General features: G+C 52.4%; 94 protein-coding genes, 1 riboswitch and 1 other annotated feature (1 of these 96 running past the window's edge). Of the genes, 28 read left to right on the plus strand and 66 right to left on the minus strand.

Going from position 1 to position 115,343, the window contains the following annotated elements:
• Positions 1-262 precede the first annotated feature (262 nt).
• The 3 genes from addA to ACI1P2_RS17465 all read right to left on the minus strand — a co-directional run bounded on the left by addA (position 263) and on the right by ACI1P2_RS17465 (position 9,378).
• On the minus strand, positions 263-4,267 hold the full coding sequence (gene addA / locus ACI1P2_RS17455) for a helicase-exonuclease AddAB subunit AddA (protein WP_355321246.1): 4,005 nt from the start codon (positions 4,265-4,267) through the stop codon (positions 263-265).
• Positions 4,267-7,773 (minus strand): helicase-exonuclease AddAB subunit AddB, encoded by a 3,507-nt coding sequence (gene addB, locus ACI1P2_RS17460; RefSeq protein ID WP_355321130.1) that lies wholly within the window; start codon positions 7,771-7,773, stop codon positions 4,267-4,269. Before addB ends, addA begins: the two co-directional genes overlap by 1 nt.
• Positions 7,774-8,001: 228 nt before the next feature.
• Positions 8,002-9,378, minus strand: coding sequence for a class I SAM-dependent rRNA methyltransferase (locus tag ACI1P2_RS17465; protein ID WP_355321131.1), 1,377 nt, complete (start codon positions 9,376-9,378; stop codon positions 8,002-8,004).
• A 157-nt stretch (positions 9,379-9,535) separates the two neighbouring features.
• On the opposite strand from ACI1P2_RS17465, the gene ACI1P2_RS17470 reads away from it, so the two are divergent.
• Positions 9,536-10,531: a Na/Pi cotransporter family protein gene (locus tag ACI1P2_RS17470; protein ID WP_355321132.1), complete on the plus strand. Its 996-nt coding sequence runs from the start codon at positions 9,536-9,538 to the stop codon at positions 10,529-10,531.
• Here the strand turns inward: ACI1P2_RS17470 and ACI1P2_RS17475 are convergent.
• The 8 genes from ACI1P2_RS17475 to ACI1P2_RS17510 form a co-directional block, all read right to left on the minus strand.
• Positions 10,518-10,958, minus strand: a complete 441-nt coding sequence (locus tag ACI1P2_RS17475; RefSeq protein ID WP_355321133.1) for an NUDIX hydrolase — start codon at positions 10,956-10,958, stop codon at positions 10,518-10,520. The two genes, ACI1P2_RS17470 and ACI1P2_RS17475, sit on opposite strands and share 14 nt — an antisense overlap.
• A gap of 107 nt (positions 10,959-11,065) precedes the next feature.
• Entirely contained in the window at positions 11,066-12,409 is a 1,344-nt protein-coding gene (mtaB, locus tag ACI1P2_RS17480) for a tRNA (N(6)-L-threonylcarbamoyladenosine(37)-C(2))-methylthiotransferase MtaB (protein WP_355321247.1), read from the minus strand.
• Between the two features lies 1 nt (position 12,410).
• Entirely contained in the window at positions 12,411-13,178 is a 768-nt protein-coding gene (locus ACI1P2_RS17485) for a 16S rRNA (uracil(1498)-N(3))-methyltransferase (protein WP_355321134.1), read from the minus strand.
• Between the two features lie 271 nt (positions 13,179-13,449).
• Complete coding sequence (locus ACI1P2_RS17490) at positions 13,450-14,127, minus strand: site-2 protease family protein (RefSeq protein ID WP_355321135.1); 678 nt, start codon at positions 14,125-14,127, stop codon at positions 13,450-13,452.
• A gap of 2 nt (positions 14,128-14,129) precedes the next feature.
• Positions 14,130-15,095, minus strand: a complete 966-nt coding sequence (gene prmA, locus ACI1P2_RS17495) for a 50S ribosomal protein L11 methyltransferase (protein ID WP_355321136.1) — start codon at positions 15,093-15,095, stop codon at positions 14,130-14,132.
• Positions 15,096-15,490: 395 nt separating this feature from the next.
• Positions 15,491-15,697: a YfhD family protein gene (locus tag ACI1P2_RS17500; RefSeq protein WP_355321137.1), complete on the minus strand. Its 207-nt coding sequence runs from the start codon at positions 15,695-15,697 to the stop codon at positions 15,491-15,493.
• Positions 15,698-15,739: 42 nt separating this feature from the next.
• Positions 15,740-16,111, minus strand: coding sequence for a hypothetical protein (locus ACI1P2_RS17505; RefSeq protein WP_355321138.1), 372 nt, complete (start codon positions 16,109-16,111; stop codon positions 15,740-15,742).
• Between the two features lie 79 nt (positions 16,112-16,190).
• Positions 16,191-16,526, minus strand: a complete 336-nt coding sequence (locus tag ACI1P2_RS17510) for a winged helix-turn-helix transcriptional regulator (RefSeq protein ID WP_355321139.1) — start codon at positions 16,524-16,526, stop codon at positions 16,191-16,193.
• A gap of 156 nt (positions 16,527-16,682) precedes the next feature.
• Between ACI1P2_RS17510 and ACI1P2_RS17515 the strand changes: the two genes are divergently transcribed.
• The gene (locus ACI1P2_RS17515; RefSeq protein WP_355321140.1) at positions 16,683-17,354 is read left to right on the plus strand and encodes an NAD(P)H-dependent oxidoreductase; all 672 of its coding nucleotides are present in this window, start codon (positions 16,683-16,685) and stop codon (positions 17,352-17,354) included.
• Positions 17,355-17,454: 100 nt separating this feature from the next.
• On the opposite strand, the gene ACI1P2_RS17520 is transcribed toward ACI1P2_RS17515, so the two are convergent.
• From ACI1P2_RS17520 to gpr, 13 genes are all read right to left on the minus strand, one after another.
• On the minus strand, positions 17,455-22,839 hold the full coding sequence (locus ACI1P2_RS17520; protein ID WP_408976261.1) for a GH92 family glycosyl hydrolase: 5,385 nt from the start codon (positions 22,837-22,839) through the stop codon (positions 17,455-17,457).
• A gap of 29 nt (positions 22,840-22,868) precedes the next feature.
• Positions 22,869-24,659, minus strand: a complete 1,791-nt coding sequence (locus tag ACI1P2_RS17525) for an S-layer homology domain-containing protein (RefSeq protein ID WP_355321142.1) — start codon at positions 24,657-24,659, stop codon at positions 22,869-22,871.
• The gene (locus ACI1P2_RS17530; protein ID WP_355321143.1) at positions 24,659-28,921 is read right to left on the minus strand and encodes a PA14 domain-containing protein; all 4,263 of its coding nucleotides are present in this window, start codon (positions 28,919-28,921) and stop codon (positions 24,659-24,661) included. The genes ACI1P2_RS17525 and ACI1P2_RS17530 overlap by 1 nt, the downstream gene beginning before the upstream one ends.
• 316 nt (positions 28,922-29,237) lie before the next feature.
• Positions 29,238-30,359 (minus strand): molecular chaperone DnaJ, encoded by a 1,122-nt coding sequence (dnaJ, locus tag ACI1P2_RS17535; protein WP_355321144.1) that lies wholly within the window; start codon positions 30,357-30,359, stop codon positions 29,238-29,240.
• 203 nt (positions 30,360-30,562) lie between these two features.
• Positions 30,563-32,398 (minus strand): molecular chaperone DnaK, encoded by a 1,836-nt coding sequence (gene dnaK / locus ACI1P2_RS17540; RefSeq protein ID WP_355321145.1) that lies wholly within the window; start codon positions 32,396-32,398, stop codon positions 30,563-30,565.
• A gap of 103 nt (positions 32,399-32,501) precedes the next feature.
• Positions 32,502-33,086: a nucleotide exchange factor GrpE gene (gene grpE / locus ACI1P2_RS17545; protein ID WP_355321146.1), complete on the minus strand. Its 585-nt coding sequence runs from the start codon at positions 33,084-33,086 to the stop codon at positions 32,502-32,504.
• Between the two features lie 67 nt (positions 33,087-33,153).
• Entirely contained in the window at positions 33,154-34,185 is a 1,032-nt protein-coding gene (hrcA, locus tag ACI1P2_RS17550; protein WP_355321147.1) for a heat-inducible transcriptional repressor HrcA, read from the minus strand.
• Between the two features lie 256 nt (positions 34,186-34,441).
• Positions 34,442-34,918: an N-acetyltransferase gene (locus tag ACI1P2_RS17555; protein WP_355321148.1), complete on the minus strand. Its 477-nt coding sequence runs from the start codon at positions 34,916-34,918 to the stop codon at positions 34,442-34,444.
• 71 nt (positions 34,919-34,989) lie between these two features.
• Positions 34,990-36,177: a radical SAM family heme chaperone HemW gene (gene hemW, locus ACI1P2_RS17560; protein ID WP_355321149.1), complete on the minus strand. Its 1,188-nt coding sequence runs from the start codon at positions 36,175-36,177 to the stop codon at positions 34,990-34,992.
• A 142-nt stretch (positions 36,178-36,319) separates the two neighbouring features.
• Positions 36,320-38,134: a translation elongation factor 4 gene (gene lepA, locus ACI1P2_RS17565; protein WP_355321150.1), complete on the minus strand. Its 1,815-nt coding sequence runs from the start codon at positions 38,132-38,134 to the stop codon at positions 36,320-36,322.
• 137 nt (positions 38,135-38,271) lie between these two features.
• Positions 38,272-38,703, minus strand: a complete 432-nt coding sequence (locus tag ACI1P2_RS17570) for a hypothetical protein (RefSeq protein WP_355321151.1) — start codon at positions 38,701-38,703, stop codon at positions 38,272-38,274.
• A gap of 44 nt (positions 38,704-38,747) precedes the next feature.
• Positions 38,748-40,076, minus strand: a complete 1,329-nt coding sequence (locus tag ACI1P2_RS17575) for a stage II sporulation protein P (protein WP_355321152.1) — start codon at positions 40,074-40,076, stop codon at positions 38,748-38,750.
• A 173-nt stretch (positions 40,077-40,249) separates the two neighbouring features.
• Positions 40,250-41,251, minus strand: a complete 1,002-nt coding sequence (gene gpr / locus ACI1P2_RS17580; RefSeq protein WP_355321153.1) for a GPR endopeptidase — start codon at positions 41,249-41,251, stop codon at positions 40,250-40,252.
• 200 nt (positions 41,252-41,451) lie between these two features.
• Between gpr and rpsT the strand changes: the two genes are divergently transcribed.
• The gene (gene rpsT, locus ACI1P2_RS17585; RefSeq protein WP_305754621.1) at positions 41,452-41,724 is read left to right on the plus strand and encodes a 30S ribosomal protein S20; all 273 of its coding nucleotides are present in this window, start codon (positions 41,452-41,454) and stop codon (positions 41,722-41,724) included.
• A gap of 86 nt (positions 41,725-41,810) precedes the next feature.
• On the opposite strand, the gene holA is transcribed toward rpsT, so the two are convergent.
• The 6 genes from holA to ACI1P2_RS17615 all read right to left on the minus strand — a co-directional run bounded on the left by holA (position 41,811) and on the right by ACI1P2_RS17615 (position 49,277).
• Entirely contained in the window at positions 41,811-42,839 is a 1,029-nt protein-coding gene (gene holA, locus ACI1P2_RS17590) for a DNA polymerase III subunit delta (protein WP_355321154.1), read from the minus strand.
• Positions 42,840-43,146: 307 nt separating this feature from the next.
• Positions 43,147-44,532: a zf-HC2 domain-containing protein gene (locus ACI1P2_RS17595; RefSeq protein WP_355321155.1), complete on the minus strand. Its 1,386-nt coding sequence runs from the start codon at positions 44,530-44,532 to the stop codon at positions 43,147-43,149.
• Positions 44,529-45,077, minus strand: coding sequence for an RNA polymerase sigma factor (locus ACI1P2_RS17600; RefSeq protein ID WP_355321156.1), 549 nt, complete (start codon positions 45,075-45,077; stop codon positions 44,529-44,531). Before ACI1P2_RS17600 ends, ACI1P2_RS17595 begins: the two co-directional genes overlap by 4 nt.
• Positions 45,078-45,315: 238 nt before the next feature.
• Positions 45,316-48,006, minus strand: a complete 2,691-nt coding sequence (locus tag ACI1P2_RS17605) for a ComEC/Rec2 family competence protein (protein WP_355321157.1) — start codon at positions 48,004-48,006, stop codon at positions 45,316-45,318.
• 80 nt (positions 48,007-48,086) lie between these two features.
• Complete coding sequence (locus ACI1P2_RS17610) at positions 48,087-48,605, minus strand: deoxycytidylate deaminase (RefSeq protein ID WP_355321158.1); 519 nt, start codon at positions 48,603-48,605, stop codon at positions 48,087-48,089.
• 72 nt (positions 48,606-48,677) lie between these two features.
• A complete protein-coding gene (locus tag ACI1P2_RS17615) occupies positions 48,678-49,277 on the minus strand; it encodes a ComEA family DNA-binding protein (protein WP_408976265.1) in 600 nt (199 codons plus the stop codon).
• 177 nt (positions 49,278-49,454) lie between these two features.
• On the opposite strand from ACI1P2_RS17615, the gene comER reads away from it, so the two are divergent.
• On the plus strand, positions 49,455-50,300 hold the full coding sequence (gene comER / locus ACI1P2_RS17620) for a late competence protein ComER (RefSeq protein WP_355321160.1): 846 nt from the start codon (positions 49,455-49,457) through the stop codon (positions 50,298-50,300).
• Here the strand turns inward: comER and leuS are convergent.
• Positions 50,281-52,722 carry a leucine--tRNA ligase gene (gene leuS, locus ACI1P2_RS17625; RefSeq protein WP_355321161.1) on the minus strand — a complete coding sequence of 814 codons (2,442 nt, stop codon included), beginning with the start codon at positions 52,720-52,722 and terminating at the stop codon, positions 50,281-50,283. The two genes, comER and leuS, sit on opposite strands and share 20 nt — an antisense overlap.
• A gap of 62 nt (positions 52,723-52,784) precedes the next feature.
• Positions 52,785-53,044, minus strand: a binding site (T-box leader).
• A 289-nt stretch (positions 53,045-53,333) separates the two neighbouring features.
• Here leuS and ACI1P2_RS17630 point away from each other — a divergent pair.
• Positions 53,334-54,710, plus strand: coding sequence for a glycoside hydrolase family 64 protein (locus ACI1P2_RS17630; RefSeq protein WP_355321162.1), 1,377 nt, complete (start codon positions 53,334-53,336; stop codon positions 54,708-54,710).
• A 347-nt stretch (positions 54,711-55,057) separates the two neighbouring features.
• Here ACI1P2_RS17630 and ACI1P2_RS17635 read toward each other — a convergent pair whose 3' ends face one another.
• The 15 genes from ACI1P2_RS17635 to spoVAC form a co-directional block, all read right to left on the minus strand.
• A complete protein-coding gene (locus ACI1P2_RS17635) occupies positions 55,058-55,831 on the minus strand; it encodes a class I SAM-dependent DNA methyltransferase (protein WP_355321163.1) in 774 nt (257 codons plus the stop codon).
• A 33-nt stretch (positions 55,832-55,864) separates the two neighbouring features.
• Positions 55,865-56,779 carry a CvfB family protein gene (locus tag ACI1P2_RS17640; RefSeq protein ID WP_355321164.1) on the minus strand — a complete coding sequence of 305 codons (915 nt, stop codon included), beginning with the start codon at positions 56,777-56,779 and terminating at the stop codon, positions 55,865-55,867.
• Positions 56,776-57,123, minus strand: coding sequence for a ribosome silencing factor (rsfS, locus tag ACI1P2_RS17645; RefSeq protein WP_355321165.1), 348 nt, complete (start codon positions 57,121-57,123; stop codon positions 56,776-56,778). The genes ACI1P2_RS17640 and rsfS overlap by 4 nt, the downstream gene beginning before the upstream one ends.
• Complete coding sequence (yqeK, locus tag ACI1P2_RS17650) at positions 57,124-57,717, minus strand: bis(5'-nucleosyl)-tetraphosphatase (symmetrical) YqeK (RefSeq protein WP_355321166.1); 594 nt, start codon at positions 57,715-57,717, stop codon at positions 57,124-57,126.
• Positions 57,707-58,291 (minus strand): nicotinate-nucleotide adenylyltransferase, encoded by a 585-nt coding sequence (gene nadD / locus ACI1P2_RS17655; RefSeq protein ID WP_355321167.1) that lies wholly within the window; start codon positions 58,289-58,291, stop codon positions 57,707-57,709. The genes yqeK and nadD overlap by 11 nt, the downstream gene beginning before the upstream one ends.
• Before the next feature lie 27 nt (positions 58,292-58,318).
• Complete coding sequence (gene yhbY / locus ACI1P2_RS17660) at positions 58,319-58,609, minus strand: ribosome assembly RNA-binding protein YhbY (protein WP_355321168.1); 291 nt, start codon at positions 58,607-58,609, stop codon at positions 58,319-58,321.
• A 112-nt stretch (positions 58,610-58,721) separates the two neighbouring features.
• Positions 58,722-59,588: a shikimate dehydrogenase gene (aroE, locus tag ACI1P2_RS17665; protein ID WP_408976266.1), complete on the minus strand. Its 867-nt coding sequence runs from the start codon at positions 59,586-59,588 to the stop codon at positions 58,722-58,724.
• Positions 59,589-59,672: 84 nt separating this feature from the next.
• Entirely contained in the window at positions 59,673-60,800 is a 1,128-nt protein-coding gene (yqeH, locus tag ACI1P2_RS17670) for a ribosome biogenesis GTPase YqeH (protein WP_355321170.1), read from the minus strand.
• On the minus strand, positions 60,797-61,324 hold the full coding sequence (locus ACI1P2_RS17675) for a YqeG family HAD IIIA-type phosphatase (protein WP_355321171.1): 528 nt from the start codon (positions 61,322-61,324) through the stop codon (positions 60,797-60,799). Before ACI1P2_RS17675 ends, yqeH begins: the two co-directional genes overlap by 4 nt.
• A 92-nt stretch (positions 61,325-61,416) precedes the next feature.
• Complete coding sequence (locus tag ACI1P2_RS17680) at positions 61,417-63,651, minus strand: DUF4129 domain-containing transglutaminase family protein (protein WP_355321172.1); 2,235 nt, start codon at positions 63,649-63,651, stop codon at positions 61,417-61,419.
• Positions 63,652-64,896 carry a DUF58 domain-containing protein gene (locus ACI1P2_RS17685; RefSeq protein WP_408976262.1) on the minus strand — a complete coding sequence of 415 codons (1,245 nt, stop codon included), beginning with the start codon at positions 64,894-64,896 and terminating at the stop codon, positions 63,652-63,654.
• Between the two features lie 3 nt (positions 64,897-64,899).
• Entirely contained in the window at positions 64,900-65,859 is a 960-nt protein-coding gene (locus tag ACI1P2_RS17690) for an AAA family ATPase (RefSeq protein WP_355321174.1), read from the minus strand.
• A 177-nt stretch (positions 65,860-66,036) separates the two neighbouring features.
• Positions 66,037-66,387 (minus strand): stage V sporulation protein AE, encoded by a 351-nt coding sequence (spoVAE, locus tag ACI1P2_RS17695; protein ID WP_355321175.1) that lies wholly within the window; start codon positions 66,385-66,387, stop codon positions 66,037-66,039.
• Between the two features lie 5 nt (positions 66,388-66,392).
• Positions 66,393-67,409 carry a stage V sporulation protein AD gene (spoVAD, locus tag ACI1P2_RS17700; RefSeq protein WP_355321176.1) on the minus strand — a complete coding sequence of 339 codons (1,017 nt, stop codon included), beginning with the start codon at positions 67,407-67,409 and terminating at the stop codon, positions 66,393-66,395.
• Positions 67,406-67,936: a stage V sporulation protein AC gene (gene spoVAC, locus ACI1P2_RS17705; protein WP_355321177.1), complete on the minus strand. Its 531-nt coding sequence runs from the start codon at positions 67,934-67,936 to the stop codon at positions 67,406-67,408. The genes spoVAD and spoVAC overlap by 4 nt, the downstream gene beginning before the upstream one ends.
• A gap of 217 nt (positions 67,937-68,153) precedes the next feature.
• Here spoVAC and ACI1P2_RS17710 point away from each other — a divergent pair, with 217 nt between their 5' ends.
• Complete coding sequence (locus tag ACI1P2_RS17710) at positions 68,154-69,227, plus strand: M42 family metallopeptidase (protein WP_355321178.1); 1,074 nt, start codon at positions 68,154-68,156, stop codon at positions 69,225-69,227.
• 103 nt (positions 69,228-69,330) lie between these two features.
• On the opposite strand, the gene ACI1P2_RS17715 is transcribed toward ACI1P2_RS17710, so the two are convergent.
• Positions 69,331-70,041, minus strand: a complete 711-nt coding sequence (locus tag ACI1P2_RS17715) for a metal-dependent hydrolase (protein WP_355321179.1) — start codon at positions 70,039-70,041, stop codon at positions 69,331-69,333.
• Positions 70,042-70,254: 213 nt separating this feature from the next.
• Between ACI1P2_RS17715 and ACI1P2_RS17720 the strand changes: the two genes are divergently transcribed.
• From ACI1P2_RS17720 to ACI1P2_RS17745, 6 genes are all read left to right on the plus strand, one after another.
• Positions 70,255-71,268: a methionine ABC transporter ATP-binding protein gene (locus tag ACI1P2_RS17720; protein WP_355321180.1), complete on the plus strand. Its 1,014-nt coding sequence runs from the start codon at positions 70,255-70,257 to the stop codon at positions 71,266-71,268.
• The gene (locus ACI1P2_RS17725; protein ID WP_355321181.1) at positions 71,258-71,923 is read left to right on the plus strand and encodes a methionine ABC transporter permease; all 666 of its coding nucleotides are present in this window, start codon (positions 71,258-71,260) and stop codon (positions 71,921-71,923) included. The genes ACI1P2_RS17720 and ACI1P2_RS17725 overlap by 11 nt, the downstream gene beginning before the upstream one ends.
• Positions 71,924-71,970: 47 nt before the next feature.
• Complete coding sequence (locus tag ACI1P2_RS17730) at positions 71,971-72,813, plus strand: MetQ/NlpA family ABC transporter substrate-binding protein (RefSeq protein WP_355321182.1); 843 nt, start codon at positions 71,971-71,973, stop codon at positions 72,811-72,813.
• A gap of 203 nt (positions 72,814-73,016) precedes the next feature.
• A complete protein-coding gene (locus ACI1P2_RS17735; RefSeq protein ID WP_355321248.1) occupies positions 73,017-74,072 on the plus strand; it encodes a glycosyl hydrolase in 1,056 nt (351 codons plus the stop codon).
• A 252-nt stretch (positions 74,073-74,324) separates the two neighbouring features.
• The gene (locus ACI1P2_RS17740) at positions 74,325-75,221 is read left to right on the plus strand and encodes a copper amine oxidase N-terminal domain-containing protein (protein WP_355321183.1); all 897 of its coding nucleotides are present in this window, start codon (positions 74,325-74,327) and stop codon (positions 75,219-75,221) included.
• 93 nt (positions 75,222-75,314) lie between these two features.
• Positions 75,315-77,219, plus strand: a complete 1,905-nt coding sequence (locus ACI1P2_RS17745; RefSeq protein WP_355321184.1) for a PAS domain S-box protein — start codon at positions 75,315-75,317, stop codon at positions 77,217-77,219.
• 74 nt (positions 77,220-77,293) lie between these two features.
• Here ACI1P2_RS17745 and ACI1P2_RS17750 read toward each other — a convergent pair whose 3' ends face one another.
• The gene (locus ACI1P2_RS17750; protein WP_355321185.1) at positions 77,294-78,511 is read right to left on the minus strand and encodes an aminotransferase class I/II-fold pyridoxal phosphate-dependent enzyme; all 1,218 of its coding nucleotides are present in this window, start codon (positions 78,509-78,511) and stop codon (positions 77,294-77,296) included.
• Between the two features lie 154 nt (positions 78,512-78,665).
• The gene (locus ACI1P2_RS17755) at positions 78,666-79,688 is read right to left on the minus strand and encodes an aldo/keto reductase (RefSeq protein WP_355321186.1); all 1,023 of its coding nucleotides are present in this window, start codon (positions 79,686-79,688) and stop codon (positions 78,666-78,668) included.
• A 111-nt stretch (positions 79,689-79,799) separates the two neighbouring features.
• Between ACI1P2_RS17755 and pdxR the strand changes: the two genes are divergently transcribed.
• The 6 genes from pdxR (at position 79,800) to ACI1P2_RS17785 (ending at position 87,023) form a co-directional block, all read left to right on the plus strand.
• Positions 79,800-81,212 carry a MocR-like pyridoxine biosynthesis transcription factor PdxR gene (gene pdxR / locus ACI1P2_RS17760; RefSeq protein ID WP_355321187.1) on the plus strand — a complete coding sequence of 471 codons (1,413 nt, stop codon included), beginning with the start codon at positions 79,800-79,802 and terminating at the stop codon, positions 81,210-81,212.
• A 361-nt stretch (positions 81,213-81,573) separates the two neighbouring features.
• A riboswitch (cobalamin riboswitch) is annotated at positions 81,574-81,744 on the plus strand.
• A 175-nt stretch (positions 81,745-81,919) separates the two neighbouring features.
• On the plus strand, positions 81,920-82,858 hold the full coding sequence (gene nikB, locus ACI1P2_RS17765; protein ID WP_355321188.1) for a nickel ABC transporter permease: 939 nt from the start codon (positions 81,920-81,922) through the stop codon (positions 82,856-82,858).
• Positions 82,859-83,701, plus strand: coding sequence for a nickel transporter permease (gene nikC, locus ACI1P2_RS17770; protein WP_355321189.1), 843 nt, complete (start codon positions 82,859-82,861; stop codon positions 83,699-83,701).
• 16 nt (positions 83,702-83,717) lie between these two features.
• Positions 83,718-85,340, plus strand: a complete 1,623-nt coding sequence (locus ACI1P2_RS17775) for an ABC transporter substrate-binding protein (protein WP_355321190.1) — start codon at positions 83,718-83,720, stop codon at positions 85,338-85,340.
• Entirely contained in the window at positions 85,340-86,248 is a 909-nt protein-coding gene (locus ACI1P2_RS17780; RefSeq protein ID WP_355321191.1) for an ABC transporter ATP-binding protein, read from the plus strand. The genes ACI1P2_RS17775 and ACI1P2_RS17780 overlap by 1 nt, the downstream gene beginning before the upstream one ends.
• Positions 86,241-87,023 (plus strand): ABC transporter ATP-binding protein, encoded by a 783-nt coding sequence (locus tag ACI1P2_RS17785; protein WP_355321192.1) that lies wholly within the window; start codon positions 86,241-86,243, stop codon positions 87,021-87,023. Before ACI1P2_RS17780 ends, ACI1P2_RS17785 begins: the two co-directional genes overlap by 8 nt.
• A 157-nt stretch (positions 87,024-87,180) precedes the next feature.
• On the opposite strand, the gene ACI1P2_RS17790 is transcribed toward ACI1P2_RS17785, so the two are convergent.
• The 4 genes from ACI1P2_RS17790 to ACI1P2_RS17805 all read right to left on the minus strand — a co-directional run bounded on the left by ACI1P2_RS17790 (position 87,181) and on the right by ACI1P2_RS17805 (position 92,132).
• Positions 87,181-88,446, minus strand: a complete 1,266-nt coding sequence (locus ACI1P2_RS17790) for an amidohydrolase (RefSeq protein WP_355321193.1) — start codon at positions 88,444-88,446, stop codon at positions 87,181-87,183.
• 68 nt (positions 88,447-88,514) lie between these two features.
• Entirely contained in the window at positions 88,515-90,032 is a 1,518-nt protein-coding gene (locus ACI1P2_RS17795; RefSeq protein ID WP_355321194.1) for an AbgT family transporter, read from the minus strand.
• A gap of 255 nt (positions 90,033-90,287) precedes the next feature.
• Positions 90,288-90,713, minus strand: coding sequence for an exosporium protein C (locus tag ACI1P2_RS17800; RefSeq protein ID WP_355321195.1), 426 nt, complete (start codon positions 90,711-90,713; stop codon positions 90,288-90,290).
• 117 nt (positions 90,714-90,830) lie between these two features.
• Complete coding sequence (locus ACI1P2_RS17805) at positions 90,831-92,132, minus strand: hypothetical protein (RefSeq protein ID WP_355321196.1); 1,302 nt, start codon at positions 92,130-92,132, stop codon at positions 90,831-90,833.
• Between the two features lie 208 nt (positions 92,133-92,340).
• Between ACI1P2_RS17805 and ACI1P2_RS17810 the strand changes: the two genes are divergently transcribed.
• The 5 genes from ACI1P2_RS17810 to ACI1P2_RS17830 all read left to right on the plus strand — a co-directional run bounded on the left by ACI1P2_RS17810 (position 92,341) and on the right by ACI1P2_RS17830 (position 97,108).
• Positions 92,341-92,712, plus strand: coding sequence for an AbrB/MazE/SpoVT family DNA-binding domain-containing protein (locus ACI1P2_RS17810; protein WP_408976263.1), 372 nt, complete (start codon positions 92,341-92,343; stop codon positions 92,710-92,712).
• Positions 92,712-93,107: a type II toxin-antitoxin system PemK/MazF family toxin gene (locus ACI1P2_RS17815; RefSeq protein WP_355321198.1), complete on the plus strand. Its 396-nt coding sequence runs from the start codon at positions 92,712-92,714 to the stop codon at positions 93,105-93,107. The genes ACI1P2_RS17810 and ACI1P2_RS17815 overlap by 1 nt, the downstream gene beginning before the upstream one ends.
• Before the next feature lie 242 nt (positions 93,108-93,349).
• The gene (locus ACI1P2_RS17820) at positions 93,350-94,759 is read left to right on the plus strand and encodes a helix-turn-helix domain-containing protein (RefSeq protein ID WP_408976264.1); all 1,410 of its coding nucleotides are present in this window, start codon (positions 93,350-93,352) and stop codon (positions 94,757-94,759) included.
• A gap of 297 nt (positions 94,760-95,056) precedes the next feature.
• A complete protein-coding gene (locus tag ACI1P2_RS17825; protein ID WP_355321200.1) occupies positions 95,057-96,364 on the plus strand; it encodes a transcriptional regulator in 1,308 nt (435 codons plus the stop codon).
• 222 nt (positions 96,365-96,586) lie between these two features.
• A complete protein-coding gene (locus ACI1P2_RS17830; RefSeq protein ID WP_355321201.1) occupies positions 96,587-97,108 on the plus strand; it encodes a TetR/AcrR family transcriptional regulator in 522 nt (173 codons plus the stop codon).
• A gap of 62 nt (positions 97,109-97,170) precedes the next feature.
• Here ACI1P2_RS17830 and ACI1P2_RS17835 read toward each other — a convergent pair whose 3' ends face one another.
• The 10 genes from ACI1P2_RS17835 to ACI1P2_RS17880 all read right to left on the minus strand — a co-directional run bounded on the left by ACI1P2_RS17835 (position 97,171) and on the right by ACI1P2_RS17880 (position 107,114).
• Complete coding sequence (locus tag ACI1P2_RS17835; RefSeq protein WP_355321202.1) at positions 97,171-98,184, minus strand: SDR family NAD(P)-dependent oxidoreductase; 1,014 nt, start codon at positions 98,182-98,184, stop codon at positions 97,171-97,173.
• 252 nt (positions 98,185-98,436) lie between these two features.
• Entirely contained in the window at positions 98,437-99,153 is a 717-nt protein-coding gene (locus tag ACI1P2_RS17840) for a GntR family transcriptional regulator (RefSeq protein ID WP_355321203.1), read from the minus strand.
• A 21-nt stretch (positions 99,154-99,174) separates the two neighbouring features.
• Positions 99,175-100,236, minus strand: a complete 1,062-nt coding sequence (locus ACI1P2_RS17845) for a CehA/McbA family metallohydrolase (protein WP_355321204.1) — start codon at positions 100,234-100,236, stop codon at positions 99,175-99,177.
• On the minus strand, positions 100,190-100,708 hold the full coding sequence (locus ACI1P2_RS17850) for a hypothetical protein (protein WP_355321205.1): 519 nt from the start codon (positions 100,706-100,708) through the stop codon (positions 100,190-100,192). The genes ACI1P2_RS17845 and ACI1P2_RS17850 overlap by 47 nt, the downstream gene beginning before the upstream one ends.
• Positions 100,705-102,147: a hypothetical protein gene (locus ACI1P2_RS17855; RefSeq protein WP_355321206.1), complete on the minus strand. Its 1,443-nt coding sequence runs from the start codon at positions 102,145-102,147 to the stop codon at positions 100,705-100,707. Before ACI1P2_RS17855 ends, ACI1P2_RS17850 begins: the two co-directional genes overlap by 4 nt.
• A 38-nt stretch (positions 102,148-102,185) precedes the next feature.
• The gene (locus tag ACI1P2_RS17860) at positions 102,186-103,028 is read right to left on the minus strand and encodes an ABC transporter permease (RefSeq protein WP_355321207.1); all 843 of its coding nucleotides are present in this window, start codon (positions 103,026-103,028) and stop codon (positions 102,186-102,188) included.
• Between the two features lie 2 nt (positions 103,029-103,030).
• A complete protein-coding gene (locus ACI1P2_RS17865) occupies positions 103,031-104,203 on the minus strand; it encodes an extracellular solute-binding protein (RefSeq protein WP_355321208.1) in 1,173 nt (390 codons plus the stop codon).
• A gap of 69 nt (positions 104,204-104,272) precedes the next feature.
• Positions 104,273-105,310: an ABC transporter ATP-binding protein gene (locus ACI1P2_RS17870; RefSeq protein WP_355321209.1), complete on the minus strand. Its 1,038-nt coding sequence runs from the start codon at positions 105,308-105,310 to the stop codon at positions 104,273-104,275.
• A gap of 27 nt (positions 105,311-105,337) precedes the next feature.
• Positions 105,338-106,162 (minus strand): ABC transporter permease, encoded by an 825-nt coding sequence (locus tag ACI1P2_RS17875; protein ID WP_355321210.1) that lies wholly within the window; start codon positions 106,160-106,162, stop codon positions 105,338-105,340.
• A gap of 205 nt (positions 106,163-106,367) precedes the next feature.
• Positions 106,368-107,114, minus strand: a complete 747-nt coding sequence (locus ACI1P2_RS17880) for an alpha/beta fold hydrolase (RefSeq protein ID WP_355321211.1) — start codon at positions 107,112-107,114, stop codon at positions 106,368-106,370.
• Between the two features lie 108 nt (positions 107,115-107,222).
• On the opposite strand from ACI1P2_RS17880, the gene ACI1P2_RS17885 reads away from it, so the two are divergent.
• Positions 107,223-108,164 (plus strand): helix-turn-helix transcriptional regulator, encoded by a 942-nt coding sequence (locus tag ACI1P2_RS17885; protein WP_355321212.1) that lies wholly within the window; start codon positions 107,223-107,225, stop codon positions 108,162-108,164.
• A gap of 143 nt (positions 108,165-108,307) precedes the next feature.
• A complete protein-coding gene (locus tag ACI1P2_RS17890; RefSeq protein WP_355321213.1) occupies positions 108,308-108,772 on the plus strand; it encodes a hypothetical protein in 465 nt (154 codons plus the stop codon).
• A gap of 98 nt (positions 108,773-108,870) precedes the next feature.
• Here ACI1P2_RS17890 and ACI1P2_RS17895 read toward each other — a convergent pair whose 3' ends face one another.
• The gene (locus tag ACI1P2_RS17895) at positions 108,871-109,464 is read right to left on the minus strand and encodes a TetR/AcrR family transcriptional regulator (RefSeq protein ID WP_355321214.1); all 594 of its coding nucleotides are present in this window, start codon (positions 109,462-109,464) and stop codon (positions 108,871-108,873) included.
• Between the two features lie 201 nt (positions 109,465-109,665).
• On the opposite strand from ACI1P2_RS17895, the gene ACI1P2_RS17900 reads away from it, so the two are divergent.
• Positions 109,666-110,529 (plus strand): SDR family oxidoreductase, encoded by an 864-nt coding sequence (locus ACI1P2_RS17900; RefSeq protein ID WP_355321215.1) that lies wholly within the window; start codon positions 109,666-109,668, stop codon positions 110,527-110,529.
• A gap of 173 nt (positions 110,530-110,702) precedes the next feature.
• On the opposite strand, the gene ACI1P2_RS17905 is transcribed toward ACI1P2_RS17900, so the two are convergent.
• Complete coding sequence (locus tag ACI1P2_RS17905; RefSeq protein WP_355321216.1) at positions 110,703-111,257, minus strand: dihydrofolate reductase family protein; 555 nt, start codon at positions 111,255-111,257, stop codon at positions 110,703-110,705.
• A gap of 215 nt (positions 111,258-111,472) precedes the next feature.
• Here ACI1P2_RS17905 and ACI1P2_RS17910 point away from each other — a divergent pair, with 215 nt between their 5' ends.
• Positions 111,473-113,755: an excinuclease ABC subunit UvrA gene (locus ACI1P2_RS17910; protein WP_355321249.1), complete on the plus strand. Its 2,283-nt coding sequence runs from the start codon at positions 111,473-111,475 to the stop codon at positions 113,753-113,755.
• A 202-nt stretch (positions 113,756-113,957) separates the two neighbouring features.
• On the opposite strand, the gene ACI1P2_RS17915 is transcribed toward ACI1P2_RS17910, so the two are convergent.
• Positions 113,958-114,959 (minus strand): oxidoreductase, encoded by a 1,002-nt coding sequence (locus tag ACI1P2_RS17915; RefSeq protein ID WP_355321217.1) that lies wholly within the window; start codon positions 114,957-114,959, stop codon positions 113,958-113,960.
• 148 nt (positions 114,960-115,107) lie between these two features.
• On the opposite strand from ACI1P2_RS17915, the gene ACI1P2_RS17920 reads away from it, so the two are divergent.
• Positions 115,108-115,343 carry the 5' portion of an Lrp/AsnC family transcriptional regulator gene (locus tag ACI1P2_RS17920; RefSeq protein WP_355321218.1) on the plus strand. It continues 208 nt past the right edge of the window, so 236 of the gene's 444 nt are visible here — the first part of the coding sequence; its start codon is at positions 115,108-115,110; its stop codon lies beyond the right edge, outside the window.

The following is a 115,343-nucleotide window of genomic DNA, read 5'->3' on the forward strand; positions in this document are numbered from 1 at the left end:
TTCGGTCCACCCCCTGAAAAAGTGACAGCACGCGAAAATCCCTTTCATTCAGGGTCTTGACATCGTACCGCTGCTCTAAAAGTTTTGTGAGCGTTACTGCCTTGGTATCTCTTCGTACAAAACTACTTCGGAAGCATAAGCTTTAAGTTTTGTGAGCGTTACTGCCTTGATATCCCTTCGTACAAAACTACTTCGGAAGCATAAGCTTTGCGTCCCATTAAGAGCGAACGAAGCCCTATAGTCTGGTTCAGGAAATCTCCGTTTACACCTGGACGCATTCTCCCGAATCAAAGAAATAAAGCCATCTTTCCACGATCTTCCGTCCAAAAATATCCTCCATCACCCGCGAATACAGCTCAAGCTGAAAACGATACATTTCGGCAAGGGCCGCCGTATTCCGGTACTCCGAAATCCGATCTGTTTTATAATCCAGCAGCACGAGACCCTGCTCATCCTCAAAGAGACAATCGACAATCCCCTTGACCAGCACCGTATCTCCCTCCAGTCCTGCCGGATTCGTGTCATTGTCCACGAAGATCCCCGGCCGGTGGATGTCCAACGCCTTTCGGCTTGCCAGCTGTGAAGCCGGCAGACCATAGCTAAACGGCAGCTCCCGCTGTACGGAGGCGGAACGGAGCAGCCGCTGGCCAAGCACGGTGGCAAAGAAGCGCTCAATCTCGTCTATATCAATCATGTCAGCATGCTGCTGAGGGATAATTTCGGTCAAAACAAGGCGTTCCTTCGTTTGCTCAATGATGGCGGCATCGACGCTGCCCTGGAGGGGGATATGAAGCATCAGCGTATGATACACCGTCCCCCGCTCAGTGGGACTAAGCCCTTTGTTCTCCATAAATTTCGGGCGGCGCAGCCGCAATCTTTCGAATGCAGGCTGCGGTACGGACGGTTCTCCGCTTACAGCGCTTAGAACATTCGTCCACTCCGCCGCAGGATGCTCCTCACCAGCTGCAGCCCGCTTCAGCTCCGTTGCCGACGTATTGGCGGCCGTCCTGCCCGCAAGCGCATGCGGATACGTCCAGGCCAGCGCCTGTGCCAACTCCTCGGCCTGATTCGCCGCCCCAGTCTGTACAGGCTCCGCCTGTCTAAGCGCTTCAACGCGCCGGCTTCTGTCCGGCATAAGCTCTGCCTCCTGACCGGGGCCCGCCAACGCTCCCGCAGCCGCCGCATCCTTGGAGTGCAAGGATATGATCCATCCTCCCTCGCTCGCCTTCAGAGGCTCATATTCCCCCTCCGGCAGACCCGCCGCCTCGCGCAGAACGGCGGCCGACGGATGGCGCAGCAGCGCCGGGCCGATCCAGTCGAGATAGTTCCTGCCCCCAGCAAGCAGATAATCAGGCAGCACCTCCTCCGGACGTTCCTTGATACCGGCCCAGGAAGCCGCCTGTGCGGCGGCATCCCGCACGGTGGCCGTGATGATCATCTTCTCGCGCGGACGGGTGAGGGCAACGTACAGCACTCGCATTTCCTCCGCGAGCAATTCAAGCTGCGAGCGTCTGCGGATGGCCAGATTCGGCAGGGTCGGATAGCTGACCCTGTTGCCACTGTCGACGAATCTGGGACCAAAACCAAGCTCTTTATGCATAAGGAACGGCATGTTCAGGTCCTGCCTGTTGAACATTTTGGCCGCTCCGGCGATAAAGACGACCGGAAACTCCAGCCCCTTGCTTTTGTGAATGGTCATGATGCGCACGGCTTGTTCTGGCTCCGTGGAGACACTCGACGGCCCCAAATCCCTGCCGTTTTCGCGCAGCCTGGAGATGAATGTCAGGAAACGGAACAACCCCCGGTTTGCTGTCGTCTGCTCGTATTGAAGGGCACGTTCATATAATGCCTTCAGATTGTTCTGGCGCTGCACTCCTCCGGGCAATCCCCCGTTCCAGTCCAGATAGCCTGTGTCTTCATACACCCGCCAGATCAGGCCGCTGAGGCTGCCCTGAACCGCCTCCTGTCTCCAAGCCTCAAGCTGGTCCAGAAAACGCTGCAAAAGCACGATCATTCTCGTTTCGGCAGGGTCGATTCCCTGCTCCTGCGCCGCCTTCTGCACGGATTCAGCCGCCCCATGGCTCTCCGCTGCGCCATGCCTGCCTTCTGCGGCGGCCGCCGCTTCCGCCGTGGCCGCCACAATCGCTTTGGCATTCCGTCCTGCAGCCGCCATAACTGCGTCATAAAAAGAGCCGTTAGGGCGCTTCACCCTGATCCGCGCCAGCTCATCCTCTGTCAAGCCGACAATGGGCGAACGAAGCACGGACGCAAGCGGGATGTCCTGGCGCGGGTTATCTATCAAGTGCAGCAGGGACAGTGTTACCTCGACCTCGGTCGCCTTGAAGAAACCTTTCGTTTGCTCCCCGGCTGCCGGAATGCCGGCCAGACGCAGTTCCTCCACCAGCAGCGGAGCCCATACCGCCGCCGATCGCAGCAGAATGACGATATCGCCGTAGCCGGCAGACCGCATCGTTTTGAGTCCCTTATCATACACCTGCAGCGCCGGTCCGGTATCCCCGACAATTTCCCGGATGCGGCCCGCAATCAGCCGCGCCTCCAGCTGCGCCGTTTCCAGCTCCGCTAGCTCTTCTTCCGGGGTGGCAGTCCCCTCCTCGACTTCATCCGTCTGAACAGAGGGACCCGCTGCTCCTTTATCAATTAGAATCAGCTCCGGCTGATAAGGGCTCGGGCTATCTGCGGAAGTCTCCGGAAAATCCGCTCCGTGCACCAGCTCTGCCCGCTCATCGTAATCAATCTCGGCCACATCGGCGCTCATAATCTGGCGGAACAGCAGATTGACCGCATCCACCACCTCACGGCGGCTGCGGAAATTGCGCGCCAGATCAATCAGCAATCCAGGCTCGCCCTGTTCGCCAAAACGGCGGTACTTGTCCAGGAACAAGCCGGGCTCGGCCAGTCTGAAACGGTAAATGCTCTGTTTGACGTCGCCAACCATAAAACGGTTCCCTGGCTGCGAGCGTGACAGCAGGCGCACGATGTCCTCCTGCACCGTGTTCGTATCCTGATATTCATCCAACAGCACCTCGTCGAACCGTGCCTGATACTCCAGCGCAGCATCCGAAGGAAGCAGCTGCTCCGGCGTTGAATCCGGATGGCGCAAGATATGCAGACAATAATGCTCCAGATCCCCGAAATCGACGAGACCCCTTCCCTGCTTTTCTCTGCGAAATCTCTCCCCGAACGCAATAACAGTTTCCGCAAGCTCCTCCATCAGCGGAGCAGCCTCGTTCAGCTCGGCAAGAAACTGCTCCGGCGGCCGTCCAAAAAGGGATGATTTCAAATCAGTCAGAGCTTTCTTGGCCCGCTCTCGCAGCGATTTGACTCGTTCCTGCAGCTCCGGAACGGTCTGATCCTTTTTGACAGGCTTCAGCTTGCCGAAGGCTGCCGTTTGAAACGTGTCATACAGCCGTTCCCAGGGCTCATGCTCAAGCGTATGCTGAAGCCCCTCTACCATTTGCATTTCCTCCGCAAGTGTCTGCGCATAAGGTGCGGGTCCTCCCGGCAGCATAGCTAGGGCGTGCGCCTGCTCCAGCAGACTGCGTACGCCGCGCAGCTCAAGCCGTGCATCAGCGATGATGCTGTAAGCCCAGGAAGTCTCCCCCAATTCGGCAACACTGTCTATGCGGAAAGTGGCAGCCGTCTTCCGCAGCCAATGCTCCGGCCAGGGATGGCTCTGTGCGAAGTCATACAGCCGCTGTACCAGCCCGTATACCGCGTCATCGGTCCGCTCTCCGCTGAACCAGTCCACCATCAAGCGGAATACGCTGCCGTCAGGGTGTTCGCCATAATTCTCCTCGAATAGCTCCTCCAGCAGCTCCTGCCGCATCAGCTCTGTTTCATGCTCATTCATGATCCGGAAGCCGGGATCGAGCGGAATCGCCTGGTAGTGGCGCCGGATCACCTCCATGCAGAACGAGTGAAGCGTCGTAATAGACGCCCTGCCGAGCAGCGAGAGCTGACGCCGCAAATGGTCGCTCCCTGGATTGTCCTCCAGCGCGCGTTCCAGCGCCTCGCGGATTCTGTGACGCATTTCGGAGGCGGCAGCCTTCGTAAAGGTCGCCACCAGCAGCCGGTCTACACTGAAGCCCAGCTCCGGATCGGCGATTTTGCGGATAATCCGTTCGACCAGCACCGCTGTTTTGCCTGAGCCTGCCGCCGCTGCCACCAGCATGTCGTCTCCGGACTGCACGATGGCCTGCCACTGCTCGTCGCTCCAGAAGCTGCCTTCCGGCTTGGGTATGTGCATCACTCCGTTCTCCCTCCTTCATTTTTGTCCAGCATGTCCCACAGCTGTTCTTTCCCCGGCTTCGCCAAATGTTTGAACCTGCTCCCTTCCAGGCTGTCGTCAAATTGGCATACCGGTCTGTAGGAACAAAAATCGCAGGCGGTCTCCTGCAGGATGCGGTAAGGAACGATATCAACCTCACCTTCCGTCATCCTTGTCCCGATATTCCGAATATTGCTGCGCACGGTGGAGAGCAGCGATTTCCACTGCTCCGGACTCGCCACCGCCGCACTGCTGTAAAAACCGCCATCCGCCTTGACCGCCACGGGCAAAATGGCCGAATGGCCTTTGTCCAGCTCCGCATCCATTTTGGCGATGACGTCACGGTCGGCCAGCAGCAGGCCCTTCATCTTAAACCGTTTCAGCAGCTCCTGCTCCGCCTGCCCGGCGCTCATGCCGTTGGCGGATTGCAGCAGCGGATTATGCACATGGAAATACAGGGTACCGGCCGGATAAGCAGGCTCTCCCAGCCATTGCTCCGCGCCTTCCAGCAGCACGTCCAGATAGGTCAGCATCTGCAGGGCAAGACCGTAGTAGACCTCGTGCAGCTTCAGATCCTTATGGCTTGATTTATAGTCAATGACCCGCAGCAGCAGGCCCTCTTCTCCTTCCGCCACATCGACCCGGTCAATTCGCCCGATCACTTCCATCACCACGCCGTTCTCCAGCTCAAACGTCAGCGGGGGCAGCTCCTTGCCCGGACCGAAGTCCAGCTCAAGACCGAGTGGTTCAAAGCTTCCCCTGCGGGCATGTTCGCCCAGAATGAGGGAGGCCCGGCCGACGATATCTTTCAGCTTGCGGAAAATATAACCGTAACGCTTCGAGCTCAGCAAAATTTGGCCCTGCAGGCGCGGCGCCAGCCGGTCCACGGTCGTCTCCGCTTCCTGCCGGCATTCCTCCGGACTGAGGCTGCCCCAGCTGCGGTTGTCTGCCTTAAGGCGAGCTGCCATGCTTCCCAGGGCCGCGTGAAACAACTGCCCGATGTCCGGCGCCTTCAGCTTATAGACCTGGCGCTCCTTCAGTTTCAGTCCGTGGGACGCAAAATGCGAAAACGGACAGGCCACAAAACGCTCCATTCGCGACACGCTGGTCCGCAGCCGCTTGCCGTACAGGATCCGGCTCGTCTCACGCCGCAGCGGCTGGGCCCGGTTCTCATAGAACAGAGAGGTCAGCAGGTTTTCCAGTTTCACCCGATTCTCTCCGCTGTTATCCGCATACCAGTTGTAGACCTCCCACCACGGCTCGGCAATGTCCGCGCCGCGCAGCCACTGCCGCAGCTGCACGATAAGCTGGGACAGCGCTTCGGGTGCATGCAGCGCATATTCAGACTGGTCTGTCCAATCCGTTCCCGGCAAGGGCTGGCTGAGCAGGGGCTTTTCCTTCAGCCCCTTGAACATCATGCGCAAATGTCTGATGTATTCCGACGGCAGCAGCGTTCTGCCCTCTTCATCGGCGACCGGATAGCTGACCCACAGCTTGCGTCCCGCCGATGTCATCGCCGTATACGCGAGAAAACGCTCATCCAGCAGTCTGCGTGTCACATCCGGAGCAAGCGCGACTCCCTGCTCGGACAGCCTGCTGCGTTCCTCCTCGCTGAGCACGCCTTCCTCCTGGGGCACGGCGGGCATGACACCTTCGTTCACACCCAGCAAGAAGGCATACTGAATGCCGCTGACCCGGGTACGGTCAGGACTTCCGACCAGCACCTGATCCAGCGCTGGCGGAATAAGGGCCAGCCGGTATTCCGCCAGCCCCGTTTCCAACATGCCTGCAAACAGCTCGAACGGCAGCTTCTCTTCGCCCACCAGCTCATGGATCTGATCCAGCAGCTCCAGCACGGCATCCCAGATCTGACTGTGCTCCCGCGCACGCTCAGGTTCTCCCTGCTCCTGCGCATAACCAATCATCAGATCCAGCTTGCTGCCTATACCCGCGTCCTCCAACAGGCGGTATACCACCTCGCATTGCTCTCTGGCGGTTTTGGCCCTGGACATCCTTTTCTCAAAGGCGTGCAGCGGCACAACTACAGCCGCCCGGCACCGCTCCATTCGCTCCAGCGTTTCGTCACGGGCCTTAATACGCTCGGTTTCCTCCATCTCCAGCGACAGGTTTGGCACGGCCTGCCAAGGTCTGCCGTCCGTCCAGCGGCTGCCCTGAATGCCACAGGCCAGCACATAATTCTCCAGCTCGTCCATGCAGTCGCGGGTCACACTCCCGTCCGGCGGAAGCAGCAGATCGGTCTTTACCGCCCGGAACACATCCTCATAACGCCAGCGCCTGCGCACAATATCCAGCGAAGCACGCACAAATTCAATCAGGGGATGATGCAGAATATCCCGCTTCTGGTCAATAAAGAGGGGAACCTCGTGTTTTGCGAACAGAGGCTCCAGCAGATGCTCATAATCAGCAGGATTGCGGACGAACACGGCCATGTCGCGGTAGCGCACCCCTTCCTCACGCGCCAGCCGCCTCATTTCGCGGATCGCCCCTTCCAGCTCGGCGCGGCGGTCTGCTGCGGCATACAGCTCCATGCCGGCCGGGGGCTCAGGGGATGCCCAAACTCTGCGCCGGTCAAATCCGGCTTCCAGGTGAGCCAGCTCCGGACATGAGGCGAAGCGCGGCAAAATCTCGGACTGCAGCTCCTCAACACGGACGTCTATCCCCCGCTCACGGGCCATGCCCTGCAGCTTCACATATACCGAGGCCGTCGGATGAAACAGGTCCAGCTCATGCGGCAGACGGTCAGGCTCATATGCCCGGTCCAGCGTCAGGGACACCGTCAAGGAAGCGGAAGACAGCAGCAGCTGTTCGATCACTTTATATTCCTGCGGTGTAAATCCGCGGTACCCGTCCAGCCAAACGTCGGCTCCATCCAGCCAGGCAGAGTGCGGAAGCTGGGCGGCCAGACGCATCATCGTATCCTCGCCATCCAGATACAAGGGGGCCAGTTCCTGCTCGAAATCCCTGTACAGGGTCAAAATATCCTGAATTTTGCTGTTCAGAATCGGCGAGCCCGGTCCGCCCTGTATCCGTTCCAGCTGCTCAGGCAGGGAGGCTGGATTCTCACCGTACCTTTTAAATTCGGTGAACAAGGCGTTCAAACGGTCGACAAACCCGAGCTGGTCGCCTGAATCGCGGAACACCTGCAGCTCGTCCTTTCTGCGGCGCACGATTTTATAAAGCAGCATTTTCTTGCCTTCTTCCGTCACGGGGGTCCGGGCCGCGCCTCCTGTCTCCTGCATGACTCTGTAGGCGAGACGGCGAAAGCCTAACACCTGGGCGCGCACGCTTCCCTTGATTTCACGTGATGACAGCAGAGCGTGCTCTGTATGGAAGGTTGCCTGTTCCGGAACAAGCAGAATAAGCGGCTTGCCTTGCGGCTGCTCCTTCAGCTTCCCAATGATTTCCTCGCGAATCCGCGTCGTTTTGCCGCTGCCCGAGCGGCCGATCAAAAAACGGAGTGACATCAGCAGTCTCCCTCCAACTCTATTTCAGCATGCTGCTTGGTGATGTAAGGATTGACGTAAAACAGCATGCGACAGTTCGTTTTGAATAACTATAAGTATATCACAACGCTGCCAAAAGAACGTATGTTTGGATGAAAAAGCAAAGCAAAAACCCCTTGAGCAAACAGGCGGCAGCCTGCCTTTCAAAGGGTGCTTGCGATTTTTTCCTTCAATTTCCTTGTTGCATCTTTACATCCGGGCGCGGCTCCGTACCTCGAAGATGGCAAATTTCAGGTAATGGCCCTCGTCCACTCCCAGGATTTGCGGATGGTCTTTGCCTGCGGCCCGCCATTCTACAAGGCGCAGTATCTTACCGGCATCCGCCGCTGCTTCCTGAATCGTATCCAGAAAAAGGTCCGGTCGCATATGGTAGGAGCAGCTTGCCGTGACCAGATACCCGCCTTCGTTGACGAGCTTCATGCCGTGCAGGTTAATGTCCTTATATCCTCTGCATGCGCCCTTGACAGCGCTTTTTGTTTTCGCAAACGCCGGCGGATCCAGAATAACAACGTCAAAAGTCCGGCCTCCCCCGGCTGCCAGCGGCTTGGAGGTATCGACCTTTTTCTGCCCTGCCTCTGAGCGCTGCGCCCGCTCCTCCGTTCCCTTGACCTGCTCCCGCAAGTATTTGAATGCATCTTCGACCACAAATTCGACCCGGTCCTCAAAGCCGTTCAGACGCACGTTTTCCCGCGCACTCTCGATCGCATGTTCCGAAATATCAAGGCAGGTAACCTTCTTGGCCCCGTATTTGCAGGCATTCAGAGTGAAGCTTCCCGTATGGGAGAAGCATTCCAGTACGGTTGCTCCGTCCCAATACGGGAATTCCACGATTTTGCCGCTTTTATTGACAGGTCTTTGCACCTGCTGTCCGTCGACTTCGACCGTCTGCAGCGTAATGCCGCTTCGTGCACCCCATCCCTTTATAAGCGGAGCGATAGAAGCCCGGTTTTCGCGCTGGTCGAAGAAATAGCCTGTCTTCTGCCCTTCCACGATATCCACTTTGATGAGAAGTCCGTTCTCCGAAACGGTGACATGGCGTGGGCATTCACCGTAAAGCGAGCCTTTGCGCTGTTCCAGCCCTTCAAGCTCGCGGATGGACACATCACTGCGTTCATAGATCCCGGCAGGCCCGAACACCTCGACCAGCGCCGCGGTGATTTCCTCCCGGCATTGATCCATGCCAAGCGTAAGCAGCTGCACCACCAGCACATCCTTGAACCGGTCCACGATCAGGCCTGGCAGAAAATCCGCCTCCCCATACACCAGCCTGTAGGCATCCCCCTCAGCAATAAAGCGCTGACGGTGCTTCAGGCATTCGCGGAACCGATCTGTAAAAAAAGCTTTGTCCATCCGCTCCAGAGGCTGATAGGACACCACCCGCACGGTAATTTGTGAAGCGGGATTATAATAGCCGGACGCCAGGAAGCGGCCCTGGTGATTCAGAACGGCCACCACTTCTCCAGGAGACGGCTCGCCTTCTACAGATGCAATTTCGTTTTTAAAAATCCAGGGATGCCCCTGCTCCAGCCTTTTCCTGCGGCTGCGATCCAATATAACTGATGCCACTGCATTACACTCCTCTGTTTGCAAAAAACGGCGTCTGTGCCGCTTTCCGGTATATTCGCTCATTTAACCTGTCATGGTTGTCCGTACTGCCGCATATACGTGGTATAGCCGTTTTTTCAATCAGAACAGCGAATTGGATGGGAAAGGAGATTCCCCCGTGTTCTTTCATGTGATACTTCCTCTGACAGGCGGTCTGCTCGTTTTCCTTGGGGGCATGAAGCTGATGGAAGCCGCCCTCAGACAGCTGGGCGGCCCGCTGCTGTCCAGCTGGCTGAATCGCGCCACAGCTTCCCCCTTGAAAGGGCTTCTCTTCAGCTCCGGTCTTACCGCCCTGCTGCAAAGCAGCACGGCCGTCACCGTACTGACCATCGGGCTTGTCAACGCCGGGCTGCTCACCTACGGGCGCACGCTCGGCATTATCCTGGGCACGAATATCGGTACCGTCGTCACGACCGAGCTGCTCGGCCTGCAGCTTGGACGATGGGCCATGCCCCTGCTTGTCACGTCGCTGCTGGCCTGGACGGTGTCCGTCATCCTCGTGGAGCGCGGAGCACCTTTCCGCGCCGGTCCGCCGCGCCGGCTGCTTGCCTTTCAATATGCCAGTCTTGCCTGCGCCGGCTTTGCTCTGCTGCTCGGCGGCATCCGGGTCATGCAAGCCATCGGCCCCTGGGTCACTGACGCCGGTATGTTCCGCTGGTTCCTTGAACGCTCCGAGGACAGCATGTGGTGGGCCTTCACCGCCGGCGCCTGTCTGACGGCCATCATTCACAGCAGCGCCGCCGTCATCGGCACCGCTATCAGTCTGGCAGCGGCAGGCGCACTCCCGGTGGAGGTCGGCATCGGGATCGTGATCGGCTCCAATGTTGGCACCTGTGTCACCGCCCTGATCGCCGCCATTGGCGGAAGCCGTGCGGGTCACTTTGTAGCCTGGTCGCACACCGGACTCAACATTGCTGGCGCGCTCCTGTTCATGCCTCTCACCGACCAGCTGGCACAGGCAGCCGCCTGGATGTCCTCCGGCGCGGGAGCCCAGATCGCCCATGCCCAAACCTTGTTCAATGTGATCTGCTCCCTTGCCGTTCTGCCTTTATGCTATTTGCCGTTCTGGGAGCGAATGGGCTCCCTGCCGACTGTGCCGCCTACTGCACGGTGATATTGAGCAGGGCAAGCCCCTTACGCAAAATGGCGTCGTTATTGTCATAGCCGCTCTCTCTCTGTCTGCCCCAGGCTGCCTGGGGCTCGTACCACTCAACACCCTTGATTTCTTCTTCCTGGGCCTTCAGCGTTCCGTCTACGGCTTCAACCAAATAATAATGGACCTCTTTGTCCACTTCGCCGTATTCCGCATGCTGGTAAGTATAAGCAATGATATCGACTTTATCCGTAATGCGGCCCGTAATCCCCGTTTCCTCCAAAATTTCGCGCAGCGCGGTCTGTTCAACCGTTTCGCCCGGCTCCATCTTGCCTTTGGCAAGCGATATTTTACCGTACCGGTCTGTAATGAGCTGGATTTCAAGCGTCCCATCCTCACGGCGGCGGTATACGACTCCTCCTGCGGATATCTCTTTTCTGGCGGCCATCTCTAGTTCCCCTTTCTTTGTACAACAAGGACTTCATCCCCCCGGAAGACGGAAAGACGAAATCCTTGCAGTCTCTTCTATAGCTCAAAGTGCCTGATGACCGGTTCTTACAGCGCAGTCGGCAGATCCGCGTCCATGACACGGACAAGCTGTCCTCTGCTTTCGTTGACGCCCGCTTCAGTCATTTTGACGCGGACAACCTTGCCGATCATATCCTTGGAGCCTTCGAACACCATCTGGATATAGTTGTCGCTGTAGCCATGCAGCAGCCCTTTTCCTTCGGAGCCCTTATGCTCTCCCTCCGGAATCACTTCAAGCACCTGGCCTACGAACTTCTGCGCATAGGCAAGCTGCATCTGCTCGGAAAGGTCGATCAGTTCGTGCACGCGCGTGTTCTTCACTTCCTCGTCGACCTGGTCCTCCATCCGAGCGGCCGGTGTGCCGCTGCGTTTGGAATACGGGAAGACGTGCATTTCCGAGAAGCCGATTTTCTTCATCAGCTCATAGCCGTTGCGGAACATTTCGTCCGTTTCGCCCGGGAAACCGACGATGACGTCCGTCGTAATCGCCACATCCGGCATCGCCTTGCGGATCATCAGCATTTTGTTATAAAACTCTTCGGTTGTATATTTGCGGCGCATCCGTTTCAGCACGGTATCGTCTCCGGCCTGCAGCGGGATGTGGAAATGGCGCACAAGCTTGCCGGAGCGGTTCAGCACATCCAGCATTTTCTCGTCAATCTGGCTCGCTTCGATGGAGCTGATGCGAATGCGCTCCAGCCCGTCCACCTTTTCAAGATCCCACAGCAGATCGGACAGGTCGTAATTCTCCATGTCGTCGCCGTATCCGCCGGTATGGATGCCTGTCAGCACGATTTCCTTGTAGCCTGCCTGCACAAGCTGACGCGCTTGCTTGACGATGCTCTGCGGTTCACGGCTGCGGGACAATCCGCGTGACCACGGAATAATGCAGAACGTGCAGAAGTTGTTACAGCCGTCCTGAATTTTCAGGAAAGCACGGGTACGGTCCGCAAAATCGGGAACGTCCATCTCTTCGAACACGCGTGTTTTCATAATGTTGCGCACGGCGTTGATCGGCTGGCGGGATTCCTGAATCTGTTGTACATATGGCAAAATTTTATCACGGTCCTGCGTGCCGATCACCAGGTCCACACCAGGGATGTCCATAATCTCGGCAGGGGAGGTCTGTGCATAACAGCCGGTTACGGCGATGACCGCATCCGGGTTGCGGCGAATGGCACGCCGGATAATCTGACGGCTCTTCTTGTCTCCCGTATTCGTTACGGTGCAGGTATTGATCAAGTAAACATCGGCAGTCTGCTCTTCAAAGTCGACCTGCTCGTAGCCCTCTTTTTTGAAAAGCTGCCAGATCGCTTCAGTATCATAAAAGTTGACTTTGCAGCCAAGCGTATAAAATGCCACAGACGGCATGTCAATTCCCTCCCATTTCTCCTGATTCATATAGTATACATGCCAACGCAGTCATGCCCGCCGTCTCGGCGCGCAAAATGCGCCGTCCCAAACCAATGGAACGGGCACCCGCATTCTCGGCGGTCAGGCTCTCCTCTTCGGTAAAGCCTCCCTCCGGTCCAACAACAAGCAGGATCCGGGGCTGTTCCCCTTGCTGCCCGCTCTGTTCCATAAAAGGAGCGATCACGTCGCGCAGCTGGCGGCCGTGTTCTTTTTCGTAACAATAGCATACCAGGTCATACCCCGCAAAAGAGGCCAGCAGCTCTTTCCAGGAAAGGGGAGCAGCAATGTCGGGAATGCGGTTGCGGTGGCTTTGCTCGGCGGCCTCCTTGGCGATTTTACGCCAGCGGTCGAGCCTTTTGCCTTCCTTTTTGGCATCATACTGCACCACCGTGCGGGCAGACAGGAAAGGAACAAAGGCATGCGCCCCGATCTCCGTACATTTCTGGATCACCGTTTCCATCTTGTCGCCCTTGGGCAGACTCTGGGCAATCGTGACCTTCACCCGCGGCTCGGAGGTCATTTCAAGCATCTCCATGACCGCCGCAGTGACACGGTCCTGTTCTATGTGTTCAATCTCCGCGAGCGCTTCACGCGCAAGGCCGTCGCTGACGATAACCTTGTCTCCGGGACGTCCGCGCATCACCTTGCCGATATGGCGGGCGTCTTCGCCTGTAATGATGACGACTCCCTCTTGAAACTGCTCGGGTGGAATAAAATAGCGCTGCATCGCTTTGTTTCCTCCCTGAATTGCCTTGCTTTCTTGTAACACGTATTCAAAAATCGTATCCAAATTTATATCTTACAACGTTTACGAATGAAAGGCCATACTTATCATGCCACAAATCTGATCAAGGCCAACAAAAAAGGAGCCTGTTGGCTCCCTATTGATAAGAAAAACGTCTATCGACGTAATTCACAGAAGACAGACAGCGTTTAGCAGTAATTTTTCTTGAGATTCCAGGAAGCTTATACCAAGAAGTTTATACTTTCTGGAATCTTTAAAAAATCAGCATTGCGAAGCTCGCAAACCCTTGTGTAATGGTATTTACCAGCCCATACAGCGGTGTGATGGTCACCGCCCGCACCGGCGGCAGCACCAGGATCAGCAAGAATATAAAAATGGACCACTGCTCAAACTGCTGCAGCTTGCGCCGTAATGGCGCAGGAGCGATATCCTCCAAAATTCGGTATCCGTCCAGAGGAGGAAGCGGAATAAGATTGAACAGAAATAAAAGCACATTCAGCGAAATCATGTAATTGAAAAAGATGCGGACCGCATCAAATACGCGCGGGTTGGCGTCCAGCCCGGACATGCCCCAATGCACAATCGCAAAATAAATGATAGTCGAAAGGAAAGCAAGCAGCAGATTGCTTAATGGACCCGCGGCAGAAACGATGACGCCCATCAGGCGGGGGCGGCTGAAATTGTCGCGGTTGACCGGCACCGGCTTCGCCCATCCGAAGCCTGCGATCAGCAGCAGCAGCGTGCCGAGCACGTCCAGGTGAACAGCCGGATTAAGCGTCACCCGTCCCAGCAGCTTGGCCGTAGGATCGCCAAATTTGTTGGCAAAATAAGCGTGCGCAAATTCATGCACGGTAAACGCGATAATCAGCGTCAGCAGAACAAACGGCAGCTCATCGAGGCTAAAGCGGAAAAAGTTGTTCAGAAAGTCCATCGTCAGCCCTTCCTCGCCACAAAGGCGATCCAGTCTTCATCCCTGTGTTTGTCCTGAATGGTAAAGCCCGCAGCCGTCAGCGCTTCCTCCACGACCTGCTCTTTGTTCTTCCAGATGCCTGAAGCGATGTAAATGCCGCCTGGCTCCAGCGCTTTATACACGTCCTCGATGAACAGCAGAATGATTTCGGCCAGAATATTGGCCACCACAACTTTAACCGGCAGCTTTACGCCAAGCGAAGGATCATTACCGTCCAGCACGGACAGCAGGTCACTTTCCTTTACTGTAATTTGCTGCTCCAGCCCGTTCAGCTGCGTATTGGCCAGCGCACTGGATACCGCCACCGGATCAAGGTCCAGTGCAAGCACATGCTTCGCGCCCAGCTTGATCGCCCCGATCGCGAGAATACCCGAGCCCGTACCAACGTCAATGACCTCCTCGCCGCCTTGGATCACGGATTCCAGTGTACGCAGACACAAGGATGTGGTCGGGTGCGTTCCCGTCCCGAAGGCCATTCCCGGATCAAGCTCGATGATCTGCTCTGCTGTACTCGCCGGTTCGTAATCCTCCCACGTCGGCTTGATGGTCAGACGTTCCGATACACGCTGCGGCTTGAAATACTGCTTCCACGCGTCAGCCCAATCCTCCTCGTTGACCGTGCGCTGCTCAAAGCTGTACCCTCCTGGGTCAATGTCGAACGTTCTCAATTGCTCGATCCGGGGCTCAAGCTCCTGCTGGATTTCATTGAGATCCGTCTCCTCGTTAAAATATCCCTTGATGACCGCCCGGCCTTCGGGGATGTCGTTCAAGGGCCGTTCATACCATTGGCCGTAGGATGTATCCCGCTCCTTGTTCAAGGTTCCGGACTCTTCGATGGATACACCGCCCGCCCCGGCTTCGTGCAGGAAGTTGGAGATCATCTCCACCGCTTCCTCCGTAGTATGAATTGTAAGCTCATGCCATAACATCTATCTTTCTTCCTCCTCGTCTGCATGCATAGAGTTTATTGTACTATACAAGCGTGTACGAGTTCAAAAAGAGGGAATCACAGAAAGGGCCATTTGACCTGGTGCTTCCTGTTTGCGTTCTGAGATGCTCCGAAGACGCTCCGAGAACGAAGCATTCCTACAATCGCTGTTGACCCTTCGGGCCAAAGGCGAACGCTCCGCTTTTCCGGAATTGCTTCGCCCTCTCCGCTGCTGCGTGCGTACGCATACCTACTACTCAGAAGAAATCGCGGTCAAAAAGAACTTCTGCGATTCCTGGGTAGGCAAAAAGGTCGAGAACAGCTGCAGCTCCGCCTGCTCTCGACCTTCGAAACCAAACAAAAGAAATGCGCGGACGGCTGAATCAAAAGGGAATGTCAGAGCTTTGTCTCCTTGTTCTTGGCCGGGTCCGTCAAAATACGCTCCTGGCGGCGGTCGGCGGCCTCGCTGCGGCGCAGGGCCTCTACATCATCGTGATCAGCCAGTTCAGCCGAAAATTCCACGTCTTCATTTTTGGCGGAATGCATGATCTTCATTTTCTCCGTTTTCGTAAACGCTTTATCATACCGCTTGTTCGTAGGCATTACACGATCTCCCTTCCATGGCTTTCTTGTTTAAATGGTGTTCTATATCATGCCGCCGGCCTGTTCCACAATGGAAAGCGCCTGATGATGAACCGATTCATCCACGACCGCCGTCAGGAGGATATTCCTGCCTGTCGGCCCTCCTTGCCCGCCGTCGCTCATGCCGCTGGCTGTTGGATCGGCTGCTGCCAGGATGCCGGAGGATCTGTTCGTGAAATCTCCGCCGTGCACCAGCGAGGAGAGACTGCCGAAATGCCCGGCCAGGGCCGGCAGGCCGTCCGCAGCCCCAGTACCCGGATATCTGCTGAAACCGTCAATGGACATGTCGACCACCCGCAGGGCCTGCAGCTTCTTCGCCGCAGCCTGTGCCTCCTCCGGACTTTTGAAATAGGCTAAAATGTTCTTCTCACCCACATGCCATCCCTCATTCCTCAGTTTTGAGGGCACTCTAATCATAATCTGCGCCCGCCAATGTGTAGCATGCGCAAAAAAATTAGAATTTATCTTGATATTCCTTGTATTCCTCCCCCCAATCCATAATTGAATCTAATATCGGTTTTAGTTTTTTTCCGATATCGCTCAACGAATATTCGACTTTTGGTGGTATCTGAGAATATACGTTACGAACAACAACGCCATACTCCTCCAAAATGCGAAGCTGCTTGGTTAAGGTTGCATGAGTAATGTCTGGAAACAACCGTTGAATTTCATTAAATCGCATCGTTTTTTCACTCAAAAACAGAATGATCAGCATGGACCATTTTCCCGACAATATCTTTTGAGCCATTGTAAATCCACATTTTTCCAATATTTCATTTGTACAGTTCATAACGGCTATCCTTTCCGGTATCCGATTGCATACTAACGCTACTCCAAGAGCGTAGAAACCCTCTGAAGGTACATCTATAATACGAATTGCGCAATAGAATTTTATCATATGATAAATGTTCAAACAATAAAATGAAAAACAGAGGAGAGTGCTCAGATGAATACATTCACACCCGTTAGCAAAGAACACGTTATTTCGGCTTTTCAATTTAGACATGCCACCAAAACGTTTAATGCGACCCAAAAAATATCCGAGGAGGACTTTAACTATATTCTAGAAACAGGAAGGTTATCTCCCAGCTCGATTGGTTTAGAGCCCTGGAAGTTTATCGTTGTGCAAAATCCGGAGTTAAGGAATAAGCTAAAAGCAGTTTCACCCGGAGCCCAAGGCCAACTGGACACTGCGAGTCATTTTCTGATTATTCTTGCCCGGACAAATGTAATGTATGATTCCGAATATGTGATAGATCAAATGAAGAATGTGCAAAAAATGCCTCAAGAGGTTATTGATTACATCTCCGGTGCATTAAAAGAGGTTCAGGAAGTAAGTGGCTTGTTGAAAGATGAACGTTTAATGTATGAATGGTCTGCCAAGCAAACCTATATTGCTATGGGGAATATGTTGACTGCCGCCGCTTTAGCTGGAATCGATTCTTGTCCGATGGAAGGATTTTACTATGAAGCAGTAGACCATATCTTAAAAGAAGAAGGTTTATTAGAGGAAGGAAATTTTAAGGCATCCGTGATGGTCGCTTTTGGGTATCGGAATGAGGAGCCCAAACGCGCCAAAACAAGAAGCAATATGGATCAAATTGTGAGTTGGGCATAAAGAGGTTTTTGCCAAAATAAAAATCGGTAATCCTGTTATCAGGATTACCGATTTTTTGTAGGGAAGTTATAATCTCTAACTCAACAATATGACCCGCGGCTTATTCAGCCGCGGAGAAAGTCATGCTGTCCAGGTTGCCGACATACATCAGGCCTGACGTGGTCGTGCCTTTGAATACCACACAAATCGTTTGCGCGCCGCTGAGCGTCCGGTCCAGCTTCGCGCTGGCGGTCTTGTACGTTCCCCAGCCGCTGCCGGTATTCGGCAGATTGACCGTACCGACAAGCTCGCCGTTCGCATCGTTCAGGCGGATTTCCGCTGTCACGTCGGCCGGGGCTTTTTGTGAAGGGGCATCATACACGATCTCCACATTATTTTTCCCCTTGGTGCCAAAGTCGACATCGCTGAAGGTCAGCCATGCGCCGTCAAACGTATTGCCCACAACCGTGCCGCCATTGTTGCTTTCCGTTTTCAGCGGTTTGTTATTAAACGTGTTGACCGCCGCGGACCATTCACTGCGATTCTCAAACTGTACGGTCACATCCGCTTCCGGCTGCTCAGGCTGTCCAGGTTGTTCCGGCTCTTCCGGTTGTTCAGGCGCTGTGCCTGCGGAGAAGCTGGCGTTGTCAAAGTTTCCGATGTATTTGTATGTCGAATCGGTTTTGCCTTTAAATACGAGATAGACATCCTGCATCCCGGTAAGGGTTTGTGTGAGGCTGCCTGTCACCGTAGCGTAGGTGCCCCAGCCGCTGGCGGTTGGAGGGGTGGCAACTTTGCCGACCAAGGTGCCGTCTACGCCGCCAAGACGAATCTCAACCGCCGCGTCGGCGGCTGTATTCCCGGTGTTGCCAGCATACTCAATCGAAAACTGATTCACACTCGTATTGCCGAAATCCATATTCAGATAGGCCAGCCACGCTCCGTCAAAAGTATTTGCAACCTGCTGTCCGCTCTTGCCAGCTTCCGTTTTCAGCGGCCCATTATTAGCGGGATTCGCATTTGTGGACCATTGATCATACTTTTCCAACTCAAGACGGGCATAATCGTTTCTGATTTTGACATAATCCAATGTAAAACGGTCAAAGTTGCCCATGTACAGACGGGTGCTGTCCGTGCTGCCTTTCATAACCAGATACACATCCTGTGTCCCGGTTAAGGTTTTGTTCAGGTTCGCCTCGGCTGTCTTGTATGTTCCCCAGCCGCTGCCGGTATTCGGCAGTTGGACTGTACCCACAAGCTCGCCGTCAACTCCGCCCAATCTCACTTCAAGAACGCCGTCTGCAGGTGTTCTTGATGTAGGAGCATCATACTCAACGGCAATATGGTTTACACCTTCAGTACCGAAATCAGCATCCTCAAAACTGAGCCATGCGCCGGTGAAGGTGTTGGCGACCACCGTTCCGCCATTATTGCTTTCCGTTTTCAGCGGATTGTTGTTAAAGGTGTTCACCGCCGAAGTCCATGCGCTGCGGTCTTCGAACTCAAACACGCCGCCGCTGCCGGACTGCTCTCCGTCCTCCGGTATTTCAGCAATTGGAGGTTCTTCTTCCTTCACCGGAAGCGGAAGAGGCTCAATTTCCTCATCATCCCCTGGTGTCCCGGGATTTGGCTCCGGTTCCGGATCGGGAGTTGGAGCCGGCACAGGCTCGGCCTGGGATACGATCGGATCGGCCAGCCACAGCGAATCATACACGTTGCCGTTGTACTCATCGACCAGATAAATATTCAGCTGATAATTGCTTGCATTGACGTTAAAGCTCTGTGAAAGCTGGAAGCTGCCCGTCTCGACAGGCACGGCGTTGGATACCCAGGCCTGCTCGCTGCCGTTCATGAGCTGGAACACGGCTACCGCCGAATCGACATATTGGCCTTTCAGTGTGCCGCTGACATCCACTTTCATATTGCCTTTACGGTTCACATCCGCCTCCAGATCGAAGACGTCCCATAGAATGTCTGAAGTATAAGCCTTGTCCGATTTCAACGCCTCGCCGGTCGCACGGCCCTGGCTTTCATCCTTCTTGACTCTTACTTGAATCTCTCCTACCTCATATTCCGCCGGACCAACGATTTGCGGATTGGAGGTGGCAGTCTGCCAATGCGCACCGCCATCTGTCGTGAATTCATAATTCGCTGGCTGGTCAAAGCCGGGAACATTCGTCCAACCAAACGTGTTGGCAGCATCGTCTACGATCGGATGGGTCGGAGCTGCAGGCTTCGCCATCTGCTTGACAGCCGCCAGACTGAATTCGAAGGCGATATCCGAGCTTGTAGCATTGACCTGATGAACCTCTGCAGTGAGCACGTTGGTGCCTTCAACCAGGTAAGACGGATCAATGACATAGCTGTTCACATTCCGCTCGTCACCTACCGTGGCATTCGCATAGGTGCCATAGTCCACATTTCCTTGCGGCATATTGGTGCGGATGATCTCACGACCGTTCAGGTACACGATCGCTCCGTCATCACGAATCAGACCCGCTTCCAATTTCGTGATATCCTGCAGATCGGTAACCTCAAACGTTTTCCGGAAATAGGTGGTTGGATACTTGTTATTTCCGTCCGGTCCATAGCTGACCACCGTATTCGCGAACCCTTTGCTGTCGTATCCGAGCACCGCTTGACCCGCAGCCCAGGAGCTGTCGTCAAAATTCAGGGTTGTCCAGCCTTCGCCGGCATATTTGCCGTTGTCCAAATACTTCCATTCCGACTTTTCTGCAATCAGATCCTGACGGATCAGGTTGTTATCGATCTCTGTCGCGTAATTCGTCATCGGCGGCATCGCTGCCTTGGAAGCGCCCCAGGATGTATTCGGCACGGAGCCCATGGAGAATTCCAGGGTGCCGCCCTGCATGATATCCTCATAGCGAATCCAGGCTTGATCAAAGTTCGAGCCGTTCAGCTCGGCGCTCTGGATAAAGCGGTTGTCGCTCGAAACGTTATTTGCCTTAATGGTAAAGGTCTTGCCGTTGTCCAGGTGCAGCTTCACTTCCGAGAAGATCGGCGAGCCGATCAGGAACATCGCTTCGCCCGGATTTCCGGGATAGATGCCCATGGCGCTGTACACGTACCAGGAAGCCATCGCACCGGCGTCGTCGTCCATGGATGGCAGATACCCTTCCGGATCATCGCGGTAAACCCGCGATTTGATCGGATACGCATAACGGCCGTGGTTATGGTAATTCTGCGTGACAACCTCTGTTGTATACTCCCTTGCATAATATTGCGTCAAATAAGGCATGCGCAAATAGTTAAACAGGTAAGGAGCATCGAGCGGGGCGGTTTCATTGACCGCCATATATTCGTTGATCTCGAAGAAATGCAGCAGCTCGCCCGCCATTTCACGCATGCCGCCCATCAGGTCGGCCAATCCGGCAATATCCTGCAACACGAAAAAGCGGTACTGCCACAGGTTGCCTTGATAAGCATATTTATCAACCTGCGTAATTTCCGAGGCTGACACATTGCGGGCATTTGGCGTGAAGAAACCGCGTTTTTCGCCCTTCTCGTCCACCTGGTCCGGATTCCATAGCTTTTTATAGGACAAGGCAATGTCCTTGTACTTCGCATATGTGTCCTTGTCACCGAGCATTTCTGCAAGCTTCATCGGAAAATACGCGCTGTAGGCTCTTTCCAGCTTGCCGGAAACATCATTGTCGCTGTATACATAATGATCGGTATCAACAGCCATGCCTTCCAGTGCCGTGTACGCATCAAAATCTGTAAAACCTTTGGAGTAAGCATCCAGAATGACGGCGCCGTTAAACTCATTTCTCACCGTCGGGCTCGGCCAATAGCCGTCGCCATATTGGGTGTAAGTGCCTCTCGTTTTATAAAGATCAACGAGCGATTTTACCATGTTCTCATATTTTTTCGGCTCTAAGATGGAGTACAGCGGGTATTTCCGGAAATCGTCCCAGGTCGACCAGCCGCTGTAATATTCAAAATCGTCGCCAAGCTCCGAGGTATTGCGGATCGTGTTTTCATCCCTGCCCGCCCGGAACTCGCCTGCCGAGCTGGTTACGTTCTTCGGATGCAGGAACATATGGTAAAGCTGCGTATAGAAAATGGTCTTTTCCTTTTCATCGTTGTCCGTGATTTCGATCTTGTTAAGCACTTCGCTCCACATGCTGCGTGCTTTCTGATGCTGAGCATCAAAATCCCAACCCGCAATATCGTGGTCACGCTCAGACTTCGCCTGCTCCACACTGATTGGGGAGATTCCGACCTTGGCCTGAATCACTTTATTGTTCTGTGTGTCGAAATCCAGCCAAACCCCGGTGTTGGAACCGCTGCGCTGAGGTACAGCTCCAGTATCGGTGCCTTTCCACGAGGTGTATGATGCAAAATCATGATCAAACTGAATGGAATAATACAGCTTGTAATTGCCGTATCCGCACACGTTTTTGGACTGAATCATGCCCGAAATTTCGTTATTGTTTTCCACAGTCAGATTGGCATCCAGCATTCCCGCATAGGAGTTGGAAAGATCGACGAGCACAGAGCCGTCCATCTCATTGGCCGGGAACGTGTAGCGGTGGAAACCGACGTTGTCCGAAGTCGTAAGCTCGGCATTGATTCCGGATGCCAGTTCTACGCCATAGTAGCCAGGCGAAGCCTGTTCGCTGCTTTTATCGTATTTCTGCTTGTATTCACCGCTGTTATTCGTGAAGGTACGGGTTTCCGGCATCATCAAAATATTGCCGCCCCCGCCGCTGCAGCCGACGCCGCTGAAACGCAGATGTGAGAAGCCCTTTAAATTTTTATCCTGATAATAATAACCGCTGAAAGCTCCGCCATCCCCATCAGGCCCCAGCGAAACGAGGCCAAACGGCGTGGAAGGTCCCGGATTCGTCTGCCCGTTGTCGCCGAGCGTATTAATGAACGGATCTACATAATCCACCGGCAGCTTGTTGGTCGCGGGATAATCGGGCTCCTGCCCTTCGTCCACTCCGTACAATTCGAGCTCATACAGCCGCACCGTATTATTGTCGTGTGCCCCGCGCTCCACATAAAATCTGACATACCGGCTGGAAAATGCCGGCACATAGCGGTCGACAACCGTTTGAACATTGTTTCTCACGGCATCAACGGTTTCCCACTTTTTGCCGTCCGCACTTTTTTGCAGGCGGAAATCCTTCGTATTCCAGAACGGAACGTTGCCGGACTCGCTGAAGGCCGCATTGTACACAACCCACTCATTAATCTTATACACTTTGCCCAAATCCAGCTCCAGCCATTTGCCTGAACCGCTGGAGTTGTCGCACCATTTCGTGGTGGCGTCGCCATCTACGGCATTTTTGCCACCCTCATTGCTGTTGCATTGTCCCGAAGCTGTCACCTTCGCGTTCAAGGCGACGTTGCGGGTGTTCTTCCCCTCCGCAGAGGGGGCGGCAGATGCCGCCCAAATCAAATTTACCGTTACGGATTCCAGCATCATCAATACGAACAATGCTGCCATTATCCTTGCTACCAACCTTTTCACCATGGCGTGCCGGTCCTCCCGCTTCCCTTTTATCATAAACTGTCCGCCAGCAACCGCTGGATCATCACGGCGACTTCAGCCCGTGTTACCGAATTTTTCGGCTTAAAGGCCTTTCCGTCTCCCTCGATCAACCCTGCAGACCAGGCTTCCTTCACTGCCGCAGCCGCCCAGGAAGAAATCTTGCCTGCATCGGCAAAGGATGGCTCACCCTGCTGCTGCTGAGTCGTGCTGAAATATTTCGCAGCCCGTACAAGCGAAACTACCGCCTCTTCACGGGTAATCCGGTCTGCAGGACGGAATTTTCCGTCATAGCCTGTTACGATGCCAAGCTCTGCCGCAGCCGCGATTGGACCGGTATAATACTGTCCTGCCTTCACATCCGAGAACGGATTTGCACCATTGGCCGATGACTTGCCCGTCTGCTCGATCGCCCGCATGATCAAGGTCACGAACTCGGCCCGCGTAATGGCACGGTTAGGCTCATAATGCCGCTCGTCCACTCCAGTGACGATTCCCTTGGCCGCAAGCTGGTTGACAGCCTGCTCAGCCCAGTGTCCTGCCAGATCAACAAATGTTTTGTTATATTCAAGCACTGTATAATACGAGAAATGCTTGGCAGTGAAAGAGAATAAATCTCCGTTAAGCTTGCCGCCGATGTATTCCAGCTGCTTGCCATCCACGTAATACACAGCAGCCAGAGCCGCGCGAAGCTTCGCTGCCTGCTCTGCCGTCAATTGGATCGTTACCGAGGCCGGCTTGTCCAGCTCATGAATTTCCACTACTTGGCCGTCTGTTACGAGCTGGATGACTACAGAAAGCACAATTCCGGTCTGTGTGTAATCCGTATTCGTTTGCAGCGTCTGTTCAACCACCTTACCGGCTTCCTCTGTCATGGCTGTATTCAGCACAATGCGCAGGATGGATTGCTCCTTGGCCGCAGATGTACCGATGGAGCCGGCCGGGAAGCGGACCGTATGATTTCCGGATGTAATGATCAAATCCAGCTGCTTGCTCTGAAGATCCTTCAAGGAACCTGCAGGGAATTCCAATGGCGCGCCGGATTCACCGGCTGCTGCCGGAAGCTGGATGGTCACTGCATCCTTCGCTTGACCCGCTGCCGCCGCCAATGTTCCGCTGCCTACAATATAACTTCCGTTTTGCCCCTTCTCCGGTTGAATAACCGCTCCAGTTACTTGACCGGCTCCGTCCGAAATGCCCGGTTGTTTTGGCGGGGTAATGACCGTGCCGCCACCTCCGCCGCCGCCGGATCCGCCACCTGAGCCACCGCCTTTGTCAGGATCACTACCGCCGTTGCCAGGGTTGCCGCCGCCGTTATCCGGATCATTACCGCCATTGCCCGGATTTTCGCCGCCATTCCCGGGATTATTTCCACCACCGGCAACTGAGAATGTCTTACTTGCCTGAACTCCGCCGCTGCCGGCCACCACCGTATAGGTGCCAAATGGAGCAAGCTCCTCGCTCGTCGGGATGGCTACGTTGACGCCATAGCTGCCGCCGGTGGCAGAGATGACATCAACATAAAACACCGTCTGATTCGGACTTACGATTTTAAGCACAACATCATGGCTTCCCTCCGGAACCGTTCCGGATATTGTAATTGCACCCCCGCGCCGCACTTCATTCGCACTCAGCTCCAGCGCGAAGGCAGTCGCGGCATTGTCTGCAGCTCCGACACCTCCTGCCGTCGGGGCGCTGTCCGCCTCTGCCGCATAGATTGAAGCCGGTGAAAGCAGACATGACATGACCAGACCAACCGTTAACAATTTCTTCACCGTATGCAGTCCTCTCTTTCTTTCATCCATTACTTGAACTCCACCGGTTCCGCCAGGTGTACCGGGATGTCAAGGTCGCTGTTGAACTCATCAAATACGAATACCTTCACCCTGTAATCCGCTCCGCTTACATTAAAGTACTGCGAGATCGGCAGTTTGCTTTGCTTGACAGGAATCGCATTGATGAGCAGAGGCGTATCTCCGTTCAGCAATTCAAAGACTACATACGCGTCTCCGCTGTATTCGGCCAGCTTTTCAACCTCGATTTCGACCTTCATTCCTTTTTCCCGTGTTAAGGCGCCGGTTACCGAATACGTACGGTGAACGCTATTGGCCGTGAACGGTTTGTCCGAGGCGAGAGTCAGTCCAGCAGCCATTCCCTTGGCTTGATCGGCTTTCACCCGCACCATGACCGCTCCTGCGGCATAATCGCCATCCCCAACAGGTTGAGGATTCGCCGTGACATCCTTCCAGCTAGTTCCGCCATCCACACTGTATTCGTAATTTGAGGGCTCGGAATATCCCGGCACATTCGTCCAGCCGAATGTGTTATATCCATCGTCCACGACAGGAAGAGTAGGAGCCGCCGGTACGTTTCCGGCTGTGCTTACCGTGCTGGCCGGGGAGTTATCCCGCTTGTCCACCGCCGTAACGGCAAACACATAGTCCTGCCCAGAATCTTTGGTTTCTACAGCATATTGATAGCTGTTCTGCCCCTCAACCGCAGGCACGTATACGCTCCAGTTGCGGCCCAATTTGCCCTCTGCTTCGTAAATTCTAAAACCTCTGACCGCGTCCTCCGCGTTGCCGTTCTCCGGCTTCTTCCACGTAAGAATCGTTTTTCCGTCGCCCGTTTTGCTTGCCGTTAATTCTTGAACAGTCTCGGGCTTACTGTCATTTCGCACGATCGTGTAGGTATCGAACGGCTGATCTTCTCCGGAACGGTAAGATTCAAGCGTGAAGCTGTCCTCCGTCATCTTGATGCCCGTATACACCGGCTTGCGTGATTGTTCAAATGCATCCGCATAATACTTGTTCAAGCCTTGGTTCACGTCATAATACTTCGTGCCTGCGGAGTTGTTGACAATGTACATCGTACCGTCCGGATTGACCGGATTGCCGCTTGCGTCCTTCTCGATGTCAGCAACCGGCTTGTCGCCATACATTTGATAGGATCTCATGAACGTATGGTCATGGCCCTGCAAAACGACATCAATGCCAAGCTCGTCAAAGACCGGAACCAGCATATCTCTCAATTCATAGATTTCAGCCTCATCCGAATGGCCGCCGACTGAATAAATCGCCTTGTGGAAAGCGACCACCTTCCATTTTTTATCCGTCTGGGCGACCTCGCGCTTCAGCCATTCGATCTGCTGCTGGAACGCTGCCCGCTGACGGCTGTCCCAGCCCATATCCATTGTGTTCAGCACCATGAAATGGGCATCGCCATAATCATAGGAATACACGCTTCCAGGCGGCAAAGGATCGTCAATCGACTCGTTAGGATAATAGAAGTGATAGTAATAGTTGTCATTGTACGGACCTTCATGGTTGCCTACCGCCGCCATCAAAGGCAAATTGAGCAGCTTGTCCTGCGGTTTTCCAAAATAATCAAGCCATTGATACTCCAGTGCCCCGGCATCCACCATATCCCCGGTCATGACGAGGAATTTGGAATCCGGATATCTGTTCAGCCCCTGGCCGAGCGTGTCTGCCCACACTTCATAGTCTTTCGTATTGGCCCCTTGGGAGTCTGTCATATATAAAAATTCGTATTCTTTTTCATTATCAGCTTCCGTCGTGAAGCTTCCCGCATCGCTCCAATTATCATCGCTGCCCACACGGTACTTATATGCGGTTCCAGGGGTCAGACCGGTGACAAGCACTTTGTGGCTGATAAAGCTGCCTCTCGTCGAATTGGTAATTTTAAGATCCAATACTTTGGTATCTTCCGGTTCGCCTACAAAACGTTTAACGTCCGGTGAATCAAACTCACCGCCTGCCTGCACAACCTCTACGATGCTGTCTTTAGCATTAGCAGGCGCATTTTCTGGTTTGTCATACTTCGTGTACCAGGCAAATGAGCGGTTCGTTTTCGGACTTCCATAGAACGACATCGCAATCGAAATCGGTGAATAGTCAAGATACTCGGACTTGTTCAGCGGGCTAAAGGCAAAAGCCCCGATGCTGCCCTGCCCAGCTGCCGCCAATCCTCCGCTGCCGTCATATTTAACATTCACAAGCTGGTTGGAGAGCACCGGCGCGTTCAACTCCAGCTTCAGGACAGAAGCGTCCCCTGTGGACAGCTCTGCCGCTGTCACCGTTCTTGTTCCTTCACCAACTGCAACGCTTAAATGCTCCGCAAGAGTATCCGGCACAGCGCTCAGCTCATTCATAAACGCCAGCTCAACATGCTTGCCGTCTTGAGCGATTTCGGCGGATACCGGACCGTCATAGTCAGCAGGCAGATAAAACGCTTCCGCAGGCACAATCTCCTTGGGCACGCTCGGGCTTTCCCAGCGCAGGTAGAGATTCGAGCCGCCGTAATCTTCAAAATATTCAATTTTAATATCATATTTCCGGCCTGCCTCAAGCGTAATCGGGCTGCTTGAGTATTCGACATCCCAATCGTTTTTCCAATGATCGATGGCCAGTTGTCCATCAATGTACAAGCGGAAGCCGTTGTCTCCGATCATGGAGAAGGTGTAGGCTTCAGAATATTCCGGAACGATTTGGCCTGTCCAGCGGATATTCACATTATCGTTTTGTCCAGCCCAGGTGCTCATTGTCCCTTCAAGGTCTTTAAAGTAGACTTGCGAATCGATGCGGGTCGATTTATAAGGGCCAAAGGCAAAGTCGCCCCCGCTGTTGGTATAATATTCAGCCAGCAATCCCTGATCATTGGCAGGCTGCACCACTTCTTCATCGGAAGCGCTCAGCTCCAGTGAAAAGAAGGTGTCCGAGCTGCTGCCCGCATTTTGGTGCACTTCCGCTGTGATCACATTCGTACCATCCACAAGCAGAGCCGGATCGATCGTAAATAAATTCTCCTCCCGCTCGTCGCCGACAGCGCCGGATGCAAGGGTACTGTATGTAACCGTCCCTTCAGGCATGTTGGTTCTGTACACTTCCTGGCCGTTCAAATAGATGACCGCTCCGTCATCCCGGATGAGCGTACCTGTCAGCTGTTTAATTGCCGAGACATCGGCAACCGCAAATTCATTGCGATAATAGGTGGTGATGTGTTTGTTGCCGGAATCGTTGCCATAATCGATCTTCGTATTCAAATTCTGATCTTTGCCGCTGCTTGCATATCCCAGCGGAGCCGCACCCTTTGCCCAGCCGCTGTCATCAAAATCAACCGCACGCCATGCCGTGCCCTGATCGGAGCCATCATCCAGATAAGCCCACTGGCTATCCTTCGCAATCAGCATGGATCCAGCCAGACCTGGAAGAATCCATCCTACAGTAACTGTTGCCGAAGCCTGATAGGCGCCGTCTTGCGTCGTCACGGTGATTTCTGCGGTTCCCGCACTTACAGCAGTCACAAACCCGAAGTTGTTAACAGTGGCAACATTACTATCGCTGGAGGTCCAGGTATAGGAAGGCACGGAGGCATCCTCCGGCGTTACCAACACTGACAGCTGCTCCGTTTCGCCCGCCATAAGCTGCAAGGCAGACTTGTTCAGACTAATGCCTGTCACTGGAAGGGCGACAGCTTCTTCCATGTAACCAAAGGCTTCGAATTCATAAATGTTCGCCTGATCGTCATCAACCGAACCGTTCGCAGGAGCGGTGATGCTCAGCTTGAAGTACCTGGCCGACACCGGCTCGGATAAAGGATGCACGGTCTCACCGTACACATTGCCTGTAACCGTAACGACCGGCTCCCAGTTTACGTCATCGTCGCTGACTTCAATCGTATAATCGCCGGTGTTGTATTCCTCTTGCTCGCCGCCTGCGCCGGCATGTTTTATTTCAAACCGGCTGACTGTCGCCGTTGCACCGGCATCAACCTTCAGCCAGTAGGGGTTATCTGCAGATGGAGGAGTTGTCCCCGTTTCATATGACCATTTGCTGTCCGCTGCACCGTCAATCGCCTGAGTAGGCGAGTCTGACGCCGTGTATCCACTGGCCGTTGCCTCTACACCCGAACGCAAAAATACGTTGGATTCTTCCGCCGCCGCCGCACGCGGCATAAGCTGCGAAATGCTGGTGGAGGCCACCATAACCAGACAAATCATGGCTACAAGTACACGCCTTGTCATCGTCTTCATTTTACTTAACCCCATTTCCTTCTTTTTCCTCCTTCTTGCATGTGGCAGATGTCATCTGCTGTTTTTTATGTGTAGGTCCAAGGATAAATGTTATATAGATATAATCAAATGAAGTCACTGGAAAGATTTTCGGAATGTAAAGTTTCTTTAAAAAACGGCGATTCTTCGTTTACAAAATACATTTATCGGCATTAGGTGGAAGTATCTGTGTTGACACACAGATTACGTATGTTATAAAAAGGGAAATAGAGGAAGAGGGGGTTTAAAATAAAGCGCAAAAAAACAGCAGGCCAGGAGCCTTCTCCTGCCTGCTGTTGCAATATTTCACATTTTACTCTCCGCGAAACGCCCGTTTCATACGGTCGAAAAATGATTGCTCGTTCTCATGGTTCTGTTCACCGCTCAAGGACGCAAATTCACGCAGCAGATTTTTCTGCTCTTCGCTCAGCTTGCTCGGTGTCACGACCACCACCTTGATGTGCTGGTCGCCCTGCCCGATGCCGCGCAGACGAGGCACGCCTTTGCCCTTGAGGCGGAAGTAAGTGCCTGTTTGGGTGCCGGCCGGGATTTTCAGCTTCACTTTCTCGGTCAGCGTCGGAATCTCAATCTCATCCCCGAGCGCAGCCTGTGCAAACGTGAGCGGTACCTCACAGTAGATATCATCGTCTTCACGCTCAAAGAAATCATGCGGTTTCACACGAATGACAATATACAGGTCGCCGGCTGGACCTCCGCGCATACCTCCCTCGCCTTCGCCGCTCATACGCAGCTGTGCGCCGTCATCCACACCGGCTGGAATCCGGACATGAATCTTGCGCTGCTTACGGACTCTGCCCGTTCCGCTGCAGGTCGAACATTTATCCTTGATGATTTTACCCGATCCGCCGCAGTTGGAGCAAGCACGCCGGTTCACCATACGGCCGAAAGGCGTATTCTGTACAACTTCCTCCTGCCCGGTGCCGCGGCAGACGGAGCATGTTTCCGGATGTGTACCCGGTTTTGCCCCTGATCCGTGACAGGTGTCGCAGCTTTCCGTCCGCGGAATGGTAATGTCTCTCTCGATGCCAAATATCGCTTCCTTGAACTCAATGGTCATGTTGTACTGCAGATCATTCCCCCGCTGCGGAGCGTTCGGATCACGCCGGCCGCCTCCGCCGCCAAAGAACATATCGAATATATCTCCGAAGCCGCCGCTGAAATCGCCCGAAAAGCCGCCTCCCATCCCCTGGCTGGGATCCACATGCCCGTACTGGTCATAGCGCGCACGCTTTTGCGAGTCGCTCAGAACATCATAGGCCTCTTTCACTTCTTTAAATTTGGCCTCGGCATCAGCAGCCTTGTTGACGTCAGGGTGATACTGGCGGGCCAGCTTGCGGTATGCTTTCTTGATCTCATCCTCGCCGGTGCCTTTGGAGACACCGAGCACCTCGTAATAATCACGCTTATCAGCCAATGTTCCACCCCCATGCCTTCAACGAAGTCATCATCTCAAAACAAGGAAAGCCAAAGCACGGGACGCCCCGGCTTTGACCTTCCCTCATAAACGTGGATGTACAACCCGTTATATGCGTATTTCTGAACAGTATATCATACAACGGCGAACTTTACCGGAGCCGGGCCAAAAAAAGGCTCCTCAATCCGGATCATGCCCCGTTATTAATCCTGCTTCTTGTCTTCGTTCACTACTTCGTAATCTGCGTCCACTACGTTATCGCGGCCGCCTTCCTTAGGCTGCTCGCCCTGCTCCTGCTGGGCTTGTGCCGCCTGCTCGTACAGCTTGACGGACAGCTGCTGAATGATTCCACTCAGCTCTTCCGTTGCTGCTTTGATTTCTTCCAGGTTATCGGATTCCAGCGTTTTTTGCAGTTTCTCTTTCGCCGCGTTTGCTTTTTCCACTTCGGAAGCGTCGGCTTTGTCGCCAAGGTCCTTGATGGTTTTGTCCACGGAGTAGATCAGCTGGTCGGCGCTGTTTTTCGCTTCAACAAGCTCTTTGCGCTTCTTGTCTTCTTCCGCATGCAGCTCGGCGTCCTTCATCATGCGTTCCACTTCCTCGTCGCTCAGACCGCTGGAAGAAGTGATGGTGATTTTCTGACTCTTACCAGTGCCCTTGTCCGTAGCGGATACGTTTACGATACCGTTGGCATCGATGTCAAAAGTAACCTCGATTTGCGGCACACCACGCGGTGCTGGAGGAATATCGCCCAGCTGGAAGCGGCCCAGCGTTTTATTGCCGGCAGCCATTTCGCGTTCACCCTGCAGAACGTGAATTTCAACGCTCGGCTGGTTGTCTGCATAAGTCGAGAACACCTGCGATTTGCTTGTCGGAATCGTCGTGTTGCGGTCGATCATTTTCGTGAATACGCCGCCCGCAGTTTCGATGCCGAGGGACAGAGGTGTAACGTCCAGCAGAACTACGTCTTTAACGTCGCCTGTCAGAACGCCAGCCTGTACAGCAGCACCCAGCGCTACCACTTCATCCGGGTTAACGCCTTTGTGCGGCTCTTTGCCTGTCAGCTTTTTGATCGCTTCCTGAACGGCAGGGATACGAGTGGAACCACCGACCAGCACGATTTTATCAATATCGCTGGCGCTCATTCCGGCGTCACTCATGGCCTGGCGTGTAGGACCCAGGGTACGCTCAACCAGGTTGGCGGACAGCTCCTCGAATTTCGCACGGGTGAGGTTAACTTCCAAGTGCTGAGGCACGCCGTCCACAACCGTAATAAACGGCAGGGAAATCGTTGTTGTCAATACACCGGACAGTTCCTTTTTCGCTTTTTCCGCAGCATCCTTCAAACGCTGTACGGCTGCTTTATCCTTGCTCAGATCAATGCCCTGATCCTTTTTGAACTCACTCACGAGGTAGTCAATGATGACTTGGTCGAAGTCGTCGCCGCCCAATTTGTTGTCACCGCTGGTCGCTTTAACTTCGAAGAAGCCGTCACCCAGCTCAAGAATGGATACGTCGAACGTACCACCACCGAGGTCATATACAAGAATGGTTTGATCCTCGGACTTCTCAAGTCCGTATGCCAAAGCAGCCGCTGTCGGCTCGTTGACGATACGCAGCACTTCAAGACCGGCAATTTTGCCCGCATCCTTGGTTGCCTGGCGCTGGCTGTCATTGAAGTAAGCCGGAACGGTAATAACCGCCTGGGTTACCGTTTGGCCAAGGTAAGCTTCCGCGTCGGATTTCAGCTTTTGCAGAATCATCGCCGAAATCTCCTGCGGGGAATAATCTTTGCCGTCAATCGCCTCTTTGTGATTCGTACCCATGTGGCGTTTGATGGAAATGATCGTACGATCCGGATTGGTGATCGCCTGGCGTTTTGCCGTTTCACCGACAATACGCTCACCGTCTTTTTTGAAGCCTACAACAGAAGGGGTTGTGCGTGCGCCTTCCGGATTCGGGATAACGACCGCTTCGCCGCCCTCCATGACTGCTACGCAGGAGTTCGTTGTACCCAAGTCAATACCGATTACTTTACTCATACGCGTTATGTTCCTCCTTCGGATTGTACCACGGGCATCATGCCCGTTGTGGTCTATGTGTATGGACTTTGTCGCAAAATCCGGGGTATAGCATCGTGAATGCCTACATGCTTACTTTAACCATTGCTGGTCGAAGCACTTTATCCTTCAGCATATAGCCTTTCTGGACTTCCTCAACAACGATGCCCTCTTCATATTCTTCGCTTTCCACCTGCATAATCGCCTGATGGAATTCCGGATTGAACGGCTTGCCGACCGCCTCCATCGCAGTTACTCCTTCAGCGGTCAGAACTCCTTCCAGCTGGCGGAAGATCATGCCTACGCCCTTGGCGAAGGATTCAGCCTCCGCACCCTGCGGAGCCGTAGCAAGCGCGCGTTCGAAGTTGTCCACAACCGGCACCAGCTCGGTAACCAGCTTCATGGAAGCGTATTTCGCAAGCTCTTCTTTCTCTTTCTGTGTCCGGCGGCGGAAATTATCATAATCAGCCTGTACACGCAGAAGACGCTGCTGCTGCTCTTCCAGCTCCGCACGAAGACGGGCCGCTTCACCGTTCTCCTCCTCGGCTTCAACGGAAGCCGTCTCATTCACCGGCTCCCCGGCTGTATCCTGAGCAGTCCCGTTTACCTCGGGAGTCTCCTCCGTATTCAGCTGCTGTTCCTCTCCCTGAATCGTTTGTTCATCTTTCAAGATGTTCACCTCCTTAAGGTAGTACGACATGTGCAGCGGCGCAACTTGCGATCCTCATCATCCCGTTCTATTTGAAACGTTCTGTCAGCAAATTCGTCAGATCCTTGGAAAGGATGCCCAAAATGCTGATGACTCTCGCATACTCCATACGTGTAGGACCCAGAATGCCGATCGTGCCGAGCGCTTCTCCATCAATCGCATAGGTTGCGGTAATCAGGCTGCAGTTGGCAAAAGCCTCGTGATCATTCTCTGTGCCGATGCGGACCTGAACTTCAGGCCCCCCCTGCACAGGTGCCATCATTTTCAGAATGGTAGGCGTTTCCGACAATAAATCAAGTATATTCTTGACCTTATCCACGTCTTTGAATTCAGGCTGGGTCAGCATATTGGTCGCTCCGCTCAAATAGAGCCGATGATCCGACTCGCCTTCGAACGCCAAATCCAGCACCTTGATCACATCCTCGAACCGGGACACGTGACGCTGCATTTCCTGCCCCAGCGCAGCATGCATGCGCGTTTTCAGCTGATAAATCGGTGAACCCACCAATTTGTTGTTCAGCATATTAATGACACGCTCCATATCGGAAACCGATATGCCCGGCGGAAGTTCAACCGTCCTGTTCTCCACATGCCCGGTATTGGTGACAATAATTGCCACTGCCGTATTATCATTCAACGGGAGCAGTTGAAAATGGCGCAAAGAAGTATGAAAAACTTCCGGTCCCAGCAGGATGGAAGTGTAATTCGTCATATGTGAAAGAATGCTGGATGCATGCTGAATCACTTGTTCCATTTCATTTAGCTTTTCGGCATAAAAGGTTTTCAGTTCGCGCATCTCCTGCGGCCCCAGCTTGGTCAGCGGCACCAGATGGTCGACGTAATAACGATATCCTTTATGTGACGGAATCCGTCCTGCGGATGTATGCGGCTGTTCCAAATATCCCTGCTCCTCCAGATCCGCCATTTCATTGCGGATGGTTGCCGGACTGAAGCCGACATCCTTTCTCTTGGATATGCTGCGGGATCCCACAGGCTCAGCCGAACGGATATAGTCGTCGATTATGGCATTCAAAATCAGTCTCTGACGTTCGGTTAACATGCGAGTTCCTCCCTTGCTGTCCAAACTGGATCAGGATGGTTTCAACAAATCATTAGCACTCGCCATTTGTGAGTGCTAACCATTAATACAAAAATACCAAACCGACCCGAGTATTGTCAAGTCAGTTCGGCACCTTTACTGCACCTATCCCAGTACACCCAGGTTGGGACGTATTGATTCATTATTATTGCTCCAACAGTATTAAACGCATTGGCCAAAAAAATATAGAAAACGAACCGGCCTGGAAATTTCCAGGTCAGTTCAGCATTTTCAGCACAGCGATTTCATCGCAGGCATGCTGCTTGCTGCAGTGTATGCAGTCGGTCCAAACCTTCTCAGGGAAGATTTCTTTATTCACGACCTCAAAGCCATTTTTAATGAAAAAAGACACCTCATACGTAAGCGCCATAATTTTCGGAATATTCTGACGCTTCGCTTCCTCAATCAATCCGTTCACCAGCTTCGAGCCGATCCCCATGCCTTTGTAGCCTTCGGAGATCCCGAGCGAGCGCACTTCAACAAGGTCCGAACCGAGCTTGCAAAGAGATCCACAGCCGACCACCTCGCCGTCAACTTCAGCAACGATGAACGTGTCGAGCTGGCGCCTCAGCACCTCACGGGAACGTGGAAGCATAATGCCCCGCTCGGCGTAGCCGCTGATCATTTGATATAAAGGCTCCACATCTTCGGGAACCGCATTTCTGCATAAAACCTCTTTGCAAACCGAAGCCATCCCGCTCTCCTCCTGCACCATGCTGTAAAAAGATATGAATAAATATACAACACAGCGTATGAGATTGCAAGCTAGGAATTTACCGCCACCGACCCGATAAATTCGCCGAACACGTCATTGCCGAACAGAACTCCCCGCTCGCTCAGACGGTAGCCGGCAGGCGTCTGCTCAAGCAGTCCGGCATCCAGCATTTTGGCAAGCGGACGGGCAAACACCTCATCCAGCGGCTGGCCGAATTGACGCTTGAAGCGCTCGGAGGTTACCCCCTCCGCCATGCGCAGCCCTACCATCATAAAATCCTCCATCGCTTCGGCAGCCGGAACCGGGAAGCTGTCAAGACGCGGAAGTCCTTGGGACGCAGCTTCGATATAAGGATTGATTCCTTTAATGTTCATATGACGCTGTCCCCCCACATAACCGTGGGCGCCTGCTCCCAGGCCGTAATAATCTTCATTACGCCAATACGTCATGTTATGGCGGCTCTCATACCCAGGCTTGGCAAAATTGCTGATTTCATATTGAACGTACCCTGCCTGTTTCATGCGGCTCATAAGAAGCAGGTACATCTGCAGCTCGTCGTCCTCATGCGGGAGCGGCAGCTGATTTTTCTGATACATCGTATGGAACAGCGTATTCTCCTCGACCTTCAGGCTGTAAATCGAGTAATGAGGAAGTTCAAGCTCCAGCGCCCTGCTGATGCTCTCGCCCAGCATATCCACCGTCTGGTTCGGCAGGCCGAACATCAGATCAATGGACAGATTGGTAAGACCCGCCGCCCGGGCATTCTCCAGGCTGCGGTATACGTCATCCGTATTATGAATGCGGCCGATACCGCTCAGCAGCGAATTCTGGAACGCCTGCACACCGAAGCTGACACGGTTAACCCCGCCTTCCTTCATGACAGACAGCTTCTCCAGATCCGTCGTTCCCGGATTGGCCTCCATGGAAAACTCGATATCGCCCGACCAGTCAGGGAAATAAGTACGCACCGACTTCAGGAAATATTCCATTTCCTTTGGCTGCAGCACGGTGGGTGTCCCCCCGCCGACAAAAATCGTCTTGATTTCACCCGGGGGATTCAGTCTGACCGTATGCTCCATTTCTCGTTCCAGCGCCTGCAAGTAGCCCATCACGGGCTGATCTTTCAATACATAGGAATTAAAATCACAGTAAAAGCATTTGTTTGTACAAAAAGGGATATGAATATACACCGCTTTCGGTGCGGAAGAATGTTGTATGCGTCCAGTGGACAGGGTCATGCCAAAATCACTCCTTGCTTGCGCAGGCAGTCCGGCCATCAGCAGCGGCCCGGGAAACAGCCCATATATTTTGAAAAGGGAAAGCCCGTCAGGCTTTCCCTTAGATAAAGGTACATATAATACGTTATTTGCGCCAACAGATTTATTCGTCAATTTTCAGGACGGCCATGAAGGCTTCCTGAGGAACCTCAACGTTGCCTACCTGCTTCATGCGCTTCTTGCCCTCTTTCTGCTTCTCCAACAGTTTGCGCTTCCGGGAGATATCGCCGCCGTAACACTTGGCAAGCACATTTTTGCGCATCGCTTTAACCGTTTCACGTGCCACAACCTTCGTTCCGACAGAGGCCTGGATCGGCACCTCGAACATTTGACGCGGAATCAGTTCGCGCAGCTTCTCGCAGATGATGCGGCCGCGGTGATAAGCGCGCTCACGGTGAACGATGAAGGACAAAGCGTCCACCTGCTCGCCGTTCAGCAGAATATCCATTTTCACCAGATTGGACTGGCGGTATCCGGACAGCTCGTAATCAAACGAAGCGTAGCCCTTGGTGCTTGATTTCAACTGGTCGAAGAAATCATATACGATCTCGGACAGCGGAATTTCATAAGTGATCGTCACTCGCGTCGTATCGAGGTACTCCATATTCACATACTCACCGCGCTTGGACTGGCACAGCTCCATGACCGTTCCAACGTAATCGTTAGGTACGATAATCCCAGCCTTTACATAAGGCTCTTCCACATAATCGATACGGCCGATTTCCGGATAGTTGGACGGGTTGTCAATCTCGATAGCAGAGCCGTCCGTCAGCTTGATGCGGTAAATAACGCTCGGTGCTGTCGTAATCAGCGGAATGTTGAACTCTCGCTCAATACGCTCCTGAATAACGTCCATATGCAGCAGACCGAGGAAGCCGCAGCGGAAGCCGAAGCCCAGGGCGCTGGACGTTTCCGGCTCGAAGCTGAGGGATGCGTCGTTCAGCTGCAGCTTCTCCAGAGCCTCGCGCAAATCATTGTAGTCCGATGTATCGATGGGATACAGACCGCAGTACACCATCGGATTGATTTTGCGGTAGCCCGGCAGCGGCTCGGGAGTCGGATTCTTGGCATCCGTGACCGTATCACCGACACGTGTATCGCCGACATGCTTGATGCCTGCGACGATGAAACCTACGTCCCCGACATTCAGCTCGTCCACGATCGTCATCCGCGGCATGAATGCGCCCACCTCAATGACCTCGAACGTCTTGTCGGTAGCCATCATTTTGATTTTGGAGCCTGCCTTGATTTTGCCGTCCACGACGCGCACATACACGATAACCCCTTTATAAGGATCATAGTGCGAGTCGAAAATCAGGGCCTTCAAAGGATTATCCGGGCTTCCCTGCGGCGCAGGCACGGATTTGACAACCTGCTCAAGAATTTCCTTGATGCCGATGCCCGCCTTGGCGGAAGCCAGCACCGCTTCGCTCGTATCCAGGCCGATCACGTCTTCAATCTCCTGCTTCACCCGCTCCGGATCGGCGCTTGGAAGATCAATCTTGTTGATCACCGGCAGGATTTCAAGGTCATTGTCAAGCGCCAGGTACACGTTGGCCAGCGTCTGCGCTTCAATACCCTGGGCGGCATCCACGACCAGCAGCGCCCCTTCACAGGCAGCAAGGCTGCGGGAGACCTCATACGTAAAGTCTACGTGCCCCGGGGTGTCGATCAGGTTCAAAATATACTCCTCGCCGTCATCCGCCTTGTAATTCAGCCGGACAGCCTGCAGCTTGATCGTGATGCCCCGCTCGCGTTCCAGCTCCATCTGGTCGAGCACCTGCTCCTGCATTTCGCGGGATGTGAGAGCTCCTGTGTACTCCAGAATCCGGTCCGCCAGCGTCGATTTGCCATGGTCTATATGTGCAATGATGCTGAAGTTACGAATTTTATTCTGTCTCGCTAAAATGTCCGTCATGCCTTACCCCCACACAAAGCCTAGTGTCAATCGCTTCATTATACCAGTTGCGCGGGGCCGCATCAATGTCCCTGTAATAAAAGTTAGGGATAGGCAGCCCTATCCCCATTTCATGGCCTTCTTCGTCCTCACGGCCATCAATTCGTCAAACCGTCAAAAAGGGACACCACCCACTCGATCCCCTTCTTCGACGCCTGCTGCAGCAGACCTGCCGTTTTGTCGGCCATAACATCCACGGAAGCCTCACCCGTGCGTGGCATCTGCTGCAAGGAGGCCTGGGCCTGGGCCTGGCCCTGACCTTGACCCTGCGCCTGAACCTGCCCGTACCCGGCCCCGTTCTGCCCTTCCACCTGCACCACCGTCATGGACGGGGCAGGCGGAAGCGGGACGGCTGGCGTATCCTCCACTACCGTTTGTGCAAGATTCCCCGTATTACTCTGTGACTTCGCCTGATCCCAGGAAGGTCCGTACACGGTCCGCATCCCGGAGCTTGCGAGCTGCATGCCAAGCACCAGTCCCAATCCGACCAGACAGATGAACAGAAAGGCTCTTCTTCCAAAACGAGACATTCCCCCGCCTCCTCTTCTCAGATTCATATTTCCACGACTTCAGGCTATCTGGCCTGATTGGCTCCTTCTTTGCTTTTCTCCGTACTGTCCGCGACCTTCGGGGAAGCTTCCTTCACTTCTTTAGCTTCATTATCTTTTTTATCCGCAGCATCCGCCTTGATCACCTTGTTATCTTCCCAATATACCTCCGCCAGCATATCGGCCAAGGCCTCGGACGTGCGCTTCAGCTCCTCCTTCGTATTATCGATACCGCCGATTTCTATCAATATACTGTTCGGGGAGAGAGACTGGTTATACTCACCGTTATTGCCTCCCCCTCCGTCCTTGCCCCAGACACCGCGCGACACGCCGGGATACTTCTTCTCAAGCTTCTCGTGAATCTTGGCGGCGAAGGCTTCGTTTTCACGCCAATTTTTATTGTCATGGCCGATGATAAAGTAAATTTTGGCATAACTTAGGCCGTCAATGACTGCTGTCGTTTTAGCATGGCGCTGGGAATCGCGGTGAATGTCGATCAGGTAGGTCAAATCTTCGTTTTGTGAGAGCGCTTCTTTTACGGTTTGGCGTGAATATTTGTAAGAATAATTCCAGTTATAGTCTTTTACCGTCGTTACGTAGTCCTTGTTAACGTGCATGGTGCCGATGCCCTGCTTCTCAAGCTGTTTCGTTACGAACTCTCCCACCTTGGATACATTGGCGGACGATGAGGATGAGCTGGGATTGCTGCTGCTTTTGCTCAGAAGCGGATTGTAAGCCTCGCGCGGATGAGAGTGGTAAATTAATATGCGTTTCCCGTCCGTTCTTCTGGACGCGCTGCCCTTCGAAGGCACATCTTCCTCTTTTCCATCGTCTTGCGCGGCCGACGGGTCCTCTTCTGCCGTCTTGCCAGGCGGAGCGGGCGGAATCTCGCCGGAGCCCGTAATCCCCGGATCAGGCTGGTAATCCTCCGGAGCTTCAACCAGCCGGTTGCCGGAGCCTTTCCGCAGCAGGACCGGGCTGCCGACAGCCATGCCCGGTATTTCCCTGGCGACCAGGCTTTTCGGATCCTGCGGATTCACCCCGGTCAGCAGTTGGAACGCGAGAGTCGTCATCTGCTGCGCCGAGAAGGCGGAGACCCGCTTGTCTTCATTGAGATGGGGAATTTCCATGCCGAGCATGTCCGCAAAAAAAGCGCTTGAGACCGAGGCGGCAAGCCCCTTCATAGAGGAGACGGGAGAGGATTGCAGACGGTTCTCCGCGATGCCTCCCAGCCCAAGCGCCACAAAAAACAGGGCCGTCCCTATAACGAGCACGACAAGCGTATGGCCCATGGCCATCACGCGGATCATTCCCCTTTTCCACTTTCCTATGTTCCAGATTTGAAATTTGCCCATTCCAGATCCGTCCTCCTTCACTATCAATGAAGCCCGGCCTTTCAAGTCCGTCGGAGCTTCCGTATTGGGATAATCTCTTATACTTCAACTCTATGAACGGATAGGAATTACTAGAACGAACAAACAGAAAAAACCCGCCTTGCATCGGCGGGGAGAAGAAAGAACATCATAGGTTAATGAGTGTAGGCGGCGACATTATCCGGAGTAACGGCCTCATGCAGCGCTGCGTTCAGCCCTGTGGCGATTATATTCGCAATATCTTCAATAAACTTGTCCACTTCCTTGGGGGTGACGATCAGGTCATGACCAAGCGGCTGCAGCACTTCTCTCACCAACTGCAATCTCTCCTGCTCGGAAACAGAATTGAGCATTCCCATAATCGTTTGTCTGCGGGCAGGGTCCTGGCCAAAGTGGGATTTCATCATTTCCAGGGAGTCGTTCACGATCGTTGACGCATAACATACGGTCGGAACACCGATAGCGATGCAGGGGATGCCCAGGATTTCTTTGGTGATGCCGCGGCGTTTATTGCCGATGCCTGATCCGGGATGGATACCGATGTCCGCTACCTGAATCGTGGTGTTGATCCGCTCCAGCGACCTGGAGGCCAGAGCATCAATGGCGATAATCAGCTCAGGACGTGTTTTTTCCGCAATGCTCTGTACAATTTCACTGGATTCAATACCCGTGGTGCCAAGAACGCCCGGGGCTATAGCACTGACCTCGCGGTAACCCGGATTCACCTGATCCGGCATCAATTCAAAATATTGGCGCGTGATCATGAGGTTCTCCACCACCAGCGGTCCGAGCGAATCGGGCGTGACGTTCCAGTTGCCCAGACCGACGACCAGCACCTTTGCATTAGGGGAAACGCCTATATTACGTATGAATTCTTCCATTTCTTTGGCGAAAGTGTACGAGACGCGATCCTGCAGCCCGGTGTCCCCTTCCCTTAGCTTTGGGATTTCCAGTGTGACATAATTCCCCTGCACCCGCCCGATCTGCTGAGCTCCCGCTTCGTTCATCACATTCAGCCTTGTGATCCTGATACCCTCCTGCTCCTCCACATCCTCCTGTACCCCCGGAATAGGCTGCTGCTGCCCGAGGCCCGCCAATTCCCTGGATTCAATCGCCAGGTCCGTTCTTACCGAATATTTTTGCAAATCAAGATCCATCATCACGCCTCCTTCAAGTTTCTCTTTTTCTATAGTGTGCTGGACTCGCTGCCGTAATATGCATGCAAACCCTGCGTATCTGATTCGGGAGGGTTTTCTAAATGTTTTTCATATTGCTTTTTCAATTGTGCCATGCTAAAATATTTTAAGTTGTGAAACGTTTGTGTTCATAAGGAATGCCTTTACAGGAGGTGAATGGAATGCCGAACATCAAATCCGCTGTTAAACGCGTTAAGACGAGCGAAAAACGCCGTGCGTTGAACGCTTCCCAAAAATCCGCGCTGCGTACTGCAGTGAAAGCTGCTGATACTGCGCTGGCTAATAACGAAGCTGAAACTGCAGCAGCTGCTTTCAAAGCCGCTTCCACTAAGCTGGACAAGGCTGTAACTAAAGGTCTGATCCACAAAAATGCTGCAGCCCGTAAAAAGTCCCGCTTGGCGAAAAAACTGAACGCTCTGAATGCCCAGGCATAATTAGCGCTTCTAATACGACTATTGAAGAAAAAATCCTGAACGGTTGAAGCACCGATCAGGATTTTTTGGCATTTTACGGATTTCATTTATACCGTCTGTGCGCCAAGCTTTAAAAAAAACAACTCCATGCCAAGCACTTTATCCACCGCTCCCGTTTTCATCCGGTAATCCAGTTCCGCCAGCTCATTCAAAATCCAGCGCAGCCGCTCCGGAGGGAAGCGGCGGGCCTGCTCGCCCGCAATCTTGACGGCGTACGGATGCAGCCCAAGCTGTCCAGCTACCTGCTGCTGAGAATAGCTCTGCTGGGCCAGTTCCTTCACCTGCAAAATAATGCGGAACTGGCGGGTGATGAGCGCAGCGATTTTAATCGGCTCTTCTCGCTGCTTCAGCAGCTCGTAAAAAATGGACAGCGCATTCTCCATCCGCAGATTGGCCAGCTCCTCCACCATGACAAAAACGTTCTGCTCCGTACTGCGCGCGACCAGTGAATCGATGTCCTTCACACCGATCGTGCCACCCTCACCCGCGAAGAGGCACAGCTTGTCGATTTCGGCCGCCAGTGCCTGCAGCCCCGTTCCGGCATTGCGGACAAGCGCCGCCGCAGCCCCCGCTTCAAGGGCGACATGCCGCTCCACCGCGCGCTTCTCCACCCAGGATAACAGCTCCTCGCTGCTTAACGGGCTGAAAGTAATGACGGCTGCCGTATTTTTGATCTGCTTAACGATTTTTTTGCGTTCATCCAGCTTGTCTGCATGCACCATAAATACAATCACACTGTATTCTGCGGGATTCTCTATGTAAGCGGCAAGCGTATCCAGGCGATGCTCCACTTTTCCGCCGTCCTTGCCGGCTGTAAATACCCCTGCGTCCCTGACCAGCACAAGCTTCTTCGGCACCAGAAAAGGTACGGTCTCCGCTTCCTCCACGACCGCTTCAAGCGGAGTATCCGTCAAATCATAGGGAATGACGGCGAACTCGCGGTGCTCCTTCTCAATAATGTGCTCCTGCAGCATGTCCACGAACTGCGTCATCTGATATTTCTCCGTGCCATACAACAGATACACAGGAGCGATATCGCCTTTCCGGACCGCTTTCGCTGCTGTTTTCAAATCCATCACGGCTCACCTCCACCGATTTATCCTAACAGATATTTGGACCCGCGAAAAGCCCGGGGCAGCACAAAGGCCCCCGCGCGAGACGAGGGCCCTGGCTGCCATGCTTAAAGAGGTAGTTCAAAAAGTCATCTTTTGATCACGAAGGAAGTCAGGAAGCGGACTCGACATCGAATCTTGAATTCAGCCGGGCCTTCCGGTGCTCACGTACCCTAAGTACGCTCCGCTCCTCAGTCCCTAGCTTCATTCAACCTTCTCGGTGCTGAAAACCTGACTTTTTGAACACGCACTTAAAATGGCAAAGGTTCGGTTACTTCGTAACCTGGGGAACCGTGTAGATATAGTTGCTCACTGTGCCGTCCTGCTCCGTTGAATAGGTGAACGTTTTGCTGTCTTCCGACCAGCTGCCTCCTACCCAGGTACCGTTCAGCGTCCTGACTTCCATGGCGATCTTCTCCGCACCATCCTCCGACTGCTTATACACGGTCAGCTTCTTGCCTTCCACTTCAACAATATACTGGCCGTCCGGCGACTCGGTGGCAGGCCGCTCGGAAGTTTTCGGAGTGAATGCATCATTGTTGCCAGGCTGGGTCGTAATCGCCATACTCGATGCATCCCCCGAGGTATCGTTCTGGACACGGTTTTTCAACAGTGATTGATCGTCCGCGGGCGCCAGCTTCTCCTCCTGGAGAGTGCTGTCCAGTCCAGTACTGTTCTCCGCTCCTTGAGCTGTTGTGTCCTGGGAGCCATCGTCTGCGGGCTGACCGCTCTCTTTAGATGAAGCGATAAACGTTTGAAACTCAGGCTCCTGCTCCGTCTGACTGTCTCCTGCTTTCGGCGCCTGCTCTGCCTTCGGGGCCTCCTCGGCTTTTGGTGCCTTCTCAGCTGCAGGCTTGGAAGAGGCGTCTTCTGAGGTCGCGTTATTTTCTTCCGCAGAACCGGCATCGTCTGCTGGCGGCTTCTTCTGCGATTCGGCTTTACTGTCTGTGGAGCTGTCGGCTTTCTCAGCTGGCTTCTCTTCCTTGGTTATGGATGGAGCTGGTTCGTCACTAGCGGCATGATCCGACTTTGAGTCCTGCACTTCCGGTGTAATTTCCTCCGTCACGGGGGTGCCGGAGGATGCCGACTTATCCTGAGTCGGCTCCGCTCCCGTTCTGCTGTCCACTGCGGAATCCGTTTGCTCTTGCTCCGGCTCGCTCGCCGCTTCTTCTCCTCCGCTGGCATTATGCGTGTTCGCTTCTGACCCGGTATTTTCCTCCATCATCTGCATTTCCGCATTCTCCACTGCCTTGGGCTCATAGGTAATCGCTACGACTCCCAAAACTGCCGCCGCTGCCGCTACCCCGAGCGCCGCGCGTCCTGCAGCCCTTTTCCACCATGGAAGTGGTTCGCTTTGCCGCTGCCGGCCAGGGGCCCCCTGGAGGGTAACCGGCTTCATCTCCTGAAGCGCGCTGCCCTGCTCCCTGCGCGCCTCATCAATGGCATCTAGCTGCGGCAAAATGGCATCGACCAGGCTGTACTTTGGAGTGACGGCCGGCAGTTCTTCAAGGTCCCGTGACAGTGCCTGCAGTATCTGAAACTTCTCCGCGCAGGCCGGACATTCCGCAACATGGTCCAATAGTTCGAACGTTTCCAGCTCGTCCAGATCGTGGTCCACATAGCGCTGCATTAGGTCCATCACCTCTTCACACTTCATCCTGATACACCACCTTTCTGGTAATCCTGTAACAGTCCTTGCAGCTGCTGCCTTGCCCGATACAAGTAAGATTTGACCGTATTGAGAGGCAAATCGAGAGAGTCGGCAATTTCGTTATATGAGAAATCTTGAAGGTATCGCAATACGATAACCGTCCGGTGATGCTCCGGCAGCTGATTAATTGCCTCACGAACATCCTTTGCCATATAATGAGACAGGACTTCACCTTCTACATCCTGCGAATCACTGAACACCATTTCATGCTCTTCGATCGAAACAGAAGGCTTGTTCCTTCTGAACTTATCGATGCAGATGTTGGTCACAATGCGCTGCACCCATGTTTTAAACTGGGCCTTTTCCTCATAGGAATTAATTTTGGAGTAAATTCGAATGAGTGCTTCCTGAGCGGCATCCATGGCATCTTGTTCATTGTTTAGAATGTAGTATGCTGTTCGGTATACATGCTGTTCTATTTCTCTTAAAAGGGTTATTAGAGCGTCGCGATCGCCTGATTGAGCGGCTCTGATGAGCTCCTGCTCTACCACAAAGGATCCCCCTCTCCTTGCAATATTACAGACGGATGCACCATAAAAATTGTTGCAGCCGAATCGTCTGTTTTCGTAAATTCATTAATTTTTTCAGGGAGTCAAGGCCCCAGATACTTTCTCCGGAATCACAAATCCCCTTAAAAGCGGGGGTGGCCGGTTGTGAACCCGGAAGAGACCCCTTAAGCTATTAAATCTCTTCTTAGAATAACAGAAAAAGGGAGGTTAGTCACCCGAATTACAACGGCTCCGGTGCTTCCAGCTTATGCCTTTTCTCGATGTTTCCGCCACTCACCCTTATTTGAACTTCCCCCTGGATGTCTGTCCGGTAAATATCAGCTCCCGAACGGTCCAATCGCTCCAACACTCCTTCGTTCGGATGCCCGTATGTATTGTTCACTCCAGCAGAGATGACAGCGGACGCAGGCTTCCAATAGGACAGCCATTCCTCCGAGGTTGACGTCTTGCTGCCATGATGGGCTACTTTCAGAACATCCACCCCTTCACGGTGTTCATTTTTTGCCCCCTCCTGCCCGATCCACAATTGCTCCACCGCCGCATCCATATCTCCGGTAAACAGAAAAGACGCTCCCGCCATCTCCAGTAGAAATACTACGGATTGCTCATTCTGCTCTTCGTCCACAGGCAGCCTATCCTTCTTGTTCTCCGGATGCATGAAAAGCAGCCTGGTCTGTCCGTCAGGCTTCAGCTCCAGCCCGCGGCTTGCGCCGTACACTGGAATCTTTTGCTCCAGACAGATTTGCAGAAGCCCGTCTATGGAATCCTTGCCCGTCAATGTCCCGTTGAATATAAAAGACTTCACCGGAATTTCCTCCAGTACCGCCTGCATCCCCCCTGCGTGGTCCTGATCCCCGTGTGTCAAGATGAGCGCATCCAACTGATGCACACCTCTTTGCTTGAGAAGCGGGACGACCGTCTTCGCGCCTACTTCGTAGGGATCCTTCCGCCGCTTCCATGCATTCTTGCCTGTGTTGAAATCCATGGTCCCCCCGGCATCAACCAACAGGTGCCTGCCTTCCGGGGTAGTGATCAGGATGCTGTCTCCCTGGCCCACATCGATGAATTGAACAACTCCTGCCCCGCCATTGTCCGGCGTCCGGTAGCCCATGTAAAGCAGTAAAATAAAGCATACGCACAAGCCCGCAAAAGCTGCATAATTCCTGCCTGCCATGCGAATCCCGGCATATTTGGCGGCACCTTCGGCATACCAGGACACCGACCACTCCGGCACGGCCGACAAGCCGAGCGGCTCGGGACGATGCCCGTGCTGCCCATGCTGTTCACGTGTGAGGGTCCTCTGCCCGTGTCGGTTCAGGTCTTCCGTAAGCGGCTGTGTAGCATATTCTTCCACCAAGGACGGGGATCTCGAGTCACACCATCTTTTTACAATACGCAGCAGACCATACAGCACCGCATAATAGACCATCACCCACCAAATGGAGGCGGAAGGCCATATCGTGACGTATCCGTCAAAGCCGTTCAGCCACCTTACCAGCGCGAATGTCAGCTCATTCAGCCGCTCGGCCGGCCATGCGATCAAGCGCGCTCCTCCCTCCCAGCAAAACGAGAGCAGCAGCGCTGCCGCTCCTAAAGGAAGCACAATGAAGGTAAGGACAGGGACAAGAACGAAATTGGCGGCAGTAGATAATAGGGAGAACTGATTGAAGTAAAAAATGGTCAGCGGAAAAGAAACCAGCTGTGCTGTGATCGTGATGGAGGCGGACCCGCCAAGGGCAGGCGGCCATGCTGCAAATACCGGTCTGAGCAGCGGTCCGTAAATCATCAATCCTGCCGTCACAAGGAAAGACAGCTGAAAGCTGACGTTGACGAGCAGGTAAGGATTCCAGAGCAGCATCATGATTGCTGCCGCACAGAGCGTATTCAACCCGTCCTTCAGAAGTCCCCGCCTTGCCGCATAAAGACCGATCATTGCCATGATCCCGGCCCTCACCACGGACGGGGAACCGCCGGTAATGAGGACGTATGCAGGTACCAGGGCAAATACGATCCATAAAGCCGACTCCCGCGTGAACCGCAGCAGTCTGAGCATATAAAGCAGCGCTGCCGTAAATACAGCGACATGCATGCCGGAAATGGCAAGAATATGCGTCAGTCCGAGACGCGTAAATTCACCATACAGATCAGGGTCAATGTCATCCGTTATGCCCAGTACCAGACCTTTCATGAACCCGGCATGGATCTGCGGCGCAAAGGCCGTATCCATCCGTTCTCCAAGCAGAATCCTGGCGTTATCACTCCAGCGCAGCAGGCTGTACCTGCCCCACGAGCCTGTCTCCAGAATGGAGACGGAACCCGCTCCTTTGCTCTGCAGCAGCCAGTGGATTTGCCTCGTTTTCAAATAATTCCGGTAATCGAAGCCGCCAAAATTCCTTGCTCCCTCCGGCAGCTTCATCGTTCCCGCAAACGTGATCCGGTCTCCCCGGGTCCAAGCTCGGGCAGTATTCTGTTCTTCCTCTGCGGCGAGCCTGACCTGCACAAGCACTTTCTCCGATATCTCCCGGGATTGTGCGGACTCCGTCGCGTCACTCAGAGCTATGAGTTTAAGCTCAAACTCCGCTTTATTTCCATCCACCTCAACAGGAGAGGCAATCCAGCCTTCCGTCCGCACCAACCTGCCGTCAAGCTCGCCTCCCGCGGCATGCAGGACCTGCGGAATTCGGCTTGCCTGAAAATGATCATACAGTTCCCAGTACAGCCCGCCGGCGGTTAAAATCAAAAAATACAGCGAAGCCTTCCGCCAGGAAATTCTACACAGCCATACGGCAAGCGGCAGCATGAAAACCATGCCTGCCCACATGCCAAGCAGAACCTTGCCGGAATAAAGACAGGCAGCCCCGGAGGCGGCAATCCAGCATACGGTCGCGGCAAGCAGCGGCCTGTTCTTCATCATACTCCTCCTTTGCAATTAACAAAAAAAGGAACCCCTGCCCGCGCTCTTGCGGCAGAGGTTCCTCCTCTTTAAAACTATTAATTTGATACTTTCATCCATGTCTGATGGGGCGGCTGATAGTTCTCCATCTGCCGGAACACAATGCCCTTCTGCTCCATAAGCTTCTTCACCTTGCCTGTGTCCTTCGGGTAAGGACGGTGATAGATCACTTCAACAATGCCGCTGTTCGCCAGCATATTGGAGCAGGTCCAGCACGGCTCGTCCGTGACATACACGGTTGAGCCTTCCCGGTCGATCCGGTCCGTGAACAGCAGCAGATTCTGTTCCGCATGGATCGTGCGGATGCAGCGCTGCTTTTTGACCAATTCCTCCCTGCCGTCCGTCACAACAAGCTCAACCTCTTCGGAAATCATACAGCCTGCTTCGGAGCAATCCGGAACTCCCGATGGGGCTCCGTTGTAGGCCGTGCCCAACAGCTTTTTCCCCTGTACAAGCACAGCCCCGACATGACGGCGCGGACAGCGGGAGCGGGTCGATACCATATAAGCGATATCCATAAAATACGTATCCCAGTCTTTGCGTTGCTCGGCGCTCATAAAAATTACCTCCAGCACACAGATAGTGTTGGCTCTCAGATCGAATTCGTTACAACATCTACAACACAACATCTACAACTGAATATATGGCTTCATCTTCAGCAGCATTTTGGATCCAATGCCTTTCACTTGGTCCAGATCGTCCACCTGCTTGAAGGGGCCGTGCGCATTGCGGTAGTCCAGAATGGCCTGCGCCTTTTTGGCGCCAATGCCCGGCAGCTCCATCAGCTCCGCCGCCGAGGCGGTGTTGATGTTGACCATTTTCCCATCAGAAGGGTGCGGCGCGGATGCATCCGTGTCCCCCGCGGGCTCAGCTGACTGCGGCTGAACAGCCACAGGAGGCTGCTGCTCCGTCACGGGAGCGGCTGTTTGCTTGGGGGACGTCTGCTCGACAGCCGTTTTCTCTACAGCCGTTTTTTCCGCTGCAGCGTCTTCAGCTTTAGGATCAGACCCGCCAGAGACTTCGCCCGTCCCCTCCCCGGTGGAAGACGCCTTTTCAGATATAGCAGAAACCGCCTTGCTCTCTTCTGCTGCCCGTTCCTCAATAACCGGGTTCAGCGGGGTCCATCCCGGCTCAGGTGCCGGCTCACGGCTGCCGGAAAATAAGATCAGCCCGCTGCCTGCGACGGCCAGCGCCACCGCAGCGGCATTCATTGCACGCTTCAATCCAATCAATCGTCCTCTCTCCATAGATATCAGACAGTCTCAAGCCAAAACCGCCTACTCCAAAGCTTCGTACTTTAGAAGCTGACGTCCCGCCCAAAAAGTCGTCATGATGTCCAAGGCCGGATGCATAAACTATGAAGAATAACTGCGGCTTATTCAACAGCTGAAAGGAGGACGTTAAGCATGAAGGTAGGTTTTATCGGGACCGGCAGCATGGGCAGTCTGCTCATAGACGCTTTTATTAACGCCGGCGCCCTGACCCCTTCGCAAGTTACGGCAAGCAGCCGTACATTTGCCAAAGCAGAGAAGCTCGCCCGCCGCCATCCCGGCCTGAACCTTTCCTTGCGGAACAGCGACACGGCGGCGGACAGCGATATTGTGTTTATTTGTGTAAAACCCCTGGAATTTAAAAGTGTGATCGACGAAATCCGCAATTCGGTTTCGCCCGAACAGATTGTTGTATCCATCACAAGCCCTCTGCTCATTGAAAGGCTGGAGAGCGAGCTCCCCTGCAAAGTATCCAAAATTATACCCAGCATCACGAATCTGGTCGGCAGCGGAGCCTCGCTATGCATACATGGCAGCCGCATCAACGAAGAGGACCGATATATACTGGAAAATCTGATGTCGGCCATCAGCAGGCCGCTCCGCGTACCGGAAGCGTTCACCAGAGTTACTTCCGACTTTGCCAGCTGCGGCCCTGCGTTTCTCTCCTATTTCCTGGAGCAATGGATTAACGCCGGCTCTGAACTGACCGGCATGGACCGCGGGCAGCTCTGTGAGCTCGCCGGTGAGATGCTGCTCGGCACAGGAAAGCTGCTGACTGAAGGCGGGTTCACTCCTGCCGAGCTGCAATCCAGGGTAGCCGTACCCGGCGGGATTACGGCCGAAGCGCTCAGTCTGCTGGAAATGAGCCTCCATAATGTGTTTCATGAGCTGATCAGAACCACACATGACAAGTATGAAGAAGACGTCCGCAGAGCAGACGCCTTATTCAGCTCGGAACAGCTTAACCGGCAACAATATTGACGAGTTTGCCGGGAACGGCAATGACCTTGCGCACCGTCTTGCCTGCAAGCGCCTGCCGTACATTTTCCAATGACATGGCATGCTCCTCCAGCGCCTTGGCGTCCAGATCCTTGGATACCGTCGCACGCTGCACGATTTTGCCGTTAATTTGCACAACGATTTCCACCTCGGCGTCCACGGTCCATGCCTCATCATATTCAGGCCACGGAACATACGAAATGGTGCCGCTATGTCCCAGCCGTTCCCAAAGCTCTTCTGCAAGGTGAGGCGCCAGCGGGGACAGAAGCTGCACAAAATGCTCCATACCTTGGCGCGGCAGGCTTTCCACCTTGTAGGCTTCATTGACGAAAATCATCAGCTGGCTGATCGCGGTATTGAAGCGCAGGTTCTCCAGATCCTCGGTCACCTTTTTAATGGTCTTATGCCAGGTGCGTTTGAAATCATCCGTTCCGCCGTCCGGCGTGATTTTGCTGTTCAGACTTCCGTCTTCCGAAATAAAGAGTCTCCATACGCGGGACAGGAAGCGATATATACCCTCTACGCCATTTTCGTTCCATGGCTTTGTGGCCTCAAGCGGCCCCATAAACATCTCGTACACGCGCAGCGTATCTGCGCCCTGTTCGTTAACAATATCGTCAGGGTTAACGACATTGCCGCGGGACTTACTCATTTTTTCATTGTTGGTGCCGAGAATCATGCCTTGGTTGACCAGTTTGTGGAACGGTTCCTTCGTCTCCACTACGCCCAGATCGTACAGCACTTTATGCCAGAAACGGGCATACAGCAGGTGAAGCACAGCATGCTCGGCGCCGCCGATATACAGGTCGACAGGCAGCCATTTGCGCTGCTTGTCTTTGGATACCAGCTCCTTGTCATTGTGCGGATCAATGAAGCGAAGGTAGTACCAGCAGCTTCCCGCCCACTGCGGCATCGTATTCGTTTCGCGACGCGCTTTCATGCCGGTCTCCGGATCAATCGTTTCCACCCATTCCGTCACATTGGCCAGCGGGGATTCTCCCGTACCCGACGGCTTGATGTGATCGACATCCGGCAGGACAAGCGGAAGCTGGTCTTCCGGAACGGTCTTCATCGTGCCGTCCTCCAGATGCAGGATCGGGATCGGCTCGCCCCAGTAACGCTGGCGGCTGAACAGCCAGTCCCGCAGACGGTAGGTCACCTTTCCTTGTCCTTTCTCCTGCTCCTCCAGCCAGGCGATCATTTTGGCGATCGCTTCTTCGTTGTGAAGTCCATCGAGGAAGTCGGAGTTCACGTGCGGACCGTCTTCGGTGTAAGCTTCCTTCGTTACATCCCCGCCTGCTACCACTTCAATAATGTTCAGGCCGAACTGCTTGGCAAACTCCCAGTCACGGGTATCATGTCCAGGCACCGCCATAATGGCCCCTGTACCATAGCCCGCCAGCACGTAATCGGCAATCCAGATCGGCAGCTTGGCCCCGTTAACCGGATTAATGGCGTAAGCCCCTGTGAATACGCCTGTTTTATCCTTAGCCAGATCCGTACGCTCAAGATCACTCTTGCGTGCAGCCTGCTCCTGATACTGCTTCACGGCGTCCTTCTGCTCGGCTGTTGTGATGACATCCACTAGCTCCTGCTCCGGAGCCAGCACACAGTAGCTTGCGCCAAAAAGCGTGTCCGGACGGGTCGTAAACACCGTCAAGCTCTGGTCATGGCCTTCAATCTCGAAATGCACTTCGGCACCCGTGGATTTTCCGATCCAGTTGCGCTGCATATCCTTAATACTTTCTGACCAGTCCAGCTCCTCCAGGTCCTCCAGCAGACGCTCGGCATACTCCGTAATTTTCAGCATCCATTGACGCATCGGCTTGCGGATGACGGGATGACCGCCCCGCTCGCTCTTGCCGTCGATGACCTCTTCATTCGCCAGCACCGTGCCCAGAGCCGGGCACCAGTTCACAGGCACCTCAGCCACGTAAGCAAGGCCGCGCTTGTAGAGCTGAATGAAAATCCACTGCGTCCATTTGTAATAATCAGGATCGGTGGTGCTGAATTCGCGGTCCCAGTCATACGAGAAGCCAAGCGATTTAATCTGGCGGCGGAAATTGTCGATATTCTTGAATGTAATATCGCGCGGATGCTCACCTGTATCGAGCGCGTGCTGCTCGGCCGGCAGGCCGAAGGCATCCCAGCCCATCGGATGCAGGACATTGTAACCTCTCATTCTTTTATAGCGGGACACGATGTCCGTTGCCGTGTAACCCTCCGGATGACCGACATGCAGTCCTGCCCCGGACGGATAAGGAAACATATCCATTGCGAAAAACTTCGGTTTGTCCGGATCCTCTCCGGTGCGGAATGTTTTATTCTCTTCCCAATGCTTCTGCCATTTCGGTTCAATGTTTTGCGGCTGATAGCCGTGCTTCGGCTGTGTCGTTTCACTCATACTGATTTCCTCCTCATACGGTCTGCAACAAAAAAAACCTCCGCATCCCGTAGCGTGTCTGCGCTAGGGACGAGAGGTTGTTTCCCGTGGTACCACCCTAGTTAGTAGCTGGCGTTCTTCACCGCTACTCCCTTAAGCACCCTGTAACGGGGGTGATCCGATGCGGCTTACTTGCTTATGTACAGAGAGGCTGCAGCCTTCTGTCCCGCGTTGACCGCATATCTCCGAGGCGAGTTCATTCCGCTCGTCAACCGGCTTGCACCAACCGCCGGCTCTCTAAAATGACCAAGACAAAATTACTGTTCCTCATCAGTGATTTTTAACGCAAATATTGCCACCATTATATGAAATACAACTCGATATGTCAATGCCGGCTCTCACAGGCCATTATATCCTGGTTTATCGGGCAATATTCGACAGACAGAGACTAATGGCTTAGGCACAGAGGTTTATTTTTGAAGAAGGGTGCATTTTTATGTTGAAACCGCTTCCATTTTTTGAAATAATCGTGCTACAGCAGCGAATTGACAAACAGGAATGTCGACATATGGATGTAGTGCAACCAGTGCAGACTCAAGCTTTGAAAATCAGAGTATGAGGAGGATTGGCCAATGCGTAAAGTATGGAACTGCATCGCTTTCACTGCTGTTGTGCTGTTGCTTAGTTTTATTTCTTATTCACCAGGTGATCGCGCCTATGCTGCCGATTACACCCAGGGAGTGTCTGTTTCGGGTACGACGGCAACCATCTGGTTCGATTCCAATGTGAATACAACATGGGTGGATGTTCATTACAAGGTCAATTCAGGCGAGCAGCAAAATTTGAGAATGAGCTATGACAGCAGCACCACAAGGTATGTCCAATCGATTAACAATGTAGCCGCGGGCAGTGTAATCACTTATTTTTTCACCTATAACAACGGAACTCCAGCATATGATACCTCATCCTTCACCTATACGGTCCCCTCAGGCGGGACTACAGAACCGGACAATCCATCCGGCGGCACATCCATTTATGACATTGCAGCATCGTCCATCCCCGGCCCGACCGGCAATGGGAAGCTAACCTTCCGCTTGCTGAACGGAACCAATGGCGCATACAGCGATCAGCAAATCTATTGGGGTGTTCTCGGCATCAACCCGGAAAACGGGCGCTGGAGCTATCTGGATGCCTCGGGCCAGCTGCAGCCGATTTCCACAGCATTAAATGACGCCCCAGGACATCTGAGCAAAAAAGGAAATAATTATGCGAATATTTATCATACTCTCTCCAACTCTTATGTAAATTTGCCGAAAATTACGTCAGGCCGCATGTTCATCTGCGTCGGGTCTCCGTGCTACATTAAAACCTATGACACCGGCTTTGCGGGCCCGGACATCAATAACCCGACCGACCCCAACCGGGACATTTATTTTGATTTCATTGAGTTCACGGTAGATGATGCAGGCTATCATGGCAATACGACACGTGTGGACGGCTTCGGCTTCCCGATCCAGCACAGGCTGGTCAACCGCGCCGGCAACTATGACCGGACCGTGGGCGAGCTGGAATCCGAAACGCGGGCGGGACTGTTCCAGAAATACCGGAATGAGGTGCCGCAACCTTTTAAAGCGTTGGCCGATGTGCAGGCTCCTTACCGCATTGTAGCGCCGATTCACGGTTCGTTCGCCTCCGGGGGCGCCAATGCCAGCTATTTTGCCGGTTATTCCGGCTACAACACCCAGGAAATTCTGCTTTGCAACGGTGCACTGCAGGAGGATTCCGCCAAATGCTCAGCCATTAACCGCCACGTCTATGAAAATCCGGCGAATTGGAATAATGTTTCGGCCTATTATCAAGCTGCTCCAGCCAACTTTTACGCCAAATTCTGGCATGATCACAGCATAGACCGCCTGGCCTACGGCTTTGCCTATGATGACTACAACGGACAAGCCTCTTACCTGGAGGTCGGCGATCCGAAGGGACTGCTGATCCGGGTAGGCTGGTAAAGAGCTTTATAACCAAAGACGCCGTCTCTGTGCTTGAGCGGCGTCTTTACTTGTCCCCCCTTTACGGGGAATATGCCCTCTTTTCTTTTTACGCGCACAAACAAGGGGAACCTATGGGCCTTGTACTTTGTTTGCACTTTGTTGATGGTATGAATACGCACGCAGCAGCGGAGAGAACGAAGCAATTCCGGATAAAGCGGAGCGGTCGCATTTGTCCCCGAATTTCTACCGATAAATCATAATTAGGAAATTTGGGGACAAGAGCGATTGTAGGAATGCTTCGTTCTCGGAGCGTCTCAGAACGTAAAAAAGAGGTGCCCACGTCATAAGGCACCTCTGATATCCACTTATTTTACTGCAACGTAGAACAGCCTTGAGGCGTCATCCCCCGCATCCACCCATTCGAAATCGGCATAGACCCGGACCTCGCGAAAGCCTGCTTTAACCAGCTCCGTTCTCATCCATTCGGGATCATAAGCCCGCTGCACATGCACTTCCTCGAAGCGCTCGTACAGATTGCGCCCTTCCGCCTCCGCGCGTGCGAAAATGCTGAGCCGGTGCTCGATTTCACTGCGCTGCACATCCAGCTCGCATGTCCAGATGTAAGAGATGGAACGCTCATCCAGCACAAACGGCTGTTCTTCATCATAACGCCTGAACGTATTCGGGTGATGCACATCAAACAGAAAAGTCCCGCCAGGCTTCAAGCCTTCATAGGTTCTGCGGAACACACGGGTGATGTCCTCTTCCTCCAGCAAATAATTCACACAATCACAAAAGGAAATGACCGTGTCCACCGGCTCCGGCAGCCTCCAGTCCCGCATATCCTGCTGCAGCCAGCGGACGCTTCCTTCCCGGAACAACCGCCTGCCCTGGGAAGTCGCTTCCATCTTGCTGCGGGCGACAGCCAGCATATCGGAGGAGAGATCAATGCCGGTCACTTCGAACCCCGAATTGACAAGCGGGATCGTGATTGCGCCCGTACCGCAGCCGAGCTCAGCCACGCTGTGTGGCATGCCGTGCTTTTCCCATGCCTTCCTGGCAAAACGCAGCCACTCCGGATAGGGCATATCCTCCATCAATTCATCGTATACATAAGCAAACTTCCGGTAAGAAGACATGTTAACACCGCACTTTCCATTTCCTGCACAGAGCTACTTCTGAGGATCTTGGTTATTCTGCTCCTTCGGCATCTGCTCGGCCAAATAGGTCCAGTTCTCCTTCTGCACAATCAGACCGTCCTTCATCAGCTTGCCGAGAGCCCGTTTGAACGCGGATTTGCTGATTCCGAAGCGCTGTTTGATAATATCCGGGGGCGTCTGGTCGGAGTATGGCATGCCGCCACCCGGCCGCTCCTTCAGGAATTCAAGCAGGCGTTCAGAATCTTCCATACGCCCCACTTCCTTGCGCGCAGCCATGGCCAGATTGACGCGTCCATCTTCCCGGACATGCGTAACTCTCACCTTGACCGTCTCTCCCAGGCGCAGCATGCGGCTGCGCTCCGAGGCATGAATCATGCCAATCGCGCCAAACCCGAGCACACCCCCGTCTACCAGCACAAAGGTGCCCATTTGCAAAGGCTTGTACACCGTCGCCTCAACCCATGTATTGACCCAAGACTGCGGCGCGTGAAAGGTCAGGGGAGACAGCTCCTGCTCTCCCGCCAGCTTGGCGCGCAGTCTCCCCTGCTTGTCATGCTCCATAATGGCAAAAACATGGTCGCCAACCCTGGGATGCAAATCCTTGTTTTCCGGCAGCTCCCGGATGGGCAGCAGCAGCTGACGTCCGAGCCCCATTTCGAGAAAACAGCCAAGCCGGGGATGAACATCCGCCACCTCCAGCCTGGCCATTTCACCCAGCGTCAGATAAGGTGTCTTCATTGTCGCGGCAATCCGATCCTCTGTATCATAAAAGATAAAGACGTCCAGCCGCTCGCCTACCTCGATTTTTCGCGTCAGTTCGGTATAATGCAGCAGCACGTCCTGATCGCCATAACTGAGAAAATAACCGTACGGTGACACCTCGCGGTCCACCATAATGTTAACCATTGTTCCAGCGATCAAATTCATACTGTCTCCACGACCTTGGCATCAGACCAAAGCCTTTCGATATTGTAATACTCACGCTCATCGCGGTGGAACACATGCACAATGACATCTCCGAGATCCATCAGCACCCAGCGTGCCGAATCCATCCCTTCAATACCTTTTACGATTCCGCCCTTCTCCATAACCTCTTTGCGGATCGCGGTGACGATCGCCTGCACCTGGGTGTCCGAGTTCCCGTGGCAAATCATGAAATAGTCGGCCACAAGGGAAATTCCGCGCAGGTCAAGCGCCACAATGTTCATCGCTTTTTTGTCATCGGCGGCGGTAACCGCAAGCTGTAAAAGTTCATCTGGTTTTATTGTCATTCACAAACCTCCGTGAGATTGAATTTTTAATTGCTGCACAAGATAATTGCGCGATAATACCGTTAATGGGTAAATCACTTTCCGCTGCGTGAGCAGCAGGGAAATCGTTGAATCAAAACCGGCCACCAGCGCCTCCTCAAGGCTATGTTGGGCCAGTTCGCGGATCTTATTCACACCGGGAAAATCTCTTCCTGGTTCAATGTAATCAGCAAGACACACCACTTTATCCAGCAGGCTCATATTTTCTCTGCCCGAAGTATGCCAGCGGATCGCATTCAGCACCTCGTCATCCTCGACTCCATAGTCTTTGCGGGCAACGATAAAGCCTGCTTCCGAGTGCCAAAGCTGCTTATCATGCTGCAGCAGCTCTTTGCTGCTCTCGCTGCTTTCCTCAATGACTGCCTTCATCTGTTCCACAGGCCAATACTTGGCCACATCATGCAAAATAGCGGCCAAATCCGCCTTGACGGGATCTGCCCCATACTTTTTCGCCAGCTCTGAGGCGGTTTGCATAACGCCGAGTGTATGCTTCCAGCGTTTTTCCGGCATCTGGCCGGATACGATCTCTATCAGCTGCTCACGGCTATATTTCATACATGCTTCCCCTTGTAATAAATTCATACACCCGATCAGGCACCATGTAACGGACAGAATGCCCCGCAGCGATGCGCTCCCTGATGTCTGTCGAGGAAATATCCACGACCGGCATATCGGCCAGCTTCACCCTGTCATGCAGAAAAGCGGGCAGCTCATCAAGCTCAAGCTCATAGCCCGGCCTTCTCACGCCGATAAATACGAGCCTTTGAGCCAGTTCCTCGATATGCTCCCAATGGGGAAGATAATTGACCATATCCGCGCCGATAATGAAAAAGAGCTCTACCCCGGGGTGCAGCTCCTGCAGCTCCCTGATCGTCTGGAACGTGTAGGACACGCCGCCCCTGCGGATTTCATGATCAATGGCCTCAAATGCAGGGTGGCCCTGCACGGCTTCCTTCACCATCTGCAGTCGCTCTTCGCCAGCAGCGCCGGCCCCTTGCTTATGCGGAGGGATGTGGGAAGGCATGAACCATACCCTGTCCAGCCGGTAAGTATCATAGGCCGCTTCGGCTGCAAGCATATGGCCGATATGGATAGGATCAAACGTTCCGCCCATAATTCCGATTCTCATAGCTCCACCTTTATCCCGGATACGTCATTATGGAAGCTCGATTTGCTTATTATCGCGGGATTCCTTGTAAAGGATAATCGTGCTGCCGATCACCTGCACCAGCTCAGAGCCGGTCTTGCCGGCCAATTCCTCGGCAATTTCATGTTTGTCGTCCAGATTGTTGTTCAAAATGGACACCTTCATCAGCTCGCGCTTCTCGATCGCATCATTAATATGACGGATGAGATGATCATTCGTTCCGTTCTTCCCTACCTGGAACAAGGGATCAAGATGATGCGCCAGCGAGCGCAAGTAACGCTTCTGCTTGCCTGTTAACATGTTATTATATACTCCTTCATGGCCGGCCGGTAACGGATCAATGCCGTACCGGGCTCACGCCTCTCTCAATTAGCAAATTCAGTTAGTTGGTTAATCAACCAAGACTTACAGCTTAGGCCAGGCTATCCAGCACAGCCTGCCGCATGACCTGCACGTCCGGCCGGAATCCGAGCCAGTGCTCGAAAGCGATCGCACCCTGGTATACGAACATTCCGAGGCCGCCGTGCACCTTGCATCCCCGCTGCAGTCTGCTTTCACGAAGCAGCCGGGTTTCCAGCGGATTGTAGATCAGGTCGCTGACCACGATCCCTTCCGGGATAAACTCCACCGGCAGAGGCATATCTTCCGTCTGCGGATGCATACCGACTGAGGTGGTATTGATCAAAATATCCACGCAGGGAAGATAGCTGTGCGACTGCTCCATGGAGTATCCTTCCACTGGTATCTCTGCGTTAAATTCATCGGCAAGCTGTTGTGCCTTGTCTTTCGTCCGGTTGACAATAATCACCCGCTCAGGCCGCTCCTGCAGCAATGCATATACAATTCCTCTGCTCGCGCCCCCGGCTCCAAGCAGCATCACCGTTTTACCCGCCAGATCAGGAACAGCTTCTTCCTTAAGGGATCGGACATAACCGGCTCCGTCTGTATTATATCCCTTCAGTTTGCCGTTTGCATGCACAACCGTATTGACGGCCCCGATTTTCTTCGCTGCCTCATCGAGTTCGTCCAGATAGTCCATCACTGCAACCTTGTGCGGGATCGTCACATTGATGCCCAGAAAGCCCTGCTCGCGGATGTTCTGCAGCGTCTGCTCCAACTGGTAGGATTTTACGTGCAGGCGTCTGTATTCCCCTTCAATGCCTGCCGCGCGAAAAGCGGCCGCCATCATGACCGGAGATTTGGAATGCGCAATCGGATCACCGATAACGCCCAGCAGCACAGGTTTTTTGTCATTTATATGGTTTGCATTCCCCATCATGGCTATTACGCTTCCCTTCATGCCAAAAGTATGAACGGCGGCAGGAACTGCCGTCCCATACCGCCATGCAGCTCTTCAGCCAGGCTAGATCAATGATGGGCGCACCAATACGCGGATACCGCGCGGCGCGTGCACGGCGACCAGTGCTCCGCTGTTTCCGTTCACCTTGATCCATCCCAGGCCGGATATATAAATATCCGATTCGGATCCCTTGGGAATCCGGAATTCATGTCTCGTCCACTCCGGCATTGCTTCCGCATCCTCTTTGGATGGAGGGGAAAGAAGCTCGCCCGCATGATTCGCGTATAAATCGTCAGCCTTCTCCAGCTTGGTACGGTGAATCTTCAATCCGCCGCTGATGTAGCAGGTAAAGGATTGATGGGCACCTTCAATAAAATCAAAGCGCGCCATGCCGCCAAGGAACAGCGTCTGCCCGGAATCCAGCTGATATACGGCAGGTTTCAGCGGCTTGTCAGGCATTACAGCGGCCAGGTCCTTCCGCGAAACGATTTCACTGAAGCGCCAAGGATACACGATACCCGGAGTATCAATAATGAAATGCCCGTCATCCAGCGGAATGTTGACCATATCCAGCGTTGTTCCCGGATAACGCGATGTCGTCAGCTCCTGCTCCAGATCGCTGTAATCGCGGATTAAGCGGTTAATAAGCGTGGATTTACCAACATTCGTTGCGCCGACAACATAAACGTCGCGATTGCCGCGCTGCTCGGCCACAGCTTCCAGCAGACGGTCAAAGCCCTGGTTCTTCTTGGCGCTGCACAGTACGATATCGGTGGTGCGCAGCCCCTGCTCCTTCGCCTGCTTCTGCACCCAATTGCGGATTTTGTTCCAGTTCGTGACCTTCGGCAGAAGATCGGTCTTGTTGACTGCGAGCAGAACGGGATTGCTGCCCACAAAACGCTGAAGGCCCGAGATCAGGCTTCCTTCAAAGTCGAAGAGATCGACAATATGAATAACGAGCGCGTCTTTGTCGCCGATACGTGTGAGCAGAGCGAGGAATTCGTCCTGATCGACCGTTACGGAAGACGATTCGTTGTAATTTTTAATACGGAAGCAGCGCTGGCATATGACCGGCTCTTTATCGAGCGCTTTCTCGGGAACATAGCCCGGCTGTTCAGGTTGGGCAGTCTGCAGCCGTATGCCGCAGCCGCTGCATTTGACGGCTTGAAGCCCGTCAGGCGTTTCAGTCATTTCTTCTTTTCCTCCTCATTCCAAATGCCTTTTCTGCGAAGCTGCGACAGGGCGATCCGCTCCAGCCGCCGGTTGATGCGGGTTGTCCAGCCTTCATCGTGCAGGGAAATCGGGAGCACAAGCACGGTGTGCAACCCGAGACGGTTGCCTCCGAACACATCCGTCATCATTTGATCCCCTACAACGATCGTCTGCTCCGGGGTCAGCCCTATCATGCTCATCGCTTTACGGAAAGGCGCATTGGACGGCTTGCGGGCAGCATAAATAAACTCGATGTCAAGCGGTGTCGCAAACAGAGAGACCCTGTCCATATTGTTATTCGACACGATCACAAGCTTGAAACCGGCTTTCTTTACCTTTTCAAACCATACGACAAGCTCGGGCGTCGCATTGGGCTCCTTCGCCCCGACAAGCGTATTGTCCAGGTCGGTAATTATGCCCCTGTACCCCTTGGCATACAGGTCATCGAGGTCAATATCAAACACAGTATTCACCCGCAGCCTGGGCATAAACAATTCAAACAAACTCGTTCACCTCTATTTCATACAGCAAACTATAACATAATCTTGGAAGTTAGTAAAAAAGCCGTCCGCCAGCCTCGCGAACGGCATTCAAACTAACCTGATTCGGCCTGTACACGGGCTTGCATTGATTTCATGACCGCGCGCAGCTCTGCCGCATGCGTTCTCACTGCAAGCCAGTCTTCCTCTGTAACAGCCGAAGGGCTGTACCTTGCTTTCTCAAACACCTGCAGCAGCCGTCCCAGCACCGGCGAAAGCTCGGGTGTCTCCCGCTCCCACCGCGTTACTGATTCACGGAGCGTTTCGCTGCCTCCCCGGTTCCAGCCTTTTCGCTGCAGGTAACGAAGCCAGCGCTCAGTTTCGACAACAACCTTCTCACCTGGCGAGAGCGGCCTGCCTGCGCGGAGGTTAAGGATATAAAAGTGCAGTTTGATGCGGTTTCTCCATATAATATACCCCGCCCACAGCATTAATACCGCGGCTGCAGCCCACACAATGCCTGCGTTGATGGTCAGCTCGCCTTTTGGAGCTGCGGGGCTGATCTCCTGCTCCTCCTGCTGAGGCTGCTCTTCCTCAACCTCGGGCGCAGTTACAGGCTCGGCTTCCTCCTGCTGAGTCAGCAGCGGCATATCAAATCCCGGAGTCGCTTCAACCGGAATCCAGCCGTAATCGCCGAAATAAACCTCGGCCCAGGAATGGGCATCCGCATTGGACACCGCATAAGCCGTCATATTTTCACCATTCGCCACCTCCTGGGCATCGTCAAGAAAGACCTGCTGTCCGGGCGCGTAGCCTTTGACCCATCGTGCAGGGATGCCCAAGGAACGGGCCATCATGACGAGCGAGGTAGAATAGTAGTCACAGTAGCCTTCCCGGATATCAAACAGGAAGCTTTCCACGAAATCGTCGCTCTGGGCCCGGGATATATCCGGGTTGTTCGTGTAGGTGTAGTTTTGCTGCAAATATTGCTGCAGCAGGCCTACCTTTTCATATGGCGTATCCGCAGTTGCCGTGATTTGCCGCGCCAGTTCGGTCACCCGCTCGGGAAAATCATCCGGCATCTGCAAATATTCTTCGATTTGGCTTTGGCGGCCTGAGTATAAATCATCGAATGTTTGCCTGCGGAGCTCGCCCTCAGGAACAATCGGCACCTCCGAGATGATGGTATAGGTCCGTGGAAAAGGATTGCCTCTCCGCGTTGAATTCCAGTGCATTTCCGACTGCTCCGGTTTCCAGTTGAGCCAGTCGGTATTCGTACTGCCGTCAATCGATTGAACCCGGTTAATAGAATAAGCGCCGAACAGAACCGGGTAGGATTCCTCGCTGGCCATGTTGACAGTCTGCACGACCTGCTCTGTCTCGATCGCCGGATGACCTTCATTTTTCAGCTCCTCATTTGCCTGCACGGTCTCAAAATCGCTTCTCCGGTTCGCATTCTCCACCCACCCGGTGCCTGTGTATATTCTGCGGGTTTCTCCGCGCCAGTAGCTGCGCTGGCTTGTAATCACGTTCATAACGGGCGAATAGTCGAAATTAAAGCCACCGCCGAGCCGGTTATCCTGCCGGCTGTAGCCGGATTCCGTATTCATCTGCTGATTCAGCGCCCCGGTTCCGCCGGTCATCGTAACCGCTGCGACACCGTTATAATTCCGCCACGCCGTATAGGGGTCCGTCACGGTTGGGGGAACCTCAGGCATATTAACACCCGCAACGATGACGAGTGAAAAGATGATGGCAATGTTCGCCGCAATCTTGAAGGGTGAGCGCCGCAGATGCTTCCAGCCCTGCGGATAACGCAGGCTGAAGCTCTGAAAATGCTTGGAGACAAGCCAGCCCATCCCGGCAAATACGGTCCACGCCACTTCCTGCCACAGAATAGATGGAGTGAAGGAATCCAGAACGCCAAAGGCGACAATGTTGATGCCGAGAAAAACGAGGATGCGCTGCCTGGTGATCACCACGAGCGGAATCAGCTCCAGAATCAGCCAGGCGATCAGCGAAAACCAGATGTAAGGGGTGAGATTGTTGATAAACTCCCCGATTCGGCTACCGGGTGAACCCGAATTTGAGATAACGGAATAAGAGCTGAGTGTTCTGAACAGGATAATAAACACCGCCGCCGCCTTGGCGGCCAGCTTCCATCCCGGCCTGTTCGGAAGCATAATATCGATCACGGCCAGCGCAACCAGTGTGGCAAGCACGAGCGCATTCGTTTCCACAAACCAGATGGTTGAAGTAAATGATAGCCATTGAACGGCAATCAAAATAATCCATAATAAGGTTAAGGCATGATACCAGGACGATATCAGGGAATTCAGCCATTTTTTCATTTACATACCTCCCCCCATCACGGCCGGAAGCTCCTGCAGCGAAGACACACTGTACGCATAAATTCCTCTCTTGCGTACAGCTTCCATCCATTGGTCCTGTTCTCCCTTTCGGCCGGATCCTCCGATATGAACATGGCATGGAATCATGCCCTTTGCATCAGCCCAGCGGAAGATTTCCAATGCCCTTTCATCTGCCAGCGGGCTTACCAGCACAAAAAAGGAGCCCTGCGGAAACTGACGGATGGAACCCTCCAGGCTGCCCATCATATCTCCAGACGGATCAAGGTCAAGATCAACAAGATGATGCAGCATCTTTTGCCGCTCCATCGCATTTTCGCTCGGCTGAATCACCATTCCTCTCCGTCCGGCCGTACACAGGCCAATTCCCATGCGCTCTCTTCCGCCGAACTCCAGAAGGGATGCCGTAGTGGAAACGGCCAGCTCGAATTGGTCGCCGGATTTGTAATGGGCAGACAGATGATCCAGTACGAGCATCGTCTTTGGAACCGTCTCATGTTCGAATTCCTTGGACTTCCAGCTCCCGGTTTTGGCGGTGGCATTCCAGTGAATGCGGGATAACCTGTCGCCGTATACATAATCGCGCACGCCGTTAATCTGGGTCGTCTCCCGCCGCGTCCGTGTAAGGACGGAATCCGGGCCGGCCAGCCTTGTTTTGCGGTTATTCAGCTCCCAATAAGGGATAAATACGACACGGGGCAGAACGCGAAATTCCCCCGGAGCTTTCACCAGCCCCTTGTTTTCCATTAAACCGAAAATGTCTTCGGTGATGAGCTCCGTATCCGCAAAGAAATAACGTCCCCTTTCCAGCGGTGTTGTCTGAAAGGAGAGCTGCCCGTTTCCCTTTATACTGGGGATAATACTCTCTTCAAAAGACCAGGACTCACCCGTATGGCGCTTAAGCACCTCTCTCACAATGATATAAGGCAGCGGCAAAAATCCCGGGATGGACAGATTCAGTCTGACATGAATCTGGTCTCCCGCATGCAGTGTTTCACTGTATTCCGCCCCGCTGGATAAATACCTTACCCCTTTGGCACGGCTAACCCCGCTCATGCTCCCGATCCACAGGTAAATGCCCAGCAGCGTTACCATGGAGAGCAGCATAAAAGAGGTTTTGCCCCCCTGAAACAGCACATACAGCAGACACGCCAGCCAAACCCCGGCAAACAGCCAAATCCTGCCGGATCTTCCGCTCCTTTTTCGCATCATTCGATTGGAGCTCATCGCTTATCTCCGCTCCAGCTGAACAGGAACGTTGACCTGGCGCAGTATGGCATGTACAACCCCCGCAGCGTTGGAATTTTCCATGCGCGCTTCGGGACGAAGCAGCAGACGGTGAGCAAGCACATAGGGAGCAAGTCTCTTCACGTCATCCGGAAGCACATAATCACGCTCATGCAGAAAGGCAAAAGCTTTGACAGCCATCACAAACGAAAGCGCAGCGCGGGGGCTGGCGCCAAGCAGCACGGCGGAATTTTCACGAGTCGCGCGGACAATATCAAGCAGATAGGTGGTTACGACGTCGCTGATATGTACACCGCGAATCTCTTTCTGAATCGCTGCGATCTGATTCATATGGGCAACTGGCTGCAAACGGTCTACAGGCTGACCCTCCTGGTGTCTGAGCAGCAGATTTTTCTCCGTCTCCGCATCGGGATAGCCAAGGCTGATTTTCAGCATAAAACGGTCAAGCTGGGCCTCGGGCAGCATATAAGTGCCTTCAAAATCGATCGGGTTCTGCGTAGCGCACAGCATGAACGGAACGGGCAGCTCGTGCGTTTCCCCATCCACTGTCACATTTCGCTCCTCCATGACTTCAAGCAGCGCGGACTGCGTTTTGGTCGTGGCGCGGTTAATTTCGTCCGCAAGCAAAATATTGGTCATGACCGGACCCGGTCTGAAATAAAAGCGCTCGTCACGCGGATGAAAAATCGATACGCCGGTAATATCGCTCGGCAGGATGTCGGGATTGCACTGAATGCGGCGGTAATCTCCGCGCATGGATTTAGCCAGGGCTTTAATCATTTGCGTCTTGCCTGTGCCCGGCACATCCTCGATCAGGACATGTCCCCCTGCGAGCAAAGCGGTCATTAATAACTGTATTTCAAAGGATTTTCCCAGAATGCAGGATTCAAGGTTGGCTCGAATCGAGGAAATAATCTCAAAGGATTCTTGGCGAACCGGCATAAAATTACAAACCTCCTAAAAAAATAGCAAACATGTTTCCTATTATTGTACATGATGGAGGTCGCAGAGTACACTTTGCTTCGCTGGCAGTTTCGTCATCTTTCTCCAATACCTGCGCTGAAGCGCACCAAAACACCCCATTTGTATGAATGGAGTGCTTAGGTGGCAAATCATTGATTAACCTTTAGGGCGTACGACCAGTGCCGCCAGAAATGAGAAAATAATGGCCGAAGAAATTCCCGCACTTGTCAGACTGAAAATACCTGTGATCACACCGATCCAGCCCTCCTGCTCCAGCTCTGTCAGCGCGCCGTGAACAAGCTGGTTGCCGAAGCTGGTGATGGGGACGGTTGCGCCTGCGCCGGCAAATTTGATCAAAGGATCATAGATACCCACGGCATCAGCAATGGCCCCAACCACGACAAGAGTGGCCATCGTATGTGCAGGAGTCATCTTGAAGCCGTCCATCATAATTTGGCCTATCAAACAGATCGCTCCGCCTACCAGAAAAGCCCATAAGTATTCCATTTATTTCAACCTCCTGATTCAAGCGCAACCGCATGCGCGATACATGGGATGCTGTTTCCCTGCTGATAGGACAGAGGGGACAAAAGCGCACCCGTTGCTACGACAAGTATGCGGTTAAGCTCCCGCTTTTCGAGCTTTTTAAGCAAATGTCCGTAAGTGACGACCGCGGAGCATCCGCAGCCGCTGCCGCCCGCGAATATTTCCGTCTGCTTCTCCCGGTCGTAGATCATCAGTCCACAGTCGTTCATTTCCGTTTTCTCCGGGTCAACACCCTGCTTCTTGAGCAGTTCTTTCAGAATCGGCAGCCCGACGGAAGCAAGGTCACCCGTGACGATCAAGTCGTAATCCTCAGGTCCCCGTCCCGTATCCTTGAAATGCGACAGGATCGTATCCGCTGCGGCAGGTGCCATCGCACCGCCCATATTGAAGGGATCCTTCAGCCCCATATCCACAACCCTGCCAATCGTTGCGCTTTCTACGATCACGCCTTGGTCGGCGTGACCCACAATGGCACATCCCGAACCTGTTACCGTATATTGAGCTGTGGGCGGCTTTTGTCCTCCATATTCTGTCGGGTACCGGAATTGCTTCTCCACCGTGCAGTTATGGCTTACCGTTCCGGCAAGAGCATAGTCTGCGCCCCCTGCATCCACAATCATGGAAGCAAGAGCAAGACTTTCCATAGAGGTGGAACAGGCACCGAACACGCCCATGTAGGGAATGGCAAGCTTGCGGGCGGCGAACGAGGCGCTGATAATCTGGTTCATAAGGTCGCCGGCAATGAAAAACTGTATGTCCTCCTTGGTCAAATTGGAGTTGACCAGAGCCAGTGACGAAGCCCGTTCCAGCAGACGGCGCTCCCCCTTTTCCCATGTGCTTTCGTCAATCTCAAGGTTATCGTAAACGTAGCTGAAGTCTGAGCCCAAAGGACCTTCACCCTCCTTGGGACCAACGACCGTTGCGCTGCCTTTGATGCGCGGCATGGAATCAAACTTCCACGATTGTCCCCCCAGGCGCTTCATAGGTGATTCCCTCCTACACCAAGAATCGCGTAAATAATGCCCACAATAAAAGCGGCCACGGCCCCGAATACGATAACGGATCCAGCCAGCTTGAACATTTTTGCGCCTACGCCGAGCACAAGCCCCTCGGACCGGTGCTCCAATGCCGCCGAGCACATGGAGTTTGCAAAGCCAGTTACCGGAACCGCAGTACCCGCACCTGCCCATTGCGCAAACTTATCATAGACGCCCATACTGGTTAAAATAACAGAAATAAGTATGAGCACGGCTACGGTCGGATTTCCCGCCTCTTTGGCGGTCATATGAAATCCGTTCATAAAACCTTTCAGGATCAGCTGTCCCAAAACACATATCAGCCCGCCTACAACAAAGGCGCGAATACAATTGCCGACGATTTTGCGGGCAGGCTCATGCTTTTTGGCAATTTTTTGGTACTCCTGTTCCTGTATGTTCAAGGACGGGGTAGTCTTTTGCCGCAGGCCTCCCGTCTTTGCACCAGCGCCGGCCGATCCGGAATTGGCTGCCATCATCTACACCCCCTGCAAGGATTCCGCTTAAGCGGTAATGCATATTCATTATTTGCGATCCTGTCCAGCCTTATGAATGGAAAATGATAAGCACGCCGCTGGCGCCGGCGTTTGCCCTTCTGGCAGCAAAAGGAATAGACGTTGGACTTTCCAGCACAATAAAGGCATACTAATAAAAAACAATACGACCACTGGTTAATTAGGAGTGAAAAACAGCATGGAACAGCAAACGTTGGAGTTATTCAAAACATTAACCGAATTCCCGGCTGCGCCCGGCCATGAACGGGCGCTCCGCGCCTGGGTTAAGGAGCGGATGTCCGCATATACGGAAGAATTTGTACAGGATCATCTTGGAAGCTTGTTCGGGGTTGTCCGCGGGAATGAGCAAGGTCCAAAGGTAATGGTTGCAGGGCATTTTGATGAAGTAGGATTTATCGTGAATGGCATAACCGACAATGGCATGATCCGGTTTCAGCCTGTGGGTGGCTGGTGGAGCCAGGCCGTGCTGTCGCAGCGGCTGCAGGTGATTGCACCTGGCGGGCCTGTCATTGGGGTCGTCGGCTCAACGCCAACTCATCTGCTGGATGACACAGCACGCAGCAAGCCGGTAGACATGAAAGCGATGTACCTGGATATCGGCGCTGACAGCCGGGCTGATGTGGAAAAGCTCGGCATTGTGCCAGGCATGCAGATCGTGCCTGTCTGTGAGTTCACACCACTCGCGAATCCGAAGAAAATCATGGCCAAAGCCTGGGACAACCGCTATGGCGTTGGTCTTTCCATAGAACTGCTCGAAGCCGTACATAAAGAAAAGCTGCCCAATATCCTCTATACAGGCGCAACCGTGCAGGAGGAAGTAGGACTGCGCGGGGCTCGAACAGCAGCCAATCTGATCCAGCCGGATATTTTCTTCGCCCTTGACTGCAGCGCAGCCAATGATATGACCGGTGATAAAAATGCGTACGGCCATCTCGGTCAGGGCGCCCTGCTGCGCGTATTCGATCCGACGATGATCACCCACCGCGGTCTGCTGGAATATGTGAAAGATACGGCAGATACCCACAAAATCAAGTACCAGTATTTCATTTCTCCGGGAGGGACAGATGCCGGTCAAGTGCATGTCAGCGGAAAAGGTGTGCCGTCCACCGTCATCGGCATTTGCGGGCGCTATATCCACACGTCCTCTTCTATTATTCATACGGATGATTACGATGCAGCCAAGGAATTGATCATAACTTTGGTAAAAAACCTTGACCGCACAACCTTGAATACGATTATCGAAAATTCCTGAACGAACGGTTTCGGATTTAAAAAGAGCGAGTATCCGTGGCGGATTTCCACCAGATACTCGCTCTTTCTCCATACACGCGGCACCAGCGATTTGAAGAATACAGTCAGATTGCCGCTTGAACAACAGCGTAGATGGCCAGCAAGAGCGTCAGAACGATGCCCACCATCTCCACCCTTGCCCCTTTCCTCGTCCCCGTGCTCATCAGCTTGAAGCGCAGCTTCCAAGGCAGCGGCGGCAGCGGACGTATCCCGTTGTTCGTCAGCGAATCCAGAAGCAAATGCAAGGTATAAGCAATTCCCCCCGCAAGCCAGATGCTGGCTCCATACTGCTGCGTAGTGCCAAACAAGAGCCCCGTCCAGGCCGCAATTGCATAGACCGTGTGTGTCAACCCACGATGAGGCACGATCGTGCAGATCATCAGCAGACATCCCGCGATATAGTTCCAGGGCGCATAAGTCGTGCCATACCACGCAACACCAGCCCCGATGACGAAGATAATCACCTTGCGCATCATACGCGAAGGCATAAACGAGGCGGCCACGATGAGTATGGCCAGAATGAGATTCCATGGAGCAGGCGCAGCCTCCGTAAAAAACACCCAGCCCGCGGCCGCGACCATCAGCAGCTGAACGACCCGGAGCATCCGGCCGGAAAGCGTTCTGGTCAGCAGCAGCGAATTCGGTTCATCGATATCCGGAAGCAGTGCGCTGACTGCAGCAACGGCAGCCGCCGGAAACGTAATATCATATCCGTTCAGCGCAAGCACGGATAGCGAAACTCCGGTACCGATGATTAAATGGGCTCTTCCCATCATGTTGTACAGCATCCTTTCCCACAACGGGCAAAACCGTTTATAATTTCAAACCGTTCTACATTATATAACAGAACTATAACGGGAACAATAGTTCGCTTTTTATGAATTATATGTCCATCGCATTGAATAATAATGCAGCTTACGATTGAAAGCGATTGACACGCAAACGCATACATCCCTATCATAATAGTTGGTCTTCAAGGGGGGAATGCCATGATCAAACTAATAGATTTGAATAAACAATATGTTACTCGCAACAAAACCGTCCATGCCGTCGATCATGTTAATTTACATATCCACAAAGGTGATATTTACGGCATTGTCGGATACAGCGGCGCTGGCAAGAGCTCGCTGCTAAGATGCATCAATCTGCTTGAGCGCCCAACTTCCGGCCAGGTGATTGTCAACGGAACGGACCTGACGAAGCTGCCGAAGAAAAATCTGCGGATTGCCAGGCAGAAGATCGGTATGATTTTTCAGCATTTCAATCTGCTGTCCAGCAAAACCGCTGCTGAGAATGTTGCCTTCAACCTGAAGGCTGCGGGCATGAAAGAGCAGGCGATACCCGGGCGTGTTAAGGAGCTTCTTGAACTGGTTGGTCTGGCGGACAAAGCGGACCACTACCCTTCCCAGCTCAGCGGCGGGCAGAAGCAGCGGGTCGGCATCGCCCGGGCCTTGTCCAATAATCCGGATGTGCTGCTCTGCGATGAGGCAACTTCAGCTCTGGATCCGAAGACGACCGAATCCATTCTGAAGCTGCTGAAGGAAATTAACCAAAAGCTGAGCCTTACCATTGTCTTGATTACACATGAGATGGAAGTCGTGAAGGAGATTTGCAACCGGGTGGCCGTCATGGAGAACGGCAAAATTATTGAGGAAGGTGACACCTACTCCATATTTGCCGCTCCGCAGCAACCTTTAACCCGCGATTTTATCGACAAGGTGCTGCAGTACAAGCTTCCTGAACGGCTGCTGGAGCGGAGCAGGGGCGTTATTGTCAATATCCTGTTCCGGGAGTCCAAAGCGGAGGAAGCCATCGTGTCCGAGGTGCTGAAATCCTGTGGTGTTACGGGCAATATTCTGCACGGCAAAATCGAATATATCCAGGACAAGCCCATGGGCTTCTTCATCATGGAGCTGACCGGACCCGATACGGAAATCCGGAAAGCCATTGCGATGCTGACGGATAGAACTGCAGGAGTGGAGGTGCTGCGTAATGTTCTCTGAACGATGGGCTGAACTGCTCCCGGAAATGTGGAAGGCTTTCTATGAAACTTTATACATGGTCGGCGCATCCCTGCTGATTGCCGTCCTGATCGGCATCCCGCTGGGTGTGCTGCTCTTTGTCAGCGGACGCAGGCTGTTCTGGAATAATCCGGTTCTGTATATGCTGCTCGGTTTTATTTCCAATCTGATCCGCTCCATTCCATTTGTCATCCTGCTTGTTCTGCTGCTGCCGATGACCCAGCAGATCGTCGGAAGCACGATCGGACCGACTTCCGCCATCGTGCCGCTTGCCGTGGCCGCCATCCCGTTCTTCGCACGGCTGGTGGAGACCTCCATGCGCGAAATCGACAAAGGGGTGATCGAATCGGCCGTGGCCGCCGGCGCTTCCCCATGGCTGATCATCCGCGGGGTGCTGCTGCCGGAAGCGAAGCCGGGCATTACGGCTGGACTGACGATTACAGCCATAAGCCTGCTCGGCTTCTCGGCGATGGCGGGTATTGTCGGCGGCGGCGGAATCGGGAATCTGGCCATACAGTACGGCTATTACCGGTACGACAATTTCGTGATGTTCACCACCGTGATCGTACTGATTGTCCTTGTCCAGATTATTCAATGGATCGGGGACTGGGCTACGGCGAAGGTAAGCAAAAAATAAACACAGCCTCATCACATCGTAAAATTGATGAACAGGAGAGATAGAACATGAAAAAATGGCTTACACTAATTGTTATTACAGGATTGTTAAGCGTTCTTGCAGCGTGCGGCGGGCAGCAGGCGGATAGCGGGAATAGCGCCTCCGGCAGCGAGCCGGCCAAAAAAGATATTAAAATCGGCGCAACGGTCGGCCCGTACAGCGATATGGTCACCAAGGCCATCAAGCCTATTATGGAAAAGGAAGGCTATAACGTTGAGGTCGTGGAGTTCAACGACTATGTGCAGCCAAACAAAAGTCTGGCCAATGGCTCCATTGACGCCAACCTGTTCCAGCATATTCTGTACCTGGAGCAGTTCAAAAAGGATAACAAGCTTGAGCTGAGCGCACTCATCAGTGTGCCAACCGCTCCGGTCGGCATCTATTCCAACAAATTCAAATCGATTGACGAAATTCCCGACGGCAGCACCGTGACCGTTGCCAGTGATCCAACCAACCTCGGGCGCGCCCTTCTGCTGCTCAAGGCTGCTGGACTGATCGATGTAGGCAATCTGGATCCGGCAACCGTTTCGGAAAAAGATATTACATCCAATCCGAAAAACCTGAAGTTTGAGCCGGTCGAGGCCGCTCAGCTGCCAAGAACACTGGACAGCGTTGACGCCGCGGTGGTCCCCGGCAACTTCGCCTTGTCAGCAGGCATGGACTTGAACAGCGCTCTCCAGTTGGAGAATGTGCCTGAAAATTACCGCAACCAGGTCGTCGTCTCCACTGCCAATGAAAATGCGGATTTCGCCAAAGCGCTGAAGGCCGCAGTGGAATCACCTGAATTTGAAAAAGTTATAGACAGCGACTTCCAGGGCTTCTCCAAGCCGGAATGGATGCAAAACCGCTAATCTGTGACTAACCGCCCACCATCAGTGGGCGGTTTTTTTGTACATATCATTAAAACGTAGGTAGTTCATTAGAATCATTGTTTTCTGTAAAAGTTGCAAGCTTCTTACATAGGTTATAATATAGTACTAATCCTGCATTATACATATTTCGACATCAAGCTTTTAAAAAATCAGATGAGTCACATATATTTGCAGAAAGGATGATGGTTGTGAAAAAGCGACGAAAGAGCAGGCTGATTTTAAAAGCTGCAATGATATGCCTTCTATCTGTTTTTTTATTTGCAGAATCACAGCATTCATTACCTGCCAACGCAGCAGCCCTGCCTGTAAACGCCAATGCATCACAGGAGGCCCGCAGCCTGCTTTCCTATCTTTCAAGCATTTCCGGCAAACAGCTGATTACCGGCCAGCATGACTATTTGGAAAGCCCGGACGAGCTGAGCAATAAACTGAAAACCATCAGCGGCAGCTATGCCGGACTGCATGGCTATGAGCTGGGGGCAATCTCCAACCAGAGTGCGGAGGAAGCGGCCAAACAGCGGAATAATGTCATCTCCTCCGCTATTCAATGGAACCGGAAGGGTGGAATTGTCACCATGACGTTCCATCAGCCGTTGCCGGGGACAGCACGAACGTGGAAGAATGTGCAAGCTAAGCTCACCCAGCCGCAGTTTGACAAGTATGTCACTCCCGGAACGCAGGAATATCGTCAACTAATCGCTGATCTGGATGACGTGGCCGTCTATTTGGAAAAGCTGCGTGACGCCAATGTCCCTGTCCTGTGGCGGCCCTATCATGAAATGAACGGGGACTGGTTCTGGTGGGGAAAGAAGGATAATTTCCAACAGCTCTGGGACATCATGTATGACCGATTCGTCAATGTCCATCATTTGAACAATCTGATCTGGGTGTGGAACGCGAATGCCCCGAATCAGAATTCGGCCCCATACGCCGCAGTATTCCCCGGACTTTCCAAGGTGGATATTCTCGCCGCCGATATTTACGATAACGACTTCCGGGACTCCTATTACCAGGGCCTGCTCGCGCTGTCCGGCGGAAAACCGATCGCTATCGGGGAGAACGGAGAGCTGCCGAGTGCTGCGGTGCTTGCAAAGCAGCCCAAGTGGGTATATGCCATGACGTTCGGAAAGCTGCTTACAGAGCAAAATTCAGCCAATGAGATTAAAACATTTATGAACGCCAACAACACATTAACGCTTCCTGATGTGGTAAAAGCCAGAGGAGCGTCATTAAAGTAACAGATTAAAGGGAGCTTCAGCCGAACCGGCCGATCTCCCCTTTTTCATTTCTCCTGTCATTCCCTCGCCCCCCTCTCACTTGTCTTTCTCTCAGCCGATAACCTGCCGTGAATCCAAAGCACTATTTCTACCAGAATCCGAGTAAGCTTTGGTAATTTATGCTTTTAATTTCGGGCCCAGACCAAGTAAAATTAGTGGTGCATAGGTCACAAAAGTGGTTAATCTATTCATTGGAAAGGAAGAGAAGACAAGTTGAGCAAAAAATTTCTGTATTCAGCCTTACTTTTGACTGTCCTGCTGCCCTTCTGGCTGACAGGCCATGCATGGGCGGGCAAAAGCTATCCATTCACCGTAAACGGCGTTGAGGTTGATGCTGGCGGCAACGCCCCTTTTATGGATGACACGTTGGGCGCCATTTATGTGCCCTCCCAGTTTTTCAGCAAGCATCTCAATGCGCAAGTTAAATGGGATGCGCTCACGAAAAGCGTCATTATTCAGAATGAGGATACAGCCGCCGAAATCCGCTTCAAGGTCAACGAAAAGGCCATAACGGTAAAAGGAACCGCCAAACCGCTGAGTACACCTGCTGTCATCAGAAACGGCCAGGACGGGCGGCCGGCGACCATGGTCCCACTGCGGGCCACGCTTGAAGGAATGGGAGCATCCTTGTCTTGGGCTAAATCCAATACTGTCCTCGCGATCAAGACACCGTGGCGAATTCCCGAACTGGAGACGGACGTAAACGCCTGGGAGCCCTATGGAGTGCAAAAGGAAATCGCCCCCGCCCTCTTCAATGGAATCAAATACAAGGACGGGACCCTGAAGCTGAACATCCCGCAAATTCCCGGCAAAACGGTTGAGGCTCTCCTGATTGACGGCGCGGACGCTTCAAAAGCACCCGAAGAGATTAAGCAGGGCAAAACCTATAGCTTTAATACAAGGGATTTTTCGTTGAGCATTCGGGTTAAGATGCCCAAGGCGGACGATCGGACCCAATCTGTGGTCTATGATTCCTATGAAATCTATACCATAAGTGCTGCCAAACGAATATCGGAGAACTACATAGAAGGAGACCTTACCGTAGTCGACCGTTACCAGCACTACATCCCGCTCACGCGGGTATATGAAGCGCTTGGCATCAAGCTATAGGTGAAGTGATTGCTGATTTCAAATGGTATTTTTCAAAAAATAATCGTATGATGTTTACATAAAATTTTTAAATATACCGGAGGAACGGACGATATGAACATCGCTGGAAGCGCAAAACAGTCATTCTATGAATATGTCTACAGATATGCTTCTTTCGGGATCATTCAAATATCGCTGGATGGGGCGTTCGAAAGTGTAAATCCCGCCGTAAGCCGGATGTTTCAGTACACAGAGGATGAGCTTCTTAGCTTCAGGTTCGGTCAACTCTCCCATCCGAACGAGCCCTTTCAATCCCTGGCTGACGTCAAACCTCTGCTTAAAGAGAATGCTATCGAATTTCAACAACGTTATATTCAAAAGAGCGGCAATATTATGTGGTGCCTGGTCAATTTAAGCCTGATCCATGACGAACAGGGAACACCTCTGTATTATATTTCTCAAGTCATTGATATAACCGCACAGAAGAACTCGGAAATCAAGCTGCAGGAAACCGTGGAGCGCTACACCTCCCTGAAAAGGTATAATCATGATGCGGTCATTTCCTTCGATCTGGAGGGTAGAATTATCAACGGCAATAAAATGGCCTCCAAGCTTACTGGCTATTCTATCGAGAAAGAACTGGCCGGGATGGAGATCTCCAGGCTGATTGGCGAAGCAAATGTCAGGAAAATTCTCTCTCAGGCCTTGCATGATGATACGGTAGAGCAGCAAATAGACACCATCGTAACCAAGAATGGCAGCAAAATTCCTGTACTGTCCAGTATTGCGCCTATTTATATCAATCAAAAGAATATCGGTTTTTACCTGATTGCCAAGGATATTACCGAGCAAAAGGAGCTTCTGCTGGCGAAAAATATAGCGGAGAGCACCAATAAAGCCAAAAGTGAGTTTCTGGCCATGATGAGCCACGAAATCCGCACACCGATGAACGGTGTGATCGGCATGACCGATATTCTGCTGGAAACGACCGAGCTGAGTGACGAACAAAAAGAATATTTGGAGATCATCCGCAGAAGCGGAAACACATTGCTTTCCATCATTAACGACATTCTTGATCTTTCCAAAATCGAAGCGGGAAGAGCCGATCTGCAGGAGACGATCTTTGATGTACGCCAGTGTATAGCCGAAACGTTGGACATCCTGTCACCAAGGGCGGATGAGAAGCGACTGTCCATGACCTACTCCATCAGTCATGATGTGCCTGATTACGTATATGGCGATGCTGATCGAATCAAACAGATATTGATCAACTTAGTCGGCAATGCCATCAAATTTACGCCAAGCGGTGAAATCTCTCTGGGCCTCCGAAAGATCAGCAAGGATCATGAGCAGACTCACCTGGAATTTACCGTAAAGGATACTGGAATCGGTATTCCGCCGAACCGACTTGAGGAAATTTTTGAACCCTTTTCCCAAATTGACCACTTTATGAAAAGGAATCATGAGGGCACCGGTCTGGGGCTTGCAATCAGCCAAAAGCTCGCCCATCTTATGGGCGGAAGCATAAGAGCTGTAAGTGACGGCAAAAACGGTTCCACTTTTACTTTTGAGGTAAGTCTGCAGCAGAAAGGAAAACCGGTTCTCCAGGATGAGTCGGGTGTTGGGAGGGCGGGAACTTCGCTAAATATGCTGATTGCAGAGGACAATTATATCAACCAGTTGGTTTTGCGAAAAATGCTTGAAACGATGGGACATTCGGTTACGGTGACCGAAAATGGCGAGGAAGTTGTCAAGACGGCCGCATCCGGAGGATACGATATCATTTTCATGGATGTTCATATGCCGCACATGAACGGTTATGAAGCGGCGAAGGAGCTAAAAAGTGTCCTGCCGGCTGACCAATGCCCTTTGATTGTGGCCGTAACGGCCAATGCACTGAAGGGCGACCGCGAAAAATGCCTTGACGCAGGCATGGATGAGTATGTAAGCAAGCCGCTGAAGCGTGAGGTCTTATCCAAAATCGTAGATAAGTATATAAATACCAGGCTGACTACCTGAGCGCCCCTATGGAAAAGAGCAGATCCAGCTGGACCTGCTCTTTTTTTCATCTGTATTCCTGCTGAATATCGCCATTATTCCTTCAGGAAATCGCCGATGCGTTGTGCTGCTTCCAGCAGCATTTCTTCTTCCTGTACGAGAGCAATGCGAACAAAACCCTCTCCCTGAGCGCCAAATGCACTGCCCGGAACCACAACAACCCCGGTCGACAGCAGCAGCTCCCGTGCAAAACGCCGGGAATCCCACGGCTCCTGTCCCGTACGAAAGCGGCCGGGAAGCGGAGCCCAAAGGAACATGGTCGCCTTTGGCTTCGGGATATCCCAGCCCTGGACTGCGAGGGCCTCAACCAACACGTTGCGACGCCGCTCATACAAAGGCGCTACGCCTCTGTCTTCCGCAGGACGCTGCATCGCCTGCTCAAGGGCAGCGATGGCCGCCGTCTGCACCGGCTGGAATACACCATAATCAATGTTCCCTTTCAGCTCGCGCAATGCGGCAACAGCCTCGCGGTTACCGGCTAGAAAACCGATGCGGCAGCCTGCCATGTTGAAGCTTTTGGAGAAGGAATGAAACTCGACTGCCGTATCCAACGCGCCGGGAATCTGCAAAATGCTGATCGGACGATAGTCATCAAAGCCCATTTCCGAATATGCCAGATCATGAACTATAAGCACATTCCACTTTTTAGCCAAAGCAACCAGCTTTTCAAAAAAGGCATAGTCCTCCTGAACAGCAATCGGATTGCCCGGGAAATTAAGCAGGATGAACACCGCCTCCGCCCATACCTCATCCGGAATTTCGTCCAAATCAGGCAAGAAGCTGTTCTCCTGCCGCAAGGGCAGCAGCCATGGCTTTACGCCCGCGATCGCGAGCGAGCCAAAATATATCGGGTAGCCCGGATCAGGGACGATGGCCGTATCTCCCGGGTTGCAGACCGCCTGGGCAAGATGGGCCAGCCCGTCCTGCGAGCCCATCAATGCCAGTACCTCCGCCTCCGGATCAAGAGTTACTCCAAACCGGTGCGCCATCCAGGCGGCTGCCTGCCGGCGGAATGCGAGACTGCCGCTTGTCCCCGGATAAGCGTAGCTGTCTTCCGCGAGAACCGCCTGGCTCAGCACTTTCCGAACCTCTTGGGACGGTGCGCGGTCCGGACTGCCAATGCTTAGATCAATAACGTCCTTTCCCGCCCGCCGTGCTTCCTCCTTCCACCCGGCAATCTCCGCAAATATGGACGAGCCCAGGTGATCTAGCTTCTCCGCCCGCCATCTCTGTTTGATATCACTGTATGCCACTGCACGCACCCACTTGTTTTTTCAACTATTATAACATGATCCATTAATTTGCATGATTGATATTAAGGGGCGTCCTATCTCTGAAAAGCCCTTCATCAGCAACGAGCACTCGTACTTCCATGTTGAATGCCTCCCTCCATCTTACTGTGGCGGATTACTCTCCGCTTGATGCTGCCGATTTGTCACCCTGCTGGGCAAGCAGCAGTTCGATCTGCTCCATCTGTTCTCTGCTCAGCGGCCCGAATTCTGCAGCCTTTACATTTTCCATCACCTGGGTAACATTGCGGAACCCCGGAATAGGAATGGTCGACTCGCTTCTTCCCCAGAGCCAGGCCAGAGCCCCTTGCGTCAAAGAACGGCCGCCCGAAGTTAATATTTCGCGGATATTGTTCAATTGTGTGATCATGTCTGGCGCAGGCACGCCGTTTTTGAAATACGTGAGCCAGCTCAAATCGCTTCTGCTACGGATATCATTTGAATCGGTTACTGTCACGGCATCCGAGTATTTGCCGGTGAGCAGGCCCATCGCAAGCGGACCCCTGTTGATGCTGGCCAGCTGCTGCTCCTCACACAGACGGATCATATCCGCATTATCCTTGAACAGATTCATATCATGTTGAATAGCGGTGCAATGCGGATTTTCGGCAAAAATACGGGCACGCTCAGGGTAATCGGTAGACCAGCCGAAATAGCGGATTTTCCCCTCGACCGCAAGCTCTTCAAGCACTTCCATAACCTCCGGTGCCAGCTCCTCGGGGTAATCGTTAAGATGAAATTGATACAAATCAATATAATCGGTATTCAATCTTCTGAGCGAAGCTTCACATGCCTGCTTGATATAAGCGCGGCTTGCCTTCTGTCCCGTTGCCTCTTTTGTCTGTTCATTCGTCACATTACCGAATTTGGTGGCAAGCACCACCTGGGACCTCCGCCCCTTCAAAGCCTGCCCGATCACCCGCTCGCTATGGCCGGCCCCATAGTTATCCGCGGTATCGATAAATGTAATGCCGGCGTCCATCGCGCAGTGAATCGCGGCAATGGATTCCTGATCATTTACCTGTCCCCAACCGAAGGCCTCTCCGGTTTTCCCATCATGCCAAGGACCTCCTATAGCCCAGCAGCCCAATCCCAGTGCGCTGACCTCTATTTCCGATCTCCCCAATTGGCGTTTTAACATGTTCTTCATCTCCTTTGTTCTTCCATTCCCGTTCAGTATAATAAGAGACAATAAAGATCATAAGAGCCAATAACCGTTTTATTTTTAGGAACCAATCGGGAGGGATAGCCATTGTTCGGATTTGCTCCGGCACCTGGTGCCGGTTCCATAACAAAGCAATTATACGATTACTTGCGGAATCAAATTGAAAACGGTTCACTCGCCCCCGGACTGCAGCTGCCTCCGACACGCAGAGCCGCTCAGGAGCTGGGCATAGCGCGGAACATTGTAATCGAAGTTTATGAGCGGCTAAGCGCAGAGGGATATTTAAGTACGCAAACCGGCTCAGGCACTTATATCGCCGAAAATGTGCAAAACGAGCCTGTCCGGCTGACTGCGCAAGAAGCGGCTGCGGCCGCCATCCAAGCTCCTGTCATCCATGAAATTGATTTTGATCCGGGCGCTCCTGATTTGCGGCATTTTCCGCGCAGGCTATGGAGTAAATATGTACGGGAAATCATGAGCTATGAAATGGACCACATTTTTGATTATGGCGATTGCCGGGGCAATAAAGCGTTGAGGGAAGCTATAACACGTTATGTGTACCGTGCCAAGGGTATCCGCTGCAGCCCGGATGATATCCTCATCACTTCAGGCACCTCGAACAGCATACTGCTGCTTGCCTCCTCTTTCTCCGGTCAATTTCAAACGGTTTATATTGAAGATCCAACGATTGGGTTTACCGGCGATATTTTTGGGCGGTTAAACTATGATATTCATCCCGTTTCAGTGGATCGTGAAGGGCTGGTGATAAATGATATCCCTCCTACGGCCCCCCAGGGATTCATCATTATCACACCTTCCCACCAATTCCCGACAGGCAGTGTTCTTTCCCTGCAACGCAGGCAAGAAGCTGTAGAACTCGCCGAAAGGACGGGACATTATATTGTGGAAGACGATTATGACAGCGAATTTCGCTATCAGGGGAACCCTGTTCCGCCCCTGCAGACGCTGGCCCCCTCGCGGGTGATTTATGCCGGCACGTTCAGCAAAACCTTGTCACCGGCGCTGCGGATCGGCTTTCTGATCGTGCCGCCAGCCATCATGGATCAGGTGCTGCAAACGAAGTGCGATATGAATTTGACTTCCTCCGGTTTTACCCAGTCAGCCCTGGCCCGCTTCATAAATGACGGCCATTTCGAAAGGCATATCCACAAAATGAAGGCACTCTATAGAAAGAAACGTATTTTTCTGGAAAAGAAGGTTCGTCAACTGTTTAAGGATGAAGTCCGGATTTTGGGGGATGAGGCTGGTATGCACGTACAGCTCGCATTTCCTCCCGGGGAATATGGGGATGCCGATTGGCGCCAGCTGGAATCGTACGGCGTGCAGATCGGCACCTTTGAAGACTATGCAAAAATCAAAGGCGCCTACCCAGGCAGGCTGGTTCTCGGCTATGGGAACTTGACGATGGAAGAGATTGACGAGGGTCTGCGCAGACTGCATCAATTTACCGAAACGGTCAAGCTTGGGTTAAAAGGCTGAAAGAAGCAGAAAAGCTTTGCCCATTCCATGCACGCCCGTTATACTGAAGGAGCATGCCAAGAGGATGCGCAGTGTTATGTAATGCAAGCATGCTGATCATGGCTTCATTTATTATCAACAATCATATATGGAACTGGGTGCCCCATCTACAAGTGAGTGTTCAAAAAGTCAGGTTTTTAGCACCGAGAAGGTTGAATGAAGCTAGGGACTGAGGAGCGGAGCGTACGTTGGGTACGTGAGCACCTGAAATGTTTCCGCAGGAAACATACTTCGGAAGCATCCGCTTAGTCCCGGCTGAATTCAAGATTCGATGTCGAGTCCGCTTCCTGACTTACTTCGTGATCAAAAGATGACTTTTTGAACCCCCTCTACAAGGATGGCTGCTTAAAAGGGAAGTCCGGTGCAATACCGGCGCGGTCCCGCCACTGTAACAGAGGAGTCGCAGCAAGTGTCACTGGGTTATAACCCGGGAAGGCCGCTGCAAGGATGATGATTCTGGAGCCAGGAGACCTGCCCGTTCAACAACACGGCAATGCCTACGGGAGATAGGAAGGTGTTACAAGAGTCCGATTTTCATTGAAAATCAGTCTATTTGGAGCGACTTTTTTCCGTTTTTATGCGGGAGAAGTCGCTCTTTTTGCTTGTATATTTTCAACATGCTGTTATGCAGCAGTATTTACTACCCTCAGGAAAGGACGGCGAATGGCGTGAGCCGATATATTGTCCAAAGATTGCTCCAACTGGCCGCCGTGCTGCTGGGCATTTCGTTCCTGACCTTCCTGCTCACCTACCTGTCGCCGGGTGACCCTGCACGATTGATGCTGATGTCTACAGGAGTTACTCCCTCAGAGGAACTGGTCGCACAGGTGCGGACGGAGCTGGGGCTGGACGAGCCTTTCCTTGTTCGGTATGGCTCATGGGTCCTGCATGCGCTGACCGGTGATTTTGGCATGTCCTATAAATACGGATATCCGGTGACAGAGGTCCTGCTGTCCAGAATGCCTGCTACGCTGGAACTTGCCGGTGCCGCTCTGCTGCTGGTGGTGCTGATCTCCTTTCCGCTGGGAATGACAGCTGCAAAGCAGCCGAATCGTGCGAAGGACTATTTCATCCGTGTGTTTTCCTTTGCAGGGCTGTCCATGCCGAGCTTCTGGCTGGGACTGCTGCTAATGCTGCTCTTCGCAGTCAGGCTGCAGCTGCTGCCGGTCATGGGACGGTCAGGAGTCCGCAGCCTGATCCTCCCGGCCTGCACGCTGGCTGTGCCGTTGATTGCGCAGTATAGCGGGCAGATTCGCACGGTGCTGCTGGAGGAAATGTCCCAGGATTATGTGATCGGGGCCAGGGCGCGTGGTGTGCGGGAGGGCACGGTCATGCTGCGGTATGTTCTGCCGAATGCGCTGCTGCCGCTAATGACGCTGCTTGGGATGTCTGCAGGCGCTTTACTTGGCGGCGCAGCGATCATAGAGAGTGTGTTCGGCTGGCCGGGCGTGGGTCAGCTGGCGCTGGAGGCGATCATCGCACGCGATTATCCGCTGATTCAGGGTTATGTCATCTGGATGGCCGTCATCTATGTATCTATTAACTTGGTCGTGGACGTTTGGACTCATATACGGGACCCGCGGCTTAGACTTGGAGAGGACGTGTAGATGAGAATGCTGATACAACAGCTGGCACAGTTATGGATACAGCAGCGGCTATTCTCCATCTGGTTTGGACTGGCCGGACTATGGCTGATGCTGGCGATATTCGCCCCTTTATTGGCTCCACATGATCCCCTTGCAACGGACTTCACGAAGGTGCTGCAGCCGCCGGACAGGCAGTACCCCTTGGGAACGGATCAACTGGGACGCTGTGTGCTGTCACGGGTGCTGTACGGAGCAAGGACCTCCTTGCTCATGACCTTCGTTTTAGTCGTGGTTGTTGCTGCGATTGGCGTGACGATTGGCGTACTGGCAGGTTATGCGGGCAAATGGGTGGATAGCGTGTTTATGCGGCTCGCGGACACACTGATGGCGTTTCCGGGAATTATTTTTGCCATTGCGGTTGCGGGCATGCTTGGTCCCGGTCTGATTCACACCGTAGTGGCACTCTCCGTCGTGTGGTGGGCCAAATATGCCCGCATGGTGCGCAGTCTGGTCATTCAGCATAAGCAAAAGGAATATATCACTGCCGCTGCGCTCGGCGGGGCACGCCCTGTCCGTATTCTGGCGCGCTATATCCTGCCCAATGTGCTGCCGCCGCTAATCGTTATGGCAATGATGGATATCGGCGGCATGTTATTGTCCATCTCGGGTTTGTCCTTTCTCGGACTCGGCGCACAGCCGCCAGAGCCGGAGTGGGGAGCGCTGTTGAACGAAGGACGAAGATATATGCAGACCGCACCCTGGCTGCTGATTTATCCGGGTCTTGCTATTTTTTGCACGGTCATGATCTTTAATCTGCTGGGGGACAGCCTGCGTGACGTGCTTGATCCCAGACATAAGCGCTAGAATGGGAGGAGATATAATGAATAGGCGGAACAATGCTTATTACACGAATCGATTTGGAAGTATAACTGTATGGGTGTTCATGGTGCTGCTGCTGTCTGCATGTGGTGGAACAGCGGGCAATTCCGGCTCTGGCGGTGCAGAGAGTACACAAGCTGCTGGAGCTGCGGGTTCTGCTGCGGCAGGAAATGAAGCAACTGCGGGCAAGCACCTGAATGTGGCATTGTTCTGGTTAGGGACAAATCTTGATCCGGCAGAGGAATGGAACGGCTGGACGTTGACACGCGCGGCCATCGGTGAAACGCTCATCCAGTTCGATGAGAAGATGCAGATGGTTCCCAAGCTCGCAGATCGCTGGGAGCGATTGGATGATAAGACCTGGCTATTCCATATCCGCGAAGGGGTAACCTTCCACAATGGGCATCCGGTGACGGCAGAGGCAGTACAGAAGTCATTTGAACGCTCGCTGTCCCTGAACCCGCGAGGCAAGTCCACGGTTCCGATCGCTTCGATGAGCGCCGAAGGCCAGAACCTGACGATCCGAACCCGTGAACCGTACGCCTCCTTGCCGGGTAACATTGCCGAGCCTTTGTTTGTCATCGTAGACACGACTGCGGATACGTCTGCTTTTGCCCAAAAGCCTATTGCCACTGGTCCGTATATGGTTACTTCCTATACACCGGAGCAGAAGATTGAGACGAAGCGATATGAAGGCTATTGGGGCGGTGTGGCCGAGGTGGAGAGCATTACGTTCAAATACATAGCCGACGATAATACGAGAGCGATGGCTCTACAATCCGGGGAGATTGATGTAGCCAGCAATGTAGGCCGCAGCCAGCTGCCTCTGTTCCAGGACAGCTCCCGTTACAGAATTGATGAGATTCCGGGTCTGCGCACCCAATTTGTCTGGTTCAACTACAAGAATCCGGCATTGAGCGATATCGCAGTCCGCAAGGCGATCTCCTATGGCATTGACCGGGAAATGTATGCGGGTACACTGGTTGGGGGACAAGCAGCCAAAGGACCGTTCACTTCGGCGCTGCCTTTTGGATATGACCAAATCACAGGATATACCTATGATCCCGAGCAGGCTAAAAAGCTGCTGAGTCAAGCGGGCTATGAGGATCACGATGGTGACGGTATCCGGGAAAAGGATGGGCGAAAGCTCTCCCTCCGGCTGATTTTGAATGCCTCCTATGAGTCCGATTCCATCGTCGCGGAGGCGATGCAATCCCAGCTGAAGGAGCTTGGTGTTGGTTTGGAGCTGACCTCTTATGAGGATTTGACGGATGCGCAGAAGAGCGGCAACTTCGATCTGGCGCTGACCAGCATCAATACAGGCATTACCGGAGACCCGCAGTATATTCTTGACTTTTACTTCAAGACCGGCGCGGAGTGGAATATCGGGGGCTACAGCAACCCTGAGCTGGACGAATTAATCAACAGCCTGTCCTCGGAATTTGATACTGAAAAGCGACACGAGATTGCCGCCAAGGCGCAGCAAATGATTCTGGATGACGCGCCTTACCTGTTCGTGACCTACACGCCAATCAATATTGTGAGCAAGAGCTCGGTTACAGGGGCTGCGATGTATCCGATTGATTTCTATCTGCTGGATCGCAATATTCGGTGGCAGCAATGATGAGAGCTTCCGCTGACAGCATCCGTGATCTGGCTGGGGCAGCGGATACGCTGCTTCGAGTGGACCATCTGAGTGTCAGCTATTCTGCCAATGAGCAGCCTGCCTTGCACGACGTGAGTCTGTCCGTGAAGCCTGGTGAGGTTGTTGCGTTGGTCGGCGAGAGCGGCAGCGGCAAATCTACACTGCTGCGGGCTGTGATCGGCCTGCTGGGAGCTGGTGGCCGTATCACAGCAGGAGATATTACGCTGGAGGGCCTCTCGCTTACCGGGCTGAGCAGACGTAGCTGGGAAAGCATCCGTGGCCGGCAGATCGGGATGGTATTTCAGGATAGCGGCGCCTACTTGAATCCTATCCGCAGAATTGAAAGTCAATATATCGAGGCCATTCGCAGTCATTTACGCCTATCGAGGCGTGAGGCTTATCAGCTCGCTTTGCAACATTTGCAACAGATTGGGCTGAAGGACCCGGAGCGTGTCATGAAGACATACCCGAATCAGCTCAGCGGAGGCATGAAGCAGCGTACGGCCATTACTATGGCCATGACCTTGCAGCCGAAGCTGCTGCTGGCGGATGAACCGACCAGCGCGCTGGATGTGCTGGCACAAGCCAAAGTGCTGGAGCAGCTCAGGATACTTCGTGACCACCAGCAGACGGGCATGATTCTGGTCACTCATCATATGGCGATTGCGGCCACGATCGCAGATAAGGTGGGCATTATGAAAGAGGGAGCTCTGCTGGAGTGGGGAAATACCGCTCAAGTGCTTCAGGAGCCGCGTGATCCATACACCCGTGAATTGCTCGCCGCCGTACCTGAGCTAAAAGTGTCGGAATTACATGTATTGCACAAGCCGGAGAGGCTTTTGCCGAAAATACCGGCTGTGGGGAAAGGGGAAATTAAACGTGCTTGAACTGCAGCAATTGACCAAGACTTATCTACTGCCCAGTGGAAAAAATGTCCCCGCACTGCAGGCGGTCAATCTGGTACTGCAGCCGGGAGAATGGCTGGGGATAGTAGGCGAAAGCGGAAGTGGCAAGAGCACGTTGGCACGCTGCATCGCCCACCTGGAGACAGTCACCTCCGGCCGGATGCTGTATCGGCAGCAGGATGTAACGAGCCTGCGCAGCGAAGCGCTGAGACAGCATTACAGGCAGATTCAGCTTGTGTTCCAGGAGCCGGGCTCCGTGTTCCATCCCCGCATGCGCATCGGCGAATTTCTGCGCGAGCCGCTGCTCAACTATAAGCTTATGCCGAGGCGGCACATGGCAGCGGAAATCGGCACGCAGCTGGAGCGTGTGGGACTCTCTCCTGCAATGGCTACCAAGTATCCGCATGAGCTTAGCGGCGGTCAGCTGCAGCGGGTGATGATTGCCCGTGCGATCAGCATGCGCCCGGAGGTAATTGTGTTGGATGAACCGACCTCAGCCCTGGATGTATCCAGTCAGCAGAAGATTCTGGAGCTGCTATCCACCCTGCGCCGGGAAACCGGGGTCAGTGCAATCTTTATTTCGCATGATTTGGCTGTCGTGCAGCAGGTCTGTGAACGGATTGCCGTCATGCAGGAAGGACGGATTGTAGATATCGTGGCTGACAGCCGCCGGCTTGTTCCATCCGAGCTCCATCCTTATACACGCAAGCTGATTGATGCGGTGCCGACGATCAATAAGCTTGCGTATCGCAGTTAGGATGACACTCTAAAGAAACATAGCTGATAATTACTTTGGAGTTGTCTCTTGTTTAAATGGACATAAAAAAAGATGACTCCTGATGAGTTCAGAAGTCACCTCATGGCGGCATAAGCCTAAAGGGAATTTTTATGGCAGTCCACAACTGGGGTTACAGTCAAACCCCTGGTTGTTTTCTCGCCAGGCGTTCCAGCAAAGTGACCGCGTGCGGCAAGACAGCTTCATGGATATCAAAATCGGGATGATGATGCGGTGCGGGCAGGTCGGTGCCGATAATCATGTACGTCGCTTTGCCCCCCTGTTCCTGCACACGCCGGATCATATAGCTGGCATCCTCGCTGCCGAGAGCCGATGCGTCGGAAAATGGCTCGGCATGCGTGAATCCCGGAATTTGCGCCGCTTCCCCGGCCGCCAGCTCAGCCAGCTCCGCATCGCAAGCGATGGGAATGGCACCCCCGATGATCTCTACGCTGGCGTTCAATTCATGCATGGCTGCGCTGTGCTCAATGATCTGGCGTACCCGCCGTTCCAGCTCACGGTTCGTAGCTTCGTCCGCCGACCGTGTTTCAATGACCATACGGGCATGGGCCGGAATAATGTTCGCCCCGCTGCCCCCTTCCAGAATACCGACATTAATGCGGGTATCGGCTGTGCTGAAGCGGGGTAGCGCATGAATATTCAGCAGAGCTGTCGCCGCTCCCAGCAGCGCGTTGCGCCCTTCCTCCGGGGAAGCGCCGGCATGGGCCGACACACCGCTGAAATGTGCAGCAAGCTTGGTCGTAGCCAGAAATCCCCTTGCTGCGCCCCTCATATGCCCTGTCGGCACTCCGGTGCCCAGATGCATGCAGAACAGGCGGTCTACACTGTCCAGCATACCTTTTTGCACCATGGCATAAGCCCCTCTGACCCCTTCCTCGGCCGGCTGAAACAGCAGCCGCACCTTGCCGGCGAACTGCCTGTCGCGCAGCCGCTCTGCCAGGGCCAGGCCGATGGCGGTATGCCCGTCATGTGCGCAGGCGTGCATGATTCCCTGATGACTGGAGCGGAATTGATGATCTGCGGGAAAATGCCCAGCTTTATCGCTCTCCGGAATGGGGAGGGCATCCATATCAAAGCGGAAGGCGACCGTCGGACCATCGCTGCTGCCGTCAAGCTCTGCGACCACGGCCGTGAATCCGCCACGCATGCGCTCAATGACAGCCGGAGCTGCTCCTTCCCGCCGCGCACGCTGGTAAGCCTCCTCCAGCACCTCCTCTGAAGGCAAGCCGCGGCGTGATTCGCCATCCATCGTATCCTGGCCATACGTGACTTTGTATCCCCAGCCGCTCAGCAATTGCACGGCTTTGGCTGCAGTTCTGAATTCCGTGAATCCCAGCTCGGGATATTGATGCAGTTCTCTGCGAAGCTCTATAACATCTATCATCAGTATTCTCCTCCAAACATGAATGCGTCGAACAGGTGCTGATTTGCAAATGTCCGCGTCACCGCCGCCTACAATCTCGGATGCGCTCCGGGGCCGAGCGGCAAGTTAAACACGTACCATATAATGACCATCAGCGTCCAGGCAACAAAAAAAGCAATCGAATACGGCAAAATCAGCGAGTAATACGTTCCCAGCCTGGCATCCTTCCTGTACTCCTGCAAAAAGCCGACAAACAGCGGAACGAATGGTGATACGGGAGCGAGCGGAATGATGACCGAATCCGATACCCGGAAAATCATCTGCGTAAATGCAGGATGGAAGCCAAGCAGCATCATCATCGGGATAAAGACAGGTGCCAGAATGGACCAGATGGCTGAGCCGCTGGCAATGAACATGGTCAGCAAAGCAGACAGGAATACCAGGCCAATAATGACCGGAATGCCGTTTATGCCTGTCTTCTCCAGCAAATCGGTAATCGTCAGTGCGATAAACTGCCCCATGTTGCTCCAGTTGAAAAAAGCGACGAACTGCGACAGCGGAAAGACCATGACAATAAATCCGGCCATCGTTTTGATCGGTTCCATCAGCAAACCGGGGATATCATTCTGGGTGCGGATCACTTTCATTTTTATGCCATAGGTGATCGCCACTGTAACGAAAAACAGCAAAATAATCGGAACAATACCGGACAGGAAGGGTGAGCCCATCACGCTTCCGGTATCCGGGTTGCGCAGAATACCGTTCGGGGGAACCACAAGCAGGGCCATAATCATGATAAAAATAAGTGCGGCAATTCCTGCTGCGCGCAGCGCCTTGTTCTCCTCCGGTGTAGGGGCCTCCAGCTTGTACGGCTGCTCTCCTTCATAACGTCCCAGCCGCGGCTCCAGAAACTTGTCTGTCATAAAGCCGGCAATCAGGGTCAGAACAATAACGGAAGCAGACATAAAATACCAGTTATCGAGCACCGTAACGCCTGTATTCGGATCAATGGAAGCCGCCACCTCTGTACTGATGCCGGACAGAAGCACATCCGTCGTCACAATGAGGATGTTCGCCGTAAAACCTGCGCCCACACCGGCAATCGCCGCGATAAGCCCCGCCACCGGATGTCTTCCTACAGCCAGAAACATCAAGGCTCCAAGCGGAGGCATAATAACGAGCGCCGCATCAGAGGATACATGGCTCATGAATGCAATGAAAATAACGATATAGCTGGCAAAACGCGCATTAACACGAACCGCCATCTTTCTCATAACGGCCTCAAGCAGGCCTACCTTCTCCGCAAGTCCGATGCCCATAACCAGTGCAAGAATGGATGCCAGCGGCTTGAAGCTCGCAAAATTCTGGACGATATTGGGGAGCATCCACTGAATGCCTTCCCGGCTCAGCAAATTTTTCACATGAACCTGCTCACCGGTAATGGGATTGTAAGCCGAAGCTTTAAACCAGGATAAGACCAGCGTACTGACCATTAAGATGGCGATCAGATAAATGAACAGCAGAAACGGATTGGGCAGCTTATTGCCCACTTTCTCCACCCATTTAAACAATCCTGCATTCTCTTCTGCTCCAGCTGCTTTGACCATACCTCTCTTCTACCTCCCTGTCTTGATGGACCTGAATCAGCGATGACCGGACCCCTGAATAAATTCTTTTTCGTAATTAACGAACACATAAAGATAATGTCGTAATTTATGACATTATATAATCAATGCTTTCAAAAACACAATACTTATGTAAGCGTTTATTACACAAAAAATAAAAAACACTTATATCAATCCTCCTTAACGGAAGAAATGATATAAGTGTTCAAATAAAATAGTTCAGGACAAACTATGCTATCAGTTTCTCGTTTTCACAGCCAAACCGCTAAACGATATAGGTCCAACTACGTCGGCTCTTGTATTTGCCGTGCGGTTTTCTGCGGTAACTGTGTAGACATGGGTACCCGCAGGTACATTTCTATCTTCCGCCTGAAACGTAACTGCATAATTTTGTTCAGAACCGGCAGATTCGATGCCTTGCTGCGTGTTGAAAATCTCTCTTCCATCGCGGAAGACTCTAAAGAGAATTTGTGCAATGCCGGTGACACCCCGGACACCAACAGTCGCTACCAAATCTACCCGATTGGGTTGAGAATTCACCGGTATCCTTATACTGATCGTTGCAAGACGGGATCTTGCCGGGGAACGCCGGATAATAAATGAATTTGCCAGATTGAATCTGCTGCGGGGCTGAACGGCAGCTTTAGCGAGTATACGTGCCATAAGACATCACTCCTCTAGTAAGATATCTCCAAGGTATGTTGGACCAAAAACGAATGCTTGAGATAATCATCCAAAGAGAAGTAATTTCCATAGATGTCTTGATTCGAGTTGCCAGTATTAGAGCAAACGGTACCGGTTGCTTGGGCGGCCTCTGCGGCTATGCAGCTCGCTGCCCGTTATTTTCGCAGCCCCGCATTCAGTCAGGCTTCCCAGAATCCGCTGTACATGACGTGTCGTCATGGATAAGCCCGATGCCAGCTCTGCGGCAGTTACTTCCTCTCTCCCCATTCGGCGCAAATAGGCTTTGATTTTCTGATATGTTCGTATGCTCACGCCGGCCCTGTTCAGCTTCTTCAGCAATTCCGTATCATGGGAGAGGTAATGGTATGCGAGGGGTTCTTGCTCAGCGGAAGCCTCGATAATGGTTCCGTCTGCTTCGAACAGCACAACACCGCCGGATTTCGACTCTTTCGCGTACAAAATCGCTTTTCTTGCATTATTCTCCGCTACCAGAGCCGTTTCGCCAAAGCCGATTCCGGCCAGGGCTTTCAGCCCTGTATCCAGCTCAAGCTGTGTGATGGTTGCATTAAGCTCCTCCACGCTGCGCTGCATTTGGCCTCTTGAGCCAAACATCAGGTAACGCCCCGACCCGTCCTGATGAAGGGAGCCGTCGATCCGGTCGCAATGCTCAAGGAGCAGGCTTTTGATCTTCAGCTCGAGATGCTGCAGCCGGTAGCGCTCCGTGGTCTTCTGAACCTCCTCATGCAGCCTGTCCATCTCCAGCATCAGCACGCCCAGCTGGCTGTCCTTGAAGGCAGAGCTGCGGATTCTTTCTACCAGCATCCGAACGGCCTGCATGGAATCTATTTTGGTGGCGTCAATCTTGAATACCGGAACCTTTAGCTTGACGAGACCCTCATATACGGCGTACAGGCAGGTAAATGCAGCCTCGGTTGCTCCCTCCTGCCACAATCTTGCATGATGCTCCACCATTTCTTCCACGCTATAATCAACGGAAAATAAATATTTATGTACCTGATCCTCTGAAAAGGCCAGCTCTCTTAAACTGTCCCTCATCCCCCAGCTATCGTTATCCGGCATATCGATGGAGAGCCTTTCTACCGGACGTCCCAGGGTATATACCGCCTGAAGTATAGCTTTATAAAGGCTGCCGCCGGTCGGCGGGCAATATGTCGCATGCTCATGCTCAAGCAGGACAGCCTGGGCGGTTAAATAGGGGATCGGACCGGTAAACACCCATCCGTGCACGTTGTCCCGGTTACTGTGAATGATGTCTGCCGTTTCCCGGGCATGCTCGTAGGGAAACGTCTCGAATCTCAATTCGAGCTCCAGATCACCTAAAGCATGCAGCGTGCGGTCAATGGACAGCGAGGGTCCTACGATTCCAATGGTATACATCTGCTGCGCCCTGCCCCTTCCCTTTTCCGAGTCTCCTAATTGTCATCAAGTGAAAATGATAACCGCACATTCCCATTATACCCGCTGCATTATTGGGAATCCATTAATGGAGAAGAACGCGTAATGACTTGCAATTACATTGCTTGAATAATTTCGATTTGGTATCAGCCAGCAGTAACATTCAATAGTATCGCGGGCAAAACACAAAATGATAGGTAACCAAATTCAGTATTTTGGATATACTATGGATATACCTCAAGCGAAAGGTGTGGTACAATTGAAGCATGAAGATAAGAAAGGAATGATTCATGTGGCAACGACAACCATTGGCAAATGGGGAAACAGCATGGGCATACGCATTCCACAGGAGCTCCTGGAAACCGCACAATTAGGCTTGGGAGCGAAAGTCGAAATGGAGTTGATCCCTGATCAAGGCATTCTCTTACGCCCTGCCACAACTAAAAAGGCAAAAACGAATCGTGAATTGCGCAAGCTTTTCCTTTCGCTTCGTGGAAAGAATACTCCAGACCAAGCGCATGAGGAAATGTTCGTAGAACCAATGGGAGATGAGATCATTTAATGTCAACCAAAGGAACCGTAAAACGTGGTAGTGTCATCTGGTTAAATTTATATCCACATACCGGACACGAGCAAACCGGTTGGTGTCCTGCAATCGTCCTTTCCGATGGATTCATTGATCCATCCCTTAGTAAAATGGCCTTAATCGTACCCGTCACGAATCAGCAAAAGGGAAATACGTTTGAAGTTCCGGTACCTTCCGGAATTTCGACAACCGGAGCACAAATAACTTTTTCGGAGCTCAGCGGTGTGGTGCTGACCGATCATGTGAAATCGGTGGATCTTTCCGCTCGTAACGCTGAAGTTATCGGGGAAATCGATCCGAAATCGGAATTTTATCAGACGGTAGTTGATTATGTACGAGCTATTCTGGCCGATGCTGAGGATGATGAATAACGAACAGAGCTGAAAGCGTTAACGGAGCGGGATTCCTGGGTGATTCAACCACGATCCATTTCTGCCCGCGGAGTACACCCCCATGATCAGCCTTACGAGCCTCCCCTGCCTACATAAGTGGGATTTTGGCATAACTAAACCTCGGGGGTCCCCGAGGTTTTCTTAATATTTTTATGTCGAATCAATTGACCTGCGTTCGATAAATGGCTATATTTGTAATATAGTAGTAGAAACTTTCAGGGGTGGTTATTTTGAGCGATACAACCACGATTCGAGATCAATTGGATAGTTTCATGAAACAAAGAGAATTAAACATTTCACGTTTTGGCAAAATTTCCGGATTAAATGCGGGCACGATGAGCTCCCTCCTGAATGGCAACCGTGTGATGGCTTTAAATCAACTGGATCGAATCACCTCTGTCATGGAGCTGCCGGAAGGTTATTTTTATGAGCAATATATACAGGAGTATTTAAACGAGGCATCCCCCAATTGGCGCAGAATCAAGCCATTCTTGTATCGTTGCGCGGAACTGGGCAAGCTGGATTGTTTAAGACAAGCCGTTGGTTTGCTATTGGACAATTTAGTATATGCTCCTTTGCTTTTTGAGACGGCAGAGGATTTTTTTCATAACAATCAGGACAAGGCAGCGGCGATCCTGTACAAAGGTGTAGCTGAAAGTGAGACCCGTCAACATTCAGAACGGCTGGCAATGTGTCACTATCGTTTATTCTTATTGCAGATTAAAACAGATGATCAAACGCAAAATTTACGTGCGGCAACTCAATTTGAACCTTATGTCGAGCGTCTGGATGAAATAGATCAGTTGGATGCCTTGAAGGAATTAGCGAATACATACAGATCGCTTAGAGAGTGGGATAGACTAGAACAAACAGTAGATATAATGGAACCACTTGCGAAAGCCCTTTACTTCCAAAATGACCGACTCAAGGCGGGAAGGCAGTCACCAAAGAAAACAGGCAGACCCTTGTTCTTTTATATTGCTTATTCTCATTTGCTGCGGGCGTGTGTTAGCGAGGCGCGAGGGGATTACAAATCAGCACTGCAATACACCTATGAATACGCTGACTTGAGTTGGGTGAAGGAAACGGATGAAGATACGTTGCATTGGAAACGTTTATTCGATGAATGGGCACAAGCGAACATGTATGTAAACAAGCTATTCGCAGGAGAACTAGAAATCTTGCCAGACTATGTTGCATACATAGAGAAAAATCCGGATGAGATATTTCTTGCACTTTCCAACATTATGGAAGCTGCTAACCGCTTTAGCTTTAATGTAGACGATATACTTGCAAAATTTGATGAACATATCCAATCATATATTGAGGGAAGTCAAGAAATTGGTATATATGCAGATAAAATGATCAATGATCATATTCTTTATCTTATATATGAACTTGCCGATTATTATTTGACTAACAAAAAAGACTCAGATGGATTCAAATATTTAATAGAATGTTTAACAAGATCCATTATAATTAAAAACAAGCCGTATATTACCAAGTGTATGGTTCTGTTTGAAGTCTCTCGTGTACTAGCTTCTTCAGAAGCGGTAACAACCTATTACAATCTGATGAAAGAGGTGTACATAAATGAAAAGACCGGTCAGAAAACTCTTGCTATCAGTTAGTTTCTCACTGTGTTTAATCACAGCAATAACTAGTCCAGGGTTAGCGGGTACAATAATTCAGCTGTTTTCCCAACACGGTGGGGGTTAATATCGTATCTATACTTAATCATAAAGTAGTACCAGGATCAAAATGGTACTGCTTTTCTTTTTATTTTGATTAAACACAGACAATCAATGGTATTGTTCAAATAAGGTCCGTAAAATAAGAATCTAAAGTCGCTAAATCGCTAATTGACCTGTGTTCGATGAATGGATATATTTGTAACATAATAGTATAAACTTTCAGGGGTGGTTATTTTGAGCGATGCAACCACGATTCGAGACCAGTTAGATAGTTTCATGAAACAAAGGGAATTAAACATTACACGTATTAGCCAAATTTCCGGATTAAATCCAGGTACGATGAGTTCCGTCATGAGTGGAAACCGTGTGATGGCTTTGAATCAACTAGATCGAATCACCTCTGTCATGGAGCTGCCGGAAGGTTATTTTTATGAGCAATATATACAGGAATATTTAAACGAGGCAGCACCTAATTGGCGCAGAATCAGACCCTTCTTGTATCGCTGTGCAGAATTGGACAAATTGGATTGTTTGAGACAAACCGTTGGTTTGCTATTGGACAATTTAGTGTATGCTCCTTTGCTTTTTGAGACAGCTGAGGACTTTTTTCATAACAATCAGGATGAGGCAGCAACGATTTTGTACACGTGTGTTGCTGAAAGTGAAACTCGTCAATACTCAGAACGCCTTGCTATGTGTCACTTTCGTTTATTTTTACTACAGGTCAAGACAGATGATCATACGCAAAATTTACGTACAGCAACTCAATTTGAGCCTTATGTTGAGCGTCTGGATGAAACGGACCAATTGGATGCTTTGAAGGAGTTAGCGAATACGTACAGGTCGCTCAGAGAATGGGACAGATTAGAACAAACCGTAGATAAAATGGAGCCACTTGCTAAAGCTCTTTACTTTCAAAAGCGCCGGAACCGAACGAACGGACACACACCTAAGAAACCAGGAAGGCCCTTGTTCTTTTATGTTGCTTATTCTCATTTGCTTCGGGATTGTATTAGCGAGGCGCGAGGAGATTATAAACTAGCACTACAGTACACCTATGCCTACGCCGATTTAAACTGGGTGAAAGAGACAGATGAAGATACACTACACTGGAAACGTTTATTCGAGGAATGGGCAGAAGCGAACATGTATGTAAACAAGTTATTCGCGGGTGAGCTAGAAATCTTACCTGACTACGTAGCATATATAGAGAAAAATCCGAATGAAACATTTCTTGCCCTTTCAAACATTATGGAGGCGGCTAACCGATTTAACTTTAACGTAGACAATATACTTGCAAAATTTGATGAACACATCCAATCATACATGGAAGGTACGCAAGAAATCGGTCAATATGCAGATAAAATGATCAATGATCATATTCTTTACCTTTTATATGAGCTTGCCTATTATCATCTCACTAAAAAACCCGACTCGCATGGACTCAAATATTTACTGGAATGTGTGACAAGATCCTTTATAACAAAAAACAAGTCGTATCTTACCAAGTGTATGATGCTGCTAGTTTCTCGTTGTGTTTAATCCTGTCACAAATAGTTGAGATAGTAGTAGTACCAGAAATAACAATGGTACTACTTTTCTTTTTTTATGATTGATGCGAAACCGGCGCACAGCCTCCTTTTTTGAATAAGGACTAAGCAAACTCCTGATTTGTCCTTCTCTATCCTTATGTCGATGTACACTTGACTTTTTAGAATCGATGCCATAGCTTTATTAATAACTAAATAAATAGCAGGAGGATACATGAGTATTCAAGAAAATCGAAAGGAACAAATTATTGAAAAAGCCATTGAACTATTCTCCAAGTGGGGTTATTACAAAACGACAACAGGACTGGTCGCCAAGGCCGTCGGAGTTACCCAGCCCTATGTATTTCACTTTTTCAAAAATAAAGAAGAATTGTTCAAAGCGGTGCTTGACAGGGCCGTTGATCGTCTCGAATCGGCTTTTATTGGCATCGATGCTCCTGCGGACGCCGTAATTGACCACATGGGCCATGCTTTTGACGACCTTCTGCTGCACAACCGAAAAGAAATCCTGATGATCATGCAATCCTATTCCATTGCCGAGCCGGAGATCCGGTTGTACGTAAGAGGGAAGTTTGAACGGCTGTATAACGTGATATCGGGTATTTTGCAAAAGTCCGGAGTGGAAAATGCCCCTGCCGTTGCCAGCCAATTTATCGGGATGGGGCTAATGATTACAACCTCCGAAGTGCTTGAGCTGCCCCAACTGCGGCTGTTCAAAGTATCAAAGCATAATTAAGAATCTGAAGGCTGCCGCGGCAGCCTTCCTTCCTCTACCGATATGTGGCCTGCTGAATCTCTTCATTTTGCGGATAAATATTTCTCTTTTCTGCTCAAGTACCATTTCACTGTGTCCCGTATAGTATCTTCAAGCGGCCTATAGGCAATGGACAGCTCCCGCTGCGCCTTCTTTCCGCTCGTTCGTTTCATTTCTGTCATCACCTGAAGTTCTTGAATGGACAAGCTGGTCTCTGTATTTCTCAGCCGGGCCAATCGTTCATTAAACCAGGTGCTCATATAAACCATGGACTTGGGAAAGCTTTTGGACGGACCTGGTATACCGGAGGCTTTCCCCATGAAACGAAACAGCTCCTCCAAGCTTGAATAGTGTGCGGACAGGATGTACCGCTGACCCGTTAAAGCCGTTTCAGCCGCACGGTACATGGCAAGGGCAACATCCCTGGCATCGACAACATCGATACCGGATGGAAAATAACCCGGAATTTTGCGGGCGAGAAAGTTCAACACGAGCTGTCCGCTGCCGGTCGGGGCTGCATCGCCGGGACCAAACATCCATGCAGGCAGAACCGTAACCACCGGAATGCGGTGCTGCTGCATAAATTCATCAATGGCCTGATCACCGATAATCTTGCTCTTACCATACATATTCAATGCCTCGTCCGGAGCCAGCCGGTCCCCCTCATCACTGAGCCCTCCGTCTTTCCGCTTGCCGATCGTTGCATTGGAGCTGGTATGAACAATTTTGCCGACTCCGTATTGCTCTGCCAGTTCAAACATGCGTAATGTATTGACAACGTTGATTTTCATCAGGCTGTCCCAATGGCTCCCCCTGCCAAATGTCTCCCTGAAGTAGGCGGCTGTATTAAAAAGAACATCGCAATGCATCATCTGAGGCGCCCACCTCTCCACATCGGACAAATCCCCTATCACAACTTCTACATTCAAATCTTGGAGCAGCATCTGGACTTTCCCTGCGGATCGCACCAATATTTTGACCTCCCAGCCCTTCTCCACCAAAAGACGCACCAGATTGTTCCCCAGCAAACCCGTGCCGCCTGTGACAAATGCCCGCATGTCAATTCACCTCTTATGATTTATAAGTCAATAAATAAATGTGTAAAAAAAATTGCTGTGCTATTCATTTATTAATAGATAAATAAATATTAGTCGGGCATCTTAGATTTGTCAATGGGTTTGCCTTGCTGTCTTTGGATAAGAACCGTCCATCGACGAACTTTCTTTAATCTTCAAAAAAATAAACAGCGCGGCTGACCGCCGCGCCGGGTATAATGCCATTGTCATATTTACGGTTATTTCTCCGTTCTGTCAGCGGTTGCGTCGAACCCAGAACTGGAAAATATCGCTGCGCACATAATCATACGAATAGAGCACCTGCCTGTTCAGCTCATCATAATGAAGCTGCTTGAACAATAGCACGGCTGCCTGCTGCGAAGTTATGAGCCGGCGCGCGTGCGGATCCGTCCGGACCGGTACGGTCATCTCCGAGTATGCTCCTACAATACGAACTCCGGCCTTGTACTCGAAATTTTGAAACAGCGATCCTGTAAAAGAGCCGTCGACCATAATCGCCTCGGCAATTTGCTCGGGTATGTAATTGATCGAATGGGCCACCGCTTCTCCGTTGGCTGTTCTCGTGCGTTCCAGCACAACGACCGGTTCATGGCGGTCCAATTCCATCCGTTCCGCAATTTCACGCGGGCAGGAGTTCAGCAGCTTGATGGACTCAAGCTGCTCGTCTTCCTTCAGTCCTGCGGACCGGATCATGTCCCCGATGCTGTACAAGCGGTCGAGAGAGCTTGGAATAGCGGGCAGCGGACGTGTAATGAACGTTCCGCTCCCATGTTTGACGAGCAGTTTCCCCTCGTTTTCCAGCCGCTGTATTGCTCCACGGACCGTGGTGCGCGACACCTGAAAGGCTTGCGCCAGCGCGGTTTCGGGCGGCAGCTTGCCTCCCTGCCCGATCCCGCTGTCACGGATATAATCCTCGATCCGCTTTTTGATTTTTTCCTGTTTGGATGCCACGATAAAGCCTCTTTCCTTTCCTCAAAATTCGCAGCGCCCGCCGCTCCGTACAGCTGCTGCTTGAGCCGCCGGCGCATGAATATATACAGGATTGGTAAAAGCAACAAGGGTGACGGCATTCCCGAGACAGCCGAACAACTCGGCGCGCACCCATTGCAATGCAGCCTCAGCCTGAACCGTGAAGCTGTAAACAGCCGTCTCCGCCGGAATCTGCAGTTCGCCGCATACGCCCTGTCCACTTCTTAGCACAAGTCGTAAACGATCGCCTTGCAGTTCGTAAAACTCCCGCCGGACGTCCATATCCACATTCACGGTGAATTCCATCGCCATCTGATCAGGCTCGTCGTCCAATTGCACACGCTCGCCGATAGCATACTCACGCTCACCGCCTGCCATTTTGACTGATAAAGTAAGCAGTGGCCCCATGGTGACGGCAGCACGTCCCTGGCGTAACGCCTCGACGAACTGCACATGCAGAGGTACATCGTCTGTCTCGTCCACCCCAATGTAGGTGACGGCAGGCAGCGGATCGTCAGGCTTGCTGCCATGCCAATCACGGCCGCTCGTCGCCGTGATCCGGTAACCCTGATTCAGCAGGTCCGTCCACAGCGCGAAAGCTCTTTGGCTGTCACGCTTGACGGAAGGCATGAGGGTGGACCATACCTCAATGAAATCGACATCATTCCAATCCTGGATACTATATTCCCAGAAACAGCCTGTGCAGATCGGGCTGCCGATCCGGTATGGATGGGCCAGACCGGCAATGCCGCCCTGCTCATGCACAAGCTGTATGCCCTTATGAATGTCTTCCGGCCCCAATACCCGCCAGTCCACAAACTCCTTGACGCCCAGTGTCAGCATATGTCCGTAAAATGTCGTCCACTCCATGCCCGGCACAATGCGGATGCCGGTCTGCAGCTCTGCCTGCTCCGCACCCGCCAATCCGGACTGCGTATTATGATCGGTAAGAGCAATACAGCCCAGTCCGAGGCGGGCGGCGCTTTGTGTCAGCTCCAGCAGGCTGTGGGAACCGTCACTATGAAAGGTGTGGGTGTGCAGCTCGGATGGAATCCATTTCATCATCATACGCCTCTCCCTTCTGCGGCATTTCAGCCTCAACCTCAAGCCGATAGTTCAGCGTCTCCGTAACGACAGCGTGCAGGCTGACAGTCACACGCCATACGCCCTGCGGATTGATACCCGCCAGAAAACCGGGGGACGCTTCGGTCAAGCCAAGCCGGTGCTCCTGCCGGGGATCATGCCTGTGTGCAGCGCCGCGATGGCGGATCGGGTCGTCCACCGATAGCGTCAGCAGGTTCTTGAGAGGAGCGTATTTCTTCCAACCGTCACCGCCATCCTCTTCCGCGTATCCGTACTTTCGTATACTGTCCTGTATGATTACTCTGGCCTGTTCTTCGTCCGCCAGTAGCTTGGGATCGTAGGCAAAGCGAATGCAGACTGCCGAGACAGGCACAGGAATATGAAATGCATACGTAATGTGGCTGTGCGTGCACTCCGGGAAGACCAAACCTTCCGCAGCGAATAATTTTTTCATACTGCCCCGCTTTCCCCTGCCGTCCATAACACGGACACAGGCTGATGGCGTGTCAGCAGCCGCATAACCGGAGAGCGGATTTCATCGGCTGCCGGTCTGTAATGCTCATCCAGAACAAAAGCGCGCAGCTCTCCCACCCGCATCCGGTCCGCTCCTCCCTCAAGCAGGACGGCTTTAATCTCCTCTATGTCCTCAAGCGCTGCCAGACACGGCAGCTTGATCGTCGTCGAAAAATGAGCCTCCGCCCCTTCATACGCCGCCCGGAAACCGCCTGCACGCAAGTCATGATAACAGGATGAGTACCATTCATTCGAACCTTTAAGCCGCACTTGAATATCCACGCATCCGTCTTCCTCGCGGCTGTTAAAACCTCGCTTGGACAGGTCCTCAAGCTCTACGACGTCGGCTGGGAGCGGCTGCTTGAACAGCTGAACGAACACATAATAGCGCTGGTCCGCCAAGGCAATGGAAGGTGGTGCAGGCGGCAGTTCCAGCGGCTCCTGGCGCTTCATCTCCCAATTGGTGACCTGAAAAGCAAACGGGTGTTTCATCATGACGGCCTCGCGCGGCTCCTGTTCTGGCTTCCATTGGAAAGCCGGGGGCAGCATAAACCGGTAATCCGCAGTAATACGGTCCGTAAAATTCCCGTTCGTTGTCGCTGTCTGCAGTACCGGGTGCCCGCCCAGATCATATCCGCCGCCAAAGGAGGTGGTGACGTGATGTTCCCCCTGGAACACCGCGGTTACTGCATTTCCGGCTGCGTCCAGCTCGACACGGTACATCCATTCGATGTCCGTCGTCCTTCCCCACTTGCTCATCAGGAAAGGTGCCGGCGTTCCTTCATCCTCATGGCTGAACATCATCTGATATTCAATGACTGTTTTATCTTCACGCTCATCCACGGAATAAAACATCATTAACGGCGTATCGGTGAACCGGTTTTCATACGGATGGGCCAGACAGCGGCCGTACAGCAGAGGGGCATGCCGGTACACCAAGGCCTGTGCGGAAGAATCCGGAACGATTCGCACCTGCACGGCATCAATCCATGCTCTCTCCACTTTGGGTGAGGAGGCTTCAGCTCTGAACACCATTTCCACTTCATATTCTCCTGCCGTCAGATGTCCAAGCAGGCGTGTATATGTGAAAGAACTGCTGCCGTAAAAGAGAATGACATCCTGGTTACACTGTCCTCCCAGATATACACGCACAATAGCGGACTCGCGTTCCGGCTCCGACCAGTTGCTGTCCGATCGGGCCGTCAGGTCAAGCTCCGCAAACCCGTCCTCCAGCATGGTAAAAGAAAAACGGCAGCTGTTCTGCTCACTGATTTCCATCTCCGGACGCTGTTCTGCCAGCACGTATGCATCAGGCATTCCTTCCTTTTGCAGCCCGCTTTCGCTTTCCATCCGCTCTGCTTCCGTTTTACTTCCTGCCATTGTCATAAGTCCCTCCTTGATGTTCCATGGAATTCAGCTTAGTTGGCATCCGCATCCTGCACCATGGTCCGGATGTAGAAATAACCCATAAAAGAGCACAGTATAAACATAAACACAGCCATGGCGCTCGCCATGTGTGTTTCCTGATAGCTGGAGAACACCTGCTGCATAGCCACACCCAGTACCTGCGGCGAGTTGGCGCCGATCAGGAAGGGGGCGGTAAAGCTGCCGATCACGCCCATAAAGATAAAGGTTGCCGCTACCCACATTGTCTTGTACGACAGTGGCAGAATAAAACGAACAAACAGCTGCAGGGTACGCGCTCCGGCATCTCTTGCGCTTTCAATGACGGAATTCGGAATACCGGCAAGCGCCGAGCTGAGCAGCATGGTGGCAAACGGAATATTGAACCACAGATTGGCCAGCAGAAGCCCTTTGTAGTCATAAATAATCTTGGGGAACGAGTCGATTCCCAGTGTAAGCAGAAAACGCGGCGCCCAGCCATGATTGCTGTAGGTGGTGATCAAGGCATAGGTCGCAATGACCCCGGGAATGAACATCGGTACAAAATAGAGGCGCCGAATCCAGGTTACAACAAACCCGGAGCCAAAGCGCAAATATACCGCCATCGCGTAGCTGATGACCAGGGTCAGGATCGTGGATACAATCGTCAAATTGAGCGTGTACAGCACATTTTTGCGCATGGCAGCATCTGTGAACAGACGGATGTAATTTGCCAAGCCGAAACCGGTCCCGTTCTCGTCAATCAGGCTCTCTCTGATCGCGTACAGAATGGGGATGATCACAACGACGAGCAGAATGAGAAAAGAGGGGATGACCAGGAGCAGCCCCAGCATCCCTCTTTTAAATGATGTACTCATCATTAACCGCCCGCCACTTCACTCTGCCAGCGCTTGTAGATTTCCTGCTGCAGATCACCGCTGTTGAAGCTGCGGTAGCCGCCGGACACACTTTCAAATTGCTTTTGCAGCTCTGCCGGCATCAAGTCCCATTTAATGCCCGGATAACCGTAAATTTTGTTGATGACCGTCGTCTGGGCATCAGGGGAAAGCACGTAATCCAGCAGCTTCTGTACCGCTTCTTTCTTGCTCGAGAGAGCAGGCACCATCAGATAGGACGGTCCGCCCGTAAACGCAGGCTCAATCTGCGCAAGCTTCACGGTGTCCGGCAGCGTTCCTTTGTTCAATTGCTCCAGGGCCATATCAGACCAGGCCGGAATCATATCCACCTCGCCGCTGGCGAGCAGATCAAGCGTTCCTTGATTTTTCTTCGGGTACACGCCTTTTTCATACATAGATGGTCCCAGCTCTTTCAGCAGGGCGAAGCCTTGATCCCATTTTTCCATATTCGCGGGATCACTGCTATTCATGGCCTCGGGAGGCAGGAAATTATAAATGGCCGTGTTCACAAATGAGCTGCCCGCACCGCCCGTGGACGGATCGTTGTAGGCAAATTTGCCCGGGTGCTGACGAATCCATTCATACAGCTCGTCCGCCGTTTTAGGAGGCTCAGGCACGTTTGCGCTGTTATAGGCAAGCACGACGGAGGAGGCGCGGTAAGGCACTGCCTGATCGTTGACCTGCTTCAGGTAAGCTTCGTCAACATTGGCGAGGTTGGGCACCTTGGTGGTATCCAGCGTTTCCCACAAACCTTCTTTGCCTCCGCGTGTAATATCATCCAGGCTTCCTTCATACAGATCGATTTCGCTCTCCGACTGGCCGCTCTGTTTCGCTGCAATGAGCCGGTCCATCGTCGTAGCTCCTCCGGTGCCGGATGGCAGATAAACGAGCTTGACCTTGACGTCCTTGTTTTTGGCCTCAAAATCCGAAATCAGCGTCTCCCACAGCTCCTTGACGTTAAGCGATCCTGAAGTGTAGAGGGAGATTTCCGTTACAGCGCTCTCCGGTACTGCACTTCCCGCTTTGCCGCCTGCCGCCGCTGAGGAATCCGCTCCTCCACTGCTGCCGCAACCCGCCAGCAGCCCCAGGCCGAGCACCCCCGCCAACATCATGCTGAATCTCTTTTTCACAGACATCCTTTCTCCTCCTCAAATGAAGTCTATATTTATTGAACAAAGCGATGAAGGAAACGCCGCACCCGAGTTTTAAGCTTCGGGCGCAGGAAACGACACCACTCTGCTGAAGCCAATACGCACCTGCTGTCCGCTGCTGAGCCGGGCTGACTGTTCACGGGGAACGAACATTTTGAGCACCTGCTCCCCGCTTTCCACGGACACCTCTGCATAATGTCCAAGAATCATAACTTGCCGGATCGTGCCAGGCAGAGAATTTGGCTCCTGCTCCGTCGTCAGATAAACATCCTCCGGGCGCACGGCCGCAATGACTGCCCCGTCAACCTCGCGCTCCTGCTCGAACCGCGCCTCTCCCACGGCCACGCTGCGTCCGGTACTGACACCCTTGATCAGATTGATGCGCCCGATGAAACCGGCCACAAACAGCGTACGCGGCTGATCGTAAATCTCCTGCGGTGTGGACAGCTGCTCAATTTCGCCTGCCCTCATGACAACGATGCGGTCGGAGATCGACAAGGCCTCCTCCTGGTCATGCGTGACGAAGATCATCGTCATGCCGGTCCGCCTTTGAATGTCGCGCAGTTCTTCCCGCATCTCCATGCGCAGCTTGGCGTCCAGCGCCGAGAAGGGCTCGTCCAGCAGCAGCACCTCCGGCTCCAGCAGCAATGCCCGCGCCAGAGCCACCCGCTGCTGCTGTCCGCCGGACAGCTGTCCCGGCAACTTGCGCTCCGCGCTTTCCAGCTGAACCAGCTTCAGCGCCTCCTGAACTAGTCCGCGGATCTCATCCTTTTTCTTCTTGCGCAGCTTGAGTCCAAAGGCGAGATTTTCATACACGGTCATGTGCGGCCACAGGTTGTAGCTTTGGAAGACCATGGCCGTTGGCCTTTTTTCCGGAGGAAGATGCAGAATGCTGCTGCCCCGGATTTGAATATCCCCGCTGTCGGGAGCCAGAAAACCGCCGATGGAGCGAAGCACTGTCGTTTTGCCACAGCCGGAGGGGCCGAGCAGCGTCACCAGCTCCCCTTTTATCACATCGAGCGAAATGCCCTTTACCCCGTCCCCCGTCTTGAATCGTTTGCTCAGATCATGAATGGATAATTGAATCGACATACTTCAAGCCCCTTTACTTCAGAAAAGTCATTTTACTTGGAAGCCGCCTGCCAGCACATCCGCACTGACAAAACGCCTTGCGGCAAGCAGCAGGATGACCGTCGGCAAGGTAAGAATGACCGAAAAGACCGCACCGGTGGTGTTCGGATAATCGGCTATGATGGAATACATGATGACAGGCATCGTTTTGTAGTCAGGTATGCCGACCAGCAGCGTTCCCTGCGCCTCATCCAACGAAGCGAGAAAGGTAAATACGGAAGCCACCATAATGCCCGGCATCGCCATGGGAAGCGTGATCTTCCAGAACACGCGCAGCGGTCCCGCCCCCGCGTCCCGCGCCGACTCCTCCTGCGCCCGGTGCACACTGCGAAAGGAAGCCGCAGGAATCCAGGTCATGTACATGAGCGTGTTGACCATATGGATCAGTACGATGCCCACGAACGTGTTCATCAGCCCGAACTTGTAGAACAGCACCGCAATGGACACGTACAGCCCCATTTTGGGAAAGGCATGTGTAAGCAAAAAGGAAAACAGGAACCACCGGCTGAGCGGAAACGTTATCCGCGCAAAAGCATAAGCGGCAGGCACACACAGAATGACCGAGCTTACAGTAACTACTACAGCGATCAGGAACGAGAGCCACATCGAGCTGAGCACATCATCCTGGCTTAACACGAACCTCCACCATTCCAGGGAAAAGCTCTGGGGCAGCAGCGCCGGATACTGCCATTTTCCGGAGACGGCCAAAATCAGCAGGTTCAATAAAGGAACGAGAAAAAATACGACAAAAACAATCAATACCAGAAACTCAAGAATTTTGCGTTTGCCGAGTGAACGTAAATACCAGATCACAGTTCATCCCTTTCAAAGAAGTCTAGACGTCTAAATCTCTTACACCTATGAATATAAAGGGCGAATGTTATCGGCGCTTCAGGAGGAAGGAGAGGTTATGTTAAAGTCGCGGGGAAAACAAACCTTTTTGTAAAAGGTATAAAAAACGGCCATTCTAAAAAAGACCACTGAAGTCGTGCCTTCAATGATCTTTTACAACAGCTGCTTATAGTTTGGAATTCGGTAGAATCCATTCGGCTAGAAAGCTACGTAATGCTTCTATCAATCCATCCGGATCGCTTATCATAGGCAAGTGCCCGGTATTTAAGGTTTTGACTTGCTGCGGGGATAAATTTAGAATCATTTTATCCTGGAGAGACTGGCTAAATTCCTTGTCCTCCATTAATTTGATATATAGCTTGGGCACCGAAGGAACAGACACATCCAGTTTCCCTGTGTATACGCCGACAGGCTCCGGAGTAAAGTTCCTGACAATTTCCTCGGTTTGTTCCTGGGAAAGACCGCTGCATAAGCTGGAACGGATGACTGATTCAGGGGGACGGGTGCCAAAGAATCGCAGAAGAACGGGCATTAGTATCCGTCCAGGAAAAGGTAATACGGAAATAAAAGACCCTCCCTTCTTGGGAATTGCCGCTCCAACGGCTGCAAATCCCACCAGGCGTCCCCTTAATTCTGCGGCGGCTCTCAAGGCCGGAATTGCTCCAAGGGAATGAGCCACGATAACAAATCTTTCTACCTTCCACTCTTCCAACTGCCTTTGGATATAAGCTGTATAGTCATGAAGCGAAAGCTTCCGGGCAGATTCGTGTTTGCCGTTACGCAGCGGGAAATCTACCATTAAACAAGGATTGTCCAATCCCGCAGCAACCTTTTCCCAAATCCCCCGATTTAAGCCGGCGCCATGAATAAATGCGAAGCCGATCTTTTCCCGAGCATATTGTTCAACGTTCATCTGAAGTCCCTCCGTATTCATAATTTATAGGGACACTATAACCGAAAAACCGGTCAATTTCTGTCTTATTTAAAGATATAATATTAAGAAAGAAGGAGGGATGAACTTTTGTTAAAAGCACAGCGCCTCATCCAGCTGATCATGATCATTAACGCTAAAAAATCTTTTACGGTCCAGGAACTGGCAGATGAATTTGGCCTGTCCTACCGGACAATCACAAGAGATTTACAAGAACTGAGTGAACTCGGTATCCCGCTCTATTCCATTCAGGGACGTGGAGGAGGTTACAAGCTGCTGCGGGACAGAACACTTCCCCCGATTGCATTCTCGGAAAGCGAGGCCATCGCCTTATTTTTCGCTTGTCAGTCTTTGCAGTTTTTCGGTTCATTACCTTTTGAAGAAGGGGCCAGTTCGGCTCTGAACAAGTTCTATCACTATCTTCCCGATGATATCAAAGAACAACTTGATCGTCTCAAAAATAAAGTCGCTATTTGGAGCCCTTATCGAGCAACAGACCCGGAATGTTTGAAAACACTGCTGCAGGCCATCATGACTCGCAGCGCCGTAAGTATTGAGTACAACTCCCGTCACGGTGTAAAACAACGGAATATTCAGCCGGTCGGTCTCTATTCGAGCCATGGCTACTGGTATTGCCCCGCTTTTTGCTTTCTGAAAGGAGATTACAGATTGTTCCGTGCTGACCGAATTTTAAAGGCTCAACTGAATGAGACTCTCCCCTGGCGGAAAGATGTCGAGCAATTCGATTTAAGGAACCCGCCTGAAAAAAACGGAGCTGGCCAGACTTCTCTAACCGTCGAACTCACTGCAAACGGTGTGCGGCTGCTTGAATCAGACACCTGGTTCGGCCCTGCCATTGATCGCCGCGAAGACGGCAGCGGAACGGCAACCATCCTCGTACCTGCAGAGAATATAAAATTTTACTTGGATTTGGTCTGGCAATTGGGGGAAGATGCAAGGGTTCTTGAGCCAACGGAAGCGATTGAGTATATCAAGCAAAAAATCAAGATCATGAGTTTGAATTATAACTAAACAAAGAAAGACGCGCGGGAAAAAGAACAAGAACTTGGATCTCATATGGTGATTATATTGAGCATTTTCTAATTATTCATACGGAGGTGTGTAATATTTCAACGCGATTTGGCAGGAAAAAGAACATTCTAATAATACTGAGTGTGCTGACTTTTGGATTGCTGTGTTATGTTTTTTATAGCGGGTATATGTATACAAATACTTATTACAAATATGAGCATATTAAGGGAGTCGTTGTAGAACTCTCTGATAATAGACCCGGTATAGGCTCAACTACTCAATCCATTAAATCAACGGATGAGCAGGAAATTGCTGAGGTCATTCGACTCTTACACGAAAGGACGGTTATCAAATTATTTCCTGACATAGGACCTGTGAAAGTTTATACGAAGGACTATTTTGATTTGCGAATTGAGCTTATTTCGGATACCGAATTAACTTTAGAGTACCGCATTGATTCTTTAGGGCGTGTTGAAGTCACAAAGGGCTTCGGTAATAAAGCTTCAAACACAATGATTTTGGGTGGCAGCAGTAAGGAATGGTTTAATGAAATGAAAGACTTGTTTGAGGAAAAAAAGCAGAACAGCTTGTGGTCATACAGAAAATAGGAGTGAAACGGCAAACCGCCGTTTCACTTTCTTTACTCATAACACTTACTTTTCAATGCAGTTGGCACTTTAAGCGTTTAATATAAAAAGGCGTTTCATTACACGGCTGTTTGCTCCCAAAAAGGGGCCAAATTGACTGATATCACCTCAATGACTTCTTCAAACATCGTTTCCACCGGGCGACATTGAGGGTTCCGGCTCCACTGTAAAGCCGGTCCGAATATGCTCCAACTGATAATGAGTGCCATAGCTTCCAATTTTTCTTGTGAAAAGCCCTGTATGTCCACTTCATTTACCCGTTTAAGCAGAAGCAGATGAATATCCTGCCGCATGGCATTTTCAAACATCGCTTCAAACTGCTTGTCTCCCGGCGTACTGCATTGTTGAAACTGCAAAAGAAAATCGAATATGGCTTGAATAAGGATTCGCAAATTGTCCGCGTTGCATCTTGCTTCTTCCGGCAGTCTATTCATTATCGTCATTTGGAACTTTTCCGTCATCCAGTATTCAAGAAATTCATATTTATCCTGAAAATGCGCATAAAATGTTGTCCGATTTACGGCCGCTTGATTCGTAATATCGTGCACGGAAATGGAATAGATGTTTCTCTTTTTCCCAATCAAATCGTTAAAAGCCTGCACGAACAGTTGACGGGTTCTTTTAACACGCGGATCCTCGGGATTTACCGACATTTTACCACCCACTTTCTCTTAAACTCAAAAAACAGACAAAAAGGCAAAAATGTTGGGAACACAACAAAAGCAGCTTTTTGCAGGTTGTTTGGCCAAGTCAATCCTTCTATCTTTTACTTATACGATTATGATTGCACAAACAACATCGTATGACAAGAAACCCTTTTTATCTGATTTAAACATGAAAGGAAGAACAATAAAATGATTGTTGTTACTGGAGCGAATGGGAAATTAGGTCGGCAGGTCGTAGAGGAACTTCTCAAGCGTGTTCCTGTCGAGGATCTTGGTGTGAGTGTCCGTGATGCGAGCAAGGTACAGGACCTAAAAGAACGCGGAGTCCGTGTACGGCAAGGAAATTTCGATGATTCCGAAAGTCTTCTTCACGCCTTTGAGGGAGCGTCTCAAGTTCTCATGATCTCGTCTCACTCCTTGGGGGAAGCTGCTGTTCGTCAGCATCAAACCGCAATCGACTCGGCTAAGAAAGCCGGTGTTAGTAGACTGCTGTACACTAGCCAAATGTTTTCATCTGCAACGTCAAATTTTCCGCCCATGGACGTTCATGCTGCTACAGAAGAGATGCTACAATCTTCAGGGATGGCTTTCACGTCGCTGCGAAACGGCTTTTATGCCGCATCAGCGATCATGTGGATGGGGGATGCCTTGCAAACAGGGGAATTGATTGCCCCGGAAGATGGCCCTGTTGCCTGGACTACCCATTCCGACCTGGCCGAAGCCACAGCGGTAATCCTGACAGAGCAGAGATATGATGGTATAACTCCTTCCCTAACGGCTTCCGAGGCGATTGACATGGATAGAATTGCATCGATTGCTTCCAAGGTCCTGGATCGACCGATTCGGCGAATCGTCGTGTCGGATGATGAATATCGGAACCACTTGGTGTCCCGAGGTCTGCCGGAAGCGATGGTCAGTATGCTTACAGGTATGTTTCAGGCAAGTCGACAGGGAGATTTAGCGCAAACCGGTCCCGCTTTGGAAAACCTGATTGGCAGACCCCCGGTAAGTTTTTCCGGATTTTTTGAAAGCTTATCTTTAAAGGGTTATTAATTCAACTTTCGCAGCTTAAAATTAGTAGATAAGTCTTGTTGTAATTGGGTAGACGCGCGCTATCCACTGCTGAAGTTGACATTGATACTGCCAGTTAACGTAATGGAGGCTGCCGGCGATCGGCAGCCTCATTTGTTCTGTGTGAGCAATAGTGCTCTGTCGCTTGTGCAACATTATTTCCCGTTCAAATGATAGATTAGTTGCACAACGCCAGAGGATAACGTTCTTGTATTAACCGCCTTTAAATTTAACCTGTGCTTTATATCCATAAACAACGGTTTTCCTTCTCCCAAAATTACAGGATGAACAGATAATCTAAATTCATCAACAAGCCCTAAATTGATAAACGTTGTAATAAGACTTGCTCCACCATATAGCCAGATGTCTTTACCCGGCTTATTCTTTAATTTATTTACTTCTTCAAGAATATTATCATTTATGAATATCGCCTTGTTATCCGTCCCTTTTTGCGCCCTGGAAAACACATATTTTTCTTTACTATGGATTAATTCCCAAAATTCTTTATCCGTATCCGTTTGTTCAATTTCTGGAGTAAATTGCCCCCATAAATCATAGCTTTTTCTTCCATAAAAAATAGTATCAATTTGATTCAAGAAATCAATAAATCCCATCTCAGAATCCATAATGCACCAATCGACTTCCCCATTTTTCCCCTCAATAAAACCGTCTAAAGTAACTGCTAAATCTAAAATGATTTTTCGTTTCATGATTGTTGCTCCTTTCGTTGATCTATCACTCATTATAGACCTTATATATGTCACCTTGTGTCCTATTTAAAAGGAAGGGTAAATTATTAAAGCGTTGGCGCACGGGCAAAGTCGGAACCGTTTTGTTTTCATGCGCCGCACGAATATGACAGAAGATGTCATAATAATACCTGTATACTGATCCGTGTATGAACTACGCGAAAGGTGTTGACCGCATGGATCAGAATTACATCGTCATCAAGGGCGCACGAGAAAACAACTTGAAGGATATTACGCTTCGCGTCCCGAAGCGGAAGCTGACGGTTTTCACCGGGGTATCCGGCTCCGGCAAGTCGTCGATCGTTTTTGACACGATCGGTGCCGAGGCGCAGCGGGAGCTGAACGAAACGTTTAGCGCGTTTATCCGCAACCGGCTCCCGAAATTCAGCCCGCCCGAAGCGGACGCGATCGAACATTTGTCCCCCGCCATCGTCGTCGACCAGAAACGGCTCGGCGGCAACTCTCGGTCGACCGTCGGCACGATCACGGACATCTACGCGCTGCTGCGGCTTCTGTTCTCGCGCGTCGGTCAGCCGTTTGTCGGCAATTCGAACGCGTTCTCGTTCAACGATCCGGCCGGGATGTGCCCAGAATGCCACGGCGTTGGCAAGATCGTTTCGGCCGACATCGGCAAGCTGTTGGACCGGACGAAGTCGCTGAATGAAGGCGGCATTGCTTTTCCGACGTTTCGCGTCGGCACGTGGTACTGGAAGTTGTACGTCATGTCAGGACTTTTCGACAACGATAAGAAGTTGGGAGATTACACGGACGAGGAATGGAACTTATTACTTTACGGCATCGGCGGGAAGGAAGCGAAAATCTCGTTCGATACGCCAACCGGCCCGATGGACGCAAGCTACGAGGGTGTCGTCACGAAATTCGAACGGCTTTACATCAAGCGCGATTCGGAGGAAATGGCCGAAGCGACACTAAGCCGCGCCCAGCCGTACATGATGTTCGCCCCCTGTCCGCTCTGCCGCAGGACGCGGCTCAATCAAGCGGCGCTAAACTGCCGTATCGGCAGTTTGAACATCGCGGAGATGGCCGCCATGGAGGTCGGCGAGCTCGTACACGTCGTGCGCAGCATCCGGGAGCCGGTTGCGGAGACGGTAACATCCGCGCTAGCCGAGCGGCTCCAACAATTGATTGACATCGGACTCGATTACCTTAGCCTCGACCGGGAAACGGCGTCACTGTCCGGCGGCGAATCGCAGCGAATCAAGATGGTGCGCCACCTTGGCAGCAGCCTGACCGACATGCTGTACATTTTCGACGAACCCAGCGCCGGGCTGCACCCGGGGGACGTTATTCGGTTGAACCAGCTGCTCCGCCAGCTGTGCGACAAGGGGAACACGGTGATCGTCGTCGAGCACGACCGCGACGTCATCACGGCCGCCGATCATATCGTCGATGTCGGCCCGCATGCCGGCGTTCATGGCGGGCGGATCGTCTATGAAGGGGACGTTGAAGGACTGCTGTATGCCGATACCTTGACGGGCCGGTACATGCGTCACGAACTGGCGCTGCGCGAGAACGTCCGCAAGCCGACAGGCTTCTACCCGATCGTCGATGCGACGCTCCATAACCTAAAGCGGGTATCAGTCGACATCCCGGCAGGCGTGCTGACGGTCGTGACCGGCCTAGCCGGCTCCGGCAAAAGCTCGCTGATCAACGGCGAGTTTCTGGCGCGCTACCCCGAGGCGATCGCGACAGACCAGTCGGCCGTCGGGGCGTCGGTCCGCTCGAATCCGGCGACGTATACGGGCATTATGGACGAACTGCGCAAGTTGTTCGCAAAGGCGAACTTCGTGAACGCCTCCCTGTTCAGCTTCAATTCGTCGGGGGCATGCGAGACGTGCCAGGGGCTCGGTGTCCTCTATACGGACCTCGCCTTTATGGAGGGCATCCGCACCGTCTGCGAAACGTGCGACGGCCGCAGGTTCAAAGAGGAAGTGCTGCAGTACCGGTACCGTGGCCGATCGATATCGGACGTACTGGCTTTGACGACCGAGGAGGCCCTGGCCGCATTCGACAAGCATCCGTCCATCGGCCGACGTCTGCAGGCGGTCGTGGACGTCGGGCTCGGCTACGTGACGCTTGGGCAGCCACTGAGCACCCTGTCGGGCGGCGAGCGCCAGAGGCTGAAGCTCGCCTGTGAGCTGCACAAGGCGGGCAGCATTTACGTCATGGACGAGCCGACGACCGGCCTCCACATGTCCGATGTCGGGCTACTGCTCGACATCATGAACCGCTTGGTCGACGCCGGCAACACGGTCGTTGTCATCGAGCATCACCCGGACATAATCCGGAGCGCGGACTGGATCATCGACATGGGCCCGGAAAGCGGCGCCCGGGGCGGCATGGTCATATTCCAGGGGACACCGCAGCAGCTTGTCGAAGGGCAAGGTGACGCGGCGCGCTCGATCACCGGCAAATATTTGCGCGGCGAACTGCGGTAACGGCCAAGAGACGGCAGGATATCATCGCGGAAGCCTTCTTATTGGAGATGCGAATGGAGCGCCAATTAGGTGCTCCATTTTCTATTGTTTACTTTTAGTCGTGTGCCATTCATCATCTTTGATTTCGTATCGTGTATTCATCTACTTTAATTAACCATCTGAAACGATATTATTGCTGGATAACTTTTCTGGATAGCCCTTCTTATACCGATCCCTCCAGCATCTTGAGCCCATAATCGGGGTCCTCCAGCAGCGGCCGGCCAACCGCAATGGCATCCGCCAGCCCATCGCGGATAACACGGTCCGCAAAGCTGCGGTTGTGAATGCCTCCAACGGCAATGACAGGGACAGACATATGCTGCTTGAAGATGGCCGCGTCCGGCAGTTGGTAGCCAGGATGGACATTTGCCGGCTTGATTGGAAGCAAGCCGCCGGACGAGACGTCGACTGCGTCGATAAGTCCCTCCGCTTCAAGCGGCTGAATCATCAGTGCCAGATCGCGGGGCGTCAGACCACCGTCGGCGTAATCTGTGGAAGAGACGCGGATCATAACCGGATAGCTGCTGCCGGTTTCGGAGCGAATGGCAGCGAGCACATCTCGTAAAAATTTCGTTCTGGCTTGAGGCGTTCCCCCGTAAGCGTCGCTGCGGCCGTTAGAGAGCGGAGACAGAAACTGATGAATGAGAAAGCCATGCGCCGCATGAACTTCAATGCCATCAAAACCCGCAGCTACACTCCGTTTGGCGGCAAGCCGGTAATCCTCGACGAGCTCTTCGATTTCAGAAAGTGACAGCTCTGCAGGCGTGCCGTAGGAGGCATTATAAGGAATGGCGCTTGGCGCAACCAGCCTCTGCGTCACTTCCGGCGCCGATTTTCTTCCTCCATGCGACAACTGCACGAAGACCGGTGTCTGCGCAGTGTGAACGGCGTCAGTCACCCGCTTCAGTTGTTCGGCGTGCCGGTCGGAGTAAATGCCGATGTCGTTCGGCCATAGTCTGCCGTTATCAGACACAGCCGTGGACTCTACGATCATAAGGCCAAGCCCTTGCGCTCTTCTTCCGTAATGCAAAATATGATGCTCTGTCGCTAACCCCTCCGGCGTACCTTTGTACTGCTGCATAGGTGCCATGACCAACCGGTTGCGAAGCTCGGCGCTGCCGATGGCGAGAGGAACTTCCAATGACGGAAATGCTGTTGTGATCATTTTTATCACTCCTTCAATATCTGTTGAATGATATTTTATAAGGAGTTATTAATATTTCACATAGATAAAAAATGAAATATAACGAGATATTTTTTGCTTTTCAAGTTAAAATGGAACAATAACCTTAGAAAACAAAGGAGTTTTCGATATGGATCAAATCGACCGTGCAATCCTGTCATTATTACATAAAAACGCCCGCATGTCGGTCGCGGAAATTGGCCGGACCATTGCCATGACGCAGCCTGCGGTGGCCGAACGGATTCGAAAGCTGGAGGAGCAGGGCATCATTGCCGGCTACAAGGCCGTTCTTTCACCCAAGAAGCTGGGAAAGGACGTGACGGCATTTGTGCTGTTCAAAACAGGAAATTGTGTAGATTTCCAGCA

It is taken from the genome of Paenibacillus jiangxiensis, assembly GCF_046098255.1.
Lineage (GTDB): Bacteria > Bacillota > Bacilli > Paenibacillales > Paenibacillaceae > Paenibacillus > Paenibacillus jiagnxiensis.

Excerpts from the sequence above, each read along its gene's own strand:
- addA (WP_355321246.1), bottom strand. The coding sequence starts at position 4,267 with ATGCACATACCCAAGCCGGAAGGCAGCTTCTGGAGCGACGAGCAGTGG.
- addB (WP_355321130.1), bottom strand. The coding sequence starts at position 7,773 with ATGTCACTCCGTTTTTTGATCGGCCGCTCGGGCAGCGGCAAAACGACG.
- ACI1P2_RS17475 (WP_355321133.1), bottom strand. The coding sequence starts at position 10,958 with ATGGCCGCCAGAAAAGAGATATCCGCAGGAGGAGTCGTATACCGCCGC.
- mtaB (WP_355321247.1), bottom strand. The coding sequence starts at position 12,409 with ATGCCGTCTGTGGCATTTTATACGCTTGGCTGCAAAGTCAACTTTTAT.
- ACI1P2_RS17485 (WP_355321134.1), bottom strand. The coding sequence starts at position 13,178 with ATGCAGCGCTATTTTATTCCACCCGAGCAGTTTCAAGAGGGAGTCGTC.
- ACI1P2_RS17490 (WP_355321135.1), bottom strand. The coding sequence starts at position 14,127 with ATGGACTTTCTGAACAACTTTTTCCGCTTTAGCCTCGATGAGCTGCCG.
- prmA (WP_355321136.1), bottom strand. The coding sequence starts at position 15,095 with ATGTTATGGCATGAGCTTACAATTCATACTACGGAGGAAGCGGTGGAG.
- ACI1P2_RS17500 (WP_355321137.1), bottom strand. The coding sequence starts at position 15,697 with ATGCCTACGAACAAGCGGTATGATAAAGCGTTTACGAAAACGGAGAAA.
- ACI1P2_RS17510 (WP_355321139.1), bottom strand. The coding sequence starts at position 16,526 with ATGAACTGTACAAATGAAATATTGGAAAAATGTGGATTTACAATGGCT.
- ACI1P2_RS17515 (WP_355321140.1), top strand. The coding sequence starts at position 16,683 with ATGAATACATTCACACCCGTTAGCAAAGAACACGTTATTTCGGCTTTT.
- ACI1P2_RS17520 (WP_408976261.1), bottom strand. The coding sequence starts at position 22,839 with ATGGTGAAAAGGTTGGTAGCAAGGATAATGGCAGCATTGTTCGTATTG.
- ACI1P2_RS17525 (WP_355321142.1), bottom strand. The coding sequence starts at position 24,659 with ATGGATGAAAGAAAGAGAGGACTGCATACGGTGAAGAAATTGTTAACG.
- ACI1P2_RS17530 (WP_355321143.1), bottom strand. The coding sequence starts at position 28,921 with ATGGGGTTAAGTAAAATGAAGACGATGACAAGGCGTGTACTTGTAGCC.
- dnaK (WP_355321145.1), bottom strand. The coding sequence starts at position 32,398 with ATGAGTAAAGTAATCGGTATTGACTTGGGTACAACGAACTCCTGCGTA.
- hrcA (WP_355321147.1), bottom strand. The coding sequence starts at position 34,185 with ATGTTAACCGAACGTCAGAGACTGATTTTGAATGCCATAATCGACGAC.
- ACI1P2_RS17555 (WP_355321148.1), bottom strand. The coding sequence starts at position 34,918 with ATGGCTTCGGTTTGCAAAGAGGTTTTATGCAGAAATGCGGTTCCCGAA.
- hemW (WP_355321149.1), bottom strand. The coding sequence starts at position 36,177 with ATGACCCTGTCCACTGGACGCATACAACATTCTTCCGCACCGAAAGCG.
- lepA (WP_355321150.1), bottom strand. The coding sequence starts at position 38,134 with ATGACGGACATTTTAGCGAGACAGAATAAAATTCGTAACTTCAGCATC.
- ACI1P2_RS17570 (WP_355321151.1), bottom strand. The coding sequence starts at position 38,703 with ATGTCTCGTTTTGGAAGAAGAGCCTTTCTGTTCATCTGTCTGGTCGGA.
- ACI1P2_RS17575 (WP_355321152.1), bottom strand. The coding sequence starts at position 40,076 with ATGGGCAAATTTCAAATCTGGAACATAGGAAAGTGGAAAAGGGGAATG.
- gpr (WP_355321153.1), bottom strand. The coding sequence starts at position 41,251 with ATGGATCTTGATTTGCAAAAATATTCGGTAAGAACGGACCTGGCGATT.
- rpsT (WP_305754621.1), top strand. The coding sequence starts at position 41,452 with ATGCCGAACATCAAATCCGCTGTTAAACGCGTTAAGACGAGCGAAAAA.
- holA (WP_355321154.1), bottom strand. The coding sequence starts at position 42,839 with ATGGATTTGAAAACAGCAGCGAAAGCGGTCCGGAAAGGCGATATCGCT.
- ACI1P2_RS17595 (WP_355321155.1), bottom strand. The coding sequence starts at position 44,532 with ATGAAGTGTGAAGAGGTGATGGACCTAATGCAGCGCTATGTGGACCAC.
- ACI1P2_RS17605 (WP_355321157.1), bottom strand. The coding sequence starts at position 48,006 with ATGAAGAACAGGCCGCTGCTTGCCGCGACCGTATGCTGGATTGCCGCC.
- ACI1P2_RS17610 (WP_355321158.1), bottom strand. The coding sequence starts at position 48,605 with ATGAGCGCCGAGCAACGCAAAGACTGGGATACGTATTTTATGGATATC.
- comER (WP_355321160.1), top strand. The coding sequence starts at position 49,455 with ATGAAGGTAGGTTTTATCGGGACCGGCAGCATGGGCAGTCTGCTCATA.
- leuS (WP_355321161.1), bottom strand. The coding sequence starts at position 52,722 with ATGAGTGAAACGACACAGCCGAAGCACGGCTATCAGCCGCAAAACATT.
- ACI1P2_RS17630 (WP_355321162.1), top strand. The coding sequence starts at position 53,334 with ATGCGTAAAGTATGGAACTGCATCGCTTTCACTGCTGTTGTGCTGTTG.
- ACI1P2_RS17635 (WP_355321163.1), bottom strand. The coding sequence starts at position 55,831 with ATGTCTTCTTACCGGAAGTTTGCTTATGTATACGATGAATTGATGGAG.
- ACI1P2_RS17640 (WP_355321164.1), bottom strand. The coding sequence starts at position 56,779 with ATGAATTTGATCGCTGGAACAATGGTTAACATTATGGTGGACCGCGAG.
- rsfS (WP_355321165.1), bottom strand. The coding sequence starts at position 57,123 with ATGACAATAAAACCAGATGAACTTTTACAGCTTGCGGTTACCGCCGCC.
- yqeK (WP_355321166.1), bottom strand. The coding sequence starts at position 57,717 with ATGAAATATAGCCGTGAGCAGCTGATAGAGATCGTATCCGGCCAGATG.
- nadD (WP_355321167.1), bottom strand. The coding sequence starts at position 58,291 with ATGAGAATCGGAATTATGGGCGGAACGTTTGATCCTATCCATATCGGC.
- yhbY (WP_355321168.1), bottom strand. The coding sequence starts at position 58,609 with ATGTTAACAGGCAAGCAGAAGCGTTACTTGCGCTCGCTGGCGCATCAT.
- aroE (WP_408976266.1), bottom strand. The coding sequence starts at position 59,588 with ATGATGGGGAATGCAAACCATATAAATGACAAAAAACCTGTGCTGCTG.
- yqeH (WP_355321170.1), bottom strand. The coding sequence starts at position 60,800 with ATGACTGAAACGCCTGACGGGCTTCAAGCCGTCAAATGCAGCGGCTGC.
- ACI1P2_RS17680 (WP_355321172.1), bottom strand. The coding sequence starts at position 63,651 with ATGAAAAAATGGCTGAATTCCCTGATATCGTCCTGGTATCATGCCTTA.
- ACI1P2_RS17685 (WP_408976262.1), bottom strand. The coding sequence starts at position 64,896 with ATGAGCTCCAATCGAATGATGCGAAAAAGGAGCGGAAGATCCGGCAGG.
- ACI1P2_RS17690 (WP_355321174.1), bottom strand. The coding sequence starts at position 65,859 with ATGCCGGTTCGCCAAGAATCCTTTGAGATTATTTCCTCGATTCGAGCC.
- spoVAE (WP_355321175.1), bottom strand. The coding sequence starts at position 66,387 with ATGGAATACTTATGGGCTTTTCTGGTAGGCGGAGCGATCTGTTTGATA.
- spoVAD (WP_355321176.1), bottom strand. The coding sequence starts at position 67,409 with ATGAAGCGCCTGGGGGGACAATCGTGGAAGTTTGATTCCATGCCGCGC.
- spoVAC (WP_355321177.1), bottom strand. The coding sequence starts at position 67,936 with ATGGCAGCCAATTCCGGATCGGCCGGCGCTGGTGCAAAGACGGGAGGC.
- ACI1P2_RS17710 (WP_355321178.1), top strand. The coding sequence starts at position 68,154 with ATGGAACAGCAAACGTTGGAGTTATTCAAAACATTAACCGAATTCCCG.
- ACI1P2_RS17715 (WP_355321179.1), bottom strand. The coding sequence starts at position 70,041 with ATGATGGGAAGAGCCCATTTAATCATCGGTACCGGAGTTTCGCTATCC.
- ACI1P2_RS17720 (WP_355321180.1), top strand. The coding sequence starts at position 70,255 with ATGATCAAACTAATAGATTTGAATAAACAATATGTTACTCGCAACAAA.
- ACI1P2_RS17725 (WP_355321181.1), top strand. The coding sequence starts at position 71,258 with ATGTTCTCTGAACGATGGGCTGAACTGCTCCCGGAAATGTGGAAGGCT.
- ACI1P2_RS17730 (WP_355321182.1), top strand. The coding sequence starts at position 71,971 with ATGAAAAAATGGCTTACACTAATTGTTATTACAGGATTGTTAAGCGTT.
- ACI1P2_RS17735 (WP_355321248.1), top strand. The coding sequence starts at position 73,017 with ATGGTTGTGAAAAAGCGACGAAAGAGCAGGCTGATTTTAAAAGCTGCA.
- ACI1P2_RS17745 (WP_355321184.1), top strand. The coding sequence starts at position 75,315 with ATGAACATCGCTGGAAGCGCAAAACAGTCATTCTATGAATATGTCTAC.
- ACI1P2_RS17755 (WP_355321186.1), bottom strand. The coding sequence starts at position 79,688 with ATGTTAAAACGCCAATTGGGGAGATCGGAAATAGAGGTCAGCGCACTG.
- nikC (WP_355321189.1), top strand. The coding sequence starts at position 82,859 with ATGAGAATGCTGATACAACAGCTGGCACAGTTATGGATACAGCAGCGG.
- ACI1P2_RS17775 (WP_355321190.1), top strand. The coding sequence starts at position 83,718 with ATGAATAGGCGGAACAATGCTTATTACACGAATCGATTTGGAAGTATA.
- ACI1P2_RS17780 (WP_355321191.1), top strand. The coding sequence starts at position 85,340 with ATGAGAGCTTCCGCTGACAGCATCCGTGATCTGGCTGGGGCAGCGGAT.
- ACI1P2_RS17790 (WP_355321193.1), bottom strand. The coding sequence starts at position 88,446 with ATGATAGATGTTATAGAGCTTCGCAGAGAACTGCATCAATATCCCGAG.
- ACI1P2_RS17795 (WP_355321194.1), bottom strand. The coding sequence starts at position 90,032 with ATGGTCAAAGCAGCTGGAGCAGAAGAGAATGCAGGATTGTTTAAATGG.
- ACI1P2_RS17800 (WP_355321195.1), bottom strand. The coding sequence starts at position 90,713 with ATGGCACGTATACTCGCTAAAGCTGCCGTTCAGCCCCGCAGCAGATTC.
- ACI1P2_RS17805 (WP_355321196.1), bottom strand. The coding sequence starts at position 92,132 with ATGTATACCATTGGAATCGTAGGACCCTCGCTGTCCATTGACCGCACG.
- ACI1P2_RS17810 (WP_408976263.1), top strand. The coding sequence starts at position 92,341 with ATGATAGGTAACCAAATTCAGTATTTTGGATATACTATGGATATACCT.
- ACI1P2_RS17815 (WP_355321198.1), top strand. The coding sequence starts at position 92,712 with ATGTCAACCAAAGGAACCGTAAAACGTGGTAGTGTCATCTGGTTAAAT.
- ACI1P2_RS17830 (WP_355321201.1), top strand. The coding sequence starts at position 96,587 with ATGAGTATTCAAGAAAATCGAAAGGAACAAATTATTGAAAAAGCCATT.
- ACI1P2_RS17835 (WP_355321202.1), bottom strand. The coding sequence starts at position 98,184 with ATGCGGGCATTTGTCACAGGCGGCACGGGTTTGCTGGGGAACAATCTG.
- ACI1P2_RS17845 (WP_355321204.1), bottom strand. The coding sequence starts at position 100,236 with ATGATGAAATGGATTCCATCCGAGCTGCACACCCACACCTTTCATAGT.
- ACI1P2_RS17850 (WP_355321205.1), bottom strand. The coding sequence starts at position 100,708 with ATGAAAAAATTATTCGCTGCGGAAGGTTTGGTCTTCCCGGAGTGCACG.
- ACI1P2_RS17855 (WP_355321206.1), bottom strand. The coding sequence starts at position 102,147 with ATGGCAGGAAGTAAAACGGAAGCAGAGCGGATGGAAAGCGAAAGCGGG.
- ACI1P2_RS17860 (WP_355321207.1), bottom strand. The coding sequence starts at position 103,028 with ATGAGTACATCATTTAAAAGAGGGATGCTGGGGCTGCTCCTGGTCATC.
- ACI1P2_RS17865 (WP_355321208.1), bottom strand. The coding sequence starts at position 104,203 with ATGTCTGTGAAAAAGAGATTCAGCATGATGTTGGCGGGGGTGCTCGGC.
- ACI1P2_RS17870 (WP_355321209.1), bottom strand. The coding sequence starts at position 105,310 with ATGTCGATTCAATTATCCATTCATGATCTGAGCAAACGATTCAAGACG.
- ACI1P2_RS17880 (WP_355321211.1), bottom strand. The coding sequence starts at position 107,114 with ATGAACGTTGAACAATATGCTCGGGAAAAGATCGGCTTCGCATTTATT.
- ACI1P2_RS17895 (WP_355321214.1), bottom strand. The coding sequence starts at position 109,464 with ATGTCGGTAAATCCCGAGGATCCGCGTGTTAAAAGAACCCGTCAACTG.
- ACI1P2_RS17900 (WP_355321215.1), top strand. The coding sequence starts at position 109,666 with ATGATTGTTGTTACTGGAGCGAATGGGAAATTAGGTCGGCAGGTCGTA.
- ACI1P2_RS17905 (WP_355321216.1), bottom strand. The coding sequence starts at position 111,257 with ATGAAACGAAAAATCATTTTAGATTTAGCAGTTACTTTAGACGGTTTT.
- ACI1P2_RS17910 (WP_355321249.1), top strand. The coding sequence starts at position 111,473 with ATGGATCAGAATTACATCGTCATCAAGGGCGCACGAGAAAACAACTTG.
- ACI1P2_RS17915 (WP_355321217.1), bottom strand. The coding sequence starts at position 114,959 with ATGATCACAACAGCATTTCCGTCATTGGAAGTTCCTCTCGCCATCGGC.